This is a genomic window from Gemmatimonadales bacterium, assembly GCA_019637315.1.
Taxonomy (GTDB): Bacteria; Gemmatimonadota; Gemmatimonadetes; order Gemmatimonadales; family GWC2-71-9; genus SHZU01.
On sequence record JAHBVU010000001.1, the window covers coordinates 345,016 to 441,203 of the forward strand.

Sequence of the window (96,188 nt, forward strand, 5' to 3'; positions counted from 1 at the left end):
TGGCACCCAAACTGCTCGATGCGGAACGTACTATGCGGCCTCTGACTCGAACTGCGCTTGCGCTCACCGTTGGCCTTGCGGTCGGTGGTGCCATCGGGTTTGGGGTCGGCGAGTACCGGCAACGCACCAAGGCAACCGCAGTAACGACGGCGCAGGTCTTCAATCACGTCTTCAACACCATCCGGGCCGATTTCGTCGATTCGTTGTCCGATGCCGAGCTGTACACCAAGGCGGCGCAAGGCATTGTCAGCACCCTGGGCGACCCCTACTCGGCGTTTCTCGGCCCGGCCGACTACCGGGCCTATCGCGACATGCTGCGGGGGCAGGGCAACACGTACGGCGTCTCGATGCAAATGGGCCTGACCGGGCTTCGGATCACCTCGGTCTCGCCCAACACAGCAGCAGAGCGAGCTGGTCTGGTGGTCGGCGACTACGTCGAGCTCGTTCGTGGCGCGTCGCCAGTGGGCTGGACGCCGGCCGACATCGCGACGGCGCTCAGGGCGGACAGCACAACCCTTCGGCTGCTGGTTCGGGCGCCGGCCGACAGCGTCGGGAGCGAGGTCGAACTGGCGGCGGAGTCTGCGCGGCTACCGGCCGTCGGGCCGGTGGTTCGTCTCAGCGACTCGGTGGGGTACCTTGCGCTGCGTACGGTATCGGACCGGGCCGGCAAGGAGCTCGAAGACGCACTCGATGCTCTCGACCCGGCGACGCTGCGCGGGCTGGTGCTCGATCTCCGCGGCAACACCGGGGGGCGTCTCGACCAGGCCATTGCCATTGCCAACACGTTCCTCGACCCGGGCCAGCGAATCGGCGAGGTGGCGAAGCGGCGACTCCGCTGGGGCTATGAGTCGCGCGATCCGGCTCGGTATCCGACCCTGCAGCTCGTCCTGCTGGTCGATCGGCGTACCGCCAGCTCGGCCGAGATCGTGGCGGCCGCGCTGCGGGACAACGAACGCGCAACCCTGGTGGGCGAGCGGACCTTCGGCAAGGGCCTGATCCAGACCACCATATCGTTAGGCGATAGCATCGGACTCCGCCTCACGACCGGCCGTTGGCAGGGTCCCGGCGGTCGACTGATTGCCGGGGGCCTGACGCCCGATTCCGCCGTGGTCCAGAGCGAATGGGAAAGGTCGCTTCGACGGTCGCTGGCCGGCCGGTCGGCCGTGGTCAGCGATGTTCTCGAGGGGCTGGTCCGACGCCGGATCAAAGCCGGCATCGGACCTGAGGCCGTCTCGCTCAGCCGGACCGAGCAGGACGAGATCCGGGCCCGGATCCGCCAGGTCGGCCTGCCGCTGTCCCGGCAAACCATCCGGGCCCATCTGCCCATCTTTGAGCGCGAGGTCGCCCGCCAACTCGCGGGCGCCAGTCGCGACCCGCAGCTTGCGATTCGTTATGCCCTGCTGGCCGACCCGGTTGTCACGGCGGGGATGGCAGTTCTTCGGTAACCGTTTCCACCTGAAACATAGCTCGCGATGCGACCGTAGGCCGCCTCAGTCCCGAGCCCCCCTGAACTCACCGACTCGCGAGGTGGCGCGTGTTGTATTGGCAGGATATCCGGTACGCCGTCCGAACACTCCAAAAATCTCCCTGGTTCACGGCTCTCACGGTGGCTGTGCTGGGTGGCGGTCTTGGGATCGCGATCTTCACGTTTTCGTTCCTCTACACGGCCATGGTTCGGCCCCTCCCGGTCGAGGGTGGGGGGTCGATCGTCCGGGTTCAATTCGAGTCTGACGGTCGCACCCGAGGTGTCGATGCGGCCGACCTGGTGGCGATCCGTTCGCAACTGACCTCGGTAGACCAGCTCGGCGCGTTTGTGACCCGGGAGCTGGTGGTCGGCGAGGGTGACAGCCGCCAGGTGATCGCGGCAACCGCAACCGAATGGAACCTGTTCGACCTGACGCGGACCCCGCCGGCTCGAGGCCGAGCGTTACAGCCGAGTGATCATGACCCGGGGGCTGAGCCGGTTGCGGTCCTGAGCGATTGGACCTGGCGGACGGTGTTTGGGGCGGATCCTGACATGCTTGACAGTCAGGTTCGTCTCAACGGCGTCCCGACCAGAGTCGTAGGCATCGCGCCGCCCGGTTTCGGATTTCCGGTGGCGACTCGGGCCTGGGTGCCGCTGGAGAGTGAGCTGCTGCGCGGCACGGTGGCCAATGGTCGCCTGCTCGACGTGTATGCGAAGCTGGCACCAGGCGGTACACCCGCGGCCCTCGAGGCGGAACTGGCGGTGGTCGTAGCTCGGGTCCAGGCTGATCGTCCGGATCGTGCCGCGTTGCCGCCGTCGCTGCCGTTGGTTCGGTCGTTTCCGATGGCCCAGATGGGTAGCGAAGGTCCGTTGTTCTATGTCATCCTGCACCTGCTCGCGGGCATGATTCTGCTCCTGGCCTGTACCAACGTGATCAACCTGCTGCTGGCGCGCGCCAACGAACGGGTTCGTGAGACGGCGGTTCGGTTGGCGCTCGGTGCGCCTCGCGGACGCCTAATCGTTCAAAGCATGTGGGAAACGGTCCTCCTCTGTGTGGTTGGGGGTGTCCTTGCCACGGGTGTCGCGGCGTTAGGCTTGACGGTAGTGAACGATTGGGCCCATGCCCGGCTCGTGGGCAACCTGGCCTTCTGGTGGGTCTGGGCGCCAGACCTCACGACCCTCGCGGCCGCCGGGGTGCTGGTGACGGCGGTGATTGCCCTTTTGGGCACCGTCGTGGCTGGTCGGGTGACCAGTACGCGCCTCAATGCCGTGCTGCAGGATGGCACGATTTCGGGTGGGTCTCGGCGCGAGGGACGGGTGGCGCGCTACCTCGTCATCGGGCAGATCGCGACCGTATCCTCCCTGCTCTTCTTCGGACTGATGTCGGGTCTCGTCGCGAGCCGGGTCGTTAACGTCGACTTCGGCTACGATACTGAGCGCCTGGTACAGACCTGGGTCGATGACCGGGATGTCCCGATCGAAGCTCGTCCGATGTTCCGTCGGTCGTTGCTCGACCTTCTCGAGCAGCAGTCAGAGGCCGAGGCGCCCGTGTTCCGTGCCGACCTGGCCGACATGACGGCGCCAGCGGGCAAGTTCATGATCCGTGGCCAGGAAGGGGCGCGGGCCGAGGATCTGCCACGGGCCTTCGTTCGAGCGGTCCAGGGTGCGCACCCGACCGCTGGGGTCGACGTGCTCATGGGTCGGGGTTTCGACGCGCGTGACAGCGAAGCAGGAGTTGCGGTTGCCATCGTCAGCCAGGCGGTCGCAGCGCAATGGTGGCCAGGCCGGTCGCCGATCGGAGAGGAAATCCGGCTCACGGGACTGGCCGACTCGCTGGTCTGGCGCACCGTCGTCGGTGTGGCACGGGACATTCCGATGGGGAACTTCCTGGCGCGAAACCGCAGCTCACTGGCCGTGTACCTGCCGCTCGAGCAGGCCGACGCGCCGTATCCGACCCTCGCGTTCCGACACGTTGGTGGAGAAGCTGCTGCGCACGCAGCCCTGCATCGCGCCGTCACGACGCTGGATCCCACCCGGATGCCTGCATCCCTCCAGGGAATGGATGACGTCATCGAGAAGACCACGGCGCTGACTCGTGGGACGGCAATACTCTTCGGTACGTGCTTTGGCTTTGCAATGCTCCTCGCGGCGAGTGGCATCTACGGTCTGGCCGCGCGATCGATTGGACAGCGAACGCGGGAAATCGGGGTTCGGCGGGCGGTCGGAGCGGATGATCGTCGCATCCTGGCCCTGTTGCTGGGCCAGAGCGCGCGCCAGCTAGGCATCGGGGCGGTTCTCGCGCTGCCGCTCCTGCTGGGGACGGCCTGGCTCTTTGCGCGGACGCTTCCGATCGGCTTGGTCGAAGGAGCTCTGGCGGCGATTGGTGTTGCGGTGGCCATCGCGGGGGTCGTGTTGGCAGCCACCTGGATCCCGGCGCGTCGGGCGGTCCGGATCGAGCCTCGTGACGCCCTGTGGCAAGGGTAGCGGTACGCTCTCGTTCTCGGAGCGGCGGGCGACAGAGAATCGCCCGCCGCCGCGAACCTCAGCCAATCAGCGTGGCTTTCAGTGTCATCGGTACAGCCGACAGGGCGCGAGACACGATACAGTTGACCTTGGTGGCTTCGGCGAGTTGCTGGAACTTATCGTTCGACAGACCGGGCACCTCGGCCTCGGTGACGAGGTCGATGCCGGTAATGGCGAACCCGCCGTCGACCTGACCCAGGTGCACCACCGCGTTGGTGTCGATCCGCTTGGCCGTGTGCCCGGCCTTGGAAATTCCGACCGAAAGGGCCATCGAGAAGCAGCCGGCGTGGGCCGCGCCGAGTAGCTCCTCGGGATTGGTGCCGGGGCTGGCCTCGAATCGAGTTCCAAACGAATACTCGCCTTCGAAAGCTCCGCTGCCGAGCTTGACCTTGCCGGAGCCGGAGCGGAGGTCGCCTTCCCAGCGTGCCGATGCTTTTCTGTCCATGTAAACCTCGATCGTGGATGGTCGCGGTCCCGATGGGCACCGCCTGGTGTTCGCTCCAACCTAATCGCGATTGCCCCGTGCTGGGCATGGCGGCCGATCGTTGGCGCGACTGGCCGCCGATCGCATCCACGCCCTCCCGGGTTCTTCCCGGTCCATGTTCCCCCGGTTCGAAACCGACTGTTCGGCCTAGGGCAATTGCTAGAACGAGTGGCAATCTGCCAACTGAGACTTCTTTCTTAGCAAACTCTTCGGGGTCAGCTAGCGGGTCAAGTGACCGACTTTCGGCCACTTAGGGGGTAGCCGTGCTGTGGACCGCGACTGGCGCGCGGTCTGCCTCATGGGAGTCCTGCCTGTGGCTGCCTGGGGCGTGGGTCTGGCGGCGCCAGGATCCGACGTTTCCGAATCAGAGGCAGCGGTTTCTCTGGGTGGGTTGGCCGCAGCGCGTCGACTCCGAGAGGGGGCGAGCCTGGTAACCGTGTCCCGAGCTATCAGTGAAGGACGTTGATGCGTGTTCTGATCGCCGACGATGATGCGATTTCCCGGACCGTGCTGCAGCGAACCCTGACGCAGCTCGGCCATGAGGTCGTCGCGGTCGAGGACGGCCCGTCCGCCATCGTCCACCTCCTCGAGCCAGACGGTCCTCGGCTGGCCGTGCTCGATTGGATGATGCCGGGGGCAGACGGTCTGACGGTCTGCCGGGCGGTCCGACAGCGGGCCGCGCCATACGTGTATACGATCGTGTTGACAGCACGAGACGCCCGGCAGGACATGGTCGAGGCGCTCGAGGCCGGGGCTGACGACTTCCTCACCAAGCCGCTCGATCCGGCGGAACTCACGGCCCGGATGCGGGCGGGTGTGCGGGTCGTCGAACTCCAGGAGCGCCTGCTCGAAATTCAGGAAGGACTCCGGATCCAGGCGACCCGGGACGACCTGACCGGGCTGGACAATCGCCGAGTGGTACTCGACCATCTCGAGCGCGAGCTGCGACGAGGGCGTCACGAGCAGCGACCGGTCGCGGTGGCTCTGACGGATATCGACAACTTCAAGGCAATCAACGATCGCTACGGGCATCCCGCGGGAGACGTCGTGCTCAAGCGGGTGGCCGAGGCGTTGCGCCGCGAAGTCCGCGAGTATGACGCGGTCGGTCGGTATGGCGGTGAGGAATTTCTCTTCGTCCTGCCCGGATGTGATGGCGAAACCGGCCTGGTAGCTGCGGAGAGGATCCGGGCGCGCGTTGCCGCAACGACGGCGGTGTGGGAAGGCGTGGAGTTACCGGTAACCGTGAGCGTCGGATTGGCTTGGGCCGCTCCGGGAACCGGCAAGGTGGCCGATCTGATTGCCGCGGCGGATGGTGCGCTCTATCGAGCCAAGGCGGGGGGCCGGAACCGGGTCGAATCCTGACCCCCTGACCGATCAACCGGGCTGGCTGGCGATCCTTTCGAGCCGGCGATCCATGATGAACGGACCAAACGGAACCACCGCAGCAGCGATGCCTGCGAAAGCGACGCCTTTCGGCAGCGGAATCCGCTGAATACCAACCAGAAACGTCACGACCAGCGCGACGAACAGCAGCCCGTGGATCGATCCCACGAGGCTGACTGCCCCCGGCATGTCGGCGAAGTATTTGAGCGGCATGGCGATGCCGAACAAGGCGAGGGTGGAGACTCCCTCGACCAGGCTCAGCACCCGCAGACCCTTCAGAAACGATCGATCGATCACTGCTATGTCCTCCTGTGCTCGCCGGCTCAAAGGCCCGGCGGAATGGGCTTGTGGAGATGAACGGGATCACGCGCAGGTTTGCGCAGCTTGAGATTGATTATTTCGACGAACACCGAGAATGCCATCGCAAAGTAGATGTACCCCTTCGGGATATGCTGATCGAACCCCTCGGCTACCAGCGTCATGCCGATCAGGAGCAGAAAGCTCAGCGCCAGCATCTTGACCGTCGGATGGCGATCCACGAAATCGCTGATCGGCGTGGCAAACAGAATCATGAAGATGACGGCGATGATCACGGCCGTGACCATGACCCAGAGCTGTTCGACCATGCCGACAGCCGTAATCACTGAATCGAGCGAGAAGACGACGTCGAGCAGCAGAATCTGAAAGATGACGGTGGCGAACGACGGATAGGCCGGCGTCTTCGATTCCGTGGTTGCACCTTCGAGCTTGCTGTGAATCTCATGGGTGCTCTTGGCCAGCAGGAAGAGCCCTCCCAGGATCAGAATCAGATCACGACCTGAGATCTCCTCGGTGAAGACGGCAAAGAGCGGAGTCGTGAGTTGAATGATCCAGGAAATCGAGAAGAGCAGGCCGATGCGCGTGATCATCGCGAGCATCAGGCCGATCTGCCGTGCCCGTTTCTGCTGATGGGACGGCAGCTTGGCGCTCAGGATGGAGATGAAGACGATATTGTCGATCCCCAGGACCACCTCGAGTACCGTCAGGGTCGCCAGGGCAATCCAGATCTGCGGATCCGCCAGCCATTCCATGGTCTACCAGTCCGTCGGTTCGTAGTCTTTGAGGAACTTGCCCCAGATGTGGTGCCCCGTATTGAAGCCGACGATGATCGGATCGACGATTCGAGCGGCGCCATCGACAATGTCGAGCGGCGGGTGGAAACGGTGCTCCGCGGTCTTGCGTGCCGCGATCTCGACGGGATCCTCGTCGGTCACCCAGCCGGTGTCGACGCTGTTCATGTGGATTCCGTCGTTGAAGTAGTCGGTGGCCGAGGTTCGCGTCATCATATTGAGCGCCGCCTTGGCCATGTTGGTATGCGGATGCCGAGTCGTCTTGAAACGGCGATAGAACTGACCTTCGACTGCCGAGACGTTGACGATGTGTTTGTCACGCTCGCTGGTACGGAGCATCAGGGGCTTGAGCCGGGCGTTCAGAATGAACGGCGCAATGGCGTTGACCAGCTGGACCTCGATCAGCTCGACCGAAGGAACATCCGCCAGGAGCATTCGCCACGAGTTGTGGCTGCGGAGGTCGATTTGTTGCAGGTCCTGATCGAAATGCCCCTCGGGAAACAGATGGCGCTGCGCATCGATCTCGTCGGGGAGGAGCGGAACCTGGGACAGCGCGGCGGCGTGCAACAGACCGGTGGCTGCCTGGGTGACGGCATCGACGTCCGACGACCCCGAGTGCTCGGCCAGGAGTCGGTGGCTGCGTAGGCCCTCGTAGCCGCCCAGCAGCTTTCTGGCCGGGGTCGGCAGCGCAGAAGCGGCTGCCGTTTCCTGATCCATCATGTGCTGGTAGAACGCCGGCGGCCGCCGCACCGTCTGGCAGGCATTGTTGACGATGAAGTCCAGCCGATCCTGCGTCGCCAGCAGGTGATGGCAGAATGCCTCGACGCTCGGCGTGTGCCGCAGGTCGAGGCCGAAGATCTCGAGTCGATCCTTCCAGGCTTCGAAATCCGGTTCTGCTGCATATCGAGCGGCGGAGTCTCGCGGAAATCGCGTCGTGACGATCAGGTGCGCACCAGAGCGCAGCAGTTTGATGCCTGCCTGATAGCCGATCTTGACACGCCCTCCTGTGAGAAGGGCCACGCGGCCGTTCAGGTTCGCCAGCTCGGTCCGCTTCCGGAAGTTGAGCTCTGCGCAGCGCGGGCAGAGCTGGTCGTAGAAGTGATGGACCTCGATGAAGCGAACCTTGCAGGTATAGCAGTGTCGATCGTCGAGCTGATCCTGCTGGGTCGTGCCTGTCTTGGATTCTCCCCCCGTGTCCTCGGCGTCGTCCGCCTGACTCGGCGGAAAGACGTTGGGGGTCGTGAAGATCTTTTCTCGGCGCAGCTTCCGGATCCCGGTGGACGACAGCGCCTGCTCCTCGCGCGCCACCCGGGCCGCTTTCCGCTGCCGGCGCGACGCTTTGACGAGTTGCCGACGAACCAGGGCGTCGGGTCGGGAGAGCCGCCCGGCGGCGCCCAGGAGTCTGATCTTCAGGTCGGCCGGGATCCCGGCGAGGAGGCCGCGATCGTCAACGAGCTCTTCCAGGAGATCCGCTGAGGCCTCCAGGCGGGCCAGCAGGGCTGGGTCGAGGATGGACGGAGGTTGGGCTGAGTCAGAGGGGCTCGACATGGGGGCGCAACATATCAGGGACTGCGGGGCGAGCAAGTCTCCCTGCGTCTGTCGGGTGACTGATCGATTTGCGTCAGGGAGGCGTCAGGGCCTGGACCTCCTCGGAGGTCAGGCCGTAGATCGGCGGGGTTGGAACCCCCAGGATACCAAGCATGAGGTAAAGCTGGCCACGGTGATGGGCCTCGTGTTCCAAGTGGGCTCGGAGCCACTTCCACACCGTGATGGGCGTACCGGCCGGGGTCAGGCACTTCTCGGTCATCCGGTCGGCAGGGAGCGCCGCGAAGAGCGCCCGTGACTCGTCGTGAAGGCGATCGTAGTACGCCCGGGCCTCGTGATAGGAACGCCCCAGCGCCGGGTCGTGGCCGGGATATCGGCTGGGTCGGCCGTGGACCGTTTCGCCGTACATGTACCGTTCTATCCCAGCGAGATGGCGAATCAGATCGCCGAACGACCAGCGGCCGGCCGCCGGGCGCCAGTCGATTTGGTCGGGCGGAATCACGTCGACGAGTCGCCGGGTCCGGCCGTGAACGCTGTCCAGGTGCGTCAGAAAGGTGGGCAGATCCATCGGTTGGGTCAGGACCCGACTGGCTGTCGGGCTCCGCTTGGTGTGTACACCTCGACGGCCAGCGTGAAGGTGCGTTCGTCGGTGCCCTGCAGTGCGCCCACCCCCACGACATGGCGGCCGATCTCTTCGCCCTTGGCGTTGCGAATGGTGAGCAGGACCGAGTACTCCCACGCCTCCCCGACCTCAGGATGGCGAATAGTGCCCTCGACCTGGAGCGCGGAGAAGGCCGGTTCCACCTTGCCACCTGCGCCGGAGCGGAGGTGGTGGCGGCACGCCGGGCAGACGCTCGCGCTCTCGAGGATCGAGGTTCGGCAATGGGGGCAGGTGCGCGTGGCCCCAGGAGTACCCGGCCGAGCGCTCATTTCCCGGCGTTATCCCACCCGAACTCGGCCTGTCCGCGCATCCGGGATCCGGCAGCGACGGTGAGGGAGCCGGCTTTGAGGTCGCCGGTCAGCACGCCGGTCTGCAGCAGTTCGACCCGGGTGGCGTCCTCGATATTGCCCTCGACTTCGCCGGCGACGATCACGGTATGAGCGCGGATAGCACCGGTCAGCTTGGCACCCTGTTCGATGGTCAGGTTGCCCTGGACATTGACGTCGCCCTTGAAGCGGCCGGCGATCCGGATATGGCCGGTACCCTCGATCTTACCCTCGATCGTCAGCTCCGCTGCAATCAGGGATTCTTTCATTTCTCGCTCCGGGGCTTTTCGCCCCACCTCGAAGTTGGTCGACGGGAGGGTGACACGATTGGCTTCAGCGTCCTTGGCGGTCGCGGGCTCCGGGATCGGCGCAGCGTCCTTTTTGACGATAACCGGGTCCTTTTCTTTTTCTTTCCAGATGGCCATGGTGTGAAGCTCCTGTGAGTACCGACGCCCCTGACGGCCGGAAGGAGGCGGCCGCAGCGGTGATCGATGGGACGGTGATGATCGCTACTACCCGGAACTCGAAGGAGGCTCGCCCGGGTCGAGCCGGGTCCGGCGCGCAAAGCGCCAACCCCGAAGACCGGGTGACGTCCGACCCGGTCCACGTCTGCACATCTCCGCGAGAACGACTGTCGAAATCCTGGGCGCTCTCCCCCGATCGGCTACGTCGCGAATCTGACGGCTGCCCGGTCCTAGTACCCCGCTGCCCGGTCGACGACGTTGAGGAGCGGCTCACCCGCAGCGAAGCGTCGGAGGTTCTCGCGGTAGAGGGCGGCGCCTCGCTCCACCGTCAGCTCTCCGCGCGACGCCATATGGGGCGTGATGATGACGTTGGCCTGCTTCCAGAGCGGATGATCACTCGGGAGCGGCTCTGGATCAGTCACGTCGAGCCCGGCGCCGGCCAGGCGCCCCGAGCGCAAGGCCTCTAGCATGGGCCCGGTTTCGACCACCTTGCCGCGGGCAATATTGATGAGATAGCTGCCCGGCTTCATCGCGGCAAAGGCTGCCCCGTTGATCATATACTCCGTTTCAGGCGTCAGCGGGACCGCCAGCGCAATCACGTCAGCTTCGGGAAGCATGGCGAGCAGCTCGTTAGGCTTGCCGACCCGTTCGACGAAGGCCGGCGCCGGATCATCGCTCCGCCGGGTGCCGATGACCCGCATGCCGAAGCCCGCGCCGCGGCGCGCGATTTCCGTTCCGATGCCTCCCAGGCCGACCACCAGCAGCGTGCGACCCTGCAGGGCAACCCGGGGCAACCCGACGCTCTCGTCACGCACCCACTGCCCAGTCTTCTGAGCCTCCAGGTAAGTCGGCAGGTTCCGGGTCAGGCTCAGCAGCATCGCGAAGACGTGGTCGGCAATGGCTGGCCCGTGAACGGCGCGCGAGTTGGTGACCACGATGCGATCGGATTCGGCGCCGAGCTGGATCAGGAGCTGCTCGACGCCGGCACTGGTGGTGTGGACCCAGGCGAGGTTCTTGGCAGCCGCAACGAACTCCGGACGGGCGTAGAACGCATCGATGCCATGCGCCTCCTCGGCCCGGCTGAGTGCCTCCTCCCGTGAAAGCCCGATCACGACGCGAACGCCAGGGCCGAGTCCCGTCGTGTCGCCGAGGCGGTCCTGAGCGCCGGCGGGTACGAACACGGTGAGTGGAGGCGCACCGGCGCTTCGTTCGATGGCGACCCTGCTGTTCCGGGTCGAGCCAAGTTCCTCCGCCGTCGAGCGAACATCGGCGGTGGCATTCCGCCGCCCGGCGGTGGGCTCAGGTGCCTTTGACGCAACGCTGCAGCTCGTCCCAACCGCTCCCGCGAGGCAGACGAACAGCAACCAGGATGTGGCGCGTGAGCGCGCGGCAGGAGTTGGCATGGAGAGACTCGTGACGGTGGAGTGGTAACGACGGACGCTCTCATCGCAAGATACGATAAAGCACGCTTGCAGGGGAGCGGCGCAAGCCGGATCGTTGACGGGGTCGGCCTGCACCCCGAACTTTGGCCGCATCCAGGCCGCTCCGATTCTACCACTCAATGACGTTGGTCCCTATGACGAAACGTTCTCTGCTCCCCATGGTTGCGGCGTTGCTGGTTGTCGGCCCGCCGGCCGCCTCGGCCCAACCTGACGCCAGCAGTCTGGCGCCACCGCCATCGTTCACCGATCCGGACCGGGTGGCCAAGCTGTCTCAGGCGTTTCCGGCCATCGACCGCCTGATGCGGGACTTTGCCCAGCGGTCGCGGGTGCCTGGTATTGCCTACGGCATCGTCATCGACGGACAGCTTGCCCATCGCGGTACGGCCGGCTTTCGCGAACTCGGTTCGCGAGCGCCAGTCGATTCGGCAAGCGTGTTCCGGATCGCGTCGATGTCGAAGAGCTTCACGGCACTCGCGATTCTGCAGCTGCGTGACGAAGGGAAGCTGGGACTCGACGATCCGGCCGAACGCTACGTGCCTGAGCTGGCGACGTTGCGCTATCCGACGACCGATTCACCCAAGATCACGATTCGTCATCTGCTCTCGCATTCCGAAGGGTTCCCGGAAGACAACCCCTGGGGTGATCAGCAGCTGGCGATCAGCGACGAGGAAATGAACCGGCTGATGCGGAGCGGGATACCGTTCTCGACCGCGCCGGGTACGGCCTACGAGTACTCGAACTACGGCTATGCCATACTGGGGCGGATCGTCGCCAACGTTTCGGGTATGCCGTTCGCGCGCTACCTGGACCAGCGGATCCTTGCGCCGCTCGGGATGACCGTCACCACGATGGAGGCGCGCACGGTGGCGGCCTCCCGACTGGCGCACGGTTATCGGTGGCAGGACACCACCTGGCTCGAGGAAGCGCAGCTGTCGGATGGAGCATTCGGTCCGATGGGTGGCATGCTGACGTCGATCGATGATCTGAGCCGCTGGGTAGGCTTCATGCTCGATGCCTGGCCACCGCGGGACGGCGTGGAGCGCGGGCCGGTGCGCCGAGCCTCGGTTCGGGAGATGCAGCAGGTGGCGCGTTACAACGGGGCCTCGGCGGTGCGCGACCCCGCGACGGGTGCGGTCACCCTGAGTGCGGGCGGATATGGGTATGGTCTGGGTGTTCGGCAGACGTGCCAGGTGCCGTCCAACGTATCGCACAGCGGCGGGTTGCCAGGCTTCGGCTCGATCATGCAGTGGTTGCCTGACTATGGGGTCGGGATCGTGACGCTCGGGAATCTGACCTATACCGGGTGGCGGGGGCCGGTCGAGCAGGCGTTCGAGCTGCTGGGCAAGACGGGCGGTCTGGTGCGGCGGGTGCCGCAGCCGGCGCCAGTGCTGGTGCAGGCCAGGGAGCAGGTGACCCGTCTGGTCCAGCGCTGGTCGGAGCCATTGGCTGACAGCATTGCTGCGATGAATCTCTACCTGGACGAGCCGAAGCCTCGCCGGCGGGCGGCAATCGAGCGGGTTCGCGCCGAGGTCGGCGGCAGCTGCCGTCCCGAAGGACCTTTCGAAGTCGAGAATGCGCTGCGGGGCCGCTGGCGACTGCGCTGCGCGACGGGCGATCTGCGTGTCTCGATTACGCTGGCGCCGACCGAGCCGGCCAAGGTGCAGCATCTCGACGTGCGCACCATGGCTCGGGACGAGTCGCTCGCCGCGCCGCCGGCCTGCCGGTAGCAGCGCAGCGGAGAATCACACGGTCGGCGGCGAGCCCTCTGCGCCGCCGACCGCCTTCTTGGATGCCAGCGGCAGCAGGGGCAGTCCGACCAGGACCACCGCGATACCCAGTAGCGAGCCAATCCCGGCGTAGAGTACGCTCGAGTAGACCATCCAGGCCGCAGCGGCGGCGAAGAGCAGCGGCGGAAGCGGGTACAGCGGCATCCGGTAGGGCAGCGGCACCCCGCGCTGGCGGAAGACGATCACCGAGATCGCCACCAGGAACAGGAAGAACCAGAAGACCGGGGCCGTATACGCTACCATCGCCTCGAAACCGCTGCGCGTCGCGGCGCCGAACACCACCAGACCGATCGCGATGGCTGTCTGCAGCAGGATCGCGTTGGCAGGCTTGTCGCCCTGTTCGTCCCAGATGCCGAGGCGCCGAATCAGGGACACGTCCCGACCAAGCGCGTAGTATGCTCTGGCTCCGGTAAACACTGTGGCATTGAGAGTGCTGAGCGCACAGATGCAGACCGAGAGGCTGAAGAGCATGGCGCCGATGTCGCCCGCCAATCGTCGAATCAGCTCGGCGCCAACGGTATCGGTCGCACGAAGCTGCTCCAGTCCCAGAGTCCGCAGGTAGCCATAGTTGGCGGCGAGATAAAGCGCCACGACGACGGCGGTACCCAGGCCCAGGGCGCGGATCATGTTTCGCTGAACGTCCTTCATCTCGCCTGACAGGTAGGCCACTTCGTTCCATCCGCCGTAGGTGAGCAGCACGAACACCATGGCCAACCCGACGGCTCCGCCCCCAGCCGGTGGCTCTGTGGCTGGTGCCGCAGGTACCGTGAACCCTGCGGCGACGACGATGCCAAGCGCCGTGACCGCCAGCACGGTCAGGCCGAGTTGTACTCGGGTGCTGGGTCGGGTGCCGGCAAGATTGACTGCCGTTATGATCGCGATGGCCAGCAGCGCGTGAATGGCGCTGCCGAACTCGCCGAGCGGCAGGATCCGGGAGGCGTAGTCGCCGTAGACGAATGCAACGGCCGCAATCGCCCCGGTTTGGATCACAGTGCCTCTGCTCCAGGCGAACAGCACCCCGATTCGCGCGCCGAAGGCAGATCTGAGAAAGTGGTACTCGCCGCCCGCGTTCGGCCAGGCGCTTCCCAACTCGGCGTAGCAGAGGGCGCCGACCAGCATGATCAGGCCACCGGCCAGCCACACCGCCATGAACGCTGCATCGTTTGGCACGTTGGCCGCAACCAGCGACGGAGTCCGAAAGATTCCGATGCCGATCACGATACCGATCAGGAAGGAAGCACCGGCCCCGATCGACAGGGTTTGGCGCGGACCGCTCGTCTGGGTCTGGTCAGCCACGATCTGCTCGCTTGGGAGGGGAGTCGGGAAGCAGCGTGTCGGCACCGCTTCCCGGGCAGGAACATCGAATCCTTTGTGGAATCAGGAGCCTCGTTCGGCACGCCAGGGACGACCACCGGCACCCTGGACTGCGGCGATTCGGTCGCCGCTAACGCGACCAACATAGCTATGCCGGCCATCGGGCCCGTCGATCACGAAGCGAATCTCGTCGCCACGCAGCGCCGCTTCCTGAAGACGGAAGTTGGACTCGCCGATCTTGGCCGTACCCTCGATGATCTGGTACTGCTGCGTCAGCTCGATCGTGTAGGTGCGGGGGCCATCGGTCACGTTCCACTTGCCGCCGACTTTGGCCGGAACGATCCACAGGTACGCATTGCGTCCGTCGACGATATCATGACGGTCCGGGCGCCAGTCGCCCATGTCGAATGCGTGCGAGGCGAGTCGGGTGCCCGGCTTGAGATCGAGCAGGATCGGTCGGAGCTTGATGTTCAGGCTGGGCAACAGGTACATCGTAATGACGGTTGCCTTGCTGAGATCCGTCTCAAACAGGTTCTGCTGGTGAAACGTGACGCGATCGCCGACACCGGAGGTGCGGAGATTCTCCTGTGCCTCGCTGATCCGCTGCGGATCGAGGTCAACGCCCATACCCCGGGCCCCGTGCCGCTTCGCAGCCGCGATGGGAATCCGGCCGTCTCCCGATCCCAAGTCGATCACGAAATCGCTCTTCGTCACCTTGGCCATGTCGAGCATCCGTTCCACGACCTGGTTCGGCGTGGGCACGAAGTGGACATCGAGGTTGGGCGGATCCTGCGCATGAGCTGGCGCGGCGGCCAGAGCCATCGTGGCGAGCGTGGCAAGTGAACCGGCAACAGTGCGAGTCAGCATGGGGACCGTTCTCCTCTGGGAAATGGTCAGGCAGCGCCGTCAGGGCGCAAATCCGGTTCGGGCGCAGCAGGCGACGGTTGCTTCCGATCGCCGACCACCGCTCGACGGACTCGATCGGTGATGGCGTGGGCCGCGACGTACACAGCAGGAACCACGAGCAGCGTCAGTGCCGAAGCAACGATGATACCCCCGACCATGGCCACGGCAAGCGGCTGCATCAGCTCGGTCCCCTGGCCGATGCCGATGGCAAGCGGCAACATGCCGAGGCTGCTGGTAAAGGTCGTCATCAAAATGGGGCGCAGGCGCACCACCCCGGCTTCGACGACGGCGTCCTCGGTCGAAAGGCCGCCATCGCGCTTGCCGATCTCGACGTACTCGACCAGGAGGATGGCGTTGTTTACGACGATGCCGGCAAGCAGGATAACACCGAGCAGCACCGGGGCGCTGAGGGTCGTGCCCGTCAGAAGCAGCGCCGCGCCGACCCCAACCAGCGCCAGCGGGACGGAGACGAGAATGACCAGCGGGTTGACCAGGCTTTCATACTGCACGGCCATCACGACGAACACCAGGAAGATGGCCAGCACGATGACAATGGCGAGGTTGCGGTTATTCTCCCGAATCGCCTCCTCCTCGCCGCCGTAGAGGATGGCGAAACCCTCAGGCAGTGCCACGTCGGCCAGGCGGGCACGAATCTCCGTGCTGACCTGGCTGATATTGGTGAGCGAGGTGTTGACGTCGCCTTGGACCTGAATCTGCCGGTTCTGGTTCTCGCGAATGATCGTGGTTGGTCCGGTCCCGATGCTGATCGAGGCAACGTCGCGGAGGTAGATCGGCCGGTCGCGGCCCGAGAAGAGTGCAATGGCACCCAGATCCTCGGCGCTGGTGAACTGCTCCCGCGGCAAACGCACCCGGACGTCATACTCGTAGTTGCCCTCGGCATACCGGGTCGGAATGGCGCCTTCGAGGGCGGTTCGCACGCTCTGTCCGACCGCCGCGACATTGAGTCCGAGATCCGCGGTGCGGTCGCGGTCGATCCGGATCGCGAGCTGGGGGCTCGCTTCCTCGGTAGACATTTGGATGCCCTCGAGACCGCGGATGCCCTGCATCCGACCCATGACCTCCGCGCCGATCCGCTGCAGCGTCGCGAGGTCATTGCCCTGGATGGCAACTGCGGCATCCGTACCGGAGCGGTTGGTGCGCAGTCCGCGAATTCGCGGTGGCCGGACCCCGATACGGGCGCCGGGAATGCCCAGCGCGTCGATATCCCGCTGGAACTCGGCCACCCAGTCTGAGGCGCTCACCCCGGGTCGGTTCGGTGCCGGGGTCAACTGGATGTTGATCGAGCCGCGACCGCCGCGCTCCGAGGTGCTGCTGCCGAAGAGGAAGCCACCGGCGGTGGCAAAGACATCCTGGACGTGCGGTCGCTCGGCCACCATCGACTCGAGTTGCCGGACGACTGCATCGGTGCGCTCAGGAGGTGTTCCCGGCGGCATCGAGATCCAGACTCCCACCGTTCCGTCGTCGACGACCGGGAGAAACTCGCTCGGCAGCCGGTTGACCAGCACCAGGGTTCCAGCCAGGACGGCGAACGACCCGCCAACGACCCAGCCTCGGCGGCGCAGCGTCGCGCGGGACAGCGTGCGGTACTTGCTGCTGAGACCGGTGATCGCGCGATTGAAGGCGAGGATCGGGCGGGAACGGTCCAAGCCGGTGCTCCAGCGGACCTTGGCAAGCTGCGCAGTCAGCATCGGCACCACCGTGAGTGCCACCGGCAGCGACACGGCGATGGCAAACGTGACTGTCAGGATCAGTTCCCTGAAGATCAGCGCGGCGAGGCCGGTAATCATCAGGAACGGCACTACGGCTGCGATGTTGGTGGTGGTAGACGCGGTGACGGCCGAGGTCACTTCGCCGGCGCCGTGGTGGGCGGCGGTTTCCGGGTCCTTCCCCATGCCACGATGCCGGAAGACGTTCTCGAGCATCACGATCGCGTTGTCGAGCAGCAGCCCGACGCCCAGGGCCAGACCTCCCATGCTCATGATGTTGAGGGTGAGCCCGGTGGCGCCCATCAGTGCCAGCGTAGCGAGAATGGCAATGGGAATCGAGACGCCGATGATCAGCGTCTTGCGAATGCTGCCGAGAAAGAGGAGCACGACGAGCATTGCCAGCAGTGACCCGGCAAGGGCAGCGATCGTCACGCTAGCAATTGCATTCTCGATGAAGAACGACTGATCTGCGACGACCCGGTAGGCAACGTCGTCCGGGATGAACCGGGACGCGGCCAGCTGCTCGAGCTTAGTCCCGACGCCCGCGGCGACTTCGACGGTATTTGCCTCCGGCAACTTGCGCACCGAGAGCTTGACGGCCGGCACGCCGTTGAGACGGCTCCAGAGGCGCTGCTCCCGGTTGGTGTCTGAGACGGCCGCCAGGTCCGACAGCGGCAGCCGCTGGGAGGTTCCCGGCCGGTTGATCAGCAGACGACGAATGTCGTCGACCGATCGGAACTTGCCGGCCGTCTTCCCGACCACCTCGAACTGGGGTGATGTCAGACTTCCCGCCGCAACGTCCTGATTCTCATCGCGCAGGGTCGACAGGACATCGGTGACGGTGAATCCGTACGAGCGCAGCCGTTCCTGATCGAGGGTGACCCGGATCTCGCGAATCAGGCCGCCCGAAATGTCGACCGAGCCGACGCCCTCGACGGTCAGCAGCTGAGGCAGCAGTTGCAGATCGACCCACCGCCGCAATTCGACCTGGCTCATGCTGCCGCTACTGAAGCCGACTTCGTATACCGGCATCTGCGACGGGTCGGACTTGTTGATCGACGGTGGCTGCACGTCGATCGGCAAGCGGGACCGGGCACGGTCGAGATTCTTCGACGCATCCTGCAGCGCGAAGTTCATGTCGGTGCCGTATCGGAAGTGAAGCCCGACTTCCGTGCGCCCTTCCTGGGTTTCCGATTCCAGCCGAATCAGATTCTCGGTCGTAGCGAGCGCGGTCTCCAGCACCTTGGTGACCTGCTCCTCCATCACCTCGGGCGCTATGCCCGGATACTGGACGTTGACGCGAACCTGCGGATAGACGATCTGAGGCAGCAGGTCGATCGGCAGGCGTCGGCTCATGAAGAGGCCGAGGACGACGACGACCGCAGCAAGCGCGAGGGTGCCGATCGGACGCCTGATCGCGAGACTCGGGAGAGTCGAACGGCGCTCGCTCATGGGGAGTCCATCCGAACGACGGAGATCGAGTCGCGGACCGGCAGTCCGGCGGTGACGCGGACTTCGGCGCCAGGCCGAAGATTGAGTTGGCCGGAGGTGACGACGAGTTCACCCGGGGCGAGACCCTCGAGGACTTCGACGACACCGGCGGAGGTCATGCCCGTCACGATGGGACGGCGCTGCAGTGTGTCGTTCTCGACAACGAATACGAAGTTGCCGCTGGAGGTGGCGCCGATGGCGCCGGCTGGTACAGCCAGGATGCCGCTGCGCCGCTCGACGCTGAACTCGGCGCGCGCCAGAAAGCCTGGCTGAATGCGAACAGACGGCGGAGGACGAGCGAGTCCGACTTCAACGGGGACGAGCCGGGTTGCCGGGTCGGCGCTCGGGAAGACCCGGCGGACCCATCCCCGCAGGCGTGCTCCGGGCTGGGCATCGAGGCGGACCGATACCGAATCGTTGTCAGCGACGTGCACGACATCGAGTTCCGACATCTGCACTCGAACGACCAGCAGCGCATCGTCAGCAATGTCGAAGAGCCGCTGATTGGTGGATACGGCGCTGCCGGTTTCCACGGCTTTGCTCGTGATGACACCCGCACTCGGTGCGGTAACCCGACTGAACTCGAGCCTGGTTTCCCAAAGCTTGACATCGCTGGTTGCAGTTGCGAACGCCGCCCGGGCCTGCTCGAACTCGGCATCCGTGATGATGCCCGCCTTCTGCATCGCTTCGCTGCGTTCGAACGCCGTCAGCGCATTGGCGAGAACCGCCCTGGCTCGTTCGAGCTGAGCGACGGTTTCCCGCGCGTCGAGCTCAGCAAGCAGCTGGCCGGGCCGGACCCGGTCCCCCTCGGTCACCCGAACGGCGAGTATGGTTCCGGACGCCTGGCTGTTGACACCGATGACCCGGATCGGTTCGACGGGGCCGGTGAGGGTGACCGTGCGGGAAAGATTCTGGCGCTCAGCGGGCACCACCGCGACCGCAGTGGCCGGTCGGCGATTGCGGCCCTGTTCGCCGGTGCTCGAGGAGCAGCCCGCCAGCGCCGCACTTGAAGCAAACAGCAGGGCACTGAGCGGCCCGTAGTGCGAGGGGAAGAAAGCCATATAACCCCTACGCATTACGGGCCACCGACGTTGAGCCTAGTCGTCGGTATTGCTGGGAACGCCCTCGATGACAAAAACGACCCGCCGATTGGCTTCAGCACCGGGCATACTACCGTAGGCGCCGTCGACCAGTTGGCGGGTCTTACCCATCCCGACTGCCCGCAGGGTTACACCCGAGACACCAGCCTGCTCCAGATAGGCCCGGACGTTATCAGCCCGCTGCTGGGAGAGCCGTCGGTTGTAGGCGACGGTGCCTGCCGGATCGGCAAAGCCCTCGATCGTGACGATGGACCCGGAGTAGTGGCGAGAGACTACCTGTGCGAAGCGGTCCAGTGCCGCGCGATCAGCCGGGCGGACCGTCGCGTCATCGAAGGCAAACCGAATCGGGAAGGCGAACTGCATCCCGCCTTCCATAGCGATGATGCGGGCCCCAAGGGAATCGCGGAGCACTCGGAGATCCTGCTGCAGCGTCGTGACGTCGCGCTTGACGCCGTCGACATCGGTGCGGACGCTGGCGATCTGGCCGGAGAGGTCACGGCGCACCGTTTCGTCGCCCGCGGTCCACCCCGCACGGCTGGTGTCCGCCGCAGCCTGGACCTGGCGATTGACGTACCCTTTGGTTGCGCAGCCACTCACCGATGCCATGAGAAGCGCAGCGCCCGTGAACTTCGCGATCGTCATCATCTGGAGTCCCCCATCAGGTTGATACGTTCATCCCCCGAGCCAGTCGGGGGTCGATGCTCGAAATGCCGCACCATGACGTGCTGTCTGAGTGAGAGACGAACGAGGGCGCTCGAGGTTGACGTGACCAGGATCCGCCACAGAGTGGTGAAGGACATTCGGTCGGCAGATTTCGCCGCCGCCGGGGCGGGTCAGCAGTACGGGCGAGCGATGAAGATGTGGCGTTCCCAAGGGTCGACCGACGTCTCGACGGAAAGGCCGGTAGCTTCGAACCAACCCTGCCACTGCGCCAGTGAGAAGACGCCCTCGACGTGCTGGTCGTGCTCGACGGAGACGCTGCCATCGGCGTGGCGCAGGAGAAAGGCGTAGTCGACGAGGTAGGTGCTGTCGTTAGGGTCCGGATCCGAACACCAGGCCAGGTAGCGAAGGCCCCGACCATCGGGTCCGTCAGCGCCGCCGGATTCGAGGCCCTCGGCGAACGTTTCACGCAGGTAGTCTGGCACGACGGCGATGATGCCACCCGTGCGGCAGTGGAGAGCCGCAGTACCGAGCGCGGCCAGGACGGCGTCCGGCGTCGTGGCGTACATGATGGCGTCGTGCACCAGGACGACATCGAAGCGCCGGTCGAGCCTCAGTGTCTGCATATCGCCGACGATGTGCTCGGCCCCGGGATTCACGACCTGGCTCACGGCCAGCATGGCTGGGGCCCGATCTGTCAGGGTCAGCGCGAAATGGGGCGCGAGATGCGAGGCCAGGCTGCCGCCCCCGGCACCCAGCTCGAGCAGGGTCGGGCGGTGATGCCCTGGTCCCGGGCCAATTCGGCCGAGCAGGTCCTCGGCCTCTTCGGCATAGTCGGCTGGCGGCGAGAACAGGGGCCACCAGTCGGCCAAATCATCGTAGAAGCGGGGCTGGTTTGGCATGGGCGGAGTATGGCCAGACGAGCCGAACCGTTCAACAACCCCGTGGACTGCACCTGGAGCGTTTTCGATCAGGATGCGTTGGTTCGAAATCAGGGCACGCTTTATGCGTCTAATCTTACGTTATGTGGGGAGCAATTAATGTTAAATAGAGCGCCATTTACAATAAATGGACTCTTGTTTAGCTTATACCAATTGCTTTTTAACAATCTGACCTGTCGGAGCAACCTTCCATGAGCCTGCGTGACTTCCTCGAAATTCCGTATGACGAGCTCGAGGAAATCAACCTCCAAGCCAAGGCTGAACGGCTTGATCTGGTCGACCCGGATGTGATCCGCGAACAGCGGATCAAGTATTTGAGTGATGAGAAGCGTATCAAGGCAGTGACCGTCTGCTTCGCAGACCTCGAAGGTCGCCTTCATATGCTCGACTACGACAAGAAGTTTCTGATCAAGTCGTACGACAATCTGACCTTCGACGGGTCGTCGGTTCGGGGTTTTTCTGCGCAGCAGGAGTCTGACCTTCGCTTGAGCATCGACTGGCCGGCCTTCTACTGGCTGCCGTCTGATGTGTTCGGGCCGGGGAAAACACTTGTCTTCGGCGATGTGCTCGAGAAGGATGGCACACCATACCCCGCGGACATCCGTTCCCGGCTCAAGAGTTATCTCAAGACGCTTCGGGAAACCGAGGGCTACACCTGCAATGTGGCCCCCGAGATCGAGGGCTTCCTCTTCAAGGGGCGAGACGCCGAGCGCCGGTACCATGAGACGGGCCGGTTCGAGTACGTCTCGACGGGTGGCTATTATCACTCGCTTCCGGGCGATGCGCTGCGCACGTTCATCGACACTGTGGCAGAGTCGCAGCGGGCGCTCGGTTTTGGCAATGAGAAAGATCACCCCGAGGTGGCGCCGTCGCAGTTCGAGGTCAACTACGGCTACACCGAGGCCAGCATCGCAGCCGACCAGGTGCTGCTGTATAAGCTGGTCTGCCGTCAGGTGGCGTCCCGGCTCGATATGACCGCGAGCTTCCTGCCCAAGCCGGTCACCGGCGTCAACGGGTCGGGCATGCACACCAACATGTCGATCAACAAGAACGGCAAGAACCTCTTCTACGACAAGAAAGGCCAGGACTTCCTGTCGGAGTTCGGCTGGAGCTTCATCGATCGGATTCTGTCGAGTGGGCAGGAGCTCTGCCTTCTCCTCAATCCGAGCGTCAACGCCTATCGACGCCTCGATCCGCACTACGAAGCGCCGAATCAGATCAAGGCGTCCGCGGTGGACCGTGGCTCGATGGTTCGGATTCCGATCGGTAACGAGAAGTCGGCCCGCGTCGAGGTGCGCTCGATTGCGCCCGACGCGAACCCCTATATGGTACTCTATTCGCTCCTCAGGACGGGGCTCGAGGGGCCGATCGAGGATTCTGGCGACAAGAAGCGGGATCGGACCAAGTTCCTGCCCGACAACATTTACGACGGGATCCGGCTGTTCAAGAGCTCCAAGTACGCGGCCGATCTGCTGACGGAGTCGGTTCACAAGAAATATGCAGATCTCAAGCTTGCCTCGGCGGAGCGTTGCCCCAAGGCGTTGGGCTCACTGATCAAGATTCCGGAGATTCAGTTCCACCACGAGGTTACCAATCAGTATCTCTGGTCGAAGTTCTGAGCGGGGGCCGCCGGGTTCACCGGCGGCGGGATCTGAGAAGAAGGGGGCGAATTCCGGTTCGCCCCCTTATTCTTTTTCGCGCATCGTGCGGCGGGGCGATTCCTTCCTGCGCCATGTCCGCGCGAGACGCCTCGGCCTTCGCCTTCGTGAGATCATGACCGACTCGGAAGCTCTGATTGCCCGCTTGAAGGAGCTGGAGCGCGCCTCCCGCCCGCTCAATCCCGGAACGGGGCGTCGCCGTGCGGCGCGGGCCGCAGTTACGGCCGCGGGTGATCGCTATCTCCGGTCGATCGAGCACCTGCCGGCGTTCGAAAGCCACCAGGGTGATGGCCTCCTCCACGCGCCCATTGGTGAGCATGGCCTCGAGTTTCGAGAGCTGATGCCCCTGGTGGAGCAGGAGATGCTTCGGTCCGGTGGTAATACGGCGGGGCCAGGGTTTCTGGGATACATTCCGGGCGGCGGGATCTACTATTCGGCGTTAGGCGACTACCTGGCGGCGGTGTCCAACAAGTACTCCGGCGTCTTTTTCGGCAGTCCAGGAGCTGTTCGCGCCGAGAACATGGTGTTGCGCTGGGTCGCGGACGAACTCGGTTTTCCGCCGGAAGCGGCGGGTAATCTGACTTCCGGCGGCAGCATCGCCAACCTGATCGCGGTGGTCACGGCGCGTGAAGCTCACGCGATCGGTGCCGCCTCAGTGAGCTCGCAGGTTGTGTATCTGACGTCGCAGGCGCACCACTCGCTCGACAAGGCGCTCCGGATTGCCGGCCTCGGTGAGGTCGTGGTGCGTCGGATTCCGATCGATGCCGCGTTTCGGATGCGGGCCGACCTGCTCGCCGACCAGATTGTCGCCGATCGGGCCGCGGGGCTCCGCCCCTGGCTCATCCTTGGGGCGGCGGGAACTACCGATACCGGTGCGGTCGATCCGCTCGATCAGCTGGCGGACATTGCGGCGCGTGAGCGATGCTGGTTTCACGTCGACGGTGCTTACGGCGGCTTCTTTGTTCTGACCGAATCCGGCAAGCGAAAGCTGCGTGGCATCGAGCGGGCCGATTCTGTGGTGCTGGACCCGCACAAAAGTCTCTTCCTGCCCTACGGCTCGGGCATCGTCCTGGTTCGCGATCCGGAGCCGATGCGTCGGGCGCATCAGGGTGATGGGGCGTATATGCAGGACATTCCTGACGACCTCACAGAGACCTCGCCGTCCGATGTGTCTCCTGAGTTGACGCGGCCCTTTCGGGGCCTGCGGATCTGGTTGCCGCTCAAGCTGCTTGGCGTCAAGCCGTTCCGGGCTGCGCTGGACGAGAAGCTGCTGCTGGCCCGGTACTTCTATGCCCGGGTCGCCGAACTGGGTTTCGAGGTCGGTCCGCCCCCCGATCTTTCGCTGGTGACCTTCCGGTGGGCGCCCCCGGGGCTGACGCTCGAGGAAACCAACGCCTTGAATCGCCGCATCGTCGAGTGGCTGCGCACCGACGGGCGGGTCTTCCTGTCATCCACCATGATCGACGGGCGTTACACGCTGCGGATGGCGATTCTGTCCTTCCGAACCCATCGGCGCACCGTCGACGTGGCGCTGCGGGCGTTGGGTGAGGCGGTCAGCGCGCTGCCGCAAGGCTGAGCAGGTACCCGAACAGGTTGTCACCGAGCCGGGTTGGCGTGGCTTTCGCATCGTAGTGGTCGAAGCGGGTGCAGGCGACCACCACGTGTCCGGTTCCGAAGGCGGCCTCGACGATCACGGCGTTGCGACTCAGCCTGGCGTGACGTGCGAGGACCTTCCATTCGCGCGCCGGCTCGGTCAACGAACAGTTGCCGACAAAGGCCCCGTTCGATTCGGCAAAGTCAGCGAGCTTGTCGCCGGAAATCCCGGCGAAAATGGGGTGCTTGCGGTTGGTGATGCGCGCCTCGACCGTGTGTTCGCCCGCGAAAATCTCGTACGGTGCCCAGCCTCGGGAGAAACCGTCTACTCTCGGATTGATGACCAGGAGCACACCGCCGTTCTGGACATACGCCTTGAACGCCGGGCCGTTCAGGTCCTGAAGTCGGAACAGGTTGTCAATCACGATCAGGTCGTAGCGGCCCAGGTCGGCCCCAGCGATGGAGCTTGGGATCGTGTCGAATGGGGTCTGCCGATGCGCCAGGATCGTCGCACCGAACGAGCCCATCCCGGTGGCCTGGATGATGCCCACTCGCGGTGCCGTTTGGGCGGCGGAGGGACCTGGTCCGGCCAGCAGGAGCAACAGGACGAAAATCGGGCCGAAGCGAGGCATGGCGTCTCCGCAGAACGGGTGCCGGGAATCTGCGGGGCCGGGGTCGGGTCGCAAGGGGTGCGACCTTGCTGCCAAGGTGATAGTGTCTAACGTTAGGAATCCGGACGTGCCGGACGCCGGGTCCGTGGGATAATCTCTGCTGTGGAGTTCGTGACTGTGGCCGATGGTCAGACCATGTTCAATGTCGCCCCGGGTAGTGGCGATCCGTTCGAACAGCTGCTGGAGCAAGTCCGCCTTGCCGCCGAAGGTGCCTATGACATCCTGGGCGAGATGGGGCGGAGCAAGAGCGGCAATGTCGTGTATCTCGCCCGGGAGCTCGAGGGCGGCAATCTGGTGGCGATGAAGCTCTCGCGTGAGGCGGGTGCGCCGGACGAGTTCAACCTCGAAGTGGTTCGCACGCTGGACGGATCAGTGCCGGGGTTGGAGAGCAAGTGTCCCGAGTGCAAGGGCACCCTGCCGGACTGGGACCGCTTTTGTTTCCGCTGCGGTGCGGACCTTTCGGTCGTCGGCTTTACGCCGCCGGACGACGAGGGGGCCGAGATCCTCGCCGCCGTCAAGGAGGCGACGGCGGGCGCCTATGATATCGTCGGCAAGATGGATCGTGCCGATGGTGGCGGGGTGGTCTTCTTTGCCCGTGATCTGGAGCGGAACCGTCTGGTGGCACTCCGGCTCAAGCAGGATCAGAGCGCCGACCCCGAGCAGGCGAGCTACTCGATCGGTGAGACGCAGGTCTTCCGTCCTCTTGCTGCGGAACTTGGCGCGACTCAGGTTGCGCCCGCTGCTTCGGTCTACCCAACGCCATTGCCCGCTCCTGCGCCCGTCATTCCTTCAGCGGCAACGCCAGCTGCGGCGCAGCCTGTGCAGGTCGGCTCGCCTTCAGGGAGCATGGGGAAGAAGCTTGCCCTGGCTGCCGGAGTGGTGTTGCTCGTGGTGATTGCCGTGGTGGCCTTCAGCGGCGGTGATGACGTCGTGCCGGTCTCGCCACCACCTGCGGTGAGCGAGACGCCGCTCGCGGCCGAGCCGGTCGAGCCGCCGCCGCCCGCGCCGGAGGTGCTGGCCGCCGCTGATTCCGGCACGATCGCGGTCGGCGTACCCCTGCCCGGCGGGGCTCGTCTGACCATCGATGGTCGCGCGGTGCAGGGTGCACAGCATCGTGTTGCGGCGGGGCTTCGGGTCGTGGCCTTGGCAGCGTCCGGTTACGAGCCAGTCCGTGAGCGGATCGAAGTCGGGGCCGGGCAAACCGTGGTCTGGCGTCCGCAGCTTGCTCGGGTCGTTGCGTCGGCGCCGGTCCCGACTCCGGCCCCCGCCCCGGCTCCAGCGCCGGTTCCGCCGCCGCCGGTTGCGGCGGTGACGCCGACGTGCGCTCGTGCGGTCAGCCGGTCGGAGTGGAGCGCGGCGCTGGAACTGTGCCGCGCCGAGGCACAAGCCGGGAACGCAACTGCGCAACGGAACCTCGCCAGGCTCTATGACGACGGAAGCGGGGTGCCGCAGGACCGTGCGCAGGCAGCTGATTGGTATCAGCGCGCCGCGGCAGGTGGGAATCGGGAGTCGCAGGAACGGTTGGGGTACCTGTATCGAGACGGTCTTGGGGTGCGCCGAGACGACCGCCAGTCGGCAAGTTACTTCCTGCAGGCGGCGCAGGGCGGGCAGGTGCGGGCGCAGCTCGAGTACGGTGTTGCCCTCGAGGATGGCAAGGGTGTCAGTCGGAACCAGACTGAAGCTGCGCAGTGGTATGAGAAGGCGTCTGCCGGGGGGAGTCCGCAGGCGGCTCGTCGGCTGGGCCGCCTGTATGAACGTGGGGCGGGCGTTGCCAAGGATGAGGCCGAGGCCGCCAGATGGTATCGAATCGCGGGCGAGCGGGGAGATGCCGAGGCGCAGTACTTCCTGGGACGGCTCTACAAGGACGGCAAAGGGGTGGCCCGATCGCCTGAGCAGGCGCTCGAGTGGTTCCAGAAGGCAGCGGCGCAGGGGCACCGCGACGCGGCCAATGAGGTCAGGCGGCTCGAGCGTCCCTGAAGTTGCGCCAAGGAGTTTCGCGGTTCAGGGCAGCCGCGGGATGCTGACCCGTACGGTGGCTTCGTATTCGACCGGCTCAGTGTCACCGAACATTCCGCTCACCAGATTGATCTGTTGTGCCAGGTTGTTGCCGGCCCCAACCGGCACGAAGCGGTTGCCGATCAAGCGGGCCATGACGGTGGTTTGCTGATCGGGCGGCTGCCCGGCTGCGTTGTCCTTGAGGTACCTTACCAGTCGTCCGGCGCTGGAGAGCCGGTCCCATTCCGGAATAATTGCTCCTCGGGCACGGCGCACGTCGTGCGGGAGCAGATCGTCGCCGACACCCTCGACCCAGCCGATCGGTTCATCGTGCCGATTGAAGACCGGTGCGGGGCGGACCCAGAGTTCCCGGGCAATGGCAGAGACCCGCTGCTGTTCGGCGAGGTCATCGGTTTCGCGCCTGGCGTCGATATCGGAGAGCCAGTCCGGCGTATAGCGTTGCCCGATGAAGTCACCCAGGGATTCGAGCAGCGCATCGATGCGTTTCAGGTCTGCCTCGATCATGACCCGCTCGGCCACGGTTCGCGCCTGTTGCAGCTTCTCTTCGAGATCCTTCTTGATATCGATGATTCCACCGACCCGCAGGTGGCGCTCGGCCAGTCGGGTACCCTCGAGGTACTCCCCAAACCCATGTCTAGTGGTGCCGTGAACCGAAATCGCCAGCCGGGCATCGTTCGGCAGGTGGAACTGCTCCTGCTGGTTGATCGGCACGCGTTCCTTCTCGTCGACATCGGACCGGACCGTGATCTTCCAGCGCCCGTTGATGCAGGTCTTGAGTCGAACCGGGGCGTGATCCTCGGCGAAGGTCAGCGACTCGAAGGTGACCGTTACCGGCTGCAGGAGTTCCGCCTCTGATCCATCCGGATCGTGCCAACCAAGCGCCAGGTCAAACGCATACACCTCAGCTGCGTCCGGTCTGCCGGCGGGGAGTTTGTCGAGGGGAATGATGACCCGGGCCTGCTTCGACGCCTCGCCCGGCTTGTCGGGAGGCAGCAACACGACCTTGGGCAGGATGCTGTCATGGAAGTGCAGGCCGGGGGTCCAGGCGGGGGTCTGCTTGTCGCCTCCAGTAAACGGAGCCATCCGGATCTGCATCAGCAGGCGCGGGCGAACCACGATGGTGTTGCGCATGAAGCGGGTCGTCGCGCCGATCGGGTGTGGGCTGCGGATCGGCGCGCGTTCGGGGAGGTCGACAATGAACTCGTAGGGTCGATCGCGCAGCGTGATCGGTGCCTGGTGCGTCTTCCCGTCGCGGTCGGTACTTGCCCGGAAATTGATGTAGCCGCCCTCGGACGTGGCCATGAAGAAGAATCGCACGGCCCGGACGCCACCCTGATTCTCTGGGAACTTGAATCCTTCGTACCTCGAGAAGGCAATCGCTTTACAGGGATGGATCTGGGTCGGGTGCAGTTCGTCGGGGTCGTCGTCGCGGCCGAGCGGTTTGCCCGCCCGGGCGCAGTCGTAGGCCCAGCGACCCGCGGCCCAGAAGTGGTCGCCAGTCATTGGCCAGTAGGGCCAGCGAGGGTCGAACATCACGCCGTGCGAGCCGCCGTCGGCTGGGGGCAGCGAAACGGCCCCAACATCGAACAGACATTCGATGGCGCCGAGATCACTATCGTCCTGCCTGGCATGCTGCCCATAAATATCGAGCACCGGCTTGTACCGGTCGGTGCCCAGCTGGGACCCGGGTGGGTCGATGAACTCCTCCTCCTGACTGATCCGGATATTGCCGCGCCCGATCACCTTACGGTAGCCGGGCAGGGGCCGGACGTGAAAGTGCCAGCGGGCGTACCGGGTCCACTGCGTGTGGGGAACGTCATTGCACGCCTGGTAGCTCGCCGTCAGCACGCCCTCCACTTCGCGCTCCTCCTCCCGGTCGGTCTGGCGCGACTCGCCGGGCCCCGGATAGGTAAAACTGGAGGCGTCGTAGCCTGATCGTCCAACCGGGACCCACGCCGGAATCACCCGCATGTAGCGATCGAAGAGGGCGCTTTCGAACGCCTTGCCGATGGCCTTGGCGAGGGCCTTCTTGGCCTCGTCGATCAGGTCACGGTCGGCAAACTTCTTGATCGCCTCGTTGACAGCCTCGGCAGCACCCCGGATGAGATTGATGCCGGGAATGATCGTGAGCAGCGTATCGAGTCCGTCGACCAGCGCCTGGGCAAGCTTTTGGGTGAATCCCGATTCAGTGAAGTCCTGCGGCCCACGCGCTCCCGCGTTTCGCGCAATGCCGTCTGCCTGCTGGAGCGGCTCCGCCGGGACGGCCTCGTCGCGCTGATCGACGGACAAATCGTAGCTTGGACAGTTGATCCGGTGAAACGGGCGAACAGAAATGTCGTAGGGTTTGGCGGTATTGGTATATGCGCTGACGTTGTTGAGCGACACGGCTCAGCTCCCGAAATCTTCGAACGCGTGCGCGGAGGTTGGCTCGTTGCGGCGCCCGGTCTGGTCGAGCTTCTGATCGCGCTGATAGGCCGCGATGACACGCCGTCGATCGTCGTCATCCCAGTTGGCGAAGTCACGGCCGGTGTCGTCCGGTCCGTAGCCCAGGTTAAAGAGGCGTTGCAGCAGCGCCAGATCGCGATCGGCCTCGGATGGTGGCCGGGCATCGAGATCGAAATCCGGGTCGAATCCGATGTCGCCCGGTTGTTGCGCGCGCAGGGGCTGGAGGGCGCCGCCATCGAGCTTGAGCACGTGGAACGTCTGCTCGTCCGGATAGGCCTGCGAATCGACCGTGCCGGCCCCGGGCGCTGGCTCTGGTGTGTCCGGGTCGCGATAGAGGTCGAGCTTGAGCGTGATTCGCGTCGTTGGATGGAACGCGGGCAGGCCGATGACGCCATTGACCGTGGTTCTGCCCCGAATCACCGGTGCGTCACGGGAGTCGCCTACGATAGCTACGAAGCGTCGATTGGCAAGCGGCACCGGCTCGACCGGTGGCGTCGGTCGGTCGAAGCGCGTAATGGTCGGTTGGTCGACCAGCAGCTGCAGGACCCAGATTCGCAGGTCGCGCTCGCACGGGGAATGCAGGGCAACGCCATGGTAGAAGCGGCAGCCAAATGTGGTTTCCTCCCGTCCCAGTTCCTCCGCCAGCTCGGGGTTCGGTGGGGTCAGGTCCCGGCGGTGCTCGGGCACTTCTCGACCGAAGCGGCGGCGATGGGTATCGAACGCCGTTTCACGCCTGGCCTTGCCGTTGGACCAGAAGCGCTTGGTGCAGCCGGAAACGCCCTGTGCAGCAGCCGGGCAAGGCCATTTGGCGGGATCGACCTTGGTTCCCTTGGCAAACAAAAACACGATGACCCGGCGATTCGGGGCATTCAGTTCGTCCCGGCTCGTCTTGCCTTCCGCTCCGCCGCGTTCAAGCGCCTGAAGCTCCTCGCGGCCGAGCAGGAACTGCGGATTGAACTCGCTGCAGCCCTGGAAGGAGGCCTTGGCCCCGCCGCGGCCGAGGAAGTCGTCGTCGTCGAGCTCGGGAAAGTCCTGCGCGTTCGCGTCACCACTCCGCAGGAAGTCCATGTACTTCGCAAAAATCACGGCTCGGTTGGCCTTGGTATTGGCGGCCTGGGTGCCCGCGGGCTGACCGATCGCCTGGGCAATGGCCTCCGCGGTTGCTGCATCCTGCTTACCGTCCAGGTTGCCGGGCGGGAAGCCCAGGGCATCGACCATCGTCTGGACGGCTCGCAGCCCCCAGGTGTCGCCCGAGGCGCCCTGCGGATCCGAGTAGAGTGCCTCCCAGATGGCAACATCGCGTCGCATTACCGCATAGATCGATCGCGCCCGACGCTCGCTCAGCCACTTGTTGTAGATATCGCTGCCGCTCGGGTCCGCGTGGCCAAAGAGGGACATCGGGCACCCCGGGTGACGCCGGATGATCCCGCCCAGCTTGCGGAATCCTTCCCGCGCGGCAGGGGCAACGACCGACGAATCGAAGGCAAAGTTGGAGGGGTACAGATTGGCGCAGGCCACGACTACCGTGTCCTTGCGCACCGTGTTGAACGCTTTGGCACGGTCGCTGGCTGTCGGGGCCACGATGACGGGAAGCACCGCGCGGTTGGCATGGGTGGCGAAGATCCCGGCGTCGGTCTCGTCCACCATGTCCGGGATGTAGATTGCGTCGACCATCTCAGGGCACCGTCTCGTCCGGCAGCAGGTCACCGTGTTCGTGAGCAATCCGGTTGTAGACCTTGGGGTCGCGGAACTTGCCGGTGACCTTCATCCCATGGTCGAACTCGAACTCTTCGGTCGCCCACCGCAGTTGCACCTCGTCCGCCGCTGCGAAGCCGGCGAAGTAGCCAAGGTTGTTGAGCCGCATCTGAATCCCGCGAATGGTGTTGGCGGGTGCCAACTCGCCGATCCGCATCCAGAGCGTCAGGTCGACCTCGCTTTCCGCGTCGCCCTGGTGCACCGCGAGTTCTCCAGCGCGATGAGATGGTGAGAGGGGTTGCGACAGGCGTCCGTCGCCGTCGGTTGCATTCGGGACGACGCCGTCGACTGCGGCTCCCTCACCGCCGGTCCCCAGCACGATACGCGCGGCACGATTTGCCATGGGCGTCTGGCCGCGGTCGAGGACCTTGAGATTGAGCAGCAGCGTGGGTGCCGTTGCGATGAACTTGTGTTCCTGGTCGGTGCTGCGGGAAAATCGGCGGTGCCGCCGGACCGGAACGATCAGCGCGTCATCGGCGGCCAGGGTGAAGGGATTGACCCGTTCCTTGCGCAACTCCTGGTTGCCCGGGTCGTCCCAGACCGTCCGCCAGCTGCGGAATTCGGCCAGTGTCGAGGCAACCGCTGTGTGCTCGCCGGGCTGGATCGTGTGTTCGGCCGGTTCGGTGCGGTCGTCCGCAGCGATCGACTCCCCCTGATCGCCGCCGTCGGCGCGGACCGCGCGGTCTTCGAGGCGGAGAAACGTGAGGCGATACTCCCCAGGCTCGATGCCCTTGTGCCGGGCGCGGCCCTCGGCGTCCAGCAGGCCGGCAATCGGGTCGGTCCCCTCGCGTTCGAGCTGATACGGGTCGCCTGCCATTGGACGGCCGGCCTCGTCGACCAGCGCAATCCCGATCCAGTGTCCCGCGATCGCCTGCCCGGGTGCGGGTTCCGGGGGGACGAACGGCGAGGCGGCGACGATTTCCCGGGCGCCCTGCGAGGCGCAATCGGTTCGGGTAAAGGCCAGGCCTTTGGCCTTGGCGGCCGACATGCTGAAACCGGCAGCGCCGCCGGCGCCTCCGCCGGAGTCGCCAATCATGACGTTGGGCGAGCCGGCGACGATGCTGCCGCCGTGCGCGGTGCTGTCGCCCATCCGGGCGGCCGGCATCCCGGCGATCAGGCAGGTTGGCGACCCCGCCACGATGACGTCCGGCGGCCCCACGCAGATGGCAACGTCGCCCACTCGCGCGGCCGGCAGTCCGTTGATCAGGACCGTGGGGGCGCCCTGGAACGCAATCGGGCCACCGACGTGCGGAATCGGCACGACGGCCGGGGTCTGCATCGGGCAGGCGTGCATGTCGGTGAGCCGAGCGGCCGGTTTCGACATAGCTTCAACATCGAATCGCGGGGGGCCGGTGTCTAGTCCAATGCACGGTCTCCGGCGGCCTCGCGCCGCACCGGGGACGGCGTGCATGGGTATCTTTCGGTCGTTCCGTGCCGCTGCTGAGCAGGATTGTTTCGTGAGGGGGGAACCGTGACGAGCTCAGGAACTCGCGAGATCCGCAACGAGGATGGTGATCTCATCGCGCGCGTCACCGAGGTGAACCCGGGTACCGTCCTCCAGTGTCTTCGGTGCGAGTTGCGGAGCGAAGTCAGGGAGCTGCTCGAGTATCCGGCTACCTGGGCCAGACTTTCCGATCGCAAGCTGTTTGCGCTTTGCCAGCAGGGGGAGGTTCGCGAGGCCGGTCCCAGCTGACAGCCCACTTCGCGCAGCCGCCGGCTCCAGCGTCGGGCTGTCAAATTCGTGGGGAGCGGGTTCCCCGGGCCGGTGTCGACGCCTTTGACAACCCGGTGGCCGAGGTGCAATGCTTGACCGGGCCTAACGTTTGCCGCTACACTATGGGGTCTCCTCCACCCGCTCCGGATGCCAACTTATAACGTCGATCTCACGACTGAGCGTGGCGTTTCGCGGGTTTCCTTTACCCTCGATGATGACCGCCCGTTAGGGCTGCAGATCAATCACGTCCTCGAAGAGTTTCGTCAGCGTGGCCTGGTCCTCAAGGGCGGGCCTGAGGACGAACTGATGGTGGCGTGGAACGGGCGGCCGGTCGACGGCGCCAGGACGCCGCAGTCGCTCGGCATCACGCCCCACCATGCCATCGAGTTGCGAATGCGGCCACGGCGGGCCGCCGTGGCCGCGCGGGCGGAACCGCCAGCCACGCCGTTTCTCTCCAAGACCTCATACCTGTCGCTGGTAACCGGCTGTACCGGGGCGGCACTTGCCTGGATCGTGACGGCGACGCTCTTCACCGACTTGGGTGACGTGTTCACCAGCTACGGTACCCTGGACGTTGCGGTGGCCACCCTGCTGGGCGCGGCGGTCGGCGGGATGCTGCTTGGTGCGCTGGCGCGGGCGCGCAGTGAAGGGCTGGTAATCGGGCTTGCCGCTGGTGTCGGGCTCGGAGCCGCTGGCGCGGCAGTCGGCGCCTTCTCGGGCCTGGTGATATCCGGATACGCAGGACTCGGTGACTCGCGCCAGAGCTTCATTGCTGCCCGTCTGATCACCTGGGCGCTTACGGGCGGGTTTCTCGGCATGTTCCTGGCTTTTCGCTGGGTCAGGACTCATGCGGTGGTCCCGTTCGAGTCCCTGCTCTGGGGCTGCGGAGCCGGCATTGTCAGCGCCCTGCTGATGTCGCTGCCGGGGCCGTCCGATCTCTGGCAGCTGCTGGGTTTTCTGGTGATCGGGGCGGCCACCGGTATTGGTGTGATCCATCCGGTCATGGCCCGCTCCCTGGGCGTCATCGAGTTGGAGCGGGCTGGTTCCGGATCGGTCGGACTCTTGGGGCATCGCGGCTGGGTGGTTCCCTTCCATGGCACGGCGACCATGGCGCGAAGCCTGGAAGTGCGCAGCCAGCAGGGGCGCAGCCAGGTGGTGCCGACAGGCGCTGGTTCGGAGCCGATTGCGCTCAGCGGTCGGGCCGTTGGGGGCCCGCAGGACCTGCTCAATCAGGACACGATTACCATCGGATCACGCGTCTTTCTTTACCGTCGGTTTCCGGAGGCGAGCTAGTGAAAGCCGCGGCGCTTGCCGCAGGATGCCTCGCCCTCATCGGGGTTGGGGCTCTGGCGGGGCAGGATGGCGAGGTGGCGTTGCTGCGTTGCGGCGAGCGATCGGCCCGGCCCTGTCTGATGACGACGGTCTCGCTTCGCCCCGAGCAGGCCCGCCAGCTGGCGGGTCGGTCTCCCGACAGCTTGGGATTGACCTGGCGGGCGCGATTCCTGCGGGATACCAGCCTCGCGGGCCGCGCTCGACGAACCTGGTCGAGTGGAACGGGCGAGAACCGGGTGCTGGTTCTGGTCGACGTCAGCGGCAGCATGAGGAACCTGGGGATCGGGACCGCCAAGCTGGTGGTCGGGAACTTTCTCCGAACGCTCGATTCGCTGCCGGCCGGGTCGGTCCGGGTGGCGATCGCGCCGTTCGGGAGCGTCAACGTTGCTGCACGGATTGCTGCGGCTCAGTTCACGACCCCCGACTCGGCGCGGTATGCGATCGATGGGTTGCCCAATCCCGATCGTGAGAACACCGGGCTCTATAGCGCCGTGGTGGCCGGCGTCGAGCGTCTGTCGCGCGAACTCGCCGAGACGGGTGAGGGACTTGGTGCGCTGGTCGTCCTGACTGACGGAGACAATGATGTTGGGCGGTCCGGTGATGATGCGGGGCTGCTGGCGGGCGCTTCCGGGCTGGCGCGTGCTGCGCAGGCAGTGGATGGGAGTGCGGCCTTCACGACCATCGTCGGGATCGGCAATCTCAACGCGCAGGCGCTGACGACTCTTGCGGGTCCCCGAGGGCGGGCGTATCTCACGAGTCTGGACGCCTATGAGTTGGCCCGTCCGCTGGCAGAGGTGCGCGACCTTTTCGCGACCAGTTGGGAACTGCTGTTCCCGCTCTCGGTAGCGCGCGAGGGGCTCGGTCGGGGTCCGGCAACCCTGGTGCCCTCGGTCGGATTCGTTGCTGGAGCGGCGCTCTGGCGTCCGCCGGTCATTGCGCTGCCGGCCTTTGTGGGCGTGGCGTCGTCGGCCTTGGTGCCTGAAGGGGTCGGGGCAGCACCGGTTGGCTTCGTGCTGGATCGGCGCTGGCCGCTGGCGTTAATGGCGGGAGTACTGTTGTTCTTGTTATGGTTCGTGGCTCCCCGATTGTTGTGGCCGGTCCTGTCGGCGACACCGGTTCAGGGTGCCCCGCCGGTCAAGAAAGCAGCATCGCCGCCGCCAGGCGGGTTGCGAACCGACGTGAAGGAAGTTGCGCCGCGTCGGCCATCCGATGTTACGGCAGCGAAGGCGCGCCGCGCCTGATAGCAACGTGCAACGTGGTACAATCCTATCTCTGAGGAGAGCCAGACATGCCAGTCGTGAAGGTCACGCGGGCCGGGGTCAAGATGGCGCCGCGACAGGTGCCGACCGAGACCACCGCGACCATTCTGCCGATGACCGTCGACCGGGTCGGGCAGGAGGCGCTCGAGGACGAGCAGCCCACCAAGGTGTCGAGTCTGGCCGAAGCGTTCGAGAAGTTCAAGCCGGCGCTCGATTTCAAGACCAACGTGGGCGACGAGGGCACGGAGTTCGCCGCAGAGCTCGAATTCAAGAGCCTCAAGGACTTCGATCCCAAGCGAGTGATGACCCGGGAACCGGGCAAGCGGAACGACGTCGCCGACCTGCAGAGCCAGATCGACCTGCTCCACCGGATGCGTGAGCGCTTCGCGGTGCTCTCGGTCCGGCGGGCATGGGACAACCCGGATCAGCGCAAGGAAATCATCGAAGCGGTGGCCGAATTTCAGGACGCACTGCGGAAGATCTCCGGAGGTGACGCGTGAGCGAGGTCAAGACCGCGCAGGACATCATCGCCAAGAAGGGCGCGAGCAAGGCGATCGAGGAAATCTTCAATGTGATCCACCCGGCGCCGTCCAAGACGGCGCTCAAGGACATCTTCACCGCCGAGTCGGCCTCGCAGTTCCTCAAGCGGGTGACCGACTTCTCGAGCTTGCTGTCTGCGGAGGACAGCTACGATCAGGCGCTCAAGAAACTCGATGCCCAGCTCAAGTCGCTCGAGTCGACGCGCGACGAGGTGCTCAAGCAGATCTACGAGAAGATCCGTCCGATCGAGCGGAGCTACCGTGAAATCCAGCTCTTCTTCGAGAATGCCGAAGTTCGGGACAGCGTGCAGCGTCCGCCGGTCGAGTTCTTCATTTTCAACGCTGATACCCGCGCGGTGACGAGCGACGTCAACAGTTCCACGATCCAGGCTGTCGACGAATTCGTTCAGAGTCGAAACGACAGCTTCAATTTCCGCCAGTTCATCTGCAACATGGTCCTGCCGGGCTACGTGCCCGACAATGTCCGGAAGCGCTTCGAGGACATGGCGAACAAATGGGGCATGCTGCTGATCGGTGATCTCAAGGACGAGTTGTCCTTCAAGTCGCTGTCCGACCAGTTCCGCACTGACGGAGGCGCCTACGAGTTCCTCAAGCGTCCCGAAGACCGCGCCGCGGCCGACGTGGTCATTGCGGGCTTCGTCAAACTGCGTGACAAGCACTGGTTCGAAGCGGCCGACGACGACAGTGACAACGCGGATCTCTATGGTCCGTCGTCCCTTCTCTTTGCGGGCTCGCTGGCCCGGACCGATCGCACCACCGGGGGCGGGATCGCTCAGGGTCCGGTCGGCATGATCTTCGGGCAGATTCGCGGTCCTGAGAAAGCCCGGATCGAGCCTCGGATTTCGCAGATGGAACATCTGTCGATGGAACGGCAGGTGGTGACCATCATTCGGAACGAGGACAATCAGCTCTGCTTCGTCGGCAGCCGGACCCAGGCCGAAGATCCCAAGGGCGTGCTCAAGTTCTTCACGTCCTACCGGGTGCTGCGCTACCTGGAGCGTCGGATTGCCGTCTATCTCCGCCGGGTGGCCGAACAACGGCTGACGCGAGATCTCGTGAAGGAGCAGGTGCGCAATCCGATCGAGGAGTTCCTCGAGGACGAGCTGAAGAAGGGCACGATCTACAAGTACGACATCGACATCGACATGGATGAGGACAAGTTTGCGCAGGGTGTCCTCGACATCAAGCTCGAGGTGCTGCCGGTCGGCCCGGCCGAGACCTTCGAGCTCAAGATCGATACGCCTGACTTCAAGAAGGACGGCAAGGAGTAACGAAGGAGGACCGAATGGCCGATGATAACAGCCGCGCCGACGAGGCCGCTGCGCTGAATCCGGATGGGTCGCCCAAGCGCGACTTGCGGTACAGCAATCACGAGGATCGGACCGTTCGGGTCGACCGTGAGCTGGACGGCTCGGGCCGTCTGGCGCGCGGCGACCGCACCAAGATGTCGGTGTTGAACTTCTCGTCGCGTCATCCGGTGCGAACCGAACGGGATCCGGAATTCACCTTCCGGCCCGCTCCGTCGCCCGCCGCTGCCCCAGCGCCGCCACCCGGGGAGCCTCCGGTTGCTGCGGCGCCGGAGACCGATGTCTCCGCCGATGGTTCGACCGGCGAGACGGGAACCGCCGACCGAGCCTCGTCCGTGATGGATCGGGTCAAACAACTGTTCGGGTTTTAAGCCTCTCGCCACTGTATCGGAGCTACCATGGCCACGTATAACCGCGTCAAAGTCAAGATCGGTTCCATCGAGTTTCGTCCTGTCGAGGCCAAGTACACCATTACCCGAAACGCCAATCAGGTGGGACGCCGTGTGGGTGACTCGCTGATCGGCCGGGTCGAGGTGTGGATGGACGCCAGCGTGCTGGACAACCTGCCCCAGTCCGCGCAGATCGATCTCTGGAAAATTGCGACCGAGTCCAAGGACCCGCTCCACAAGATCGAGGTGACGTGGTACCTCGACGAAGCGGACAAGGTGCTGCACGCGGTGGAGTTCATGGGCTGGATCGCGGCCTTCGAGGTCGGCAACCCGCAGGCCGACGTGTCGGGTGGCGGGGTCAGTTCGGTACAGTTCAAGAACCTGTTGCGGCTCGAGCTCGCCGTCGTGGTCGACGAGTCGAATGTGAGCAAGCACAAGTTCACGAAGTAACGAGCGCCCGTCGGCGCGCCGGACCGCATTGTGCTTTCGACCGCCCTCCCGCTCCGGATCGATGCGACCGGCTCGCTCGTCCGTCAGGACGATTTCGACGCGGTCCTCGGCCTGATCAGCGCGATGGCCGGAACGACCTCGACCACCTGGCCCCACGCCAGGTGGTTCGGGCTGTTCGAGGCGTTCACCGATGCGGGACGTCGTCAGCAGCAAGACCACGAGACGTTGAAGGATGCAATCAACCTCGCGCTGCGTGAGCTGGGGGTCGAGCAGTTCCGGGTCCAGTCAGTGACCACCGTACGCAGCGACCATGGTTTCGGTCACCGGCATTTTCGGATCACCATGACCGACGCTCTGGGCCGTTCACGATTTGCCGAGCTGGATAGCGACGGCCGGCGCGCTCCGACGGAGTCAGCACCATGAAAGTCACCGTCTTCGTTACCATCGGTGATCTGGTGCTCCGCAACAGCGAGCTCGATCTGCTCGAGGTCGTTCAGGAGCTGGGACAGCATACCACCTGTCGCATCGAGTTTATCCGCGACTCGGCGATGGATGTGTCACTCGAGCAGTTGCTCCGTGATGAGGTGGTGGTCACGCTCAAGGGCGAGAGTGGCCAGATCATCCCGATATTTCGGGGCGCCATCGGTGACGGTGTGCAGAGCCATCTGCTCAATTATGGTTCGCGATTCCGCCTCGAGGCCACCTCGGCGTCGGAGCGCCTCGAGTATGTCAACACGGCCTACTTTCCCCAGAGCACCTTCGGCGACATTGCCTCAGAGTTCGGCGTCCGGATCGAGGGCTCGGTCCGACGCGATCAGGCTCCGCTCGACCTGGTACAGTGGAACGAGACGGAGTTTGCATTCCTGAAGCGCCTGGCCGACGAGCACGGCGCCTTTCTGGTCACTCAGGGAGAAGAACCGGAGTTGCGCACCGAGTTCAAGGACCAGGGCTGGGAACTCGTCTGGGGGGACAGCCTGCTCGAGGCGAGTGTCCGGGCGCGGCCGACCAGTCATGGCGTGTCCGGGGCGAGCTATGATCCGCTCACCAAGCATACGCATCGACACGCCGGTGTTCGCCAGAATCCGCCCTCGTTAGGCGGAGCCGCCAAAGTCGTCAACGCCGTGACCGACCTGGCCCGCCAGATGGGAGGCGACCCCGGTCTCGAGTTTCCCACCGCTCGGGAGACCACCCATCAGAGCTTCAAGACGATTCTGCGGCAGGAGAGCGAGCGCGCCCTGGGCAGCGCCGTTCTAGTCGAAGGTCACAGCGTCAAGGTCGGTCTCGGCGCTGGCGACCTGGTCGAGTTGATCGGCGGTGTCAACTTCACGCTGCCTACGACCGGCAAGCTTGGCCTGATCAAGGTGGTTCACACTTTTCAGGATCAGCACTACAGCAACCGGTTCGTGGCAACGCCCTGGAAGACCTTTACCAACCTCGAACGCCCGCCGACGCCGCGAGCCCGTACCGTCGTCACGGCAGAAGTCGTCGAGACCGCGACTGATCCGGAGAAGCTGGGTCGAGTCCGCGTCGCATATCGTTGGCAGACCGGCGACAGCATGACCGGCTGGGCCAGGCTCGCCGTGCCGCACGCCGGCAATGGGCGAGGCATCATGTTCCTTCCCGAGGTGGGCGACGAGGTCCTCGTCGCGTTCGACGATGGGGACCCCGAATATCCGATCGTGGTCGGCTCGCTCTGGAACGGCCGGGATCTCCCGCCCGAGGCAACCGAACAGAATACTGCCAAGCGGATCATTACCCGGTCGGGCAACACGATCCAGTTCCTCGATGACGACGGCAAGGAGACGATCGAGATCTTCACCCCGGAAGGGCGCTGCCTCGTCCAGCTCACCAATCAGGGGAGTCATCCGGTCGTCACCGTCTATTCGGAGGGTGACATCGCGCTCGAGGCCAAGGAGGAGATCCGGCTCAAGTGCAAGAAGCTGGTGCATGACGTCGGGACCGATGTTGTCATCAAGGCCGGTGGAGACGTTTCCGTGGAAGCCGCTGCCAACGCCATCATCAAAGCCAACGTCGATGCGGCGCTGTCGGGCACGAATGCGATTCTCAAGGGTGCCGCCATGGTCGAGTCGGTTGCCGGCGGCATCAACAGCGTCGTCGGCTCAATGGTGCATATCCAGCCGCCCGGGTTCATGGGCAAGCAGGTCAATCCCAAGTCGGCCCAGGTGCCCAAGGTCGACGTCGGTTCCCGGCCAACGCCCCAGGTGGCGGATCCCGAGCGGACGGCAGATCCCGAGACGCCGCGATGACCGGGTTGCCATGAGCGACTTCAAGAGCCTCCGACCGCCGGAACGCAGCGCGACCGACATTGCCCGGGAGCTGCGCGAGCACTTCACCCGGTCGCTCTACGAGGTGACTGGTGCGCAGGCCCAGCCCGATCCGGTGCTCGGGGCGCTCTTTCATGCGCTGGCAGTGCAGGTCGATCGGGTCTATCAGGAGGCTGACCAGGTCTTCTTTGCCGCGGCGCTCGATGATTTGATCCGCGGCCTCGGGATGCCGGCGAGGTTGGCACGTCCGGCCCAGGCCGTGGTGCAGTTTTCCCAGTTGCAGGGCCGCGAAACGATCTCGTCGGAAACGGAGTTGATCGGCTACCAGGCGACTGGTGCGCAGGCCGTCTTTACACCGGATGCTCCGGTCGATATCGCGCCCACCGAGATCGTCTTTGCTGCCGTTGCGGAGGCGGGGCGACTGTCGACCCTTCCTGGTGCGCGGCTGCCATGGGTCAATCAGCCGATCCTCCCCGGCAACTCTACTCCGATCGAGCTCTCGTCGGCGGCACCGACGCTGTTCCTGGCGTTCGAAACCGACGCCGAGCACTTGAGTCGAATCGGTCTCTATGTCGAGGCGGCCAGCCAGGCCTCGCCGATCCTGGCCGTACTGGCTCGGAGCCCGTGGCAGCTGCTCGATGGACGCGGCCAGGTCACCGAGCGTGGCGTGCTCCGGTCTTCGCGAACTCGGGGAGGAATGCAGCGGTTGGATTTCGTCAAGGATCGCCGCGCAGCGACCGTCGAGCCGGGTGACGTCGATCGGCTGGTGCCGCTGGTTGGCGGGGTCTACGGAGCCAACGTGTGGCTGATGCCGGAGCTGGCACCGGATCGCCGCTGGCGCTCCGGACTTCCCCCGGCAATTGCGGCAGCGGTGCCGCGGGTGCTTCCGCCCGGGCACGAGCGGGCGCTCGACCGCCAGCTGGCCTGGCTTCAGGTGCCGCTGCCCGCGGGCAGTCGCGGCGTCGCGAGTCAGATTGCCCGGGTGGCGGTCAACTGTGTCACCGCCTCCAACATCGAAGCATGGAACGAGCAGATCGACTTCGGCCGCATGGGTGCCGTCGTCAGTCACCGCCCGCTTGGCGCAACCGATCGTCACATCATGGGGGTGTTGGGCGTGACCGGCGAGAGTGGCACACCGTACCTCGACATCTCGGATCTCGAAGCGCCGCCCGGCTCGGGTCGTTACCGCTATCGGGGCAATGCCCGATTCGAGTTCACGCCTGCCAAGCAGGCCAGCGGACGATACGACGGCTACGGCATGATGCGGCTGCTCTACTGCGACGGTGAAGGCGGTAACGGCATTGCCGTCGGGGAGATCAAGCAGATCCGGAGCGAGCTGGCCCGGAACCCAACGGCCCGAGTTGCCAACCTGACCCCGACCCGTGGCGGGGCGGCACCGCCGGCCTACACGGATGCGCGCGACCGATTCGCGGAGTTGCTCCGCACCCGCGAACGGGTCGTTACCCCTGCCGACATCGAAATCGCGGCGAAAGCAACCGAGCCTCGAATCGGCCAGGTCAAGGTGGCCAGCGCCTCGCAGATCACCGACACCGGGTTGGAGCTCGTCACGGATGTTACGGTGTCGGTGTCACCCGAGGATTTTGCCGATCCCGAGGCTGAGCTCGAGCGCCTCCGGACCGAGCTGGAGCAGTACCTCGGCGAGCGCTGCATGATCGGTCAGCAGATTCGAGTCGCTATCGCCGAGGAGCGGCGCGCCTCGTGACCGCCGTGATGCCCGACCTGGCGGCCACCTATCGCGGCGTGCGCCACACGCTCGATTCGGCGGTTCCCGCACTGCTCCGGCTCGGTGTGGATCCCGATCGTATCGTGCTCACGGCAGCCGGGGCCGGATGGATTCGCGGCACCATCGTGTCGCAGCACCCCTCGCCGGGAGAAACTCTCTATCCGGAGACCAGAGTCACGCTGGGTGTGGCGGGCACCGGAGCGCTCGAATCGGTGCCGTTTCCGATGCGAGACAGCGCCGAGGGCGAGTTTCGCATCGACCGGCTCTTCGGCTTGTTCGACAACCACTTTCTTCGACTGATTCACCACCTTCGCGCCGCAGGCGGTCTGCTCGACCTCCACCCGGATGACAGTGAGGGCGCCAATCGCTGGATCGTGGAGATCTTCCGCCTGAGTTCCGCGCCGTGGCCGCGTGAACGCTGGTACGACATTGCGCGTCTCCTGCCCGCGCTGCACCGCATTGCCGGGCGGGTGGACGGCCCTGCTCTGGCGCTCAAGGCGGTGTTTCGAATCCCGGCGTCACCGATTCGCCTGGTGGCTGGGATCGCGCCGGTTCCCGACGATCGTCGAACCAGGCTCGGTCTCCAGAACGGGCGTCTCGGTATCGATGCGCTGATCGGTGACGGGATCACAGCCGCAGTAGGCGTCGAAATCGAGATCGGACCGGTCGACCTGCGTACCTACCGTCGTCTGCAGACGCCGGCGGAGTATCGGCAGCGACAGGCGCTGTACCGGCTGGTGCTGCCGGCTCATCTGCGTCACGATGTGCGCGAACGATGGGTCGTCGGCGACCGGCTCGAGCCGGCCGTGCTGAGTGATCCCGGCCGGGAGGCGGCGCTGGGCGTCAACAGTTACCTGGGTTCTCCCGGGAGGAGTGCAGCATAATGGAGCGTGATCCGTACTTCCGCTCGGTCAACTGGACGACCGGGATGTTGCTGACACCGGAGCATTTTCTCCGCCAGGACCGTTATGTCGAGGAGCAGGTTGCCTGGTTGCTCCGCTACTGCCTCGCAGGAACGGGTCTGGTCGGCGGCGGGGTTCGGCTCGACGCCGTCGAGCAGGGCTTGGCCAAGTTCGATCCGAAGATCGATCTGGTGAACGACGGCGATCGGCTGCGGATCACGGTGCTTCGGGCTCGCGGCATCACTCCCAGCGGTGAAATCGTCGAGGTCGACGAATCGCGGCCGCTGCACGGCGAAGTGCGCCGCGGTGACCTCGCGGGCGTCAGCGAGCTGCTGGTGTACGTCGTTCGGATGGCGGAAAAGGAACCCGATCCTGAGTCGGTGGGTCGCGACCCCGGCAACCCCAATCAGGCTGCTCTCAATCGGATTCGCTACGAGGTCCAGCTCGGCATTACCGCGGAGCTTGGCCCGATGGCGATTGCCGTCGGTCGTTTGCGACGCGCCTCGGAATCGCTCGGCTTCGAACTCGATGGCCAGTACATCCCGCCGTGCGCCTCACTGATTGCGCACAGCGCGCTGCACAATGCCGCGACACGAATCCAGTCGGAGGTTCGTCTGCTCAGCAACGAGTACCAGCTGGTGCACGAGCGGGCAGGGCACTTTGCCGACCGGACCGCAGCACGCGGTGTCGACGTCCGCAGCGATCTCGAGATTCGGGCCTTTGTCGAGCGTGCCGTCCTTGCGCTCGAGACGGCGGCGTATGAAACGGCCGATCTCGCGATTCCCCCGGTCCGGTTCTTTCAGCAGATCGAGCGCGCCAGCCGACTGATCGCGCTGGCGCTCAACCTGAGTCCCTCGACCCGACAGTTCTTCAAGGAGCTGGGCCAGGTCGACGCCGGGTACACGGAACTCCTCGACGCCGAGCAAGGGTTGCTGGCGGTGCAACGCGAGCTCGACCGACGGGAAGAGCTACGGCCATTGGTGGTCCGCTCGACGGACACGCTGCAGCGACTCCGCCGCCTGGTCGATGCGCTGGCCGGCAAGTACGTGGACTACCGCCAGAACCGCAACATCGAGTCGATCCGCTTCATGCTGGATCGCGATGGCGAGCACTTCTACGAAGCTGTCACCTCTCCATCGCACCCGCAGCGTGATGGCGATCTGCTCACCTTTGTCTTCACACAACTCGAGCTCAGCGGACGTCATGAGTACCGCGTGGTGCTGACGGGCGATCCGCGGGCCAGCGCGCAATGGGCCGTGGGCCAGGAGCTGAGCGTCACGCTGCGCGTCAACGCGTCCGGTGGACCGCGAGCGCCAATGACGCGTTCGGCGATGTGCGAAGTCGAGGGGCAGCGCAACTTTGCCGTCAATTTCGATACGCCGCAGGATGTGACGACCATTGCGGGTCTTACCGTCACCGTGCAGCCGGGCCACGGCATCCGCGGTGCGGTCCTGTTCCGCCGCCGGCTGGGCGTGGTCGGGTCGGGCGGTGGTGCGGCAATGCCATTGCCAGCCGCGCCGCCGATCGCTCCGGAGGTACCGGCGCCGGCTCCAGCACCCTCGGCCGAGTCGCCGGCGTCGCCGCGGCCGCCCAAGATCAAAGTGAACCTTCCGAAACGGTCGTAGTCGCCATGGATTTCAACCGCCTTTCGATGGATCTGACCGCCGCGCTCGAGGAGTCGCGACGGGTGGCCAGCCGCGCCGGGTTGGCATACATCCAGGCCAAGCACCTCTTGATGGCGCTGCTCGAGCCGCAGGGCGCCCTGGGACGGACCGCCGCCAAGCTGCAGCTCGATGCTGCGGGCGCGCTGCGCGCGGTGACGGCGGTGGCCGACGGAACCGATGCGGTCAAGGCCGATCCTGGGCGACAACCGGTGGCCGGCCGCAGCCTCCGCGACCTGCTCGATCGGGCGACGGCGCGTGCCGATGCCAAAGGTGTTCGCACCATCGGGCCGTTCGAGGTCGTCGCAGCGGCCATCGAGTCGGATCAGGGCAATCTGGGTCCTGCACTTCGCGACGCCGGTTGGACGGCCGACAAGGTCAACGCCGCGATGGCGTCTCCAGAGGTGATGCAGCCGGCCGAGGAGCGCGCCGGCGACGAGGGCGGCAGCGTGCTTGGCAAGTTCACCCGCGATCTGACCGAAGCTGCTCGGCAAGGCAAGCTGATGCCGGTCGTGGGTCGGGACACGGAAACTCGGAACGTGATCCAGACCCTGCTTCGCAAGACCAAGAACAACCCGGTACTGGTTGGCGACCCAGGTACTGGCAAGACAGCAGTGGTCGAGGGGCTGGCGCTTCGGATCGTTGCGGGCGACGTACCGGAGTCGCTCAAACAGGCTCGGCTCCTGGCGCTCGACCTGACCGGCCTCGTGGCAGGTGCCAAGTATCGCGGTGAGTTCGAAGAGCGGATCAAGGCGATTGCCGATGAGGTTCGTGAACTCGACGATGTGATTCTGTTCCTCGATGAGATTCACACTTTGGTCGGCGCTGGAGGGTCGGCCGGCGGGATGGACGCAGCCAATATCCTCAAGCCGGCCCTGGCTCGCGGTGAGCTTCGCTGCGTCGGTGCCACGACGTTCGACGAGTACCGCGAGTCGATCGAGAAGGACGGCGCCCTGGCCCGTCGCTTCGAACGAATCGTCTGTGACGAACCGGACGATGAGATGACGCTGGCAATGTTGCGGGGCGTCAAAGGCCGCTACGAGAGCCACCACGGTGTGGCCATTACGGAAGAAGCACTGCAGGCGACGGTCAAGCTGGGCAGACGCCACATTCGCGACCGGTACTTTCCCGACAAAGCGTTTGATGTCCTGGACGAGGCGGCCGCGCGTCTCCGGATGCAGCGCGAGGCCAAGCCCAATCTGCTCGATGAGAAGGAGCGGGCGCTGGTCCGTCTGCGCACAAAACTGGAGGGCATCCGCGCCAGCGGCGAGGGAGATGCCTCCGCCGTCGAGCGCGAAATTGCCTCGGCCGAGCAGGATCTGGCTGCGGTTGCGGCGCGATGGGAGGAAGAGAAGACGGTCGCCGACGGGCTGCAGACCACCCGGCAGGCAATCCAGAGCAAGCAGAACGAGCTGGCGGCGGCCGAGGCTCAGGGCGATGTGGCCAAAGCGGCGGAGCTGCGCTACGGCGCTCTCAAGTTTCTGGCCGAGCAGGAGGCTGACCTCGCGGCCCGGCAGGCGGCCATTCTCGAGCGTGGCGTGATGGTGCCGCTGGACGTGCGTTCCAACGACGTTGCCGATGTTGTCGCCCGCCGTGCCGGAATCCCAATTTCTCGGATGCTCGAGAGCGAGCGCGACCGGTTGCTCAAGCTCGAGGAGCGTCTGGCCGAGCGGGTCATTGGACAGCCCGAGCCGGTGGAAGCACTCGCTGAGGCAGCTCGGCGGATGCGCACGGATCTGCGCAAGAAGCGGAAGCCCGCATCGTTCCTGTTCGTAGGCCCGACCGGGGTTGGCAAGACGGAGCTGGCCAAGGGGCTGGCGGCCGCGCTGTTCGATGACGAGAGTGCCCTGATTCGCATCGACATGGCAGAGTACAAGGATGCGGGGTCGATCTCCGGTCTGATCGGCTCTCGACCCGGGCTGGTCGGATCGGAGCAGGGCGGGTTTCTGACGGAGCAGGTGCGGCGATCGCCGTACTCGGTGGTGCTGTTCGACGAGATCGAAAAGGCACATGCGGAGGTCATGGACCTGATGTTGGGGTTGCTCGACGAGGGTCGGTTGACCGATGCCAAAGGCCGTCTCTGCGACTTTACCAACACGATCGTGCTGCTGACCTCCAATCTGGGCGTCAAGGAGGCCAATGCGGTCGCCAAGACGGCCGACGAGCGGCGCGACATCATCATGCAGGTGGTCCAGAGCACCCTGCGTCCGGAGATCTTCAATCGTCTGGGCGGCGTCATTCCGTTCAACTCGCTCGAGCTCGACAGTCTGGAACGGATCGTCCGAATCCATCTGGCCAGTCTGGCCGATCGGGTCCGGGATGAGTACAAGGCATCGTTCGAGGTAGACGACGATGCCGTGGCGCTCCTGGCGCAGCTGTCCTATGACCCGGCGTATGGTGCGCGTCCGGTCGAGCGGACCATCGATCGCCACTTGCTGAGCCCACTGTCTCGGCTCATCATCGGCGGCGATGTGGTCAAGGGTACCGTCGTGCGGGTCGTCAAGGACGGCGAAGAAGTTGTGTTGCTGGCCGGCACGCGCGGCGAGGTCGATGCCGAGGCCCTGGCTGCCGCATCGGCTGCACCTGTTGGGGACGGGACGGAAGCGAAGGAGGCGTGATGCGGCGGATGCTGCTGGTGGCCGTGCTGATTGCTCTTGGTGCCTCGAACGTCGAGGCCCAGATACCGCTGCCCTTCTTCAAGAAAAAGAAGAAGCCGCCGGCCGAGGCGGTGAAGCCGCCGGAAGAATTGCCCGCTCCCGGCACCGGGCAGGCTGCTGCACCAGCGGCAGCGGGCACTGCGCCGACTCCTGCGCAGGAGGCAGCAGGGGCGTCCGGACCTGCCATCGTGCCGTCCGGTGCGGTGGCGCAGTCGCAGGAGGAACGGCAGGCGCTTCAGAACGCCATTCAGCAGGCGCTTGCTGCCGATCAGTCGGCTGACACCTCGGTGGCGCACATTCGTGAGCGCATGGCGCGCTGGACCCAGGTCATGCTGCAGGATCCGACCAACGTGGTGGCTCAGAGCGCATTACAGCAGGCGCGCGATGACCTCCGTATGGCCAATGAACGCGCGCTTCAGGCCGGCAAGGCGGACCAGGCGACCCGCGATGTCGTGGCCAGCCGGCTCAACCAGGCTGAGATCGATATCCGCGACAAGAACTGGACGACAGCGGAACAGCACCTGCGCTTCGTGCTCGACCAGGACGGGGCTAATCCGCGGGCCAGAAGCCTGATGGCTGAGCTCGAGAAGGGGCGTCGGTTGTCGGATCTGCAGCGTCAGGCACTCTACATCATTCCGGTGCTGGTCATTCTGGCAGCGGGCCTGGTCATCGTGGTGAAGCTCGGCGCCAAGTATCGGGAGTCGCGCCAGCAGAAAGCCGATGCGATTGCGGCGACCCGGGCCGCGGTGTTGCAGATCGTGGACGGGGTCGGTCGTGGCAAGCTGGTTACGCTCGACAAGGACAAGGGCATCTTCAAGATCGGGGCTGCGCAGGGACCGGCCGATGCCGAGAAGAACGATCTCGTCATCAGCGACTCGGCCAACCAGGTGTCGCGTTACCATTGCACCCTGGTCCGCAAGGCTGGAGAGTACTACCTGATCGATTCCAGTCTGAATGGCACCGCAGTCAACGGTGATCCGCTCAAGCGGGGCGACCACTTCCTGCTGGATGACGGTGATGAGATCACCCTGGCCGAGGTAACCCGCCTCAAGTTCCTGCACACCTGAGCCACTGTGGTGCGCGGCTATCACCTGCTGCAGCGGCTCTCGCGTCCCGGCGCGGCACCGATCTGGGCTGCGGAGGACGACGCCGGGCGGCGGGTCGCGCTCAAGGGGATGCTGCCTTCCGATCGAGATCGTCCCGACCTGCTCTATCGCTTTCAGACCGAAGGGCGGCTCCAGCAGGAGCTGGGCGGGCAGCATCATCTGCTGCACTGCTACGAGACTCGGCTCGACCCTGAGCCGACCCTGATCCTCGAGTTCGCGAGTGGCGGGAGTCTGCGGGATCGAGTCGAACAGGGGCTGCTCCCGGTTGCGCGCGCCGCCGACATCACATGCCAGATCGCTGATGCGCTCGACTGGCTGCACAGCAACGGCGTCTATCATCGGGACGTAAAACCCTCCAACATCCTGATCATGGAGGACGACACGGTCCGCCTGGCCGATCTCGGTGTGGCGGCCTGCGGATCGCCGCCCCGGGGGCTGCCGGACGGATGGATCGAAGAGGACGTCGGTACGCTTGGATACGCCGCGCCGGAGCTGCTGCGGGATCCGGGCCTCGCGACGGCAGCGATCGACGTGTATGCGCTCGGTGTGACGTTGTGTGAACTGCTGACGGGCCGGCTGCCGTGGACGCTCTCTGAGAGCGAGTCGCAGGCCGCTTTTCGGGCGCGGCTTGCGCAGGGACCGATGCCGGAGCTTCCGGGCGGACTGGACGAGCCGATCCGGTCCGTCGTTGCCAAGGCAACGGCTCCCGATCCGGCCCACCGCTACCCGACCGCCGCCGCCTTGGGCGCTGCCCTGACGGAGACGGTCGACCGGCGCGGCTGATGGGCCTACCCGCTCAGGGTCCTCCGGATGTCACGGTCCAGCGATCCCGCCGGTCGCGGAAGCGATCGATATGCAGATGGAGACCAGTGCCTGCGCGGTCGTCCCAGCCGCGGGCCCTGGCAGCCTGAATCTGCGCCTGCAGAATCGCATCGGTCGAAAAGTCTTTGACGCGGATGCCCGCGCGGCCGAATCCATCGATCAGAAACCGAACCTGCTCGGTCGAGAGATCGCGGACTCGAATATCCAGTGCGCTTCCTTTCCCATAGAGCGAGACGTGTTCCGCGTGGTCCTGGCCGGTAATGGTGAATCGACGCTGGTGCGCAACTTCGAAGGCGTCCTGAACCCGATCGACGGCTTGACGGAACTGTTCGGCGGTGAGGTTCGAGCTCAGTGTCTTGCTCAGGTCGGCCAGCTTGCCGCCAGCTCGGCGCAGGCCGGCCGGCGGGTTGAGGCGATGGGCCTGGTAGACGTCTCGAACCGCCTTGGCCACCGTGTTGATGCTCGGTTCGACCCATGGGTTCCGAGCAAGCGGACTCGCATCCAGGACCGTGATAGCGTCGGCCAACTGCCGAAGCCCTTCCTCTTGCAGGCCGAGATCTAGCAGGGTCGCGCCCCGTTCGAGGCTGCGGGTCGATTCCACCATCAGGCTGTCGTAGAGCCGCCCTTCGGCCTCGGTCAGCGGGGGTGGTCCGTCCGGGCTGCTTGCGGCCGATCGAATGGTCGTGACCAGAAGAGATGCGCCATAGGCGCCGGCCGCGACGATCAGGGCGATGGCCAGCCAGGCCCAGATCGGGAAGCCGACCCCGGTCGATCCAGCCCGGCGCCTGCGCTTCCACCATCGGGCTCGGCGCGGAGCCTCTGGCGCGTAGACCGGCTCGGGGTCAGCGGCAGCGACGGGTTTAGCGCGGTTCGCCCCGGTTACGAACTCGTAACGTGCGGCAGGAGCAAACTCGATCACGTCAGCGTCGGACAGCCGGGTCGCGGCTGAGATCCCGTGGCCCCCGACCCGGACCGTGGTGACCCCGGAATAGGGAGTCAGGTAGAAACCGTCTTCACGCTCCGTGATCGAGGCATGGCGTTCGGCAATGCCTGGCAGGTGGAGTCGCAGCCCGCTCGAGGCGGCCGACCCGATCCAGAACGGTGATCGATCGACGACGGCCCCGTCTCCCCGAGTGGGGGCTGCAGGCGCGAGGCGGGGTAGCGGGGGCATTGGAGTCAAGATGCTGCAGGCATCGGGCCGTTGCCAGACCCGAAGCCTGCTTGTCCTCCCCCGGATGCCGTAGTATCTCAGCTGGTGTTGGATCAGGCTGAGGTCCCTCTGGTCTGTGCCGGCCGTGACACGACCGACGGCGACTGACTTGTCGTCGTAGGTTTGGGCCACGGTCGCCCCTATTTTGCACGGCTGGTTCTCGAGACGATTTCGCGGCGTCCTTCGGGGCAACGCGGTGAGGATGCATGAGCTGGATTGCTTCGATAGGTGCAGGGCTCCTCTGGGCTGCCATGCCTGGCCTGGTTATGGCGCAGGACGGGCCGATCACGATCTTTGCGGGTCGGGTGATCGATGGTCAGGGAGCCGTGCACCGAAATGCGACAGTGGTAGTCGATCGGGGCCGAATCCTGCGGATCGAGCCCCGGAAACTGGACGCGCCCTCGTATGACTTTCCCCGCGCAACCATCGTTCCCGGTCTGATCGATCTGCACGTCCACCCGACCTGGTATATCAATCGTAAGGGACGCTTGCACCTCTCCGAGGATGGCGACTCTCCTGCCACGGCAACCCTCGCCGCGGCCGCGAACCTGTACCGCACCTTGATGGCTGGTTTCACGACGGTCGCGAGTCTCGGAGCCCCCGAGGACCTGGATATTCGTGATGCCATTGCGGCCGGGGGAATGCCGGGGCCGCGCTTGCTGACCAGTCTGGCACCGATCACCGACAGCGCGCTGACGCCCGCTCAGTTGCGAGGTCAGGTGCGCGAGCGCGTTGCCGCTGGTGCCGACCTGATCAAGGTCTTTGCCTCGGCGCGTCTGGCGGACGGAGGCGAGCCGACCTTTCGCCCGGAGCAGCTCGAGGCGATCTGTCACGAGGCCCGCTCTGCCGGAGTGCGGACCTTTGTCCATGCGCACCGTGACGAAAGCATTCACGCTGCGGTCGAAGCCGGATGTGATGGAATCGAGCATGGCCTGTTTGCCACTCGCGCCTCGATGGATCTGATGGCGTCGAAGGAGGCCTCGTTTGGTCCGCAGTGCAGCCTGGTCTTCCGTAACTACCTCGACAATCGGCGCTGGTTTCACGGATTACCGGGTATGGGCGACGATTTCTTTGCCGCGATGGATCGCGCTGCCCCGCTGGCGATTGGGGTCGTGCGCGAGGCCGCCGGGGTTCCTTCCCTGAGGCTCGGCTTCGGCACCGACGCCTTTGCGGGCTCGCATGGGCGGAATGCCGATGATCTCGTCTGTCGGGTCCGTCAGGCAGGGCAGCGGCCCATGGATGCGATCCTCTCGGCCACCTCCGTCAATGCCCGGATCCTCGGCCTCGACAAGGAAATCGGACGGTTGGCTCCGGGGTATCAGGCGGATCTGGTTGTGCTCGACGGCAATCCGCTCGACGACATCACGGCGGTGCAGCGGGTGCTGGTGGTCATGCGTGGCGGGCGGGTCTATCGTCACGACCCGACCTCGTCCGACTTCCGGGCCTTCCGATGATCGACGGATTCGCGCTCGTGCTGGGCCTCGTCGGCGGCGGTCTCGTCGTCGGCCTCTGGGCCCGGCGGGTCGGTCGCCGACGGGACGAGCTTCGGGCCCTCAGCCTCGAAGCCCACCGTCAGACCCTCGAGGTCGGTTCGGCGCGGGCCCGGGCGGACTTGCTCAAGGTCGAGGCGCGGGAAAAGGCAATCGCTGAGGAGCTGGCGGTGGCACGACGCACTGCTGCTTCGGCGCGGGTCGAGCTCGAAGCACTGCGGGCAGCCTTCGAAGAGGCCGATCACGGCCGTGATATCGCCGCGCATCGGATCGAGAATGCCCGGATGGAACTGGCATCCAGTCGGGCGCGGATCAGTGAACTCGAGCACCAGCTGGAGACTCTCGTTGCCCGTGAACCGGTGGCCGCGGGCTCGTGGGCAGGTAGCGGGCTTGGGGCGGGTGAGGCGGTCGAGACTGCTCCGCTGCCCGTACCGGTGCAGAATCAGGATGCTGTGGAGCTGTCGAGGATCGAGGCCGAGCTCGATGCCGTTCGTCAGGAACGCGATCGGCTGGCGCGGGCATTGACGGAAGAGCGCCGTCGCGGCGAGGCGGCTCTTTCGCAGCTGGCTGACAGGGTGGCCGAGCAGGAGCGGCAGCTTGGCGCCGCGATCAACGCGTCACGAGAGGCGGGCGCCGAGCGCGATCTGGCCCGAGCGCGGGTCGACGGACTCGCGGTTCGTCTGGGTGATCTCGAGTCTGCGCTCCGAGCCGAGCGGGTCGCCCATCAGGAGGAGCTGGCGAGCCTGGCTGCGCAACGAGGTGCGCTGCTGGCCCAAGTCGAGCGGCTCGAGCCGCTTCGCCGTCAGGTGGCCGACCGCGAGGAGTTGATTCGCTCGCTGGCGCGCGAGCGCGACGATGCCACCGCCGCCCTGCTGCGGATCGAGCGGGAGGCAGTCGCGCAGGGAGAGGAGCTTGCCGCCCTTCGCCACCAGCGTGAAGAGTTGGCAGGCGCCAGCAACAGCCACCACACGCGGGTCGTGGAGCTCGAAGCCCGGCTTGCGGTCATGGCCCGGGAGCGGGATCAGGCGGATGTCGAGCAGAAGCGTCTGACGGCCAGGATCGAGAGCCTGCGGGCGGAGATCCGCGAGCGGGACGTCCGTTTCCGTGCCCTGCTCGATGACCGGCGCTCGTTCGTCGAGGCCAGTCGTGCGCAGGAAGCGAAGATGCGCGAGGACCTGGTCCGAGCTCGTCTCAGCGGCCCCTCCGTCAACGGCCGCCCGCCGGCGGCGGAGCGGGAGGATCTCAAGCGGATCTATGGAATCGGGCCGGCCATCGAGCGGTTGCTGTCTGCCCGTGGCATCACCACGTACCGGCAGCTTGCCGAGCTGACCGAGTCGGATCTCGACGAGATCAGTCGTTCGATCGGCGGCTACCGCGGGCGGATCGCGCGGGACCACTGGGCGGAGCAGGCCAGGCGGGAGCATGAGCGAACCCACGGGGAGCGGCTGGACTGACGGGGGCTATATTCCGCTCGACTCTGGTGCTCTTGCAACATCAAAACTGGTGTGCCGAATTCGATGAAACCGATTCTCTTTGCAGTGGTGGCCGCCCTCAGCGTCGCCGCGCTGGCCTGTTCCTCCGGTCGGTCCGGTGTGAGCCGGGTCATGGTGGCTCCCGAGCCCGGTGAACGCCACTTGGCCAACATCCGCCAGCTCACCTTTGGCGGCAACAACGCCGAGTCCTATTTCTCCCGCGATGGCAAGAAAATCATCTTTCAGCGGCAGGAAGATCTGGAGTCCGGTTGCGATCAGCAGTACATCATCAACGCCGACGGATCCGGCATGCGCCGGGTCTCGAATGGGCTGGGCCGAACCACCTGCGGGTACTTCTACGACAACGATCGCCGCATTCTCTACAGTTCGACCTTCAAGCATGATCCGGCCTGCCCGGCTCGGCCCGATCAGTCGCGCGGCTACGTCTGGCCGCTCGGTCATTTCGAGATCTATACGGCGAAGGTCGATGGCTCAGATCTCCGCCAGCTGACCAGTAATGGTGCGTACAACGCCGAGGCGACGGTGTCGCCGGATGGCCGCTCGATCATCTTCACCTCGACGATGGACGGGGACATCGAGCTCTACACCATGGATGTCGACGGATCCAATTTGCGTCGCATCACCAACCGGGTAGGGTACGATGGTGGCGCGTTCTTCTCGCCGGACGGGCGCTCGATCGTCTGGCGGGCAGGTTACCCTGAAACCGCTCGTGACTCGGCCGACTATACCAGTCTTCTGCAGCAACGGCTGGTCCGACCCGCGCGGGTCGAGCTCTGGGTGGCGGACCGTGACGGGTCCAACGCCCGACAGATTACCCGCTTGGGCGGGGCCAATTTCGCCCCGTTTTTCCACCCGGACGGCAAGCGGATCATCTTTGCGTCCAATTACACCAACCCGCGCAGTGGACGCTTCGATCTCTACCTGATCAACCTCGACGGCAGCGGCCTCGAGCAGGTCACCCGGTTCGACGACTTCGACAGCTTTCCGATGTTCAGCCCGGACGGCACGAAACTGATCTGGGCGTCGAATCGTAACGGGAAGACGGAACGGGAGACCAACCTCTTCATCGCGGATTGGGTGGAATAACGGTCGATGCGCGGGTTCGTGCGCTGGCTCTGGGACTGGGTGAAGTCGATCGCGGTCGCGCTGGTCGTCTGGTTTTTTCTCCGCACCTTCCTCGTCGAAGCGTTTCGGATCCCGTCGGGCAGCATGGAGCGGACCCTTCTGATCGGTGATTTCCTCTTCGTCAACAAGCTGCTCTACGGAGCGGAGGTTCCGCTCATCGGGAAGCGTTTGCCGGCCGTTCGCGAGCCCGAGCGGAACGATGTGATCGTGTTCGACTCGGTCGAAGAAGAGGGGCTCAAGGTCGTCAAACGACTGGTTGGCCTCCCGGGGGACACCCTCTCGATGGAAAACGGTGTCCTCTTCCGTGATGGCCAGAAGGTCGACGAGCCGTGGGTGGTTCGGACCGACCCCAATTACCACGCTGATGCGTCGTCTCGGGCGCAAATGCGCCGCTGGCAGATCCGATACTACGTCGGCAGCAATCCTGACCGGTACAATCCGGACCTCAACACCTGGGGCCCGATCGTGGTTCCGCCGGATTCCTTTCTGATGCTGGGCGACAATCGCGACGGTTCCTACGATGGACGGTACTACGGGTTCCTGCCGCGGGCCAACGTGCGTGGACGACCGCTGATCGTGTACTTCAGCTATGATCCCGAGACGTTCAAGCCCGCACCGTACCTGACCAACATTCGCTGGGCTCGACTGTTTACGAAGCCGGAATGAATCCCGAGGCCGTTTTCCGGTCACCTGGTTCCCGACCTCGGCACCGGCTCCCGGTACGGCAGGCGGCCCGCTTTGCCTCCCGACCGGTCACCTGTATCTTGCGCCAATCCTTCAGAACGCGACGTGGAAGCGCATGATCACAGGCGCCCGGTGGACCGTTCCGCTATCGCTCGCACTTGCGGCTGGGTGCGCTGTCGGATCGCCTGGCCCGGTCACGGTTCCGGCTGCAGAGCTGCCCAGCCTCGAAGCGGCGCGGACGAGGACTCCAAGTGACCGTGATCTGCTGGTGCGTCTCGGCGTCGGCTACTATCAGGCCGGTCGCCTGACTCAGGCCATCGACGTGCTGCGCGCTGCGCGGGCCGTTGAACCCTCCTTTGCCGGTCTCGTCTACCTCGGTCTTGCATTCGAAGGCGCGGGCAATCTCGACAGTGCCGCGACGGTGTATCGCTCCCTCGCGTCGATGCGGCTCAGTCGTGCAGAGCAAGCAGAAGTCGGCTTGCGGCTCACCAATGTCACGCAGCGGCAGCTGGCGGTGTTCGCCAGGGACGCAGTGGCGCGTGAAGCAGTGTTGAGTCGAGAGCGCCCGACTCCCAACGTCGTGGCGGTGCTTCCATGGCGCTACCTGGGAACCAATCCGGAACTGCAGCCGCTCGAGAAGGGAATTGCCCACCTGGTGCTCACCGACCTGAGCCGGATCGGATCGCTCCGGCTGGTCGAGCGGGAGCAGGTTCAGGCGCTGACCCGGGAAATGGCCCTCACCGATGCGCAGCGGACCGAGCCGGGAACCGGGGCGCGGTCGGGCCGACTGCTCAAAGCCGAGCGGGTCATCCAGGGCATCTTTCGCGACGAGCCTCGCGGTGGTAACCTGCGGCTCGAGGCCAGCGCCGTGACGACCGAAACCGGCAGAGTGGCCGCGCGCGGTACGGCATCGGATCGCCTGGCCGAGTTGTTTGCCATGCAGAAGCGGGTCGTTCTGGAGCTCGTCGGCCAGCTGGGCATTACCCTCTCGGCTGCGGAGCGGCGTGCCATCGACGAGCGCCCGACCGCCGATCTACAGGCCTTTCTTGCCTTCAGTCGGGGACTCGATGCACGCGACCGGGGTGACTTTGCCGGAGCAGCTGCGCAGTTCCAAGCGGCCGTGGCGCGCGACCCCGGCTTCCGCGATGCGCGGGAGCAGGCCGCCCTGGCGAACCGGCTCAGCATCGCCATGGGGCGCATGCCGACTCAGCTCTCAGGTTTTGTGACGGGACCCGGATCGGCAGCGCCTGGGAGCGGCTTTATCACCGCGCTCGATGCCCTCGATATCGTGGCCCCCTCGAGCGCCGGGTCACTGATCCGTCAGACCGGGCAGCGGCTGCCGTTGCCCCATGCGCGGCCGGCGGAAGCGCTGCGACAGGATGATCCCTCCCGGATCCGTTCGATTGTCGAACTTATCATCGTGATACCGCGCCCATGATGCGATATCGCATGCTGCTGACTGCCGCCGCCATCGTTCCGGCCGCGGTTCACGCTCAGACCCCGGCGACGCCGGATCAACGGAATGCCTGGGTCGTGGGTGCGCAGGCTCGGCAGCTGCGGTTCCGAACAGCGACGGACCAGTTCACCGTTCGCCAGGTCGTCGTGCCCGCCGGACTGAGCTGGCGGCGCGGGGCCTTTGGGCTGGACCTGGGCAGTGCCTGGGTGGACAGCCGACTCGAGGCCGGCGCCGTCTCGCGCTCGGTATCAGGGCTCACCGATACCCAGGTCCGGGGAACCTACACCTTGGGTCGGGATCTGGCTGTCCTGACGGTGGCTGCCAATCTGCCAACTGGTCTCAAGGAAGCCCCGCTTGCCGATGGGTCGGTGCTTGGTGCCGTGTCGTCGAGTTTCCTGGCCTTCCCGGTTCCCGCGCACGGCAGCGGAGCCGCGCTGACGGGCGGACTCGCCGTGGCGGTCCCCGCCGGCGACTGGAACATCGGCTTGGCGGGCAGTCTGCGGTGGAGCGCGGAATACACCCCCTACCGCGAGGGTCAGACAGCCTTCGCGTACCAGGCCGGGATGGAGGGGCGGCTTCGGGCCGGCGTCGACCGTGTCGTCGGGAGGTCTCGCGTTACCGCAGGTCTGACCTACAGCACCTTCGGCACCGATGAGTTCGCGGCCGGGTCGACCGTGACCGGGGCCTATCAACCCGGCCCCCGCTGGATCGCCGAGGCCGCGACGGTCACCGCAGTCGGGGCACGATCGTCGTTGTCGGTGTTCGGGTGGCACTACCAGCGGACTGATGGCGACGCCAATGGCGTTTCGGTCGGCAACCGGGAGCGGATCAGCGGGCTCGGCGCGGCCCTGCGGTCGACCCTGGCTCCGGCGGTGGAGGCGCACCTGGGTCTCGACGGCCGGCTGGCTCGAATCGGCGAGACCCCGGGACGTTTGGTCGGCGGCGAAGCTGGGTTGGGCCTTCGTCTCTCGGGCCGGGTGAGTCTGGTCCCGACCATTCGGTACGAAACCGGTCGACTGGAGCCTGGATCGGGTAACCAGACCCTGCGTGGGATATCCGGATCGGTATTTCTTCGGAGTAGCTTCTAGTACTGCTCATCTGCAGCAATCATTTTCTTGACGGATCCGCTGCCCATGTGATACGTTGACGCCCGGCCGGTCCGGTAAGACCGGGGAACGAGGAGTCACGTGGCAACCGAACTTGGCGGCATGCAGGTCACATCGCTGATGGAGGCGTTACCGGGGATCGCGTCAGTACTGCGCAATCCCGTTGCGGACGCGTTCGTCGGCTTGATTCGGGCTGGGGCTCGTCTAGGCGACTTCAAGGTTGCTGACGCGGAGGAGATCCTCCGGTACGCGGTCCGGCGTACCCTGATGACCCAGGACGAAACGGAGCGGGTTCTCGCCGAGGTGCGGGAGGCCACGGAAAAGCGGGCAGAGAAGGCCGCCGAGCGTGAGCGAGGCAAGGCCGCCAGAAAGGCGGCGGCTCCGGTCGTCGAGCCGAAGCGGGTCGAGCCGCCGGTCGAGATACGCCGACCAGAGCCGGCCGAGGCGAAACGCGCGGACAAGAAGAAGCCCGCTCCCGCTCCGAAGAAGGCGGCGCCCAAGAAGGCCAAGCCCGCTGCGAAGAGCAGTGCCAAGGCCCCTGCCAAATCGGCCGCCAAGCCGGCAGCCAAAAAGCGAAAGTAAGTCCCCGCCGGATCCCGGGTGCCGAATCGACGCTAGCCGACCCGTTTGACGACGTTGGCGGCTTGGGCGCCCTTGGGTCCTTCGACGACATCGAATTCGACCGCATCGCCCTCGGCGAGCGAACGGAATCCGTCCATGGTGATCGCGGTATGGTGGACGAAGATGTCCTTACCGCCCTCCTGCGCGATGAAGCCGAACCCCTTCGCGTCGTTGAACCACTTCACGGTACCTTTCGCCATCGTTACTGACCTCATTGCTGGGAGCCGATATCCGGCTCGAAGTGTCCGCCCGACCCCGGTGCAATCGGGCGAGCCATGCCGTTTCAATCGGCGGGCCGACGATGTGAGGGATGGTGACAGCCCTCCCTTCCGAATATTGTCTGGCGCAATCGCGGGTTTGTCAATAAGGTCATAGGGTCCCGGCAGATTCTGTCGCGACCGACTCGACATTCACGGGGAGCATGAGATGATTGCAGAGCTACTGGCGGCGGCGCTGCTGCAGCAACCGCCGCAGGAAATCGCCCGGATTCGGATCGAGCCGGCAGGGGCCGAGATCTCGATTGGCGACACCCTCAGGCTCACGGCGAGAGCGCTTGATGCGAATGGTCGGGTCATCGACGGGGCGGTGGTCCAGTGGCTGCAATCCGGCGGCGTCTTCGAGGGCACCGTCGACTCCACCGGCCGGGTCATTGGCGGTGCGACGGGCACCATCGTCGCCACGGCACTGGTCCGGCTCGGAGCGAACGCGCGACCAGTCACGGCGATTGCACGGGTGACCGTGCTGCCCTTGCCCGCAGCGCGCATCGATATCGAGCCGGTGCCGACCAGCATGGTGGTGGGACAGAGTCTCACCCTGGTGGGGCGATCCTACGCAGCCAACGACGACCTGCGGTCCGACCCGATTGCCTGGTCGAGCGACAACCCCGGCGTGATTCGGGTCTCGCCCTCCGGGCGGGCGACGGCCGTTGCCGCAGGACGGGCGTCGCTGACGGCCCGGGTCGGCCGGGTGGAGCGCGTCGTGCCGATCTCGGTCGGGGCCAATCCGGTACGCTCGCTTGCGGTGCAGCCGGGCACGGCGAAGGCCCGGACCGGCGACGTGATTCGCTTTCAGGTTCGGGCCACGGGCGCGGCGGGGCCGCTCGACATGGCCGTGCGGCCGGAATGGTCGATTGCGTCGGGCAACGCACAGATCGACGCCGAGGGCGCATTCGTTGCGGACCTGCCGGGTACCTATCAGGTCTTTGCGTCGTTTGCCGGGCAGATGGCGGAGGCTGTCGTGGAGGTGGCGCCTCGGGACGTTACCCGACCGATCAAGGTGTTGGGCCGGCTGCCGATCGGGATGATGACGACCGAGTTCTGGTTGCATCCCAACGGTAAAATCGGCTACCTGGCCACGGCCGGCCTGACCGGTGTCGGCGGCGATCGTCTCTATGCCGTCGACGTGAGTGATCCCGCCGCGCCGCGGATTACCGATTCGGTCGTCGTCGACGCGCGCATCGTCAACGACGTGATGACGACGGAGGACGGCAAGTACGCGGTCATGACGCGAGAGGGGTCGTCGAGCCGAAAGAACGGCATCGTGATACTCTCGCTCGAGGATCCGGCTCACCCCAAGCCGATTGCCGATTACACCGAAACGGTCTCAGGAGGAGTGCACAGTACCTACGTCTATCAGGGTCATGTCTACCTGACCGACGACGCGACCGGTTCGATGCGCGTGATCAGCCTGGCTGACCCCTACAAGCCTCGGGAAGTGGCACGGTGGCAGACGCCGCCGCCCGATGCGGGACGGACCTTGCACGACATCGACGTCAAGGATGGCCTGGCCTATCTCAGCTACTGGAACGATGGCCTGGTGGTGCTCGATGTCGGTAACGGAATCAAAGGCGGGCGACCCGACAATCCGGTCTTCGTCTCGCAGTACAAGTATGACCTCAACGCGCTCTATCGGGACGTCGAAGCTGTGGGCGGGCCCGGCTTCATTCGCGGCACGCACACCGCGTGGCGCGCCGGCAGGTACGCTTTTGTCGCGGACGAAGTGTTTCCCGCGCAGGCCCAGGGGCAGGGCGTGCCGGGGTTTGGCCGCGCCTACGGCAGGATGCAGGTCATCGACATGTCGGACATTACCAAGCCCAAGAGCGTGGCCTGGTACGAATCGAAGGACGGTGGCACTCACAACATCTGGGTTGCGGGCGACACTCTCTTTCTCGGCGACTACCAGGGCGGCCTGCGGATCCTCGATGTCGGCGGCGAGCTGAGAGGTGATTTGCTGCGGCAGGGGCGGGTGATCGGTAACGTGATGACTGGTGACCAGGCCGGCCATGTACCGAACGTGGCCGGCACCTGGGGTGCCGTGTACCGGAACGGCTACATCTATGTTCCGGACGTGAACTCCGGGCTCTGGATCATGCAAATCGAACCCAAACGGCAACTTACGCCCTAGCGACGGACCCGATATCTTGAAACGATGTCGACCACGCCGTCCAGTCTCGTGATCCGCACCTTTTCCGATCGCGCCGAGAGCCTCGCGCATTTTCTGCTGCAGGCTGGTGAAGCGCCCCGGCTCATCGCATTCGATGATGCCACAGGGTGCCCGGTCGATACGGCCCTGGCGGCGCTCGAGTGGACCGGCGCGGTCGGCATCCTCCAGGATGACGACATGATCCAGGCCGTCCGCCTGACCAGCGAAACGGCCGCCGCCGTTGTCGAGCGCAAGGTTGCCGACGGACGCCAGTACGTCTATCTCGGTCCTCGTCTCGATGCGCCTCCGATGGATGTCTTCGAAGGACGGGTGCTGTTCGACGAACCGGGTGTCAAAGCCGTCGAGTTCTCCCAACGCGCCCACGCCCTGGCCCACTTTCTCAGGGCCACGTCCGGTGTGGGGGCGCTCCTCGCTCTGCTGGGGCGCCGGGCACCGGAAGTTCGTCACATTCGGCGCTGGTTTCGGGCTATCGTGGAACAGCTCGATGGTCCTCGGATGCTGGTCGGGGGCTGGTTTGCTGCCGGTGCGGCCGGAGCCGTCTTCAGTTCGATGGAGCCCGTGCCCGATTATCGGTACATCGAGGTCGGCCTGGAGGCCTGACTTATCCCCATTCGTTCTGTCAACATTTTCCACACGGGGCTATCAACGCCATAAACGCCTGTCGCACCGCTCCAACCGACCCACATCCTCTTCAACATCGATCGCGTAACCCGAAGAAATAAAGGCACTTGCGGCATTTTGTCAGGTCCGCAACCTTGCAAGTGTCTCTGGGAGAACGTCGTTTCTGACGCCGTTCAACCATGAGCGACTTTCGTCGAACGTCGAGGGAGTGCTGATCGGGTTCTGCTGAATCCGCAGTCACGATGAACTCGGGTGTCACTTCGGCGAAAGCGGTGGAGCCAGTCGCGCGCTCCACCCGCCCCGATCTGGCGCCTCGGGGTGCAGTGCGAAGGGTCGGTCCGCGACCCGATCCGACTCGCAGCGCCTGGACGAGCGAACCGGCGGAGATGGCCATCTGCGCCGGGAATCGGCCCACCGGGCCCTGGCTGCCCTACCGAAGGCGGATCAGCCTTCTGGCGGCATCTGGGAGAAGAACGGGGCGCTTGGCGCTTCGACTGGGTGGGTGCTTGTCTGACGAACGGCCGCGACAGGTCTCAAAGCCTGTGCGGCCGTTCGGCTTTTCCGGGGGCGTACAAGTTTGCTCCGGTCGGACGTCCCCTTCCCGGAGTGGGTGAAATGCCGCCCGCGGGGGTGATCACGCGGGACCGGTGTCCATCTCCGTGCAAGTATGTTCCGCTAATTGTCGAGGTGATGACATGACGACCTCCGTGTTCACGACCGGCCGTACCTTGAACGTTGTAATTGCGAGTGACCGGGAAGCCTTCACTCGCGAGCTCGCGGAGTCGCTCCGAGCCCATGGCCACAACCCGATCGTCCAGGAATCTGGCGGCTCTGCGCTGGACGCTCTGAGCTCTGGCGCGGATGCGATTCTGGTTGACACCAACCTTCCGGGTGTGGACTGGGAGCAGGTTCGGGGCGCCCTCGGGGCCGGTCGGACCAGCGTGCCGGAGCCGATCGACGCAATCGAGCGTCGCCACATCGCGGCCACCCTCCAGTTCACCGGTGGGAACCGCCGCAACGCCGCGCAGCTCCTCGGCATTGCCCGTTCGACCCTGCTTGCCAAGATCCGCAAGTACGGTCTCGACCGCGAGTAGACCTCACCAGGGAGCGGCCCCGGTTTCCGGGGCCGCCTGCCTCACTCCACTCGCAGCCGGCCGAGCCGGGACACCACCACGGTTCGCTCGGCGGTGCCGCGTCGAAGTCGATGCGTCGTGTTCGCAACGCCAACCGCCAGTCCACTTGGTGCGTAAGTCAGGGTGTGCGTGGCTGGGGTTGCCACGACGCCGACCGATCCCGGACCGGCCCTCCGGCGGATCGGGAGCCGCTCCGGATGCGCCGGATCTCTAACGACGATGGAATCCTGGCTTATCACCACCTCCACCCCGCGATTCAGGGTCTCGGCCGCCGCGCGGCCGGCCCGATAGGCGTCCAGTATTGCCGCCTGAGCCAGGGTGACCCGGGCGCGGTCTGCCTGCCGGCCTGCGCCGACGACGACCGTACCAGCCAGAATCCCCGCCATGCCGAGAACGGCGAGCGTTTCGAGCAACGTCATGGGAACTCTCCTGTCGACCCGGACCACAAGATGGCGCGGCGTTGCGGCTCGAGCGTACCGGATCGACCGGCGACCCGGCCATTCCAACGCAATCACCCCGAACCCTGGCGCTCGGCCCCGACCAGCCCATCTTTAGCAGACGGTCCCATCCGGGGGTCGGTCGGACACGTATAGCGAGGGGGCGCAACGGGTCATGGGCTTGATAATCTTCGCGGTGGTAGTGGTCGTGATCGTCTTCTGGGTGATCGGGGCGTACAACCAGCTCATTGCGCTCAAGAACCGGGTGCTGAACGCCTGGAAGCAGATCGACGTGCAGCTCAAGCGCCGACATGATCTGATCCCCAACCTGGTCGAGACGGTTCGGGGCGCCATGAGCTTCGAGCGGGAAACCCTGGAAGCGGTCATTGCCGCGCGGAACAGCGCCGTGCAGGCCCACGGCGTCGGCGCCACCGCGAAGGCCGAGGGGGAGTTGACCCAGGCACTCGGTCGGCTCTTTGCGCTGAGTGAGAACTATCCTGATCTCAAAGCCACCACCAACGTCGGGCAGTTGCAGGAAGAGCTGGCCAGTACCGAGAACAAGATCGCGTTTGCCCGTCAGCTCTACAACGACGAGGCCACGCTCTACAACACCAAGCAGGCCCAGTTCCCCACCAATCTCGTCGTCGGGCTCGCCAAAGCCTCGCCGGCCGAGCTCTGGGAAATCGAGGACGCCGCCGAACGGGCCGTGCCGAAGGTCGATCTTGGTTTCAAGAGGCCCTAAGGTGGCGTGACCGACCGCAACCTGTTCGAGCAGCAGGAGCACAACAAACGTCGTTCGACCTGGCTCACGGCGGGGTTCGTCCTGTTCACCGCCTGGGTCGGGTTCGGCGGCGATCTCGGCTTTTATCTCCTCACCCGCGATGCGGGGCCCGGTGAGTATCGCCACGTTGTTCCGGTCATCGGCCTGATCGCGTCGCTGATCGCGGGCGGCGTGGCCCTCTTCTCCTGGAAACGTGGCGCCCAGCAGGTCCTTTCGGCGTCGAAAGCTCGCGAGGTCGTCGATCCCGCGACCCCCGAAGAGCGCCAACTGGTCAATATCGTCGAGGAAATGGCCATTGCCTCCGGCGTTCCCAAGCCTCGGATCTGGATCGTGCCGGATGACGACCCCAATGCGTTTGCGACCGGCCCCGATCCGGAGCGAGCGCATGTGGCGGTGACAGCCGGGTTACTGCGGATGCTGAACCGCGATGAGCTGCAGGGGGTCGTGGCGCACGAGATGGCTCACGTGCGCAACTACGATATCCGGCTGATGACGCTCCTGGCCGGGATGATCGGCGCCATCGTGCTGTTGTCGGACATGATGCGGAACTTTCTGCGGTTCGGCGGCGGACGTCGGAGCAACTCGCGTGGCGGGAAGAAGGACGCCAATCCGCTCGCGCTGCTGGTGTTGGGGCTCTGGCTCATCAGCCTGATTCTCGCCCCGATCGTGACGCGCCTGCTGGCGATGTCGATCAGCCGCAAGCGCGAGTTCTTGGCCGATGCCACGGGGGCCCAGTTTACCCGCAACCCTGCAGCCCTCGCCAGTGCGCTGGCCAAGCTCGATGGCTCAGGTGCGCCGACTCGCTTCATTGCCCGCGGTGCCGCACACATGTGCATCGTCGATCCCGCCGAGCGGCGCTTCGCTGGTAAGAGCGGGTTTCTGGGCATGATGGCCTCGCACCCGCCGATCGAAGAGCGAGTCGCACGCTTGCGGGCGATGTCGTTCCTGGGACCCGACGGGTCGCGGGCAGTGGAGTCGCTGCCCGGCTGACGGGGCGTTGGTTCAGGCGCGGGGCGAGAGCTTGTATTCGGTGTAGCTGCCGAACGATCGAAATCCGAGGCGCTGGTAGAGCGATTGCGCACCTGACGCTGCCTGCAGTATTCCCGTATCGATTCCGTCCATCCTTGCCTCCATGAGCGGCCTCGTCACGAGGAGTGATCCGATACCCCGGCCGCGGTGCGCGGTCGCCGTTGCCAGATTGTAGAGGCCAGCGACCCCGCCTCCGACAGTGACCTCCGCGGTCCCGACCGCCTGTTCGCGAGACCAAGCCAAATAGAGCCGAATCGGGCAATCGGGCGTCAGCAGCAGGTCGGCTGCGGCGCGATAGAAGACGAGGACGGATTGGTCTGGCGGGTCCCAGTTCGCGGCCAGCAAGCCGGCGAATCGCTCGAGATCATCCGCTGTACGGACCCGAGCAATCCGAATCGTCGGGTCCGGTGACGCTGCCTCCGCACTAAGGAAGTCCAGATTGGCGGCCATGGCGACCTCGGATTCGTCAGCCGCAAGCCCTGCATCGGTCAGGAAGCGGTCGAGGTCCCTGGGCTGATCGCCCGGACCGCACCACCAGGAAAACGGGCGACCGGCGGCGCCGAAATGCTCGAGGATGGAGACGATACCACCAGGGACCAGGTCCTGGGTGAGCCGAGTGTGACAGACGATGTTGAACGTGTCACAGGGGAGCCCTGAGTCAGCGAGTTGCAGGCCCAGGTCGTCGCGACAGGTCATGCCGGGGAGCTGCCGCTGGATCCAGCCGCTGTGGAGAGCCAGGTTCCGGTCGGCGCGGTCGATCAGACTGACCGTCACGGGGCCTAGAGCCGTTCGCCGACCGCAGCGAGAAGTTCGTCGGCCAGGGTGGCCGGGTCGAACGGCATCGACACGACCCGGTCGGCGCCTGCGGCGCGTGCCCCGGTCATGATTCCGTCGACCAGAGCCACCAGAGCATAGATCCGGTTGCGGTCGGGCACGAAGCCGCCGAGCGCGGCCTTCGGGTCGGAGGTGCCGGGTGCAGACAGCACCACGAGCGAGACGTCGATCCGGTTGGCATTCGAGGCCAGCTCGCTCGCCGAGCCGACCCGTTCGGCTGTGAAGCCGGTGTGACGAAGGATCAGGGCGGCCAGTCGCGCGGTGTCTTCGTGAGGAATCCAGACCAGCGCTCGACCGCGATGCTGCACGACGGGCTGGTTGCCCGCCGCCAGGTTGATCATCCGGAGGCCGACCTGATAGTCCGCGCTGGCCGCTTGGCGAAGGTCGCCGGCTTGCTTGATGATATTGCGGATGCGCAGCAGGCTTTCGCGGACCGAGTCGAGGGCGCTCCGATGGTCCGCATCGAGGTTGCGGTCCGCCAGCAGCAACTCGACCTCGGCCGAGGCGCTCATCAGCGGATTGTTGATTTCGTGATGCAGAGTCACCGTCATTTCGCCGATGGCGGCCAGGCGCTCGGCGCGGACCAGTTCCTGCTCGACGGCCGTCTGGGCGGCAGTCAGGGCACGCCGCCGCCGGACCCGTTCGACGATCTGCGGCAACAGCTCGCGCAGGTTGCCGTCTTTGACCAGGTAGTCCTCCGCGCCTGCACGCAAGGCGGCCGCAGCGAGGGTCTCACTGCCCTCGCCTGTTACCATCACGACGGAGGGCGGGTTCGGCCGGGCCACGAGTCGGGGCAGCAGGTCGATGCCGGTGCCGTCGGGCAGCTGGTAGTCGAGCAGGATAATATCGGCATTACTGGAGGCCCTGAGGGCCTCGGCTGCCGAGCTGACGACGGAGATGTGCTCGTAGCCTGCTGCGCTGAGCAGTCGGCGCATGAGGTGCACCATGCTCGCGTCATCATCGACGACAAGCATTTGAACTGTGGCAGGATCAGGCACGCGCGTCGTCGAGGAAGATGAGGGCCTCGCGGCGGGCGACGACCGATTGGAGTGCCCGGTGGACACGCGGATCGATGACGGTCCCGACCAGGTCGCGCAGGCGTTCGATAGCCAGCTCCGGCACCATCTTTTCCTGATAGGGGCGTGAGGTAGTCAGCGCGTCATAGATCTCGACGGCGCCGATGATCCGCGCACCGGCGGGGATTTCGTCGCCGCTCAGGCCGTCGGGGTAACCTTTGCCGTCCCATCGTTCGTGATGGCTGCGCACGACATCGATGATCTGCTTCAAGTGGGCGAGTGGCGCCAGGATCTGTGAGCCTGTAACCGTGTGATTCTTGACGTGCTCGAACTCTTCGTCCGTCAGGGGACCCTGCTTGTTGAGGATCTCTTCGCGGATACCGATCTTGCCGATGTCATGGAGCCGCCCTGCGGTTCGAACCAGCTCGACGCCCTCTTCGTCCATCCCCATTTCGGCGGCCACCGTGGCCGCCATGTCGGCGACACGGGCCGAGTGGCCGCGGAGATAGGGGTCCTTGGCTTCGAGCGCGTTGACGAGCGCTTCGAGCGTGGCAACCGAGATTCGCTCCAGGTTGGCCCGCTCCATCCGCAACTCCGCCGTCCGGATCGCCACCTCTTCCTTGAGCCAATGATTGATCTGCTGACTCTCGATCATGGTATCCCGACGGCGCAGCGCGCGGTGAATTGCGCGGAGCAGGTCGGTCAGATCGACGGGCTTGGTGAGGTAATCCATGGCGCCGCGCTGCATACAGAGCGCAGCGCTGGCGGCGTCGTTGACCGCAGTGAGCATCAGAATGGCGGCGTTGGGCTCGATCTCGAGCACCTTGGGGACCAGGTCGATCCCGTTGGCGTCCGGCATGCGGACGTCGAGGAGCACGCAGGCAATCTTCTGGCGGTGGAGTGCATCGGTGGCTTCGCCGCCGCTTGCCGCGGTGGTGACTTCGTACCCCTGGTGTGTCAGGAAGCGTTTGAGGGCGTTGCGGATCGGTTCCTCGTCGTCGACAACGAGGATCGTGACCGGGCCCTTCGGTGCGCTGGCAAACTGGTACGGTGCGGCGGCTTGTTCCACGAGACGATCGTCTCCCGAGTGTGCCCGTCGTGGATGAATCTGTGACAGTGGCCACTTGCGGGCAAGGTCCACGCCAGCAAGCTACCCGATAAACTCGACCGCGATTCGGTGCGGAATCAGGCCCGCGGCATGGCCGCGGTCGAGCAGCAGCTGGACTGCTTTCCGGCCGCGCTCGCCGTAGTCCACGGTCCACTGATTGACGTACATCCCGACAAAGGTATCAGTCCGCTCGTCGGAGATGCCCCGATTGTACTGTTTGGCGTGGGCCAGGGCGGCGCCGCGGTGTGCCAAGGAGTACTCGATCGAGGCCTTCAGGTCCCGGGCAACCTGGTTCATGACGTCCGGGCCCAGGTCGCGACGGACCACGTTACCACCCAGGGGCAGCGGCAAGCCGGTGTCGGCGAGCCACCAGGCGCCAAGGTCCTCCCAGAGGTGGAGCCCGAGGTCGGTATAGGTCAGCTGACCCTCGTGAATCAGCAGTCCGACCGGGACGTCGCCGCGGAGCACGGCATCCTCGATGGCGTCGAAGGGCATCACGACCGGCTCGAAATCAGGCTGATACAGCTTGAGGGCCAGAAAGGCGGTGGTCAGCGTTCCCGGGACCGCGACCCGTTTGCCGGCAATCGCCTGGCGCGGGTCGGCCGGCTTGGGCTCGGTCGACACCAGGCGGGGTCCGTAGCCATCACCCATGGATGAGCCGCTGGACAGCAGCGCATACTTGTCAGCCAGGTAGGCATAGGCGTGGATCGAGACGGCTGTGACCTCGAGTTCTCCGTGGAGGGCTCGGCGATTCAGTGTCTCGATGTCCTGCAACTCGTGCGTGTAGCTGAGGTTGCCCGTGTCGATCCCGCCAGACGAGAGGCCGTAGAACATGAAAGCGTCGTCGGAATCGGGGGAATGAGCAACACGAATCAGCATGACAAGACTCTTCGAATTAGGGTGCCAAGCCGCCGTCAGCGGCGGTTGGCCTGGGCCCGGTTGCGGAAATCGGTGATGACGGCCTGGTGATCGAGGTACTCGACCCGGTTGGCTGCCATCTCGGCGTCGTAGGCGCGCAGGAAATCGGCGTAGCTGGCGGTGAGAGCCGCCGAGTCGTTCTCGTACTCGGCCACTTCGCCGCGGATCAGGTAGCCGAACAGATGGTTGGGCTGCGCGGCAAGGATCGAGTCGGCTTTGGCTTTGGCGCGGGCAAATTCGCCGACCACGGTGTGGATCATGGCGGCGTGATAGCGGGCGTCGGCGTCGACGTCGTTTGCTGCCAGCAGGCCGTAGGCATCGAGTGCCATCGGGGCAAACATCATGACGGTATCGGCCGAGCGGGCCTCTGCGGCACGCATGACGCGCTCGAACAGGCGGTCGAAGCGCTGTCGCGGCGTCATGTTGCTGATATCCGGCGCACGGCCCGCCGGGGCAGCGGTACCGCCGCTCGATCCGGCGTTGGCCATGGCGGGCGTTGGTGGGGTCGGAGCGTTGCCTCGACCAACGCTGTAAGCCACTGCGGCAACGGACAGCAGTGCGATGAGTCCCGCCACGATCCAGGCGAATCGCTCTTTGCGGGCCCCTACACCTCGGCCCGATTCTGACCCGCATCGGTGACAGAAGCGGGCGCCGGGTGTCAGGTCGCTGCCGCACCCTTCACAGCGACGCTGTCCGGCCCGGGCGCCGCACTGACTGCAGAACTGGCCGGTGAAAGTCGTGCCGCAGCTGGCGCAGGTCGTTGGTGACGAGTTGGTCATAGCGCGAGAAAAGTAAGCGGTTTGGGCCGCCACGGTGAGGGGTGGGTCTGGTGCTGGAACGAACCTTCCGCTACCATCCTATCTTAGGCGAACTGTAAGGACTTATGACACAGCCTACGGCAGCCGAGATTCCCAATGTGTCTGGTGCCCATCACCTGGGCGACCTCGGGCGCGGCGGCGTTACGTGGAAGGTGTATCTCGAAACGAACACGAGCTCGGTCCCTGTCAGGGCCCGGGTGCATTTCGTTTCCGACACGGCGCAGCGGTCGACCGGGTGGATCTTCATCGAACGGACGGAACAGGATCTGCTTCAGCGGTTTCATGAGTTCAGTGCGCTCGAGCTTTGGAGGGTGCTCGAAAGTCTCGCCTGAGCCGCGTCGAGCCCCCGCTGTCCCTCATGCTTCGCTGTTCCGTTCTCTTCGTCGCGGTCGCGTCCATCGCCGCTCCGCTTCTTGCGCAGGTACCCTCCGACTCAGCGGTTCACGACCCGAATCGGATCACCGCCGTGGTGATCGAGACGAGCGACGTCTACACGCAGGAACAAGCCAATACACTGGTCGCCAGGATCCTGAACGGGTTGCACATCACGACGCGGCACGGCGTGATCCGTCGTGAGGTGCTGCTCCGTCCGGGCGAGGTCTACGATTCGGCGCGGGCGGCAGAGACCGAGCGGGGGCTCCGGGCGCTGCGGATCTTCCGCCGAGTGGCGGTCGATTCGGTCCGATCCGACTCGGGCCTGGTCCTCCGGGTTCGGACGCAGGATGCCTTCACGACGCGTTTCGAGTTCTCCATCGTCGGGTCCGACGAGAGTCGGAGTTGGGCCGTCTCGGTCAACGAACTCAATCTCCTCGGTACGGCGACTCGGGTGATGGTTCGGTACCGGCGCACCCCCGATCGCGAGGGCGTCACCACCTCGTTCCAGCGGCATCGCCTGATCGGTGGCCGAGTCGGCCTGACCGCGTTCTACGACAGGCGCAGCGACGGGCATACCGTCTACGGCGACATTGCCCAGCCCTTCTTCTCGTACTCGTCGCCGACCAGCTGGTTCGTTTCCGGCGAGCAGCGTGACGAGCGGGTGCTGCGATTTGCAGAGGGAAATCCCGACCCGGCCGCCATTCTCGAGCGCCGCTTCTGGCTGGCCCGTACCGGGGTGGGGCATGCGCTGTCCCGGTCCCCTTCCGGGTACGTCCGCCTCGGGGTGAATGCGCAGCTGAGGCGTGACGACTATGCCGCCCAGTCGCGGGTCGATACCCTGGGGCGGAGTGTCTCCGGTGCCATCACTCCGTTTGTCCAATGGCGGGCGGCGCGCTTCCTGGTCAGCCAGGACTTCGAGGGCATCGGCCGGCAGGAGGATGTCGACCTGAGCACCGTGGTCCATTTCGGGCTCGGTCTGACCCCCGAGGCCTTCGGCTATCGGGACAATGGCGTTGTGCCCACCCTTTCCGCGTACACCGGCTTGGGCTGGCGTCGGGGGTTTGCGAGGTTTTCCACCTCGGCGCATGCCCGGTTCACCGATGCGGGCGTAGTCGACTCCGGTGCGGTGCACCTGGCCGGCCTCGTCGTCCTGAAACCGGCCCCGCGACAGATGGCCGTCTTTCACGCGGCGAGGGGCTGGCAGAAGAATCCCATGCCCGGGGCGGAGTTCGACCTGGGTCTGGGTCTTGGCCCTCGTGGTTTTCGGGCCCACGCGTTTTCCGGAGACCGCGCGTTTCTGATCGGGACCGAGCTCCGTTATACGGTTTTCGACGATTTCCTCAACTCGGCCGGGCTCGGGGTTGCGGCATTTGGCGAGTATGGCGGAGCCTGGTATGGCGGCGCGCCCGTCCGGGCCGGATACTCGGTCGGGTTGGGACTTCGCTTCGGACTTACGTTTGCCAGTGATCTCTCGCCAGCCCGGCTCGATTTTGCCTACACCGGGGGTGACGGCCTTGACCGTCCGGCCTGGCGGGTGGCTTTCGGCAAGGGGTTTGTGTTCAACACAAACGGTCGGCTGGACCAGTGATCGAGTTTCCCGTAGCTTCTCATTCATGACCGCATCCGAACCTCCGTCCGACCCGTCGCCGGAGCCCGAAGCAAGCCCGGTGGCGGCGGGCCGCAAGCGCTGGCCGGTGGTGCTGGCGGCGGTGATTGTTGTCCCGATTCTGCTCTCGATCATTTACACGGGGTTTGTCCTGACGTGGTCGTATTCGGATGGGGAGCGATCCGGCCAGTTGTACAAGTTTTCCAGGAAGGGCTGGCTCTGTAAGACCTGGGAGGGCGAGCTCAACATCACGCCCACGGCGGCGGCGCCCACGATCTGGCACTTCACCGTCCGTGACGAAGCGATCGTGCCCGAGATTACGGCCATGATCGGGAGGCAGGTGGTGCTTCATTACGGAGAGCACCGTGGGGTGCCCACTCGCTGCTTCGGAGACACCAATTTTTTCGTGTACGGCATCCGGGGGGTGGCTGGAACCCCTTCTGACACCGTGCCGTAGGGAGAGGATCAGAACCTTCCCTTGCCGCGATCAGGCGGCGGTGCCAGTTTTCCGAACTTCCGGCGCCGTAGCCAAGTGGTAAGGCAGAGGTCTGCAAAACCTCCATCACCGGTTCGACTCCGGTCGGCGCCTCTCACCCCCAATGCGCGGGGGATTCATGCAGTTCCGGACCATCACCGTCCTGACGGTGCTGGCCACCACTGTCGGCCACGCTGCCCACCCGGTACCGGGTGCGGCTCAGCCGAGGTCTGCCTCCATCACAGGTCGTGTCGTTTCGGGCTCGGCAGAACGTCCGCTGAGCGGGGTTGGGGTCGTTCTCGTGACCGTCGAACGATCGACCACGACGGACTCCGCCGGTCGGTTTGTCTTTTCAGACCTCGACTCCGGGACCTACCGGATCGAGGCTGTCTTGGAGGGCGCCGCGCCACTGGTGGCGACCTTTACGCTTTCTCAGGGCGAACGTAAGCAGGTCGACTTCCGGATCGATGGTTCCGAGGCCCGGCCGGCGGTCGCGGTGGGCGATTCGGGAATGAGGCCGGCGGTCAGTATCCCGGTCAGCGCGTTCGAGCGTCGCCGTGCCAACGGCAACGGTCGCTACTTCGACCAGGACGATATTCAGGCCCGTCGCCCGCACCGCCTGATCGACCTGCTCCGCCAGCTGCCTGGGGTCCGGATCGATTGTCAGGCAGGCAACTGTTCGGTGCGCCTCAACAACCACCCGCGTGGTTGTGCGCCGGCAGTCTTTCTCGACGAGCAGCGGAGCGTGCTTGCTGCGCTCGACTTTACGGCACCGGCCGACGTCCTCGGCCTGGAGATATACCGTGGCCCGTCAGAGACGCCGCCCGAGTTGAACAACGATCAGGCGCGCTGTGGTGGAGCAATCGCGATTTCGACGCGAAGGGGGTAGGCATGAAAAGCCATTTGATGATCCTCTCTTGCCTGCTGGCGGTGCCCACGATCGGTTTGGTCGATGGGATCGAGCCGATGGTTGCGCAGTCCGGGTCGGGCACCATCAAGGGCGTGGTGATGTCCACATCGCCGCGCCGGCCGCTCGAAGGCGTACGGATTCGGTTGATCGGCACCACCTTCAACGCGGTTTCCGATTCCAAGGGCCGATTTCAGTTCCGTGACCTCGATCCTGGCAAGTATCTGATCGAAGCTGCGGCCATTGGCTTCACCACGATGAACTCCCCGCTGCTCCTGGGCGAACGCGAAACACTCGAACTCGAGTTCCTGGCCAGCTCCGAGGCGGTGCGACTGCCCGATCTGTCGGTCGCCGAGCGGGCGGAGCATGGTCCGCGCGACTGGCTGCGACGCAAGTCCGAGGGACGCGGTCGGTATATCACCAGGCAATTGCTCGAAGAGCGGCAGGTGCGCTACCTGCCGGATGCGTTGCGGATGGTTGCGGGAGTCCGGGTCGAATGCCGAGGGGCGATTTGTCAGGCGCAGATGGTGCGGTCACCGCGGGGTTGCGGGCCTGGCTACTACATCGATGGCATTCCGGCACATCCGTCGGCGCTGTGGCTCACCCCGGTCAGTGAGGTTGAAGGGATCGAGGTCTATTCGGGACCATCGGAAACGCCTCCGGAACTGGAGACGGGCTCGACTCGGTGCGGAGCTATCGCGTTGTGGACCCGACCGCCGCCGCCGCGACGGCCCCGAGAGCCGAAGCCAGAGCCGGAGCCACGGGTGGCCGACTCGACCAACTCTGACTTCGCTGCCCGTCGCTGATCGTCAGCTGGCGGTGAGGGCCGCCATCTTGGTTGCGAGGCCATCGACCGCCGCCTGATAGGACGCGGCGAATTTCGCGAGCCCGTCCTCTTCCAGAAACGCCGTCACCTCCGCGAGGTTGATGCCCCGCTCGGCGAGCTGCCCGAGGCGGTCACCCGCCGTTGCGATCGCGGCATCGATCCGCACGGCGGGGTCGCCGTGATCCCGGTAGGCACTCAAGGTGTCCGGGGGGAGCGTATTGACGGTATCCTCGGCAATCAGGGCCTCGACATAGTAGACGTCGGGCAGGCGCGGATCCTTGGTGCTGGTGGAGGCCCAGAGCGGGCGCTGCCGAGTGGCGCTGTGGGCGGCGAGACGCTGCCAACGCGGGGTCGCAAGCGCGGCTTGGAACGCCTGGTACGCCAACGCGGCGTTCGCGATCGCGATGGTGCTGCGGAGTCCCTCGGCCTTGCTCTGCTGATCGAGCAGATTGTCGATTCGGCTGTCGACGCGGCTCACGAAGAAGCTGGCCACCGAGGCAAGTTTGTTGATCGCGAGCCCGGCCCCGATCCGGGTTTCCAGGCCGGTCAGGTAGGCGTCGATGACGGCCTGATAGCGTTCGACCGAAAACAGCAGCGTGATGTTGACGTTGATCCCGGCAGCTATGCACTCCGTGATGGCCGGCAGACACGCCACGGTGCCGGGGATCTTGATCATTGCATTCGGCCGATCGAGCGCGGTCCAGAGGCGTTTGGCTTCCGCGACCGTCCCCGCCGCATCCTGCGCCAGCGCAGGTGACACTTCCAGCGAGACCAGACCGTCGCGCCCCTCGGTGCTCAGGTAGACCGGGAGGAACGCATCACAGGCGGCTCGGACGTCGGCCACGGCCAGCGATTCGAACACCGCGTCCGGGGTGAGCCCCTCGGCCATGAACCGTCGGACGTCGGCGTCATAGTCCTGACTGCCCGAAATGGCCTTTTCGAAAATGGTCGGGTTCGACGTCATGCCCAGCAGGCCATCGTCGGCGATCAGGGCGGCAAGCGTACCGCTCGCAATCAGCTCGCGCGTGATGAAGTCGTACCAGGGGCTCTGGCCCAGCTGACCCAGGCGAACGAGTGGATTGGTCATGACGCTCTCCGCTGATGAACCCGGCGAACGGCAGCGACAACGCGTTCCCGGGTGAATCCGAACTCTTCGAACAGGCGCTCGCCAGGCGCCGATGCCCCGAAGTGGTCGATCCCGATCGATTCGCCACTGTCCCCGACCCAGGCGAGCCAGCCGAAGGTAGTCGCGGCCTCGATCGAAACCCGGGCCTTGATCGAGGGGGGCAGGATCTGATTGCGGTACTCCGCCGACTGGGCCTTGAAGAGCTCCCAGCTCGGTAGCGAGACGAGTCGGGTTGGCACACCGCTGTCGGCCAGGTCACGGGCGGCCTTGAGCGCGACGCCTACTTCGGAGCCGGTTGCGAGCAGAATCGCTTCTGGCGGCGTGGAGGGCTCGAAGAGAACGTAGCCGCCCATGTGCAGGCCAGCTGCGCTCGCGGCCGAGTGGTCGACGGCGTCCACCTTCTGCCGTGACAGGATCAGCGCAGTCGGGCCATCGACACGCGCAATGGCCGCCCGCCAGGCCTCAGCGGTCTCGGCCGCGCTGCCGGGCCGCAGGACCACGAGGTTGGGGATGCTTCGCAGCATGGCCAGGTGCTCGATCGGCTGGTGCGTCGGTCCGTCTTCGCCGACGCCAATCGAGTCGTGGGTCAGGATGTAGATCGCCGGCAGCCCCATCAGGGCGGCCAGACGGATGGCCGGCTTCACGTAGTCGGCGAAGACGAGGAAGGTGCTGCCGAAGGGGCGGATCCCGCCGTGGGCGGCCATCCCGTTCATGGCGGCGCCCATGGCGTGTTCGCGAATGCCCCAGGCCACCATCTGCCCGGGCCGTCCCGCTTGAAACAGGCTGGCGCCTTTGATGTCGGTGCCCGTGCTGCCCGCGAGGTCAGCGGACCCGCCGACGAGATTCGGCATCACTTGCGCGATGGCGTTGAGCGCGGCGGCCGAGGCCTGCCGGGTGGCGAGGGCGTCCGAGGCACCGTACTTGGGCAGGATCGCTGCCAAGTCGACCGTGACAGTGCCCGACAACCATTGGGTCAGCTCTGCGGCGAGGCCTGGATGAGCTGCCGCGTACCGGGCCCAGGCTGCGTTCCACTCGGCCAATCGGGCCTCGCCCCGGGCTCGGCATTCCGCCCAGTGGGTCCGCGCCTCAGCCGGCACATGGAAGGGCTCCTCGGGCCAGCCGAGAATGGCCTTCGTCGCGGCGATCTCGTCCTTGCCGAGGGGGGCGCCGTGTGAGGCGGCGGTGTTGCGCTTGGTCGGGGCCGGGTCGGCAATCACGGTGCGCAGCACGACGAGACAGGGCTTGTCCGACGGTGCGGCGGCCTCGGTCAGCGCCGCATCGATGGCGCCGAGATCGTTGCCATCGGCAACGGTCAGGACTCGCCAGCCGTAGGCCTCGAAGCGACGCTGAACGTCCTCGGAAAACGATCGGTCGGTCGAACCGTCGATGGTGATCCGGTTGTCGTCGTAAATAACGGTCAGTTTGCCCAGAGCGAGGTGGCCGGCGAGGGAGGCCGCTTCGGCGGCGACGCCCTCCATCAGGTCGCCGTCGCTGGCCAGAACCCAGGTCCGGTGATCGACGATGCTATGGCCCGGCTGGTTGAACCGGCTGGCGAGGAATCGCTCGGCCATCGCCATGCCGACGGCGTTGCCGATGCCCTGGCCGAGCGGGCCGGTGGTCGTCTCGACGCCCGGGGTGTGCCCTCGCTCCGGATGTCCGGGGGTGCGCGAGTTCCACTGCCGGAAATTACGGATCTCCTCGAGCGGGAGATCGTAGCCCGAAAGGTGGAGCAGCGAGTAGAGCAGCATCGACGCGTGGCCGCAGGACAGGACGAAGCGGTCGCGATCGGCCCAGTCCGGTGCACCGGGTGCATGGCGGAGATGGCGATGCCAGAGCACATAGGCCACCGGGGCGAGTGCCATCGGGGTGCCGGGATGTCCCGACTTGGCCTGCTCGACGGCTTCCATCGAGAGGACCCGGATCGCGTTGATGGCGGACCAGGCGGCGGCGCTGGTCAGATCGAGTGACATGGCAGGGGACGGGGCGGAGGCCGACAAGCGCGCTCCTCCTCTATCGAAGCGGAAGGTCGATGGTGACGGATCGCGTCAATATAATCGTCCCGCCCTCCGGACTTCGGGACGAATCTGCGTGCCTGGATCGGGTGACTGGTCGGGCCCCGCAAGTCCCGGAACAGGGCAAACTTGTTATCTTTGCGGTCTGTGCCGAATACCAATCGTCGCCGCCGGGGTGGTCCCGCCCCCAGTGCGGCTCGCAGCTCGGAAACCCTTCGCCGTACCGGCAGCAAATCGTATCAGGCCCACCGGGACGTCCTGATGAGCCGGTTTGGGCCGGTCTGCGCCTATTGCGGCGAGACCTTCGCCCCCGAAGAAATCACGCTGGACCATGTGCAGCCGCGTAAGGGCAAGGTCGCCTACGACCGCTCCGACAACCTCGTGCTTGCCTGCAAGAGCTGCAACGCGGCCAAGGCCGATATGCCTTTTCTTGGCTTTCTGCTCGCGCGTCGTTCGCGGGGGGTGTTCCTGCTGCATTACGGGGAGCACTTGTCCGACGGCATCCGGCAGACCGTGCGGGACCTGGTCGAAAAACCGATCCTTTAGGAATCTGGCAGCGGGGGCAGCTCTCCGGTCGGGTGAGTGCGCACGGACCAGGCCGGGTCGGTGCGCGCCACGGCTGCTGCGTAGCCATCCGGCGCCTCGAGCCAGGCGCCGTGCACCGGCGAGGTTCCCTCGCGGGTCACGATGGTGAACCGGCGGTCCGGGTCGGCCTCATCGAAGGCGACCGAGAAAGCTTCGAGCGGAATCGACAGTCCTCCCCCCATGGTCTTGATGTAGGCTTCCTTGGCAACCCAATACCTGTAGAACAGCGTCCGGTGCAGCGCCGGCGCGGCATCCGCCAGGCGCTGCCGTTCGCTTGGTGAGAAGACGGTTTCGGCCAGCTCCAGCAGGTCGAAGTGGTCGTGCCCGTGTTCGATGTCGACGCCGACCTCATGGTCGAGGGTCAGGGCAATCAGCACCAGCGAGCCCGAGTGCGACAAGTTGAATCGGATTCGGCTCTCGTGGCTTGGCGCCAGTGTCGGCTTGCCGTGGGGGCCTTCGAGGATCTCGACCAGCTCGGTGGCAATGCCCAGGTAGCCACCAAGCAGGTGACGGAGGGTGCCCCTGCCGGTGAGGTAGGTCGAACGGTCCTTCTCAAAAACGAATCGGGCCGCCCGCTTCCGTTCCGCGGTGCTCAGCGCCGCCTGCAGGGTCGCGGGGACGGAGGCCGGAACCTGAATCAGCCACACGTCGACGCGGTCAGGGCTGAGCTGCGGCTCGTGCTTCACGATGCTCGCTTGGTCGCCAGTCGTCCACAATCTGGCCGTAGTCCAGCTTGATGACCCGGTCGCCCAGGTGAAAGTACCGGTCGTCGTGTGTGATCACGACGACGGTCTTTCCGCGCGCCTTGAGTTCGGGCAGCAGTCGCGCGTAGAAGATCTCACGGTAACCGGGATCCTGATCGGCGGCCCACTCGTCGAAGACGTAGATCGGTCGGTCTTCGAGGTAAGCTGCCATCAGGGCCAGCCGGCGCTTCTGGCCCTGCGAAAGTGCGGTGGTCGAGAGTACGCCGTCCTGAACGGTGACCTTGTCCTGAAGTCCCAGGAGGGCAAGGTAGTCTCGTGCGCGGCTGTCGACATCAGCGCCGGCCAGGCCGGTGACGTCTCCGAAGAGGTGGAAATCCGAAAAGACAGCGGCAAAGTGCTCGCGGTAGCTCTCTCGATTGGCTCCCGTAACCTCGTGCTCGTTGATTCGGATGGTGCCTTGCTGCGGCGGGTACAATCCCGTGAGCAGCTTGACGAAGGTGGATTTGCCGCTGCCGTTGCCTCCAATGATGAAAACCATCTCGCCGGGGTGGAGTGAGAGGTCGATCGGCCCGATCGCAAAGCCGCCGTTGCTGCTGCCGTCACGGTAGCTGAACGAGACATTGCGCAGGTCGATAGTGGCGCCGTGGGTCGTTCCGCTGGGTATCGGGGCGTCTTCTGCCACCTGTTCGAGCGACAACCCCAGTTCGTCGATACGCGCAAGGGCGGTCTGTCCGCGATGAAAGACCGGGAGCGCGCTAAGCATGGCCCAGACCGGCCCCATGGCGTAGAGTGCCACAAAAGCGAAGCCTGTCAGTGAGCGGGTCGACGTTTCGAACACTGCCGGCAGGCCGAACAGCATGATACCCATGATCAGGAAGAACATGCTCTGGGTCCAGCCGTCTGCCGCGAGGTAGTGACGTGCTGCGTCCAGGTTGAGATTCTTGAGGCGTTCGGTTGCGGCGGGAACCTGGCTGGCGAGGAGGTGGTCGCGTCGGGCCCGGTTCATCTTGAGCTCCTTGATGCCCTCCGTGATGGTGCGGTAATGCCGGAAGAGCACATCCCGTTCGCGTCGCGCGGCGGTGATCGGTCCGGACGCGCGCCGCATCAGGACTCGGTAGCCAAGGGCGCCGAGCGCTCCGAACACCACGAGGGCCAGGGCGGAAGGCCAGGAGAGCACCGCGAGATAGAGCGTGCACCCCAGCAGGACGGCGGCGTTGGTAATCACCGTCGGGATTGCCTGCACGGCGGCCGACAGGGTTCCGACGTCGTCCGTCAGGGTGGTCATGATGCGGGGCGCCCCGATCCGCTCGAGGGTTCGAAAGGGCGTTTCGATCACGCGACTGCTGAGCCGGTTGCAGAGGCGCAGAATCGCTTCCTGGGCATACGTGACCAGGTTCCATTGTGCGATCAGGTTGGTTGCGACCCGGGCTATCGCCACTGCAATGAAGCCCAGGATGATGAGCATGGGCCGGGTGGTGTGGAGGGCGGCGTTGACCAGTGCGACGAATCCCGCGCTGGCGAGACCTCCGACGACGCCGGCCAGGATGACGGTGATGATGCCCTGGCGGCCGGTCCGGAAGAGAAAGCGGAACAGGTTCATGCGGGCTCCGCATCGCGTCCGGCAGGATCGGACGGCAGGGAACGGTCGAGCACGTCGGCCAGGCGCTTGCCCAGCAATTCGACGTGGGGTCGGGTCAGCATCAGACCGGAATCACCGCCGCCGATCGGGATGACTTCCTGGCCAAGGGTGGCGCGGTCGGCCCAGGCCAGGCGGCGGTCGCCCAGCTCGCCGTCGGGCGGCCGATCCGAGAAGAAGTGGACGATGCGACCCCGAAACGTGCCCGGCCGGTGCCGCTTCATGGCGAAGTAGTTGGCGTGCTGAACCGAGGTGCGTGTCGCTTCCTGGGCACGCCTTTCTCGAACCGGCTCGTGGGACGTTGCGGCGGGCCGGACGAACACGGCGCGAAGCCGCGCCCAGCGCCGGTCGGCCGGCAGGTTCCACCAAGTGAGCCCGCGATTTGCGAGACTGGCTACCGCGCGAAGGGGCTTGTGGCGACCCATCAAGAGGCCGAGCCGGTCCCGCCAGCCCAGCGGGCGCGGCGCCGGCACGTCGAGCAGCGCCAGGAGGGCCACCTCTTCGCCGGCGCGCTGCAGTTCGACGGCGATGGTGTGGGCGACGATTCCACCCATGCAGCCGCCGCCCAGGTGGTAGGGACCGTGCGGCTGGATGGTCCGGATCTCGATCAGGTAGCGGCGCGCCATCTCGTCGATGCTCGAGAGCGGAGGCGTACGGCCGTCGAGGCCGATGGCCTGGAGGCCGTAGAACGGCTGATCGGGTCCGAGCTCGCGTGCCAGGTCGAAATAGTTGAGCACGTTGCCGCCGATTCCGTGGACGCAGAAGAACGGTGCCCGGGTGCCCTGGGTGGTGATCGGAGCCAGCGCGCCTTCCGGGCCGGCTCGCTGTTCGCTACGCAGCACGTCGGCCAGTTGCGCCACCGTGGGCGCGGCGAGCAGCGTGGCGAGCGACAGGCGCTTGCCGAAGTGCTTCTCCACCAGCGCAAACAAGCGGACGGCCACGAGCGAGTGTCCGCCCAGCGCGAAGAAGTCGTCGTGCACACCGACCGCGGGCAGGTCCAGCACCTCTTCCCAGAGGCGGGCAAGGCGGAGTTCGACGGCATCGCGGGGCAGCACGCGATCGGCGTCCGTCGCGGCGGGCTCGAGGTCGGGCAGCGCGCGGAGGTCGATCTTGCCGTTCGGTGTCCGCGGCAGCGCAGCCAGAGTACCGAGCGTGCTCGGAATGCAGTAGGTCGGGAGCCGGCTCGCCAGGTGGCGGCGAATCGCGTCCGCCGGGGGCTCGGCGTCCCAGGTGCCGCCGAGGTAGCCCACCAGGCTGGGGTCCCCGGAGGCATCGGGTCGGGTCAGTGCCACGGCCTCTCGGGCGCCCGGGAAGGAGGCCAGCGCTGCTTCGACGTCACCCAGTTCAATCCGGTAGCCGCGCACCTTGACCTGACGGTCGCCGCGGCCGAGGAACTCGACCTGACCATCCAGGCGATAGCGGCCGAGGTCGCCGGTGCGATAGACGCGATCGCCTGGGGAATTCGTGAACGGGTTGCTGTGGAATCGCGCCGCCGTGTGGGCCGGGTCGCCGAGGTACCCGGCCGAGAGATGCGGAGTGCGGACCACGATTTCGCCGGGCTCTCCGATGCCCGCGAGGCGCCCGCCGACGGTCACGACGAGGAGCTGGACGCCGTCGATACCCTGTCCGAGCGGGATCGGTCCGGTCGGCACGCCGTCGGGGACGTCGTAGACGCCCATGGCCTGCGGAGTTTCGGTGGTGCCGTAGAAGTTCACCGCCTGCGCTGCGGGCGCGAGCTGTCGCAGGATGGCGACGTGGCGTGCCGTGAGCCGGTCGCCGCCGAAGCAGACCAGGCGGAGGTCCGGCCAGGCCGCGTTGCTGTCCTCGGCCCCCGCGGCCACCAAATCGAGCATCGGCGGTGTCAGGTGCGCAACCGTGATCCGCTCAGCGCGCATCCAGGCACGCAGCGCGCCGGGTCGGGTGAAGTCGGCCGGGTCGGGGATGGCGCTGGTGCCGCCGATCCAGAGAGGCGTCAGGAGGTCGCGGAGGAGCGGGTCGTGCGCCAGCCCCGAGAGCAGTGAGACGCGGTCGTCGGGGTCGAGTCCGTACCGCTCTGCCTCCCAGGCCACGAAGTGGGCCAGGGGGCCGTGGGTGCCCACGATGCCGCGCTGCCGGCCGGTCGTGCCCGAGGTGAACGCCACGTAGGCAACGGTGTTCGCTCCAATGGCAAGGGCTGGAGCCGTTGCCGAGACATCGGCCAGCAGGTCGCCGATTGGGGTGGTCGAGGCGAGGGTCAAGCGAATGGCGAGCCCGGCGGCCTCGAGAGCGTCGGCGAGTGCCTCAGGTATCGGGCCGGCTGCGTCGAGGGCGATCCATCCGCGCGGCGCCGCTTGTGCGAAGCAATCGAGCAGGCGGCTGGCCGGGTAAGCCGGGTCGAGGATCGTGAACGCCGCGCCGGCTCGGAGAATGCCGAGCACGGCGAGTGTCAGGGCGGGATCTCGCTGCGCATAGATGGCCACCACGTCGCCCGGCCCCAGGCCGGCGGCGGTGAGACGGTTGGCGATTCGGTTGACGGCCTGGTCGACCTCACGGTACGTCCAGGCGATGCCTGCGCCCCGTATGGCGATCCCGTCCGGTCTCCGAGCGGCGTGACCGGCGACCCGGTCGACGATCGATTCCGTCACCGCCGCCGCCAGCGGCTGGGTGGGGTCCGGTAGCCGGGCAGCGGCGGCCGGCGTTACCAGGCTCAGCTCGGTGATCGGGCGGTCGGGATGGGTTGTCAGCACCTGAAGAGCCTGATGGTACTGGTCCAGCATCTCGCCGATGCGCGCGTCGTCGAACAGGTCCGCGTTGTAGACCAGCACGAAGCGATAGCCCGGCCGAAGTTCCTGCGCATAAAATGTCAGGTCGAACTTGGCTTCGTCGGGCACGCCGCCGCGGGGCTCGATGGCGATGTCCGGCAGCTGGAAGGTGTCGGCGGCGAATCCCAGCAGGTTGAAGAACACCTGGAACAGCGGGGTGCGGCTCGGATCGGGCGGCGGTTTGAGTTCAGCCACCACCCGTTCGAAGGGGACGTCCTGATGCGCGTGCGCTTCGCGCGTCCGGGTACGCACCTGGTGGAGCAGGTCGCGGAAGGTAGGTTGGCCGCCCAGATCGGCTCTGAGCACCACGGTATTGACGAAGAATCCGATCAGATGCTCCGTCTCCGGGCGGCTCCGCCCCGCATAGGGCGATCCGATCAGAATGTCGTCCTGTCCGGAGAGCCGGTGCAACACCGTGGCGAATGCGGCAAGCAACCCGACGAACGGCGTGGTCTGTTCCGACCGGCAGAGCGCCGCCAAGGCCTGCTCGGCCGGGCCGGTGACCTCGAGGGATCGCCGGCCAGCCCGGAAGGTGCGGACCGGCGGCCGCGGCCGGTCGGTGGGCAGCTCGAGTGCCGCGGGTGCGCCCGTCAGCCGTTCCCGCCAGTAGCCCAGGTGCGGACTGGACGCCTCGCCCTCCGCCCATTCGCGGTGCCAGACGGCAAAGTCGCGGTACTGGATCGGCAACTCCGGCAGGTCCGCAGCCTGGCCGGTGACCCGAGCCCGATACGAGGCGACGAGTTCACGGAGGAATACCTGGACCGACCACCCGTCGGAGATGATGTGGTGGAACACCATCACGAAGATGTGATCCGCCGGGCCTGCGGTGATCAGGGCCGTGCGGAACAGCGGACCGGCCCGCAGATCGAACGGCGCGGTCATCAGTCGCTCGGCCGCAGCCCAGGCAGCGGCGTCGCGATCGGCTGCCGCGTTCAGGTCGATTCGTTCGATGGGCACAGCGTCGGGCGCATCGACGATCTGGCGGGGGCCAGCCTCGCCCGCGGTAAAGTGGGTGCGGAGCGTCTCATGACGCCGGATGATCTCGCGGAGCGCCGCCTCGAATGCCGCGAGGTCGAGTGGGCCGCGTAGCCGGAAGGAAAACGGGATGGTGTACGCCGTGCCATCGGGCTGCAGCTGGTCGATCAACCAGAGTCGTTCCTGGTTGAACGACAGTGGGGCAGAGGCGTCCCGATCGGTCAGGGTGGGAATGCTGCGAGGCCGGTCGGGCGTGGCGGCCGAGCGCTCCAGCAACAGCTTGCGCAGCAGCTCGCGCTTCTCCGCCACCGAGCCCGGGGTACCGGATGGCGATGTCATCGGCTGATCGGCGACGTGGGGTCGGGCACGCTCAATGAGACCGGTCTCCCAAACACAGGTACGACGAACCGACACCAGCGTCCTCGACGCGAAGGTGGCGATGGCCCGAACGATGAACCCCGAACGAGGATAGCAGCAAGCCCGCCGTAAAGCGCAAGTTCCATGCACCCGCCTGCATATATCGACAGATGTCGGATGCGGGCGACAGTGTCTCGGCCTGGAGTGCCGTTATGAGTGCAATTCGCGTCACTCCGGTCCAAATTTCCCGGTCGTACTGACCCCGTGACCCTGCGGGTGACCTGAGCCTGATTTCCTGAGTTCGGTTCGTGTTCGCAAGTCTTTGTGAAGAAATCACTTACAATAGAAACAGCAGCCTGTTATCCGGATGCTCCAACGCCGACAAACACAGTCCGAGTGTCGAACTGTCGCAACATAGTTTCTGCCGGTGTTGCCAAGGCGCCTCACTCGGCGCAATACTCGTGATTGTTGCCACGTGATGCTTGCCAGGCGTCGGTGAAGGCCGAGGGGGGGCTAAGGACCCTGGTGCCCGGCCGGGCGCACCCCCATACCATGATGTGTGCATGCGGCACAGTCGTTGCCCTAGAGTATCCTTAGCTAATAGGGTGGGTGGGACTGTCGAAGTCACGGCCTCCCGTTCGATGCGTCGTTTCGTGAAACGGCGCGGGCCGCTCAGCCGCGGCCCGCGCTGCTCGTTCCGTGCCCCACAGTGCCCGCAGCAGGCAGAGGGTCGTAGATGCTCCGACGTGAGGAGATCAAGACGTCCAACGGCTGGTTGGTGGTGACCGGGTCTCGGCCGGCGGCCAGGTGCCGGCTGATCTGCTTTTCGCCGGCGGGGACGGGCGCGGCATCGTTCCGGGGCTGGAGCGAGCTTGCCCCGCCGTGGCTCGAGGTCTGTACGGTGCAGCTTCCCGGCCGCGAGACCCGGCTTCGGGAAGCGCCGATCGGCGGGCTCGACCAACTCGTGCCCCAGCTGGCCGCGGCGATCCGGCCGGCGCTCGATCGGCCCTTTGCGGTCTACGGTCATAGCCTGGGCTCGATCGTGGCGTTCGAGACGATGCGCCTGCTGCGTCGGGAGGGTGGGCCGCTGCCCTGCGCCTTCTTTGCCGGGGCAAGCCGTCCTCCGCAACTGCCATGGCCGGATCCGCCAGTCCGGGACCTGCCCGATCGGGCGCTGCTCGAAGAGGTAAATCGGCGCTACGACTCCGTGCCGGCCGTCGTGATGGCGGAGGCCGAGCTGTGCGCGCTGCTCACCCCGGCGCTGCGGGCCGACATGTCGTTGATCGAGACCTACCGCTACCAGCCGGAAATGCCGTTCGAGTTTCCCATCGTGGCATTCGGCGGCAACGCCGATCGTAAGGTCGGCAGTGCGGACCTGGCCAAATGGCAGGAGCAGACGCTCGGCGCGTTCGAACTGCGTCACTTTGCCGATGGCCATCTCTTCCTCGTGCCGCGACGGCAAGAGCTGATGGCGGCCATTACGGCCGTGCTCGATCGTGTCCTCGCCGTCGTGACGGACGGTACCGGGCGCCGCTGATGGATCGGGATCGTCGCCTCGACGCACCAGGACCGCCGGCCAGGTCCGACGCTCACGAACCGATTGCCGTCGTGGGGATCGGGTGCCGGTATCCGGGCGGTATCGTCGATGCCGCGTCGTTCTGGCGCGTGGTGGTCGAGGGGATCGATACCATCACGGAAATTCCCCGCGATCGTTTCGATCCCGACGTTTGGTACGACAGCAGGCCCGGTACTCCGGGGCGGATCGGCAGCCGGCACGGCGGGTTCGTCGGGCCGCTCGATGCGTTCGACGCGTTCCTGTTCGGGATCTCGCCGCGGGAGGCCGAGCGACTCGATCCGCAGCAGCGACTCCTGCTCGAGGTTGCCTGGGAGGCCTTCCACGACGCTGGACTCGATCCGACCCGCCAGGACGGGCTTTCGTGCGGGGTGTACATCGGGCAGTGGGTAGGCGAGTACGAGGGCCGGCTCTTTGCCGATCCTGCTGCGATCGACTTCCACGCCACGCAGGGCACCGGTCGCTACGCCAGCTCCGGACGTCTCTCCTACACGTTTGGTCTGCAGGGGCCCAGTCTCACGCTGGATACGGCGTGCTCCTCGTCGCTGGTGGCGACGCACCTGGCTGTGCAGAGCTTGCGATCAGGCGAGACGTCCATGTCGCTGGTCGGCGGCGTCAATCTGATTCTGGAGCCGCATACGACGATCGCCTACTCCCGCGGCCGGATGATGGCGGCCGATGGGCACTCCAAATTCGGCGATGCCTCCGCCGACGGTTATGTGCGTGCCGAGGGAGCGGCGGTCGTGCTGCTCAAGCGGCAGGCGGACGCGGTACGCGACGGCGACCGGATCTATGCCCTCATCGAAGGCAGCGCCATCAACAATGACGGCCGGAGTTCAGGCCTGTTCGGGCGGCCGAGCCGTCTCGGTCAGGCGACCCTCCTGGCGGCGGCGTATCGGGATGCCGGCGTCGATCCGGTCTCGCTGCAGTTCGTCGAGGCGCACGGCACCGGTACGCGCGCCGGCGATCCGGTCGAGCTGGATGCGATTGCCGAGGTCGCGGGCGGCCGGACGGGGCCGCTGTGGGTTGGGTCGATCAAGACCAACATCGGGCATACGGAGGCGGCCGCCGGTCTGGCGGGGCTGATCAAGGCGTCGCTCAGCCTCTACCACGGCGTGGTGCCTCCCAGTCTCCACTTCCGGGAGCCGACGACCGCGGTCGATTGGGCTGCCATGCCCCTCCGCATCCCAACCGCCCCTGTGGCGCTCGCTGGTGATCGGTCGGCCTGGCGCGGCGGGGTGACGTCGTTTGGTATCTCGGGCACCAATGCGCACGTCGTTCTGGCGGCGGCGGCGCCGCCTCTGCCGGCGGTGCCTCGCGCCGGAGCGCTCGTGCTCCCGCTTGCCGCCCACCTTCCGGCCGCTCTGGCTCAGCTTGCCGGTGCCGTTGCCGCGCGCATCGACGGAGCGGACCACGACGAGGTGGCTCGTATCGCCGCGACCCTGTCGCGCCGCGCGGCGCTGGCGCACCGTGCGGTCGTCGTGGGCGCCGATCCGGCGTCGGTCGCCGCGGGGCTGCGCGCGCTTGCCGCGGGTGAACCAGCGCCGGGCCTGGTGGTCGGGCAGGCACCGGCGGAACGGCGCTATCGCGTGGCGCTCGTGTTTCCGGGCCAGGGCGCGCAGTGGGAGGGGATGGGCCGCCGGTTGCTCGCGACCGAGCCGGCCTTTGCCGCGGCGGTCCGCGACGTCGACGCCGCGCTGACACCGCTGGCGAGCTGGTCGCTGGCCGAGCAACTGGTACTTGACCCCACCGATCCGGGCTACCAGCTCGATCGGATCGACGTGATTCAGCCCGTCCTGGTCGGGCTGGAGATCGCCTATGCTTGCTTGCTGCGCGCATACGGCATCGAGGCCGATGCGGTCGTGGGGCACAGCATGGGTGAGGTGGCTGCGGCCTGGTATGCGGGCGCACTCTCGCTCGAGGACGCCATGGCCGTCGTGGTGCACCGCAGCCGGCTGCTGCGTACGGTTGCCGGCGGCGGGGCGATGGCCGTAGTCGAGCTGCCCGAGGCCGACGCCCAGGCCGCCATCGGGGCGCGGACGGATCGAGTGAGCGTCGCCGTGGTCAACGCCAGCAATGCGTCCGTCCTGAGCGGCGACCCCGCCGCCATCGATGAGATCCTCGGTGAACTCGGCGCGCGCGGCGTCTTCACGCGCCCGGTCAAGGTGGACGTGGCGTCGCATAGCGCGCAGATGGATCCCCTGGTCGACCCGCTGGTCCAGGCGATCTCAGCGATCGCGCCTGCGTCACCCCGCACCGCCTTCTACTCGACGGTCGATGCCGCGGCCGTGACGGGCCCCGATCTCACGCCCGCGTACTGGGGTCGCAACTTGCGGCGCCCGGTTCGTTTTGCCGAGACGGTGAACCAGATGCTAGACGACGGCTACGACCTCTTCATCGAGCTTGGTCCGCATCCGATTCTGGCCAACGCGATCGGCCGCGCCATCGAGGACCGGGAGGCCGACGCGCGCGTGCTGGTGACCGGCCGTCGCGAGGAAGACGGCCAGGTCGGCCTCCTATCGCTGCTCGGCGAGGTTTTCGTGGCCGGGGTGCCAGTCGACTGGCGCCGCGTTTATCCCGATCCGGTGGATCGTGAGCTTCGGGTGCCGCCATTGCCGATGATCCGGGAGCGCCACTGGTTCGACCGCCCGGACCGATCGGGGGCGCCGGGCGTTCGTCTGGTTGCCGGACGGCTGGCACACCCGTTCCTCGGCGCACTGTTCCGGTCGGCGGCGGCGGGTACCTGCGCCTGGGAGTGGAGCGCTGCGCCGACTCGTCCAGCGTGGCTTGCCGATCATGTGGTACGCCGATCGGTGCTCTGGCCTGCGGCCGCAAGCGCCGAAGGACTTCGAGCCACGGCGGCGGAAGCGAGTGCTGAAACCGCCTGGTCGCTGCGTAACGTTCGCTTCCACGAAGCGCTCTCGCTCGAGCCTGACCGACCCGTGCACCTGCAGTGGTCGCATGGCGGCGACCCGATGGGCGGGCGGGTGCAGCTCCACGCCCGTGAGACGACCGACGGGGCAACCTGGCGTCTCATCGCCGATGCGGTCGCGGTACCGGCACGTGCCGACAAGGACAGCTCGCCCGACTGGCTGGTCGAGGCAGAACAGGCTGAAACCGGCACCGAGATTTACGATCGGTTACGCAGCTGCGGCCTCGAATACGGCCCGGCGTTTCAGGCGATGACGGCCGTGACAACGGGCCGCGATGCCGCCCGAAGCACTGCGGCGATTCCCGCCCCCGTGGCTAACGATCCCGGCCTCGATCAGTACGGCGTGCATCCCGTGGTGCTCGATGCCGCCCTGCAGACGCTCATCCTCGCTGGGCTCGGTGCGGACGACACCACCCGCGCCACGCCGCTTCCCGTCGCCATCGGGCAACTCGATGTGGTGCCCGGACCCGGCGCGCTCGATGAGGTGACGATCCGAGCGAGGATCACGGCTCGAGACGGTCGCGGGTTTTCGGGTGACGTGGTCGTCGCCGATGCCAACGGGCGGACCGTCCTCACGGCCGAGGCTGTGGCGTTTGCCTGGACGGCGGCCGATCGGAAAGGGATCGACGACGCGCTGCTGACGCTCCGGTGGGAGCCGGTGGCGCTCCGACGGATGGCGCAGTCGACAGGCCAGATGATCCTGCTGGGTCGGTCGGCCGACACCGCGCCACTGCTCGAGGCGCTGCGCAGTGCTGGTGTCGACGCCACGGCGGCGGCATCGATCGCGGTCCTCTCGCCTCCGGCTGGATCGGGTTCGCCTGCTGCGCTGACCTGGTGCGTGCCTGGCATGCCGGGCGACGGCGCGGCGGCGTGGAGCGAGCAACTCGTCAACGACGCGATCGGAGTGGCGACGTGGTGCGCCGAGCAGGGCGGCCGGGTTGCCCGATTGACCATGATCACGCGCGGCGCGGCGCTCGTGGCCGGCAACGCGGTGACCGATCCCGCCGCGGCTGGTGCGCGGGCCGTCGGCAGTGTGGCCGGCCACGAACAACCCAGCTTGCGCGTGGCATTGATCGACCTCGACTCATCCGCGCCGTCGGCCGTTGCGGTCGATGCGCTGCTGGCGGACGCGGGCGAGGCCGAGCTGGGATGGCGCGACGGGCAATGGTACGCGGCCAGGCTCGATCGGTGGGCAGAGCCCGATGCCGGCGCAACCGGCCCCGCGCCGTCCTACGCGCTCGAACTCACGACGCCTGGTTCGCCCGAGCACCTCCGTTGGAGTGGCTTCCACCGCGTTGCGCCCGAGGCCGATCAGGTCGAGGTCGAGGTCGATGCGGTCGGCCTCAACTTCATGAATGTGCTGAGCATGCTCGGCGCCTTGCCGGGTGCGCCGGGCGGGGTGGGTTCGCTTGGTCTGGAGGGTGCGGGTCGGGTAGTCCGCATCGGCCGCGACGTTCGGCACGTCGCCGTGGGCGATCGGGTCGTGTTCGTGGCGCCGGAGGCGATGGCTCGGCACGTGACGACCGCCGGCGCTCTCGTGGTGCGCTGTCCGTCGTCGATCACCGCGGACGTTGCGGCCGGCCTGCCGATCGCCTATCTCACCGTTCACTATGGGCTCGGCGTGCAGGCTCGGCTCGGCGCGGGCGAACGGGTCCTGATCCACAGCGCCGCTGGCGGCGTCGGGCTGGCCGCAATCGCGTATGCGCGCCATGCCGGCGCCGAGATCCTCGCTACGGCCGGCACGCCGGAGAAGCGGGCCTGGCTCCGGTCGCTGGGGATCGCCCATGTCTTCGACTCCCGGGATCTTCGCTGGGCCGACGACGTGCTCGCGGCCACCGACGGCGAGGGCGTCGACGTGGTGCTCAACTCGCTCGCGGGCGAGGCGCAGGAACGGGGTGTTGCGGTGCTGCGGCCCTATGGCCGCTTCGTGGAAATCGGTAAGCGAGACATCTATGCCGACCGGCCGCTCGGTCTCGGCGCCTTCCGCCGCAACCTCGCGTTCTTCGCGGTCGATCTCGATCGGATGCTCCGCGAGCGTCCGGACCGCGTTGGGGCGATGCTGGGGGAGGTGATGGCGCTGGTGGAGCGCGGCGTGCTGGCTCCGCTGCCGACGGCAACCTACCCCGCCGACGCCGTTCACGATGCGTACCGAGCGATGTTGCCCGGTGTCCATCGCGGCAAGCTGGTGGTTTCGTTCGAGACGTCGCCGCGCACGATTGCGCCGGCGGAGCCGACGGCGCCAATCCGTGGTGACGGCAGCTATCTGGTCACCGGCGGTCTGGGCGGCCTCGGTCTCACGGTGGCAGCCTGGCTGGTCGAGCGGGGGGCCGGTCGTATCGTACTGGCCGGACGGCGGCCGCCCGATGAGGCGGCGAGTGCGAGGATCGCGGCGCTCGCCGCGGGCGGTGCGCTGATCGAAACGCGCTCGGTGGACGTGTCGGACCGGGCTCGCGTTGCTGCGCTGCTCGGGGAGACAGCTCATGCGGCGCCCTGGCGCGGCGTCTTTCACCTGGCGGGCGCTCTGGATGACGGTCCGATCACGGCGCTTACTCCTGCGCGCGTTGCGGTCCCGTTCAGGCCCAAAGCATGGGGCGGGTGGCATCTGCACGAGCTGGCTCGAACCCTCGACCTCGACTTCGTGGTTGCGTTCTCGTCGATCGCCTCGCGATTCGGTACACCGGGGCAGGCCAGCTATGCGGCGGCCAATGCTGTGCTCGACGCGCTGGCCGGACCACGTATGCTCAGCATCAACTTCGGTCCGTTCGGGTCGGTCGGTCTGGCTGCCGCCGATGCTACGCGGCTCCGTTCGCTTGCGCGGCAGGGTTTTGCTCCGCTCGAGCCAGCCGACGCCGTGGCGGCGCTCGATCGTTTGCTGGGCACAGGGGCGCGGGGTGCCGTGACGTGCGCCCGGTTCGATGCGGCGGCCTGGGCCGACGGCAAGGACGCCCCCGATCGAGCCTGGGCTTCACGGCTCCTGACGGAGGCGCCGGCGGCGGCGACGGTGGCCGAGAGCTGGCGGGATCGTGTCGCGGCTGTGCCGGTGGGGCGGGCCCGCCGGCAGGAGCTGGAACGGCTCCTGATCGCCGAAGCGGCCGCCACGCTGCGGCTGCCGCCGAGCCACATCAGCGCCGACCGTCCGCTGCGCACATTGGGCATGGATTCGCTCCTCACCCTCGAGTTCCGCAAGCGGCTGGAGCGGAGCGGCGGGTTGCAGGTCGGTGCCACCGTGTTTTTCAGCCACCCGACCATCGCCGCGCTCGCACCCCTCGTGGCCGAGCGCTGGTCGCTCGAGCTGGAGCCGGCGGCGAGTGGCCAGCCATCGGGTGAGGTCGATCTCGACGCGCTCATGGGCGAACTGGCCGGGCTCGGCGACGACGAGCTGCAGGCGCTCCTGGGCGACGGGGAGGGCTCGTGACCGACCTTCGCGCACGGGTGGCATCGCTCACGGACGAGCAGAAATCCATGCTCGCCAAGCGTCTGGCGGATCGGGCGGCGGCGCCGCGCGAGCCGATCGCGATCGTGGGGATGAGCTGCCGGATGCCGGGGGCCGACGGTACGGATGCGTTCTGGCGCTCGATGGCGGAGGGGCGAGACGAGGTTGGTCCGCCACCGGCGTCGCGTGCCGGGCTGGTGCGCACGGAGGCCGGCTATCTCGCAGAGATCGACGGGTTCGATGCGGAATTCTTCGGCATCACCCCGCGCGAGGCGACCCTGATGGACCCGCAGCAGCGCCTCTTCCTGGAAGTGGCATGGGAGGCGCTCGAGCGGGCCGGGATTCCGGCCGATCGTCTGGCGGGAACGGCCACCGGCGTCTTCGTCGGCATCCACAGTCACAGCAGCGACTACCACCTGCTGCAACTGGCTCGGCCGGGCGAGACGGATCCCTATGCCAGCACCGGCTCGGCACACAGCATCGTTGCCAATCGACTGTCGTATCTGCTGGACCTGCGCGGCCCGTCCATGGCAATCGACACGGCCTGCTCGTCGTCGCTGGTGGCAGTTCATCAGGCCTGCCAGAGCTTGCGCACCGGGGAGAGCGATCTGGCCGTTGCCGGCGGGGTGAACCTGATTCTACTCGAGGCGGTGACCACCGCATTCGACAAGTTGGGCATCCTGTCGCCGCGTGCCCGGTGCCGGGTGTTCGACGCCGCGGCCGATGGCATTGCCCGCGGGGAGGGGGCTGGCGCCGTCGTGCTCAAACGGCTGGCCGACGCCGAGCGCGATGGTGATACGGTGCTTGCGCTGATCCGCGGCAGCGGTGTCAACCAGGACGGTGCCAGCAACGGCCTGACGGCGCCGAACGGTGCCGCGCAGCTCGACCTGCTGCGGAAGGTCTGGAAGGACAGCGGCATTGCCGGTGGCGACCTGGCCTTCGTCGAAACACACGGAACCGGCACCTCGCTCGGCGATCCGATCGAGGTCAACGCGCTCGCAGCGGCGATCGGGGGATCGGCCGCATCCAAACCGATCTGGCTCGGTGCCGTCAAATCGAACATCGGGCACCTGGAAGCGGCGGCGGGCATCGCGGCGCTCATCAAGGCGGTACTCTGCCTTCAGCATCGGGCCGTGCCCGGCAACCGGCATTTCGTTTCACTGAATCCTCAGATCGAGTTTGGAGCGGCACCGCTCGCCGTTCCAGTCCGGATGGAGCCGCTTGCCGCCGAGCGGCCCCTCGGGGCCGTCAGTTCATTCGGGTTCGGCGGCACCAATGCGCATGTCTGCCTGGAGGCCGCTCCAGTGCGGCCGGGGCCCTCCGCGATCGGCGGCCGGGTCCGGGCGCTGCCGCTTTCGGCGCGCAGTCCGGGTGCGTTGCGCGCCCTGGCCGAACACTGGGATTCGCGGCTGGCCGAGACGACCACCGCCGCCGAGCTGGACGATCTCCTCCACACAGCCGGTTCGCGCCGGGCGCACCATGCGTACCGAGCGGTTGCCTTCGGGCCCGATGGCGCCGCACTCCGGGCCGACCTCGAGGCGGTGCGAACGTCCGCGCCCGTGCGGGGTGCAGCGCAGCGGCCCGCCGTGGCGTTCGTCTTTACCGGGCAGGGGGCGCAGTGGGCCGGGATGGGGCGGGAATTGCTCGAGACCGAACCAGCGTTCCGCGAAGCGGTCGAGGCCTTTGCGCGCGTCTATGCTGCGGAAAGCGGTTGCGATCTGCTCGCGGTGCTGCGGGATGACAATGCCGACCTGGCGGACACGCTGCTGGCGCAGCCCACCCTCGTGCTGCTGCAGATCGGGCTGGTGGCGCTGCTGCGGTCGTGGGGCGTGACGCCCGACGCGGTGCTTGGTCACAGCGTGGGCGAGATCGCCGCGGCGCATGTGGCGGGTATCCTCGATGCCGCCTCCGCGGCGCGGGTGGTCTGGCATCGGGCGCGACTGATGCAGGAGCTGCCCAGGTCGGGCCGCATGATTCAGGTGGAGGCCGCCGAGGACGAGGTGCGGCGCCGGCTCGAGTCGCTGGTGCTGGAGGTCGACGTAGCTGCGCTGAATGCGCCGGGGAGCACGGTGTTGTCGGGCGCCGCGCCGGCCGTCGAGGCGGCCGGGGCTGCGCTCCGGGAGCTGGGCCTTCGCGTCCAGGAGATCCCGGTCGAGTACGGCTTCCACAGTCGGCTGGTCGAGTCGGTCCGCGCACCGCTCGTCCTGGCGCTTGCCGGCTTGCCTACCCGGGAGCCGACGGTCCCGATCGTCTCGAGTGTGTCGGGGCGCTGGGCGGAGCCCGGCAGCTACGGACCGACCTACTGGGCCGCCAACGTACGCGAAACGGTGCGATTTGCTCCGGCCGTTGCGCTGCTCGGTGAGGCGGGACACACCGTTTTCATCGAGATCGGGCCGCATCCGGCCCTGAGTGGCTCGGTGCTCTCTACCGTCGCGGGCGCAAGGGTCACGGCAACCCTCCGCCGGAACCGGTCCGCTGCGGAGACGCTCCACGCCTCGATCCGGCAATGGTACCAGGCCGGGCTCGCCATCGACTGGCAGGCCTTTGCGCCTGGGGGCAGAACGGATCCGACCGCGCCGACCTATCCGTGGCAACGCGAACGCTACTGGATTACCGAATCGAGTCCGGCCGCCCTGGTCGGAGCGGTGCTCGGTCGGTCGATTCCAGAGGGGGATGCCGCTGCCGACCTGAACTATGCCGTCGCCTGGCAGCAGCATGATCTGGCCGCACCAGGAACTCGCAGTCCGATGGCGGGCCAACCGGATGAGGTCCGCCGTCTGTTTGGTCCGCAGACTCGTCCTGCCGGCAACGACGCGGCCGACCGGGAGCGTCTGGAGGCGCGCGCGGCGTGGTTCGTCTGGAACGCGGTGCGGGAACTGGGACAGGGCCAGATCGGAGCCGACGTCAGCTTCGAGGCGGTGCAGCGGCTTGGCGTTGCTGCACGGTTTGCACCGCTCTGGTCGCGTTGCTGCGATCATCTGGCTGGCCAGGGCTGGGCGGCCCGCGACGGAGCGACCTGGCGGATCGTGCAGATTCCGAACCATGAAGCCTCTCCTCAGTTTGGGCGTGCGGAGGGCGACCTGCTCGAACGCTGCGGCTCGCGGCTCGCAGCCGTGCTTCGTGGTCAGGTCGATCCGCTGACGCTGCTGTTTCCCCAGGACGGCTCGATCGGCGCCTCGGCGATCTATGCGGAGACTCCGGTTGCGAGGCGCTGCAACGAGGTCGCGGCGCGGACCGTTGCGGAGGCTGTCCGCCGTCGGGGTACGGATCAGGCGCTCCAGGTCGTCGAGATCGGTGCCGGCACGGGCGCGACGACCGCTGCCGTCATCGCTCAACTGCCTCCGGGAAGTCGGTATGTCGCTACCGACCTCTCGACCGTATTCCTGCGTAACCTGGATCAGCGCTTCGGTGGGGGACCGTGCCGGTTCGAGACCCGGCTCTTCGATGTCGAACGCGACCCAGCTGCGCAGCAGATGCCGGTGGGTCGTGCCGATATCGTGATTGCCACCAATGTGCTCCACGCCACGAAGAACCTGGCGGACACAGTGGCGCACACGCGCCGTCTGCTGGCGCCCGGCGGCTGGCTCGTGCTGATCGAGACGACCGCGCCGCGCGGCTGGCAGGATCTCACCTTCGGGCTCACCGCCGGATGGGATCGCCAGGAGGACGGTGATCTCCGCGCCGGATCGGGGCTGATCGACGGTGCCGCGTGGGTTCGCCTGCTGGAACAGTCGGGTTTCCAGCCGGGTGTCGCGGAGCTCGATGCCGATCCTGACGGCGTGCAGCCGTACACCGTGCTGCTGGCCTGCGCGGACGAGCGCGAAGCATCGCCGCTCGCGGGGACCGGCTGGCTCTTGCTCGGAGCCTCGCTGCCGGGAAGGCTTGGCGC

The 96,188-nt window shown here is 66.1% G+C and carries 74 protein-coding genes and 1 tRNA gene; 44 read left to right on the top strand and 31 right to left on the bottom strand.

The features are described 5' to 3' along the window. The first annotated feature begins 32 nt into the window (after positions 1 to 32). Positions 33 to 1,445 carry a PDZ domain-containing protein gene (locus tag KF785_01495; protein ID MBX3145417.1) on the top strand — a complete coding sequence of 471 codons (1,413 nt, stop codon included), beginning with the start codon at positions 33 to 35 and terminating at the stop codon, positions 1,443 to 1,445. Positions 1,446 to 1,534: 89 nt separating this feature from the next. After that, complete coding sequence (locus tag KF785_01500; GenBank protein ID MBX3145418.1) at positions 1,535 to 3,949, top strand: ABC transporter permease; 2,415 nt, start codon at positions 1,535 to 1,537, stop codon at positions 3,947 to 3,949. Positions 3,950 to 4,007: 58 nt separating this feature from the next. Here KF785_01500 and KF785_01505 read toward each other — a convergent pair whose 3' ends face one another. After that, entirely contained in the window at positions 4,008 to 4,433 is a 426-nt protein-coding gene (locus KF785_01505) for an OsmC family protein (protein MBX3145419.1), read from the bottom strand. A gap of 504 nt (positions 4,434 to 4,937) precedes the next feature. On the opposite strand from KF785_01505, the gene KF785_01510 reads away from it, so the two are divergent. After that, positions 4,938 to 5,834, top strand: coding sequence for a diguanylate cyclase (locus KF785_01510; GenBank protein MBX3145420.1), 897 nt, complete (start codon positions 4,938 to 4,940; stop codon positions 5,832 to 5,834). A gap of 12 nt (positions 5,835 to 5,846) precedes the next feature. On the opposite strand, the gene KF785_01515 is transcribed toward KF785_01510, so the two are convergent. The 7 genes from KF785_01515 to KF785_01545 all read right to left on the bottom strand — a co-directional run bounded on the left by KF785_01515 (position 5,847) and on the right by KF785_01545 (position 11,363). Next, a complete protein-coding gene (locus KF785_01515; GenBank protein MBX3145421.1) occupies positions 5,847 to 6,152 on the bottom strand; it encodes a DUF3817 domain-containing protein in 306 nt (101 codons plus the stop codon). Positions 6,153 to 6,178: 26 nt separating this feature from the next. After that, complete coding sequence (locus tag KF785_01520; protein MBX3145422.1) at positions 6,179 to 6,925, bottom strand: TerC family protein; 747 nt, start codon at positions 6,923 to 6,925, stop codon at positions 6,179 to 6,181. Positions 6,926 to 6,928: 3 nt separating this feature from the next. After that, on the bottom strand, positions 6,929 to 8,512 hold the full coding sequence (locus KF785_01525) for an SDR family oxidoreductase (GenBank protein MBX3145423.1): 1,584 nt from the start codon (positions 8,510 to 8,512) through the stop codon (positions 6,929 to 6,931). A 73-nt stretch (positions 8,513 to 8,585) separates the two neighbouring features. After that, positions 8,586 to 9,077: a DinB family protein gene (locus KF785_01530; GenBank protein ID MBX3145424.1), complete on the bottom strand. Its 492-nt coding sequence runs from the start codon at positions 9,075 to 9,077 to the stop codon at positions 8,586 to 8,588. 8 nt (positions 9,078 to 9,085) lie between these two features. Continuing rightward, positions 9,086 to 9,439 carry a hypothetical protein gene (locus KF785_01535; GenBank protein MBX3145425.1) on the bottom strand — a complete coding sequence of 118 codons (354 nt, stop codon included), beginning with the start codon at positions 9,437 to 9,439 and terminating at the stop codon, positions 9,086 to 9,088. After that, on the bottom strand, positions 9,436 to 9,921 hold the full coding sequence (locus KF785_01540) for a polymer-forming cytoskeletal protein (protein ID MBX3145426.1): 486 nt from the start codon (positions 9,919 to 9,921) through the stop codon (positions 9,436 to 9,438). Before KF785_01540 ends, KF785_01535 begins: the two co-directional genes overlap by 4 nt. 269 nt (positions 9,922 to 10,190) lie before the next feature. Continuing rightward, positions 10,191 to 11,363 carry a D-2-hydroxyacid dehydrogenase gene (locus KF785_01545; protein ID MBX3145427.1) on the bottom strand — a complete coding sequence of 391 codons (1,173 nt, stop codon included), beginning with the start codon at positions 11,361 to 11,363 and terminating at the stop codon, positions 10,191 to 10,193. 173 nt (positions 11,364 to 11,536) lie between these two features. Between KF785_01545 and KF785_01550 the strand changes: the two genes are divergently transcribed. Continuing rightward, positions 11,537 to 13,129 (top strand): beta-lactamase family protein, encoded by a 1,593-nt coding sequence (locus tag KF785_01550; GenBank protein MBX3145428.1) that lies wholly within the window; start codon positions 11,537 to 11,539, stop codon positions 13,127 to 13,129. Positions 13,130 to 13,144: 15 nt separating this feature from the next. Here the strand turns inward: KF785_01550 and KF785_01555 are convergent, their stop codons facing one another. The 6 genes from KF785_01555 to KF785_01580 form a co-directional block, all read right to left on the bottom strand. After that, complete coding sequence (locus KF785_01555; protein MBX3145429.1) at positions 13,145 to 14,485, bottom strand: APC family permease; 1,341 nt, start codon at positions 14,483 to 14,485, stop codon at positions 13,145 to 13,147. Between the two features lie 81 nt (positions 14,486 to 14,566). Continuing rightward, on the bottom strand, positions 14,567 to 15,370 hold the full coding sequence (locus KF785_01560) for a class I SAM-dependent methyltransferase (protein MBX3145430.1): 804 nt from the start codon (positions 15,368 to 15,370) through the stop codon (positions 14,567 to 14,569). Between the two features lie 26 nt (positions 15,371 to 15,396). Beyond that, positions 15,397 to 18,588 carry an efflux RND transporter permease subunit gene (locus tag KF785_01565; protein MBX3145431.1) on the bottom strand — a complete coding sequence of 1,064 codons (3,192 nt, stop codon included), beginning with the start codon at positions 18,586 to 18,588 and terminating at the stop codon, positions 15,397 to 15,399. Then, positions 18,585 to 19,688: an efflux RND transporter periplasmic adaptor subunit gene (locus KF785_01570; GenBank protein MBX3145432.1), complete on the bottom strand. Its 1,104-nt coding sequence runs from the start codon at positions 19,686 to 19,688 to the stop codon at positions 18,585 to 18,587. The genes KF785_01565 and KF785_01570 overlap by 4 nt, the downstream gene beginning before the upstream one ends. Positions 19,689 to 19,724: 36 nt before the next feature. After that, the gene (locus KF785_01575) at positions 19,725 to 20,372 is read right to left on the bottom strand and encodes an OmpA family protein (GenBank protein ID MBX3145433.1); all 648 of its coding nucleotides are present in this window, start codon (positions 20,370 to 20,372) and stop codon (positions 19,725 to 19,727) included. 188 nt (positions 20,373 to 20,560) lie between these two features. Continuing rightward, the gene (locus KF785_01580; GenBank protein ID MBX3145434.1) at positions 20,561 to 21,289 is read right to left on the bottom strand and encodes a class I SAM-dependent methyltransferase; all 729 of its coding nucleotides are present in this window, start codon (positions 21,287 to 21,289) and stop codon (positions 20,561 to 20,563) included. Between the two features lie 230 nt (positions 21,290 to 21,519). Here KF785_01580 and KF785_01585 point away from each other — a divergent pair, with 230 nt between their 5' ends. Continuing rightward, a complete protein-coding gene (locus tag KF785_01585) occupies positions 21,520 to 22,947 on the top strand; it encodes a glutamine synthetase (GenBank protein ID MBX3145435.1) in 1,428 nt (475 codons plus the stop codon). A 154-nt stretch (positions 22,948 to 23,101) separates the two neighbouring features. Next, positions 23,102 to 24,562 (top strand): hypothetical protein, encoded by a 1,461-nt coding sequence (locus KF785_01590; GenBank protein MBX3145436.1) that lies wholly within the window; start codon positions 23,102 to 23,104, stop codon positions 24,560 to 24,562. Here the strand turns inward: KF785_01590 and KF785_01595 are convergent. Continuing rightward, on the bottom strand, positions 24,540 to 25,211 hold the full coding sequence (locus KF785_01595; protein ID MBX3145437.1) for a hypothetical protein: 672 nt from the start codon (positions 25,209 to 25,211) through the stop codon (positions 24,540 to 24,542). The genes KF785_01590 and KF785_01595 overlap by 23 nt on opposite strands. Positions 25,212 to 25,352: 141 nt before the next feature. Here KF785_01595 and KF785_01600 point away from each other — a divergent pair, with 141 nt between their 5' ends. Then, positions 25,353 to 27,227 carry an SEL1-like repeat protein gene (locus KF785_01600; GenBank protein MBX3145438.1) on the top strand — a complete coding sequence of 625 codons (1,875 nt, stop codon included), beginning with the start codon at positions 25,353 to 25,355 and terminating at the stop codon, positions 27,225 to 27,227. A 24-nt stretch (positions 27,228 to 27,251) separates the two neighbouring features. Here the strand turns inward: KF785_01600 and KF785_01605 are convergent, their stop codons facing one another. Genes KF785_01605 through KF785_01615 form a run of 3 tightly spaced genes read right to left on the bottom strand, consistent with a single transcriptional unit; the run spans position 27,252 to position 32,790 of the window. Next, on the bottom strand, positions 27,252 to 29,651 hold the full coding sequence (locus KF785_01605) for a hypothetical protein (GenBank protein MBX3145439.1): 2,400 nt from the start codon (positions 29,649 to 29,651) through the stop codon (positions 27,252 to 27,254). Positions 29,652 to 29,654: 3 nt separating this feature from the next. Beyond that, complete coding sequence (locus KF785_01610; GenBank protein ID MBX3145440.1) at positions 29,655 to 31,385, bottom strand: OmpA family protein; 1,731 nt, start codon at positions 31,383 to 31,385, stop codon at positions 29,655 to 29,657. A 1-nt stretch (position 31,386) separates the two neighbouring features. Continuing rightward, complete coding sequence (locus KF785_01615) at positions 31,387 to 32,790, bottom strand: PAAR domain-containing protein (GenBank protein MBX3145441.1); 1,404 nt, start codon at positions 32,788 to 32,790, stop codon at positions 31,387 to 31,389. Positions 32,791 to 32,937: 147 nt separating this feature from the next. Here KF785_01615 and KF785_01620 point away from each other — a divergent pair, with 147 nt between their 5' ends. From KF785_01620 to KF785_01690, 15 genes are all read left to right on the top strand, one after another. Further along, complete coding sequence (locus KF785_01620; protein MBX3145442.1) at positions 32,938 to 33,159, top strand: hypothetical protein; 222 nt, start codon at positions 32,938 to 32,940, stop codon at positions 33,157 to 33,159. Positions 33,160 to 33,327: 168 nt separating this feature from the next. Beyond that, entirely contained in the window at positions 33,328 to 34,473 is a 1,146-nt protein-coding gene (locus KF785_01625) for a hypothetical protein (GenBank protein MBX3145443.1), read from the top strand. Further along, a complete protein-coding gene (locus tag KF785_01630; GenBank protein MBX3145444.1) occupies positions 34,473 to 35,753 on the top strand; it encodes a VWA domain-containing protein in 1,281 nt (426 codons plus the stop codon). Before KF785_01625 ends, KF785_01630 begins: the two co-directional genes overlap by 1 nt. A 47-nt stretch (positions 35,754 to 35,800) precedes the next feature. Then, complete coding sequence (locus tag KF785_01635) at positions 35,801 to 36,271, top strand: type VI secretion system contractile sheath small subunit (GenBank protein MBX3145445.1); 471 nt, start codon at positions 35,801 to 35,803, stop codon at positions 36,269 to 36,271. Next, on the top strand, positions 36,268 to 37,602 hold the full coding sequence (locus KF785_01640; GenBank protein ID MBX3145446.1) for a hypothetical protein: 1,335 nt from the start codon (positions 36,268 to 36,270) through the stop codon (positions 37,600 to 37,602). Before KF785_01635 ends, KF785_01640 begins: the two co-directional genes overlap by 4 nt. 14 nt (positions 37,603 to 37,616) lie before the next feature. Beyond that, on the top strand, positions 37,617 to 38,009 hold the full coding sequence (locus tag KF785_01645; protein MBX3145447.1) for a hypothetical protein: 393 nt from the start codon (positions 37,617 to 37,619) through the stop codon (positions 38,007 to 38,009). Positions 38,010 to 38,036: 27 nt separating this feature from the next. Continuing rightward, a complete protein-coding gene (locus tag KF785_01650) occupies positions 38,037 to 38,477 on the top strand; it encodes a hypothetical protein (protein MBX3145448.1) in 441 nt (146 codons plus the stop codon). Positions 38,478 to 38,507: 30 nt separating this feature from the next. Further along, positions 38,508 to 38,900, top strand: a complete 393-nt coding sequence (locus KF785_01655; GenBank protein ID MBX3145449.1) for a hypothetical protein — start codon at positions 38,508 to 38,510, stop codon at positions 38,898 to 38,900. Beyond that, the gene (gene vgrG, locus KF785_01660; GenBank protein MBX3145450.1) at positions 38,897 to 40,744 is read left to right on the top strand and encodes a type VI secretion system tip protein VgrG; all 1,848 of its coding nucleotides are present in this window, start codon (positions 38,897 to 38,899) and stop codon (positions 40,742 to 40,744) included. The genes KF785_01655 and vgrG overlap by 4 nt, the downstream gene beginning before the upstream one ends. A 10-nt stretch (positions 40,745 to 40,754) precedes the next feature. Further along, positions 40,755 to 42,485, top strand: coding sequence for a hypothetical protein (locus tag KF785_01665; GenBank protein ID MBX3145451.1), 1,731 nt, complete (start codon positions 40,755 to 40,757; stop codon positions 42,483 to 42,485). Further along, positions 42,482 to 43,390, top strand: a complete 909-nt coding sequence (locus KF785_01670) for a type VI secretion system baseplate subunit TssG (protein MBX3145452.1) — start codon at positions 42,482 to 42,484, stop codon at positions 43,388 to 43,390. The genes KF785_01665 and KF785_01670 overlap by 4 nt, the downstream gene beginning before the upstream one ends. Then, entirely contained in the window at positions 43,390 to 45,033 is a 1,644-nt protein-coding gene (tssK, locus tag KF785_01675; GenBank protein MBX3145453.1) for a type VI secretion system baseplate subunit TssK, read from the top strand. Before KF785_01670 ends, tssK begins: the two co-directional genes overlap by 1 nt. A 5-nt stretch (positions 45,034 to 45,038) precedes the next feature. Further along, entirely contained in the window at positions 45,039 to 47,687 is a 2,649-nt protein-coding gene (locus KF785_01680) for an AAA family ATPase (protein ID MBX3145454.1), read from the top strand. Further along, complete coding sequence (locus tag KF785_01685) at positions 47,687 to 48,793, top strand: FHA domain-containing protein (protein MBX3145455.1); 1,107 nt, start codon at positions 47,687 to 47,689, stop codon at positions 48,791 to 48,793. Before KF785_01680 ends, KF785_01685 begins: the two co-directional genes overlap by 1 nt. Positions 48,794 to 48,802: 9 nt before the next feature. Further along, positions 48,803 to 49,615 (top strand): serine/threonine protein kinase, encoded by an 813-nt coding sequence (locus KF785_01690; GenBank protein MBX3145456.1) that lies wholly within the window; start codon positions 48,803 to 48,805, stop codon positions 49,613 to 49,615. 13 nt (positions 49,616 to 49,628) lie between these two features. Here the strand turns inward: KF785_01690 and KF785_01695 are convergent, their stop codons facing one another. Then, a complete protein-coding gene (locus KF785_01695; protein MBX3145457.1) occupies positions 49,629 to 50,825 on the bottom strand; it encodes an FHA domain-containing protein in 1,197 nt (398 codons plus the stop codon). Between the two features lie 245 nt (positions 50,826 to 51,070). On the opposite strand from KF785_01695, the gene KF785_01700 reads away from it, so the two are divergent. The 7 genes from KF785_01700 to KF785_01730 all read left to right on the top strand — a co-directional run bounded on the left by KF785_01700 (position 51,071) and on the right by KF785_01730 (position 58,800). Continuing rightward, the gene (locus KF785_01700) at positions 51,071 to 52,318 is read left to right on the top strand and encodes an amidohydrolase family protein (GenBank protein ID MBX3145458.1); all 1,248 of its coding nucleotides are present in this window, start codon (positions 51,071 to 51,073) and stop codon (positions 52,316 to 52,318) included. Then, positions 52,315 to 53,808, top strand: coding sequence for a hypothetical protein (locus tag KF785_01705; protein ID MBX3145459.1), 1,494 nt, complete (start codon positions 52,315 to 52,317; stop codon positions 53,806 to 53,808). Before KF785_01700 ends, KF785_01705 begins: the two co-directional genes overlap by 4 nt. Positions 53,809 to 53,871: 63 nt before the next feature. Continuing rightward, the gene (locus tag KF785_01710; protein ID MBX3145460.1) at positions 53,872 to 54,933 is read left to right on the top strand and encodes a PD40 domain-containing protein; all 1,062 of its coding nucleotides are present in this window, start codon (positions 53,872 to 53,874) and stop codon (positions 54,931 to 54,933) included. Between the two features lie 6 nt (positions 54,934 to 54,939). Continuing rightward, entirely contained in the window at positions 54,940 to 55,638 is a 699-nt protein-coding gene (lepB, locus tag KF785_01715; protein ID MBX3145461.1) for a signal peptidase I, read from the top strand. 133 nt (positions 55,639 to 55,771) lie between these two features. Next, positions 55,772 to 57,094: a hypothetical protein gene (locus KF785_01720; protein ID MBX3145462.1), complete on the top strand. Its 1,323-nt coding sequence runs from the start codon at positions 55,772 to 55,774 to the stop codon at positions 57,092 to 57,094. Then, entirely contained in the window at positions 57,091 to 58,200 is a 1,110-nt protein-coding gene (locus KF785_01725) for a hypothetical protein (protein ID MBX3145463.1), read from the top strand. The genes KF785_01720 and KF785_01725 overlap by 4 nt, the downstream gene beginning before the upstream one ends. Positions 58,201 to 58,299: 99 nt before the next feature. Beyond that, positions 58,300 to 58,800: a hypothetical protein gene (locus KF785_01730; GenBank protein MBX3145464.1), complete on the top strand. Its 501-nt coding sequence runs from the start codon at positions 58,300 to 58,302 to the stop codon at positions 58,798 to 58,800. A 32-nt stretch (positions 58,801 to 58,832) separates the two neighbouring features. Here the strand turns inward: KF785_01730 and KF785_01735 are convergent, their stop codons facing one another. After that, the gene (locus KF785_01735; GenBank protein MBX3145465.1) at positions 58,833 to 59,039 is read right to left on the bottom strand and encodes a cold shock domain-containing protein; all 207 of its coding nucleotides are present in this window, start codon (positions 59,037 to 59,039) and stop codon (positions 58,833 to 58,835) included. A gap of 226 nt (positions 59,040 to 59,265) precedes the next feature. Between KF785_01735 and KF785_01740 the strand changes: the two genes are divergently transcribed. The 3 genes from KF785_01740 (at position 59,266) to KF785_01750 (ending at position 62,996) form a co-directional block, all read left to right on the top strand. Continuing rightward, a complete protein-coding gene (locus tag KF785_01740; protein MBX3145466.1) occupies positions 59,266 to 61,242 on the top strand; it encodes an Ig-like domain-containing protein in 1,977 nt (658 codons plus the stop codon). 24 nt (positions 61,243 to 61,266) lie between these two features. Continuing rightward, positions 61,267 to 61,881 carry a hypothetical protein gene (locus KF785_01745; protein MBX3145467.1) on the top strand — a complete coding sequence of 205 codons (615 nt, stop codon included), beginning with the start codon at positions 61,267 to 61,269 and terminating at the stop codon, positions 61,879 to 61,881. A gap of 716 nt (positions 61,882 to 62,597) precedes the next feature. Further along, positions 62,598 to 62,996 carry a hypothetical protein gene (locus tag KF785_01750; protein ID MBX3145468.1) on the top strand — a complete coding sequence of 133 codons (399 nt, stop codon included), beginning with the start codon at positions 62,598 to 62,600 and terminating at the stop codon, positions 62,994 to 62,996. Between the two features lie 41 nt (positions 62,997 to 63,037). On the opposite strand, the gene KF785_01755 is transcribed toward KF785_01750, so the two are convergent. Then, positions 63,038 to 63,454 carry a hypothetical protein gene (locus tag KF785_01755; GenBank protein MBX3145469.1) on the bottom strand — a complete coding sequence of 139 codons (417 nt, stop codon included), beginning with the start codon at positions 63,452 to 63,454 and terminating at the stop codon, positions 63,038 to 63,040. Between the two features lie 193 nt (positions 63,455 to 63,647). On the opposite strand from KF785_01755, the gene KF785_01760 reads away from it, so the two are divergent. Continuing rightward, a complete protein-coding gene (locus KF785_01760; protein MBX3145470.1) occupies positions 63,648 to 64,214 on the top strand; it encodes a LemA family protein in 567 nt (188 codons plus the stop codon). Between the two features lie 6 nt (positions 64,215 to 64,220). Beyond that, entirely contained in the window at positions 64,221 to 65,243 is a 1,023-nt protein-coding gene (locus KF785_01765; protein MBX3145471.1) for a M48 family metallopeptidase, read from the top strand. 12 nt (positions 65,244 to 65,255) lie between these two features. On the opposite strand, the gene KF785_01770 is transcribed toward KF785_01765, so the two are convergent. From KF785_01770 to KF785_01790, 5 genes are all read right to left on the bottom strand, one after another. Beyond that, positions 65,256 to 66,056: a GNAT family N-acetyltransferase gene (locus tag KF785_01770; GenBank protein ID MBX3145472.1), complete on the bottom strand. Its 801-nt coding sequence runs from the start codon at positions 66,054 to 66,056 to the stop codon at positions 65,256 to 65,258. A gap of 5 nt (positions 66,057 to 66,061) precedes the next feature. Continuing rightward, positions 66,062 to 67,051, bottom strand: a complete 990-nt coding sequence (locus KF785_01775) for a response regulator (GenBank protein ID MBX3145473.1) — start codon at positions 67,049 to 67,051, stop codon at positions 66,062 to 66,064. Between the two features lie 55 nt (positions 67,052 to 67,106). Beyond that, on the bottom strand, positions 67,107 to 68,201 hold the full coding sequence (locus KF785_01780) for a response regulator (protein MBX3145474.1): 1,095 nt from the start codon (positions 68,199 to 68,201) through the stop codon (positions 67,107 to 67,109). A gap of 81 nt (positions 68,202 to 68,282) precedes the next feature. Beyond that, positions 68,283 to 69,119: a hypothetical protein gene (locus KF785_01785; protein MBX3145475.1), complete on the bottom strand. Its 837-nt coding sequence runs from the start codon at positions 69,117 to 69,119 to the stop codon at positions 68,283 to 68,285. Between the two features lie 35 nt (positions 69,120 to 69,154). Continuing rightward, on the bottom strand, positions 69,155 to 69,733 hold the full coding sequence (locus KF785_01790; protein ID MBX3145476.1) for a hypothetical protein: 579 nt from the start codon (positions 69,731 to 69,733) through the stop codon (positions 69,155 to 69,157). Positions 69,734 to 70,041: 308 nt separating this feature from the next. Here KF785_01790 and KF785_01795 point away from each other — a divergent pair, with 308 nt between their 5' ends. The 6 genes from KF785_01795 (at position 70,042) to KF785_01820 (ending at position 74,145) form a co-directional block, all read left to right on the top strand. Beyond that, positions 70,042 to 70,308 (top strand): hypothetical protein, encoded by a 267-nt coding sequence (locus KF785_01795; protein ID MBX3145477.1) that lies wholly within the window; start codon positions 70,042 to 70,044, stop codon positions 70,306 to 70,308. Positions 70,309 to 70,334: 26 nt separating this feature from the next. Further along, complete coding sequence (locus KF785_01800; protein ID MBX3145478.1) at positions 70,335 to 71,939, top strand: hypothetical protein; 1,605 nt, start codon at positions 70,335 to 70,337, stop codon at positions 71,937 to 71,939. Positions 71,940 to 71,964: 25 nt separating this feature from the next. After that, positions 71,965 to 72,414, top strand: coding sequence for a hypothetical protein (locus tag KF785_01805; protein MBX3145479.1), 450 nt, complete (start codon positions 71,965 to 71,967; stop codon positions 72,412 to 72,414). Positions 72,415 to 72,475: 61 nt separating this feature from the next. Further along, positions 72,476 to 72,546 (top strand) — tRNA-Cys (locus KF785_01810). Between the two features lie 25 nt (positions 72,547 to 72,571). Then, positions 72,572 to 73,321: a carboxypeptidase regulatory-like domain-containing protein gene (locus KF785_01815; protein MBX3145480.1), complete on the top strand. Its 750-nt coding sequence runs from the start codon at positions 72,572 to 72,574 to the stop codon at positions 73,319 to 73,321. 17 nt (positions 73,322 to 73,338) lie between these two features. Next, positions 73,339 to 74,145: a TonB-dependent receptor gene (locus KF785_01820; GenBank protein MBX3145481.1), complete on the top strand. Its 807-nt coding sequence runs from the start codon at positions 73,339 to 73,341 to the stop codon at positions 74,143 to 74,145. 3 nt (positions 74,146 to 74,148) lie between these two features. Here the strand turns inward: KF785_01820 and tal are convergent, their stop codons facing one another. Both tal and tkt read right to left on the bottom strand, forming a co-directional pair. After that, positions 74,149 to 75,252 carry a transaldolase gene (gene tal, locus KF785_01825; protein MBX3145482.1) on the bottom strand — a complete coding sequence of 368 codons (1,104 nt, stop codon included), beginning with the start codon at positions 75,250 to 75,252 and terminating at the stop codon, positions 74,149 to 74,151. Further along, entirely contained in the window at positions 75,249 to 77,261 is a 2,013-nt protein-coding gene (gene tkt, locus KF785_01830) for a transketolase (protein MBX3145483.1), read from the bottom strand. Before tkt ends, tal begins: the two co-directional genes overlap by 4 nt. 303 nt (positions 77,262 to 77,564) lie before the next feature. On the opposite strand from tkt, the gene KF785_01835 reads away from it, so the two are divergent. Beyond that, positions 77,565 to 77,849, top strand: coding sequence for an HNH endonuclease (locus tag KF785_01835; protein ID MBX3145484.1), 285 nt, complete (start codon positions 77,565 to 77,567; stop codon positions 77,847 to 77,849). On the opposite strand, the gene KF785_01840 is transcribed toward KF785_01835, so the two are convergent. From KF785_01840 to KF785_01850, 3 genes are read right to left on the bottom strand one after another with little or no spacing between them, the layout of a single operon-like run. Continuing rightward, positions 77,846 to 78,574, bottom strand: a complete 729-nt coding sequence (locus KF785_01840; GenBank protein ID MBX3145485.1) for a 4'-phosphopantetheinyl transferase superfamily protein — start codon at positions 78,572 to 78,574, stop codon at positions 77,846 to 77,848. The two genes, KF785_01835 and KF785_01840, sit on opposite strands and share 4 nt — an antisense overlap. Next, entirely contained in the window at positions 78,546 to 80,192 is a 1,647-nt protein-coding gene (locus KF785_01845) for a cyclic peptide export ABC transporter (GenBank protein ID MBX3145486.1), read from the bottom strand. Before KF785_01845 ends, KF785_01840 begins: the two co-directional genes overlap by 29 nt. Then, complete coding sequence (locus KF785_01850) at positions 80,189 to 84,343, bottom strand: amino acid adenylation domain-containing protein (GenBank protein ID MBX3145487.1); 4,155 nt, start codon at positions 84,341 to 84,343, stop codon at positions 80,189 to 80,191. Before KF785_01850 ends, KF785_01845 begins: the two co-directional genes overlap by 4 nt. 754 nt (positions 84,344 to 85,097) lie before the next feature. Between KF785_01850 and KF785_01855 the strand changes: the two genes are divergently transcribed. The 3 genes from KF785_01855 to KF785_01865 all read left to right on the top strand — a co-directional run. After that, positions 85,098 to 85,898, top strand: coding sequence for a thioesterase (locus tag KF785_01855; protein MBX3145488.1), 801 nt, complete (start codon positions 85,098 to 85,100; stop codon positions 85,896 to 85,898). Further along, a complete protein-coding gene (locus KF785_01860) occupies positions 85,898 to 92,281 on the top strand; it encodes an acyltransferase domain-containing protein (protein MBX3145489.1) in 6,384 nt (2,127 codons plus the stop codon). Before KF785_01855 ends, KF785_01860 begins: the two co-directional genes overlap by 1 nt. Next, a partial coding sequence (locus tag KF785_01865) for an acyltransferase domain-containing protein (GenBank protein MBX3145490.1) occupies positions 92,278 to 96,188 on the top strand: 3,911 nt, incomplete at its 3' end. The genes KF785_01860 and KF785_01865, both read left to right, overlap by 4 nt.

What these genes read in the sequence shown, in the direction of transcription:
- KF785_01495 (MBX3145417.1), top strand. Translation starts at nt 33, where the DNA reads ATGCGGCCTCTGACTCGAACTGCGCTTGCGCTCACCGTTGGCCTTGCG.
- KF785_01505 (MBX3145419.1), bottom strand. Translation starts at nt 4,433, where the DNA reads ATGGACAGAAAAGCATCGGCACGCTGGGAAGGCGACCTCCGCTCCGGC.
- KF785_01510 (MBX3145420.1), top strand. Translation starts at nt 4,938, where the DNA reads ATGCGTGTTCTGATCGCCGACGATGATGCGATTTCCCGGACCGTGCTG.
- KF785_01520 (MBX3145422.1), bottom strand. Translation starts at nt 6,925, where the DNA reads ATGGAATGGCTGGCGGATCCGCAGATCTGGATTGCCCTGGCGACCCTG.
- KF785_01525 (MBX3145423.1), bottom strand. Translation starts at nt 8,512, where the DNA reads ATGTCGAGCCCCTCTGACTCAGCCCAACCTCCGTCCATCCTCGACCCA.
- KF785_01530 (MBX3145424.1), bottom strand. Translation starts at nt 9,077, where the DNA reads ATGGATCTGCCCACCTTTCTGACGCACCTGGACAGCGTTCACGGCCGG.
- KF785_01535 (MBX3145425.1), bottom strand. Translation starts at nt 9,439, where the DNA reads ATGAGCGCTCGGCCGGGTACTCCTGGGGCCACGCGCACCTGCCCCCAT.
- KF785_01540 (MBX3145426.1), bottom strand. Translation starts at nt 9,921, where the DNA reads ATGGCCATCTGGAAAGAAAAAGAAAAGGACCCGGTTATCGTCAAAAAG.
- KF785_01545 (MBX3145427.1), bottom strand. Translation starts at nt 11,363, where the DNA reads ATGCCAACTCCTGCCGCGCGCTCACGCGCCACATCCTGGTTGCTGTTC.
- KF785_01550 (MBX3145428.1), top strand. Translation starts at nt 11,537, where the DNA reads ATGACGAAACGTTCTCTGCTCCCCATGGTTGCGGCGTTGCTGGTTGTC.
- KF785_01560 (MBX3145430.1), bottom strand. Translation starts at nt 15,370, where the DNA reads ATGCTGACTCGCACTGTTGCCGGTTCACTTGCCACGCTCGCCACGATG.
- KF785_01565 (MBX3145431.1), bottom strand. Translation starts at nt 18,588, where the DNA reads ATGAGCGAGCGCCGTTCGACTCTCCCGAGTCTCGCGATCAGGCGTCCG.
- KF785_01570 (MBX3145432.1), bottom strand. Translation starts at nt 19,688, where the DNA reads ATGGCTTTCTTCCCCTCGCACTACGGGCCGCTCAGTGCCCTGCTGTTT.
- KF785_01575 (MBX3145433.1), bottom strand. Translation starts at nt 20,372, where the DNA reads ATGATGACGATCGCGAAGTTCACGGGCGCTGCGCTTCTCATGGCATCG.
- KF785_01580 (MBX3145434.1), bottom strand. Translation starts at nt 21,289, where the DNA reads ATGCCAAACCAGCCCCGCTTCTACGATGATTTGGCCGACTGGTGGCCC.
- KF785_01585 (MBX3145435.1), top strand. Translation starts at nt 21,520, where the DNA reads ATGAGCCTGCGTGACTTCCTCGAAATTCCGTATGACGAGCTCGAGGAA.
- KF785_01590 (MBX3145436.1), top strand. Translation starts at nt 23,102, where the DNA reads ATGACCGACTCGGAAGCTCTGATTGCCCGCTTGAAGGAGCTGGAGCGC.
- KF785_01595 (MBX3145437.1), bottom strand. Translation starts at nt 25,211, where the DNA reads ATGCCTCGCTTCGGCCCGATTTTCGTCCTGTTGCTCCTGCTGGCCGGA.
- KF785_01610 (MBX3145440.1), bottom strand. Translation starts at nt 31,385, where the DNA reads ATGGTCGACGCAATCTACATCCCGGACATGGTGGACGAGACCGACGCC.
- KF785_01615 (MBX3145441.1), bottom strand. Translation starts at nt 32,790, where the DNA reads ATGTCGAAACCGGCCGCTCGGCTCACCGACATGCACGCCTGCCCGATG.
- KF785_01625 (MBX3145443.1), top strand. Translation starts at nt 33,328, where the DNA reads ATGCCAACTTATAACGTCGATCTCACGACTGAGCGTGGCGTTTCGCGG.
- KF785_01635 (MBX3145445.1), top strand. Translation starts at nt 35,801, where the DNA reads ATGCCAGTCGTGAAGGTCACGCGGGCCGGGGTCAAGATGGCGCCGCGA.
- KF785_01645 (MBX3145447.1), top strand. Translation starts at nt 37,617, where the DNA reads ATGGCCGATGATAACAGCCGCGCCGACGAGGCCGCTGCGCTGAATCCG.
- KF785_01650 (MBX3145448.1), top strand. Translation starts at nt 38,037, where the DNA reads ATGGCCACGTATAACCGCGTCAAAGTCAAGATCGGTTCCATCGAGTTT.
- vgrG (MBX3145450.1), top strand. Translation starts at nt 38,897, where the DNA reads ATGAAAGTCACCGTCTTCGTTACCATCGGTGATCTGGTGCTCCGCAAC.
- KF785_01665 (MBX3145451.1), top strand. Translation starts at nt 40,755, where the DNA reads ATGAGCGACTTCAAGAGCCTCCGACCGCCGGAACGCAGCGCGACCGAC.
- tssK (MBX3145453.1), top strand. Translation starts at nt 43,390, where the DNA reads ATGGAGCGTGATCCGTACTTCCGCTCGGTCAACTGGACGACCGGGATG.
- KF785_01680 (MBX3145454.1), top strand. Translation starts at nt 45,039, where the DNA reads ATGGATTTCAACCGCCTTTCGATGGATCTGACCGCCGCGCTCGAGGAG.
- KF785_01685 (MBX3145455.1), top strand. Translation starts at nt 47,687, where the DNA reads ATGCGGCGGATGCTGCTGGTGGCCGTGCTGATTGCTCTTGGTGCCTCG.
- KF785_01695 (MBX3145457.1), bottom strand. Translation starts at nt 50,825, where the DNA reads ATGCCCCCGCTACCCCGCCTCGCGCCTGCAGCCCCCACTCGGGGAGAC.
- KF785_01700 (MBX3145458.1), top strand. Translation starts at nt 51,071, where the DNA reads ATGAGCTGGATTGCTTCGATAGGTGCAGGGCTCCTCTGGGCTGCCATG.
- KF785_01705 (MBX3145459.1), top strand. Translation starts at nt 52,315, where the DNA reads ATGATCGACGGATTCGCGCTCGTGCTGGGCCTCGTCGGCGGCGGTCTC.
- KF785_01710 (MBX3145460.1), top strand. Translation starts at nt 53,872, where the DNA reads ATGAAACCGATTCTCTTTGCAGTGGTGGCCGCCCTCAGCGTCGCCGCG.
- lepB (MBX3145461.1), top strand. Translation starts at nt 54,940, where the DNA reads ATGCGCGGGTTCGTGCGCTGGCTCTGGGACTGGGTGAAGTCGATCGCG.
- KF785_01720 (MBX3145462.1), top strand. Translation starts at nt 55,772, where the DNA reads ATGATCACAGGCGCCCGGTGGACCGTTCCGCTATCGCTCGCACTTGCG.
- KF785_01725 (MBX3145463.1), top strand. Translation starts at nt 57,091, where the DNA reads ATGATGCGATATCGCATGCTGCTGACTGCCGCCGCCATCGTTCCGGCC.
- KF785_01735 (MBX3145465.1), bottom strand. Translation starts at nt 59,039, where the DNA reads ATGGCGAAAGGTACCGTGAAGTGGTTCAACGACGCGAAGGGGTTCGGC.
- KF785_01740 (MBX3145466.1), top strand. Translation starts at nt 59,266, where the DNA reads ATGATTGCAGAGCTACTGGCGGCGGCGCTGCTGCAGCAACCGCCGCAG.
- KF785_01745 (MBX3145467.1), top strand. Translation starts at nt 61,267, where the DNA reads ATGTCGACCACGCCGTCCAGTCTCGTGATCCGCACCTTTTCCGATCGC.
- KF785_01750 (MBX3145468.1), top strand. Translation starts at nt 62,598, where the DNA reads ATGACGACCTCCGTGTTCACGACCGGCCGTACCTTGAACGTTGTAATT.
- KF785_01755 (MBX3145469.1), bottom strand. Translation starts at nt 63,454, where the DNA reads ATGACGTTGCTCGAAACGCTCGCCGTTCTCGGCATGGCGGGGATTCTG.
- KF785_01760 (MBX3145470.1), top strand. Translation starts at nt 63,648, where the DNA reads ATGGGCTTGATAATCTTCGCGGTGGTAGTGGTCGTGATCGTCTTCTGG.
- KF785_01775 (MBX3145473.1), bottom strand. Translation starts at nt 67,051, where the DNA reads ATGCGCCGACTGCTCAGCGCAGCAGGCTACGAGCACATCTCCGTCGTC.
- KF785_01785 (MBX3145475.1), bottom strand. Translation starts at nt 69,119, where the DNA reads ATGCTGATTCGTGTTGCTCATTCCCCCGATTCCGACGACGCTTTCATG.
- KF785_01795 (MBX3145477.1), top strand. Translation starts at nt 70,042, where the DNA reads ATGACACAGCCTACGGCAGCCGAGATTCCCAATGTGTCTGGTGCCCAT.
- KF785_01800 (MBX3145478.1), top strand. Translation starts at nt 70,335, where the DNA reads ATGCTTCGCTGTTCCGTTCTCTTCGTCGCGGTCGCGTCCATCGCCGCT.
- KF785_01805 (MBX3145479.1), top strand. Translation starts at nt 71,965, where the DNA reads ATGACCGCATCCGAACCTCCGTCCGACCCGTCGCCGGAGCCCGAAGCA.
- KF785_01815 (MBX3145480.1), top strand. Translation starts at nt 72,572, where the DNA reads ATGCAGTTCCGGACCATCACCGTCCTGACGGTGCTGGCCACCACTGTC.
- KF785_01820 (MBX3145481.1), top strand. Translation starts at nt 73,339, where the DNA reads ATGATCCTCTCTTGCCTGCTGGCGGTGCCCACGATCGGTTTGGTCGAT.
- tal (MBX3145482.1), bottom strand. Translation starts at nt 75,252, where the DNA reads ATGACCAATCCACTCGTTCGCCTGGGTCAGCTGGGCCAGAGCCCCTGG.
- tkt (MBX3145483.1), bottom strand. Translation starts at nt 77,261, where the DNA reads ATGTCACTCGATCTGACCAGCGCCGCCGCCTGGTCCGCCATCAACGCG.
- KF785_01835 (MBX3145484.1), top strand. Translation starts at nt 77,565, where the DNA reads ATGAGCCGGTTTGGGCCGGTCTGCGCCTATTGCGGCGAGACCTTCGCC.
- KF785_01845 (MBX3145486.1), bottom strand. Translation starts at nt 80,192, where the DNA reads ATGAACCTGTTCCGCTTTCTCTTCCGGACCGGCCGCCAGGGCATCATC.
- KF785_01850 (MBX3145487.1), bottom strand. Translation starts at nt 84,343, where the DNA reads ATGACATCGCCATCCGGTACCCCGGGCTCGGTGGCGGAGAAGCGCGAG.
- KF785_01855 (MBX3145488.1), top strand. Translation starts at nt 85,098, where the DNA reads ATGCTCCGACGTGAGGAGATCAAGACGTCCAACGGCTGGTTGGTGGTG.
- KF785_01860 (MBX3145489.1), top strand. Translation starts at nt 85,898, where the DNA reads ATGGATCGGGATCGTCGCCTCGACGCACCAGGACCGCCGGCCAGGTCC.